The following is a 111,697-nucleotide window of genomic DNA, read 5'->3' as shown; positions in this document are numbered from 1 at the left end:
GTCGTGCAGTTCGTGCGGCTGAAGAACCAGGACAAGCGCTTCCATGCCCAGTTCTGGGCCGCTTCTAGCCTCGACTCGGCAGCCGGGATCAGCCATGAGCAGCCTGGCCCTGCGGCCCGCGTCGCCCAGGCCGGTTATGCCGCCATCGCCGTGGGCGAGCCGGGCCAGGCAGCCGACCTGAGCCATGCGATCAACCATCAGGATCGCCTCGAGCGCGCCTTGCGCCAGCAGATCGTGCGCGAGCGCCGTTCGCTGGAAACCGGCCTGGCGGTTGTCGCCAGTATTGGCAGCACCTCGCCGTTCATCGGTCTGTTCGGCACCGTGTGGGGCATCATGGAAGCGCTCAAGGGCATCAGCGCTGCCGGCTCCGCCAGCCTGGAAACCGTGGCCGGCCCGATCGGTGCGGCACTGGTCGCCACGGGCGTGGGTATCGCCGTCGCGGTGCCGGCGGTGCTGGTCTACAACTACTTCCTGCGCCGCCTCAAGCTGACCGCGGCCGACCTCGACGACTTCGCCCACGACTTCTACAGCCTGGCGCAGAAGAGTGCCTTCCGCGTCCTGGTTCACCCGACCCTGCAAAAAGCCCAGGCCGGTTTCGGCCAGCCGGTGAAGGAGGCTTCCTGACATGGCGTTCTCGACCCAGGACAGCGACGAAGTCCTCAGTGAAATCAACGTCACGCCGCTGGTGGACGTCATGCTGGTGCTGCTGGTGGTGTTCATCGTCACCGCGCCCTTGCTGACCAACGCCATCCCGATCAACTTGCCCAAGACCGAAGCCGTGGCCCCAGTGGAGCAGAAAGACCCGCTGGTGGTGAGCATCGATGGCGGCGGCAAGCTGTTCATCAACAAGGACGAGATCCAGCCGGACCTGCTGGAAACCAACCTCAAGGCGGCCAGGGAAAAGGATGCGGATGTGCGTGTACAGCTGCAGGCTGACGATGGCGTCAACTACGGCGAAGTGGCGCGGGCGATGGCTGCCATCGAACGTGCCGGGATCAGCAAGCTGGCGGTGATCACCGCGCGTTGATCGGCAATACCCTCTTCAGGCAAGTGCTTCAGGGCCATTTCTCTTGGCAGGGGATGGCCCTTTTTTTATGCCCGCACCGACCCCGTAGGAGCGGGCTTGCCCGCGAAAAGGCCAGCCCAGACAACCAATAATTATGGTTATTAATAAATAGCTTCTTATTCCTTTACGAATATAACTGCCTCCCTATACTGGGTTCCCAAGCACGCAAACTTCCAAGGAGGCGTCCCCATGCGCAATGAGTCGATTCGTTACCTGATTGTGCCGGGCTGGCAAGGATCGCCAGACAATCATTGGCAAAGCCACTGGCAGCGCAGCCTGCCCAACAGCGCCCGGGTCGAGCAGCACGATTGGCTCACCCCGCAGCGTCGCGACTGGATACAGGCGCTCGAGCAGGCGATTGCCGACGAACGCTCGCCGGTGATCCTCATCGCCCACAGCCTGGGTTGCATCACCATCGCCCACTGGGCCGCGCAGGCCAGCCCTGCGCTGCTGCGCCAGGTGCGAGGGGCGCTGCTGGTGGCGCCCGCGGATGTCGAACGGCCGACCTGCGCGCCGGCCTTGCGCAATTTCGCGCCAATTCCGCTGCAAGCGCTGCCGTTTCCCACCCAGGTGGTCAGCTCGGACAACGATCCGGCCGTCAGCGTGCCGCGTGCACTCTACCTGGCCAAGGCCTGGGGCGCGGAAGCAGGGCTGTTGAGCAATGCCGGGCACATCAACGTCAAGTCCGGTCACGAGCGCTGGGAACAGGGCTTCGCCTATCTGTACCGCCTGCAAGGCCGGATCGAGCAGCGCTCCCTGCGCCGCGCCTGACCTGGCCTTTCAACCGATTTCGCTGAATCCCTGGTCGCCTGCGTCTGGGGCGGGAGTTTTCCATGAGTTTCAACAATCCCTTCGGCCAGCCACTGCTGACGTTTCCCGAGCTGGACAAGAGCCCGCTGAGCATCCGTGCCAAGGCGCTGGTATTCGTCGATGCACGTTCGCAGCAACTGCGCGAAGCGCTCGAACGCCTGGCGCCGCAACCGCTGCCGGTGCTGATCCGTGGTGAGACCGGCACCGGCAAGGAGCTGCTGGCAAGGCAGATCCACCGTGCCAGCGATCGCGCGGGGTTGTTCGTCTCGGTCAACTGCGCGGGCATCAGCCACACCTACGCCGATGCCGAGCTGTTTGGCTACAGCGCCGGTACCCATGGCGGCACGGCCAGCAGTCGCGCAGGCTGGTTCGGTTCGGCGAATGGCGGCACCTTGTACCTGGACGAGATCGCCGACCTGCCGCTGGCCATCCAGGGCAAGCTGCTGGCGGCCCTGGAGAACCGTGAGGTCACTCGGGTCGGCGCCCAGCAGGCGCAGGCCGTGGATGTGCGTCTGGTGGCCGCCTCCAGCATCGACCTGGCCCAGGCGGTGCGTGCCGGGCGCTTCAACGAACGGCTGTACCTCTATCTGCACGAGGGCGAACTGGAGTTGCCGGCACTGCGCCAGAGGGTGGGAGACATCCTGCCGCTGGCCGAATACTTCGTCGGCATCTACAGCGTGCGCCTGGAGCGCAGCGTGCCGCTGATCAGCGAAGCGGCGCAGCAAGCGCTGGAAGCCCATGCCTGGCCCGGCAACACCCGCGAGCTGGAGAACGTCATCCACTTTGCCTTGCTGGTGGCCGACGGTGATGAAATTCTCCCGCAGCACCTGGACCTGCCCGAGCGTGCGCCCCTGGCCAGTCTGGCCAGCCAGCTTGCGCAACTGGGGCGCAGCCGCGAGCCAGGCACGCTTGCCGCCTTGCGTGAGCTGCTGGAGCAAAGCCTGGCCGAGCTCAATGCATCCGCGAGCTAGAGCGGTTGTCGGTCGCTCATAAGCAAAACAGCTGATGGCTTTTTGTTTTTGGAATAAGGAGCGAATCAAAAGATATTGTTAGGGCATAAAAAATCCCGGTATCGTCCGCTCCACGCCCACTGTCGAGACGGTGTGGCACCTGACTTCGCCATCGTCGATGGCCCCAGCTTGATAACAAGGATCACCATGAAAAAGACCCTGCTGACGACTGCCCTCGCCGCTGCCCTGTCGCTGTCCGGCCTGGCTCACGCCGCCGAAAAACTGGTGGTAGCCGCCACACCGGTGCCGCACGCCGAAATCCTCGAGCTGATCAAGCCGACCCTGGCCAAGGAAGGTGTGGACCTGCAGATCAAGGTCTTCACTGACTACGTGCAGCCGAACGTGCAGGTCGACCAGAAGCGCCTGGACGCCAACTACTTCCAGACCCTGCCCTACCTGAAGAACTTCAACGAAGGCAAGGGCACCCACCTGGAAACCGTGATCGGCGTTCACGTCGAGCCGTTCGGTGGCTACTCCAAGAAGGTCAAGAGCCTGTCGGAGCTCAAGGAAGGCGCCACCGTGGCTATCCCGAACGAGGGCAGCAACAGTGGTCGCGCCCTGCTGCTGTTGCAGAAGGCCGGCCTGATCACCCTGAAGGATCCGAAGAACGCCCTGGCGACGCCGAAAGACATTGCCGAGAACCCGAAGAAACTGAAATTCCGCGAGCTCGAGTCGGCCATGCTGCCGCGCGTGCTGGACCAGGTCGACCTGGACATGATCAACACCAATTACGCGCTGGAGGCTGGCCTGAACCCGGCCAAGGATGCGCTGGTGATCGAAGGCAGCGACTCGCCATACGTGAACTTCCTGGTCGCGCGTCCTGACAACAAGAACAGCGACGCCATCCAGAAGCTGGCCAAGGCCCTGACCAGCCCTGAAGTGAAAGCCTTCATCGAGCAGAAGTACCAGGGCGCGGTACTGCCGGCGTTCTGATTTGCCGGGTTAGCGCTTCACATGAAAACGCCGACACTGTTGTGTCGGCGTTTTTGTTTTGGCGCTGCGGTGTTCTTTTCGCGGCCCCAATCCCGAGACCGTCACCGGCTCTTGTAGGAGCGGGCTTGCCCGCGAAGAAAGCACCGCAGTCCCGAGCCCCGTCAACGCTGCTCGGCAAGCGCCTTGCGCAGGGCCAGCAACCACTGAAGTTGTTCGTTCGAAACAGGTGTGCTTGGGCTGTTCATCGTTGTCGTCCCTGTGGGCCTGGCAGGCCGATCAGTCTGAAGTCCTTTTGAGAGGTATTTCGAGGGAAAGATCCCACGCGGATGTATGAAATTTCCGGTTAGCCCGTCGGGTGATATCAATATGCAATAAGGGTATTTAGAGAAAGCTTTTTATGCCTTTAGAGTCTACCCATCGTGCTTACCGGCACATCCCTTTCATCGTTCACGACGCCGAGCCATCCTCGCGTCGAGCCCGGAACCCTGCCCATGTCGTACCTCCGTGACCTTGTGTCGAGGCGTTATCCATGACCTTCGACACTGCCTTCATGCTTAGCACACTCCCGGCATTCCTCAAGGCCGTCGGCGTCACCCTGCAGGTCGGCCTGATCGCCATCGCCACCTCGCTGCTGGTCGCCGTGTTCAATGCCGCCGTCCTGGTGTTTCGCACCCCCTACCTGTGGCGGCTGGTCAAAGGCTATGTGGAGCTGGCGCGCAACACGCCGTTGCTGATCCAGTTGTTCTTCGTCTATTTCGCATTGCCGACCCTGGGTTTGAAAGTATCCGGCTTCGCTGCGGCGATCATCACCATGACCTTCATGGGCGGTGCCTACCTCACCGAGGTGCTGCGAGCGGGTGTCGAAGCGGTGCCGCGCGCGCAGCTTGAGTCGGGGCGTTCCATCGGCTTGTCCGAGGGCCAGCTGCTGCGCCACGTGATCCTGCCCCAGGCCGGCATCCTCAGCCTGCCTGCGTTGTTCGCCAACTTCATCTTCCTGCTCAAGGAAACCACCGTGGTCTCGGCGGTAGCCGTGCCGGAAATCCTCTACACCACCAAGAACTACATCGCCCTGTACTACAAGACCTACGAGATGCTCGCGGTGCTGACGTTGCTCTGCGTGCTGCTGTTCCTGCCGTTGTCGCTGCTGCTGCGCCACCTCGAAAGGAGGCTGCAACATGGCCAGTTCGGCAATTGAGCTGCTGCTGGTGTCCTTGCCGCAACTGGCCAAGGGCGCCGGACAGACCCTGGCGATCTCGGCCTTGGGCATCGTCTTCGCCACCCTGGGTGGTGTGCTCTATGGCGTGCTGGCCACGCTGGGCAAGCGTGCGGTGAACATCGCCTTGCAGATCTATCTGGAGCTGTTTCGGGCGATACCGGTGCTGGTCTGGCTGTACCTGGTGTTCTTCGGGTTGCCGATCTTCTTTTCGCTGAGTATCCCCAGCTTCTGGTGCGCGGTGCTGGTGCTGGGGCTGTGGGGTGCCAGCGAGGTTGGCGAGGTGGTGCGCGGGGCCCTGGCTTCGCTGCCGCGCGGCCAGCGTGAGGCGGGGTTGTCGATCGGCCTGTCGGGCCTGCAGTTGTATGGGCACGTGCTTTTGCCGCAGGCCCTCAAGCGCATGACGCCGCCCACCATCAACATCTACACGCGCATCGTCAAGACCAGCTCGCTTGCCGTGCTGATCGGCGTCGTCGATGTGATCAAGGCCGGCCAGCAGATCATCGAGCGTACCTACGAGTCGGTGCTGATCTACGGCGTACTGTTCCTGTTCTTCTTCTTCATCTGCTACCCGCTTTCCGCCGCTTCGCGCGCGCTGGAACGCCGCTGGGCCCACTCATGAGCGCATTGATCGAATTCCAGGGTTTCAACAAGTTCTTCGGCGAGCACCAGGTGCTCAAGGGGGTCGACCTGCAAGTACAGGCCGGCGAAGTGGTGGTGATCCTCGGCCCCAGCGGTTGCGGCAAGAGCACCCTGCTGCGTTGCCTGAACGGCCTGGAGGAGGCCCATGGCGGTAGCCTGCGCCTCGATGGCCAGGACTTGCTCGGCCCCGGCACCGACTGGCGCCAGGTACGCCAGCGGGTGGGCATGGTGTTCCAGAGCTATCACCTGTTCGGCCACATGAGCGTGATCGACAACCTGCTGCTCGGCCCACTCAAGGTGCAGAAGCGCGAGCGCGCCGAAGCCCAGGCGCAGGCCGAGGCGTTGCTGGCGCGGGTGGGGTTGCTGGACAAGCGGGACGCCTTCCCCCGGCAGTTGTCAGGCGGCCAGCAGCAGCGCATCGCCATTGTTCGTTCGTTGTGCATGAACCCGCAGGTGATGCTGTTCGACGAGGTCACCGCAGCCCTGGATCCCGAGATGGTCAAGGAGGTGCTGCAGGTGATCCAGGGCCTGACCCGGGACGGCATGACCCTGCTCATCGTCACCCACGAAATGGCCTTCGCCCGGGCGGTGGCCGACCGTATCGTGTTCATGGAGGCCGGCAGGATCCTTGAACAGAGCGACCCCGAGAGCTTCTTCAGCCAACCGCGGACCGCACGCGCGCAGCAGTTCCTGGACAAATTCTCCTTCGTCGAAAGCCTGCCGAAGACACTACACAAGGAACTGTCATGAAAACTGCCCACTTCACCAAACTGCTGGCGCCGCTGTTCGGCCTGGCCTTGCTGGCCGGTTGCGACAAACCCGCGGAGCCGGGCAAGTCGGCTGCGGCGACGTCCGCACCGTCCACCAGCTATCTGGAAACCATCAAGGCCCGCGATAAGTTGATCGTCGGCGTGTTCACCGACAAGCCGCCGTTCGGCTTCGTCGACGAGAGCGGTCGCTATGTGGGCTTCGACACCGATATCGGTCGTCGCTTCGCCAAGGACCTGCTCGGCGACGAGAACAAGGTCGAGTTCGTGGCCGTCGAACCGGCCAGCCGCATCCCGTTCCTGCAGAGCGACAAGGTCGACCTGATCCTCGCCAACATGACCGTCACCCCGGAGCGCAAGGAAGCGGTCGACTTCACCAACCCCAACCTGCGTGTGGCGGTGCAGGCGATCGTGGCCGACGGCAGCCCGGTGAAAGCCCTCGATGACCTGGCCGACAAGACCATCATCGTCACCACCGGCACCACCGCCGATATCTGGCTGACCAAGAACCACCCGGACTGGAAACTGCTCAAGTTCGAGAAGAACAGCGAATCGCTGCAGGCCCTGGCCAATGGCCGTGGCGACGCCTATGCCCAGGACAACCTGATCCTGTTCAGCTGGGCCAAGCAGAACCCGGGTTACCGCGTGTTGCCAGAGTTGCTGGGTGACGAGGCGCCGATTGCCCCGGCGGTGAAGAAGGGCAATACCGAGCTGCGCGACTGGGTCAATGCCGAGCTGGCCAAGCTGGGCGAGGAGAAGTTCCTGCTCAAACTGTATGACCAGTACGTGCGCAAGGAGCTGAGCGACGACACCAAGCCTGAGAGCGTGATCGTCGAAGGCGGCAAGTGGCAGGGGTGAGTCAGGGTCCAATCGCGGGGCTGCACTGCAGCCCCGGCGATATCAGCGGTTACGCGGCAACCAGTTCAACAGGAACTCATTCACCACCTTCGGGTTCTCCAGGCTGGAGATATGCCCTGCGAACGGAATCTGCGCCGCCAGGCAGCCGATGATCCGTGCCATTTCGTTGCTTTCGGCAGGCGGACGCGGAATATCCTGGTCGCCGCAGACCACGATGGTCCGCTCTGCCGGCAACTCGCCCAGTCGGCCCAGCAGGTCAGGGCGTCCGAAAATCACCCGCCCCATCGGGTCGAGGCTCTGGCGAATGGTCTCGGCGCTGCTGGCCTTGAGGTCGGCGCGGAACTGCTCGCGCACGTCAGGCACCGTCTGGCCGCCGGCATGGAAGAAGATCGGCACCACGATGTCGAGCAGTGGGTCAGGGAAGAACCCTGCGCCGCTGGCGGCATCCAGCAGGCCGAAGTACTTCAGGCGCGTGGCTTCAGGTTCGGCGCCGAGGTAGGTGTCCATCAGCACGATGCGGTCAACCCGTTCCGGGTGTTCGATCGCCAGCTCAGCACCCCACATGCCACCGACCGACAGGCCGACCAGATGGCATTTGTCGATGCCCAGCGCGTCGAGAAACGCCAGGTGCTGGCGTGCCAGCGCGCTCATGTCGGTGGTGGTGGCTGGTGGTGCCTCGGAGTCGCCATGGCCCCAGAGCTCGGGCACCAGCACGCGGAAGTGTTTCGACAGCGCATCGATCTGCGGTTGCCACATCGCGGCAGACCACAGGTAGCTATGGCCCAGCAGCACCGGGAAGCCCTGGCCCTGGTCGACGTAGCTCATGCGGGCGCCGTCGATTTCGATGAAGTGCTTTTGCATGAGGAAGGCTCTTGGAAGAAAGGGGCGAACAGGTTACCTGTTCGCAGTGTGAAGGGTTGTGAAACTGGTCATGTTAGGGCTGCTCTGGTGGTGAGCTTTTCGACAGCAGCGCGCTCACTGCCCCGGTGGCACCAGGCGCAAGGTACTGCGCGCCGGAATCACCCCCATCTGCGCCTTGTGATACCGCCCCTGTACATAATCTTCGGCCTGGTCCGAGTAATGGCGGTCGAACGGCACGCCACTCTGGCCTACAGGGTTGATGGTCAGCGCTTGCCCGGCGTCGGCGAAGTCGATCAGGCGTCGGGTCGAAGGCCCGTAGTTCACCGGCCAGGGCGCCGGGCCGATCTTCGCCGACAGGTTGTTCGGCACCTCATGGGTGCCCGGTGCGGCGAAGGGGCCGACATTGAACAGCAGGTTCAACGGTTTCTGCTGACCCAGCGGGTGGTTATGGGTGAGGGTGTGGGCCTTGCCCCATTGCCAGTCGGCCGGGTCGCTGCCGTACAGCTCGCGCAGATGCGCCAGGCTGCGTTGCCAGGCCTGGCGGACGATGGCGGTGCGGTCGGTGCGGTCGTGGCCGCCGCGCAGGTTCCACCAGGGTGAGTCGGCATCGGCGGCCAGGCGAGGTAGTGCGGCGTCGATGGCGCGGGTGCTGATCAGCACCTGGAACCAGGTGTCGCCCAGCTCGTCATGCAGGGCCGCGAACGCCAGCTCGTAGAGGAACTGGTTGAACAGCGTGGCGCTGGTCGAATCCAGTGGATAGTCGCCGCGCCATGCGGCCAGTTGTTCGACCAGTTCCTTCTGTTCGTCACCCTCGGCGATCGCACGCAAGGTATTGAGCAGCGGCGCCAAGGTGCGGGGGCCGTAGTCGGTGCTGGTGTCCAGCTGCAGCGCCTGGCTGTTCTGCACATCCCATTTGACTTGCGGGTCGGCCAGTCGACGATCCAGCTGGCGGCCACGGTCGGGCAGGTTGTAATACCCGGGGATCGGCATGGCGGCCGGGGGCTGGTAGTTGGCCGAGACGATGTAGCCGCTGGGCGGATTCTCCTGCTGGGGATTGGCGCTGAAGGGGTAGAAGCCGAGCTTGTCGGCCTGGTGGGTGCTGCCGTCGAGAATGAACGCCGGGTTGACCCCGTCCGGACGAATCGGCAATTGCGCCGAGGCCCACCAGCCGATGTCACCGCGAGCGTTGGCCCAGACCAGGTTCAGCCCCGGTGCCTGGATCTTCGCCGCGGCCTCGCGCATCTTGCCCAGGGTGTCGGCGCGGTTGACCTGGTAGAAGGCATCAAGGATGGGGTTTTCGGTTTCGAGGAAGGCCCACCACATGGCGACAGGGGTTTGCCCTGCGGTTTCGCCGAGCACATCGTTGACGATCGGCCCGTGGGGCGAGCGACGCAGGGTGATGGTCACCGGAGCTTCGCCCTTGACCGCGATCTGCTGCTCGGTTGTCTCCAGCGCGCGCCATTGGCCATCGACCATGACCTGGTTGGTGTCGGCGGGGTTGGTCTTCTCGGCGATCAGATCGACGTCGTCGTTCTGGAACATGGTCAGGCTCCAGCCGAAGTCGCGATTGTGACCGAGCAGGGCGAAGGGGTTCAGCGCCTGGAAATAGCCGTAGAGGTTGAAGCCGGGCGCCGACAGTTCAGCCTCGTACCACACTGCAGGTACTGCGAAGCCGATATGCGGATCGCCCGCCAGCAGCGGGCGGCCACTGCGGGTATGGCTGCCGGCGACAGCCCAGGCGTTGCTGCCTTCGAACTGCGGAATACCCGCGTCGCCAAGCGCCTGGTGGCTGAGCCGGGCCAGGCCTTCGAGTGCGCGCCAGTCGTTGGCGGCAAGGGCCGGGTGCAGAGCTCCGTCAGGTTGCCAGTCGAGGTCGAAGATCTTCAGGTAGTCGGGGCCGAGCTGATCGCGGATATAGGTCAGCGCAGGTTCGGTGCGAAAGGCGGCGGCGAAACTGTAGGCCAGGTAGCCGGCGATGCTCAGGGTGTCTTCGGCGGTGAAGGGGCGTTCAGGGATACCGAGGACGTCGAACTCCACCGGCTTGGGATGGCTGGCCTGCCAGCTGTTCACGCCGTCCAGGTAGGCCTGCAGTGCGAGCCAGGACGGTGACTGGTGATCCAGGCGCTCGACCATCCGCGCCGCCTGCTCGCGGATGCGCAGGCTGCGAAACAGGGTGTCGGTGGGCACCAGTTTGCTGCCCAGCACTTCGGCCAGCTCACCACGTGCCAGGCGGCGCACCAGTTCCATCTGGAACAGCCGGTCCTGGGCGTGCACATAGCCCAGGGCGCGGTACAGGTCAGGCTCGTTCTGCGCCTGTAGATGCGGTACACCGCGTTCGTCGTAGCGCACGCTGACCGGTGCGCTCAAGCCGGTGATAGCCACTTCGCCCTCGCGCTGCGGCAGCTTGCCGTGCACGTACCAGTAACCGGCACCCGCGGCTACGGCCACGACGATGGCAAGCAGAGTGAGGCTGCGCTTCATAGAATTCCTTGTGCCGTTGACGAGGGGGCGAGCGGCTGCTGAACACCGCAAAACGCGTTGAGAATAGCCTTCCCGGCGTGACAGGTCTGCCCTTTACTGCGCTTCTTTCTGCCAGGGGCAATAGCAGCCGCTGGCCAGGGCATTGGAGGCCTGTACCTGACGGCCTTGCAGCAGCGCCTGGATCACCGGCTCGATGAAACTGTTGCTGGAGTTGCACACTGCGCCTTCGCTGTAAGGGCCGAAATAGGCGAGCTGGCCCTTGCGATCCCAGATCGCCACGGCCGGGGACGCAGGCAGGTATTCGCTGCCGGGCAGGTCGCCGACGGGTTGCAAGGCGCCAAGGTTGGCGGGTAGTTGGCCGTGACTGCCAGGCTTTTGCAGTACATGGAAGGTCACACCCTGTGCGGCGAAGTGCTCGATCAGCTCGGCCAGGTGTTGCTGGTTACCGACGTTGCAAGGGCAGGCCGGGTCCCAGAAGTGCACGACGCGGATCGGGCCAGGGCCTGCGAGCTCGGCGGGCAGTTGCAACTGGCTGCCGTCGAACAGCGTGGCCTGGTTGTCGAAGGTGCGCAGGTAGCGGGACTGGAAACTGTCGTAGGCCCACCACAGCAGGGCGGTGCAGACCAGGGTGGTGAGCAGCGTGGTAAAAATTCGCATGGTGATTCCGTAGAAAACGACACGACCGCTTCTGCAGGGGACGCCAGCTTGCCATGACCGGGCTCAGAGCTGAATATCGCAGATCAATACTCGCGCCATTGTGGATGTCTCCATGCCGTCACCCTTTGACCCCGACCTGCTGCGTACCAGCCTTGCCCCGCTGGCGGCGCGCCAGCCACTGTCGGCCCAGGCCCTCGACTACCAGCGCTTCTATGGCCTCGACCTGCCGGCGCAAAGCTGGCTGGGCGCCTTCAGTGTGGCGGGTTTCGACCTGGTGGGGCAGGTGTGGCTGCCGGATGCGCCGGTGGCGACGTTGTTCCTGCTGCATGGTTACTACGACCATATGGGGCTGTATCGTCATGTGATTGGCTGGGCGCTGCAGCAGGGCTTCGCGGTGATCGGCTGTGACCTGCCCGGCCATGGGCTGTCCAGCGGCGAGCGGGCCAGCATCGCCGACTTCGCGGTCTACCAGCAGGTGCTCGATGCCCTCTTCGAGCAAGCGCGCAGGCTCGACCTGCCACGGCCCTGGCACCTGTGCGGGCAGAGCACGGGTGGGGCCATCGTTGTCGATCATCTGCTGCACTGCGGCGAGCAGAGCCCGGCCGACGGCCAGGTGATCCTGCTGGCGCCGTTGGTGCGGCCGCGGGCCTGGCACTGGTCGAAGTTGAGTTATCGGGTGCTGCGTCATTTCGTCGATGGTATCGAGCGACGCTTCAGCGCCAATACCAACGACCCGGCGTTTCTCGCGTTCCTCGAGGCTGACCCGCTGCAGCCGCGGCGCCTGCCGACGGCATGGGTGGGCGCGCTGATGGCCTGGATCAAGCGCATCGAGGCGGCGCCGCACAGTCGGCGTCGGCCGCTGATCGTCCAGGGCGAGGCGGACGGCACGGTGGACTGGCCCTACAACCTCAGGGTGCTGAAGGAGAAGTTCGCCGAGCCGCAGATTCTCCTGCTGCCCGAGGCGCGGCATCACCTGGCCAACGAGCTGCCGGATATCCGCCAGCGCTACTTCAACTTTCTCGACCAGCGCCTGCTCACTTGAGGTTGGCGCTGCTCTGGCCGACGGCCAGCCCCGCACGCACTGCAGCCAGCGCGGCGCTGTAGTAGGCCTTGCCCTCTGCGGATTCGGCGAAGGTGGCGAACGCTTCCAGCTCGTCGTCGGACAGTTCGCGGTAGACATACAACAAGGTGTTGTTCAGGTCTTCGCCAATCTCGTTCATCAAGCGTTGGCGCTGACCATCGAGCAGGCCCTGGGCCTGGCCGCTGCCGAACAGGCCGGGGATCATCGAGCTGAGGCTGTCGGCGGCAACTCCGGCGATCGCCAGGCTGACCTCGGCCCCCGCTTCGCGGGCGGGCAGGGCCTGGGCCAGGTGACCGATGGCCAGCAGACGGTTGTCGCTGGCCTGGATGCGGGGAAGGCCCTTGGCGTTTTTGGCCAATTGGTCCTTGCGCGTGGCCAGCAGCTCGGCGGCAACCACCTTGCGCCCCAGTGGCGATTGGAAGAACGCCAGCGCCGGCGCCGGGTTCTTCAGGTTGGCGCGCAGTTGGGCCTGGGCGCGTTGATCCATCGCCTGGGCCTGGAAGCGTTGGTTGCTGTTGTCGACGAGCGCCTGGAAAACCGCGGGCGGCAGGCTGTTGCGGTAGCGCTGCTGGGCGGCCCCGATGGCGTCATTGAAGTGGGCGCGCTGGTCGGGCCAGCCGGCGGCCTTGTACAGTTGGTCGAGGCTGTCTGCCCAGACAGGCATGGTGCAGATCATCAGCACAAGCAGGGAAAACAAACGGCGCATTCAGGACTCCTGTCGGCAGGCCGCTATTGTCCGTGGGGTGGTACGCCTTTGTCGAGATATCAGCGCGCTTCTCGGCCAAGTGGCGCTGTCCGTGCTCATGGCTAATGGATATGATGCGCGCCATGCATACCTCTCCCGAACATCCGCTGCTGTCGATCATCGTCGACGACCTGGCCACCCGTGGCTGGTCGCAGCAGGCACTTTTCCTGCCGCTCGAGCTGGCCCGCGCCTTGGCCACCGAGTGTCGCAGGCGCCATGCCGAGGGCGAACTGAGCCCCGCAGGTGTCGGCAGGGGGGCGGCCCAGGAGGTGCGCGAGGCGATCCGTGGCGACCAGATCCAGTGGATCGACCCCGGCCAGGCCGAGGCCTGCGACCGCTACCTTGAGCTCATGGACAACCTGCGCCAGGCGATCAACCAAGGGCTGTTCCTGGGGTTGGAAGACTTCGAGTGTCATTTCGCCCTGTATCCGCCGGGCGCCTTCTACCGCAGGCATCTTGACCGTTTCCGCGACGACGACCGGCGCATGGTGTCGGTGGTGCTCTATCTCAATGAGCGCTGGCAAGCCGAAGACGGCGGGCAGTTGCGGATGTTCCTTGCCGACGACGTCGAGCATGACGTCCAGCCCGAGGCCGGCAGCCTGGTGGTGTTCCTGTCGGGTGAAGTCCCGCATGAAGTCCTGCCGGCCAATCGCGAACGCCTGTCACTGACAGGCTGGTTCCGGCGCCGTGGCAATGATCCCTTCTGAGTCGCCCAAGGTACTGGTCAGTGCCTGTCTGCTGGGGCAGCCGGTGCGCTATGACGGACGCGACAGCGGCCACCCCGATCTGCTCAAGCAATGGCAGGCCGAGGGGCGTGTAGTGCCCTTGTGCCCGGAGGTGGCGGGTGGCTTGCCGACGCCGCGACCGCCGGCGGAGATCCAGGGCGGGCAGGGTGGCCAGGTGCTCGATGGGCAGGTTCAGGTTCTGACCGTGGCTGGCGAGGATGTCAGTGCGGCCTTTCTGGGCGGCGCTCGGCAGGCCCTGGCGCTGGTGCGGCGGCATGGGATTCGGGTTGCGGTGCTCAAGTCCGGTAGCCCGTCGTGCGGTAACCGACTGACCTACGATGGCAGTTTCAGCGGGGTGAAGGTGCCGGGGGAGGGTGTCGTTGCTGCGCTGTTGCGCCGGGAAGGGGTGCTGGTGTTCAGCGAGCTGGAGCTGGATGAGGCGCAACGGGCACTCGGGTAGTTCGGTGTCGTCCTCTTCGCGGGCAAGCCCGCTCCTACGGGCTCACCACAGGCCTTGTGGGAGCGGGCTTGCCCGCGAAGAGAACGCCGCGATATCACTGCTGCGCCGCCGTCTTCTCGAACCACTTCTGCTCGAGCTCCGCCATCCGCCCACTGTCCTTGAGCCGCTGCAGGGCATTGTTCAGCGTGCTCTCGAAGGCCGGATTGTCCTTCTGGAACGGGATCACCAGCTTCTTCTCACCAAACGTCTGGCTGGCATCCAGCGCGCTTTCAGTCGCAGGCTGTTCGCTCGCGGGTGTCAATGCGATGTCGTACTTGCCACTCTCCACGCCTGTCAGCACTTCGTCGGCGGGCGCCTCGATGAATTCCGCGCGCAGGTCCATCTCGCGGGCCAGGTCTTGGCCGAACTCGATGTCGAACCCGGTCAGGTGCTCGTTTTCCTTGAAGGCGTAGGGGGCATTGTTGGCTTGCACGGCGATGCGCAGTTCACCCCGGTCGTTGATTTCGTCGATCAGCTCTGCCTGGGCCAGGGGGCTGATGAGTACTGCCAGCAGTAGGCCAATGGTCAAACGCATGAATATCCCTTTTTATATCTCGGCAGATGAATGTCATTCGCCGTGGCTTTCTTGTTTTGCCGCGGTCGAACGCAGCCTATGACCCCGACATCGTGCTTAGGTTTACGCCGTCGCTGAAATTTTCATGCCGGCATTTTTGAACCTGCGGGCCGGTAACTGGACTATGGTGAAGTACCACCTCGCTTCGTTTAAGTGATAGCGGTCAATTGAAGTGAATGACAGGAGAAGTGAATGAAAAGCCCAGTGTCGCGTGCTGCCCTTGCCGGTCTGCTGATGGGGGCCTCGCTGTTTGCCAGCGCTGCCGATGCCTTGAAAAGCCAGGAACCACCGAAAGACGCCAAGGTCTTCATCGTCTCCCCGGCCGATGGCGCCACGGTCGACAAGACCTTCACCGTCAAGTTCGGCATCGAGGGTATCGCGCTCAAGCCGGCTGGCGACCAGACCCCGCACTCCGGGCACCATCACCTGCTGGTGGATGTCGACAAGGCGCCTGTAGCTGACCAGCCATTGCCGACCAGCCTGATGCCTGAGGGCAACCAACCCCTGCCAGCCGGGCCGCAGGTGCTGCACTTCGGCAAGGCGCAGACCGAGGCGACCATCACCCTGACCCCGGGCAAGCACACCCTGCAACTGGTGCTGGGCGACCAGTACCATGTGCCGTTCAAGCCAAGCGTCGAGTCGAAGAAGATCACCGTCAATGTGAAGTGACGCCTGGAAGCTTCGCGGCGCTTCGGCGCCCCGATTCGACCGCGAAGCAGAACGCTCGGATCGCGCAGGCAAAAAAAGGGAGGCCACCAGGGCCTCCCTTCTTCATGCAGCCATCAGGCTCAGAACAGGACGCGCGAGCGGATGGTGCCCTTGACGTGCTGCAGTTTCTCTTGCGCCAGGTCCGAGTACTCGGCGTCGACGTCGATGACCACGTAACCCACTTTCTCGTCGGTCTGCAGGAACTGACCGGAGATGTTGATGCCGTTCTCGGCGAAGACCTTGTTGATCTCGCTGAGTACGCCCGGGATGTTTTCGTGGATGTGCAGCAGGCGGTGCTTGCCCGGGTGCGCCGGCAGGGCCACTTCAGGGAAGTTGACCGAGGATACGGACGTACCGTTGTCGCTGTACTTGACCAGCTTCTCGGCCACTTCCAGGCCGATGTTGGCCTGGGCTTCGGCGGTCGAACCACCGATGTGCGGGGTCAGGATCACGTTGTCCAGGCCACGCAGCGGGCTTTCGAACTCTTCGTCGTTCGAGCGCGGCTCGACCGGGAACACGTCGATGGCGGCGCCGATCAGGTGCTTGTCCTTGATCGCGGCAGCCAGGTGATCCAGTTCGACCACGGTGCCACGGGCGGCGTTGATCAGGATCGAGCCCTTCTTCATCGCGCGGATTTCCTTCTCGCCGATCATCCACTGGGTGGATGGCAGCTCAGGCACGTGCAGCGAGACGATGTCGGCCAGGCCCAGCAGTTCGTTGAGGCTGGTGACCTGGGTGGCGTTGCCCAGAGGCAGCTTGGTCAGCGGGTCGAAGAAGTAGACCTGCATGCCGACGCTTTCGGCCAGAACCGACAGCTGGGTGCCGATCGAGCCGTAGCCGACGATGCCGAGCTTCTTGCCGCGGATCTCGAAGGAGTTGGCCGCGCTCTTGATCCAGCCACCGCGGTGGCAGGAGGCGTTCTTCTCGGGAATGCCGCGCAGCAGCAGGATGGCTTCGGCCAGCACCAGTTCGGCAACCGAACGGGTGTTGGAGTACGGCGCGTTGAACACCGCGATGCCGCGCTCGCGGGCCGCGTTCAGGTCAACCTGGTTGGTGCCGATGCAGAAGCAGCCGACCGCGACCAGTTTCTTCGCACAGTCAAAGACTTCTTCAGTCAGTTGAGTGCGCGAGCGGATGCCGATGAAGTGGGCGTCCGCGATCTTTTCCTTCAGTTGCGCATCCGGCAGTGAGCCAGTGAGGTACTCGATGTTGGTGTACCCGGCAGCCTTGAGGGTGTCCACAGCATTCTGGTGGACGCCTTCGAGAAGAAGGAACCTGATCTTGCTCTTGTCGAGAGAAGTCTTGCTCATCTGCGTAAACCTGTATCCCGGAGAAAAAATGGCGAGGGGGGCAAAGCGGCGCGGCGACGGGCCTTAGCACGATCGACGGGAGGGCTATGCTAGCATACGCGACACCGTCTGAGCTTATCCCGACAGGTGAAGAGTGCTCAGGGTGACTATGAATCATTCGAGAGTTCTGGCGATGACCCACGCTGCGGTAATTGATGAGCTGAAGACCCTGGTCGACCCTGGCAAGGTCCTGACCGACCCCGCCTCGCTCGAAGCGTACGGCAAGGACTGGACCAAGCACTACCCGCCGGCGCCGACCGCCATCGTCCTGCCCAAGACCACCGAGCAAGTCCAGGCCATCGTGCGCTGGGCCAACCGCCACAAGGTCGCGCTGGTGCCGTCCGGCGGACGCACCGGCCTGTCGGGCGCTGCGGTCGCTGCCAATGGCGAAGTCGTGGTGGCTTTCGACCAGATGAACCAGATTCTCGCCTTCAACGAATTCGACCGCACCGTGGTCTGCCAGCCGGGCGTGATCACCCGCCAGTTGCAGCAGTTCGCCGAGGACCAGGGCCTGTACTACCCGGTCGATTTCGCCTCGAGCGGATCCAGCCAGATTGGCGGCAATATCGGCACCAATGCCGGCGGGATCAAAGTCATTCGCTACGGCATGACCCGTAACTGGGTGGCAGGGCTGAAGGTGGTCACCGGCAAGGGCGAACTGCTGGAGCTCAACCGCGACCTGATCAAGAACGCCACCGGCTACGACCTGCGCCAGCTGTTCATTGGTGCCGAGGGCACCCTGGGCTTCGTGGTCGAGGCGACCATGCGCCTGGACCGCGCGCCGCGCAACCTCACGGCGATGGTGCTCGGCACGCCGGACTTCGACTCGATCATGCCGGTGCTGCACGCCTTCCAGGGCAAGCTCGACCTGACCGCCTTCGAGTTCTTCTCCGACAAGGGCCTGGCCAAGATCATGGGTCGCGGCGACGTGCCGGCGCCGTTCGACACGCCATGCCCCTTCTATGCGCTGCTGGAGTTCGAGGCCAGCACCGAGGAAGTGGCCAACGAAGCCCTGGCCACCTTCGAGCACTGCGTCGAGCAGGGCTGGGTGCTCGATGGGGTGATGAGCCAGAGCGAGACGCAGCTGAAGAACCTGTGGAAGCTGCGTGAGTACCTGTCCGAGACCATCTCCCACTGGACGCCCTACAAGAACGATATTTCCGTCACCGTCTCCAAGGTGCCGGCGTTCCTGCGTGATATCGATGCGGTGGTCGGCGAACACTACCCCGACTACGAAGTCGTCTGGTACGGGCATATCGGCGACGGCAATCTGCACCTGAACATCCTCAAGCCCGATCACATGAGCAAGGACGATTTCTTCGCCTCCTGCACCAAGGTCAACAAATGGGTGTTCGAGATCGTCGAGCGCTACAACGGTTCGATCTCTGCTGAGCACGGCGTGGGTATGACCAAGCGGGACTACCTCGGCTACAGCCGCTCGGCAGATGAAATCGCCTGCATGAAAGCGATAAAGGCGGTGTTCGACCCGAACGGCATCATGAATCCGGGTAAGATCTTCGCACCTGAATAAGAAAGCAGTATCCAGAGGAGTCGGCCCCATGAGTTACCAGCACCAGTACGTAGACGGCACGCGCATCCACTTCACGCTGGGCAAGGTGGTGTGCATCGGCCGCAACTACGCCGAGCATGCCAAGGAACTGGACAACCCCATCCCCAGCGAGCCGCTGCTGTTCATCAAGCCCGGCAGCTGCGTGGTGCCACTGGAAGGCGGCTTCAAGATCCCGACCGACCGCGGTTCGGTGCACTACGAGGCCGAGATTGCCGTGCTGCTGGGCAAGCCACTGTCGACCAAGCCGACAGTCGAAGAGGTGCTGGATGCCATTTCCGGCTACGCCCCGGCCCTGGACCTGACCCTGCGTGACGTACAGGCCAAGCTGAAGGAGAAGGGCCTGCCGTGGGAGCTGGCCAAGAGCTTCGACGGCGCCTGTGTATTGCCGCCGTTCGTCGCCGCATCCAGCTTCGAGGACGTGACCGACATTCCGGTACGCCTGACCATCAATGGCGAAGTGCGCCAGGATGGCAACAGCGCAATGATGCTCAACCCTATCGTGCCGATCATCCAGCACATCGCTGCGCACTTCTCCCTGCAGGCGGGTGACGTGATTCTCACCGGTACTCCGGCCGGTGTCGGGCCGTTCAATGTCGGTGATGAGCTGGTGCTTGAGCTGCCGGGTGTCAGCCGCTTCGAGAGCCGCGTGCTTTGATCTGACTGCGGGTCGTCCTTTTCGCGGGTAAACCCGCTCCTACAGGGATTTGTACAGCCTTGTGAGAGCGGTTTTACCCGCGAACGATTTACCGTTTTTTTCACACCGCATCTGGATAATGCGCGGGTCTTCGCCCATTTACCCAGGACCCCCTGCATGCCAGCACCCTCCAGCGCCCCAGCTTCCACCAAGCGTCGTTTCTACCTGCGCTGGCCGTTCGCCCTGGCTGTGGCAGCGGTGATCGGTTATGGGGTGGCCATCGCCATGCACTGGGACGACCGTGGCTTGCTATGGGTCAAGGAGCGTTTCGAGAGCCGTGCCGAGCGCATTGAAAGCGTCTGGCTGCCGGACTACCTGGTAGACATCGACGCCAAGCCGTTGCCGGGCATGGACGACGACGAAGCCTCGGACCTGTCGTTCAATCCGCAGACCCGCACGCTGTTTGCAGTGATGGGCAAGAACCCCTTCCTGGTCGAACTCACGCTCGATGGCGACGTGTTGCGCAAGATTCCGCTGGTGGGTTGGGAAAATCCTGAAGGCCTTGCCGTGCTGGAAAACGGGCTGATCGCGATCGTTGATGAGCGCAACCATGACCTGACGCTGGTAAAGGTGGACGCGAGTACCTCGACGCTCAATCACGACGACTTCCCCAGCTATGACCTGGGCAAGTCGGTCAAGAGCAACAAGGGCTTCGAGGCCATCGCCTGGGACTCGCTGCGCCAGCGCCTGATCATCGGCGAAGAGCGTCCGCCGCGTCTGTTTGCCTGGAGCACCGACGGTCGCGGGCCGCTCAAGGGCGACAAGCAGCTACTGCCCAGTGACGAGCTGGACCTGCGCAACCTGTCGGCGCTGGCGGTCGATCCACGCACGGGCCACCTGCTGGTGCTGTCGGCTGACTCGAACATGCTGCTGGAGCTGGACGAGAAGGGCGAACAGGTCAGCTTCATGACCTTGCTCGGGGCGTTCAACGGCCTGGGCAGCCGTGTGCCTCGGGCCGAAGGTGTGACCATGGACGATCAGGGCAACCTGTACATGGTCAGCGAGCCCGCGCTGTTCTATCGCTTCAAGAAGCACTGACAGGATTATCGGAATTCTCTGATGATGGCCTTAAGCTTTATTTCAGCTATGAATGATTAGATTCGGCATCCTCCGTCGAGTCCTCTTCATGCGCCGTCATCTTCGTTCGTTTCTCTTTCTTCTGGCTTTCTCCGTGCTGGCGGTGCTTGGCGTGGCGGGGCACGAGTTCCGCCTGTTCGAGCGCGGCTGGTTCAACCTCAAGAGCTGGTGGCAGCCGACCGAGCAAGGCATCGGCCTGGACCGTTACCAGGTCGTGATCGAGGCGCAGCCCATCGAGGGGCTGGACGACGATGTCTCGGCGCTCACCTACGATCCTGACCGCAAGACCCTGTTCACCGTCACCAACGCCCGCTCCGAGCTCATCGAGCTTTCGCTGGACGGGCGCATCCTGCGCCGTGTGCCGCTGACCGGTTTCGGTGATCCCGAGGCCGTGGAGTACGTCGGGCCGAACAGCTACGTGATCACCGATGAGCGTCAGCAGCGCCTGATCCGTGTGCGCCTGGACGACGACACGCTGTTTCTCGACGCCAACGACGCCGAACAGCTCACCCTGGGCATCGGCCTGAACGGCAACAAGGGCTTCGAGGGGTTGGCCTACGACTCTGCCGGCAAGCGCCTGTTCGTCGCCAAGGAGCGTGACCCGATGCTGATCTACGAGGTGCACGGCTTCCCACATGACAATCCGGAGCAGCCCTATGCGGTGCATGTGGTGCAGGACCGCAAGCGCGATTCGCGGTTGTTCGTGCGCGACCTGTCGAGCCTGCAGTTCGATGAACGCAGCGGGCATCTGCTGGCGCTGTCGGACGAATCACGGCTGGTGCTGGAGCTGGATGTGAAGGGGCGGCCGCTGAGCACCCTGTCATTGCGCAAGGGGTATCAGGGCCTGAAGAAGACAGTGCCGCAGGCTGAGGGGATCGCCATGGACGATGCCGGGACCATTTACCTGGTGAGTGAGCCGAACCTGTTCTATGTGTTCAGGCAATCGGCTGAATAGGTGTAGTTCAGGGCTCTGTGGGGGCAGTGGTCTTTGTTGTGTCAGTGCTGGCCTATTCGCGGGCAAGCCCGCTCCCACAGGGAGATTGGGCTGGCCTTTAGATTCTGAACAAGACAGTTGCTCCAACAGGCCGGTTTACTCGGCCTTCAGGCTCTTCACGCCTTCTGAAGTCCCCAGCAGCAGCAAGTCTGCCGGACGCGCCGCGAACAGGCCATTGGTGACCACGCCCACGATCGCATTGATCTGGCTTTCCAGCTCCACCGGGTTGGTGATCTGCAGGTTGTACACGTCGAGGATGACGTTACCGTTGTCGGTCACCACGCCTTCGCGGTACACCGGGTCGCCGCCCAGCTTGACCAGCTGGCGCGCCACGTGGCTGCGGGCCATCGGGATCACCTCGACCGGCAGCGGGAAGGCGCCGAGCACCGGCACCAGCTTGCTGGCGTCGGCGATGCAGATGAAGGTCTTGGCCACTGCCGCGACGATCTTCTCGCGGGTCAGGGCCGCACCGCCGCCCTTGATCAGGTTCAGGTGCGCATCGCTCTCGTCGGCGCCGTCGACGTAGAACTCCAGCTCGCTGACGCTGTTCAGCTCATAGACCGGAATGCCATGACCCTTCAGACGCTGTGCGGTGGCCTCGGAGCTGGCGACGGCGCCGTCGAAGGCGGTCTTGTGCTGGGCCAGGGCGTCGATGAAGAAGTTGGCGGTCGAACCGGTGCCGACGCCGACGACGCTCTTTTCATCCAGCTTGGGCAGAATGAAGTCGACAGCGGCCTGGGCGACGGCCTGTTTGAGTTGGTCCTGGGTCATGCGGGCTCCGAGAGGGGCGGGAGGTTTTCTGAAGTCGCCTAGTATAACGAGTCCGGCGGCTTTGCTGTGGTCGCCCGACAGGGCGCTGGGGTAGACTTCCAGCCCTTGTCCCGCGGCCCAGTGATGTTTCCAAGATGCTCGAACAGTACGTCAAGAAGATCCTCACCTCGCGCGTCTACGACGTCGCTGTCGAAACCCCGCTGCACAACGCCGGGCAACTGAGCAAGCGCCTGGGCAACCAGATCCTGCTCAAGCGCGAGGACCTGCAGCCGGTGTTCTCCTTCAAGATCCGCGGGGCGTACAACAAGCTGGCGCAACTGAGCGCCGAGGAGCTGGCGCGCGGCGTGGTCACCGCTTCTGCCGGCAACCATGCCCAGGGCGTGGCCCTGGCTGCGCGGGAGTTGGGCATCAAGGCGACCATCGTGATGCCCAAGACCACGCCGGAGATCAAGGTCGAGGGTGTGCGCTCGCGTGGCGGCAAGGTGGTGCTGCACGGCGACTCCTTCCCCGAGGCGCTGGCCTATTCGCTGAAGCTGGTCGAAGAGAAGGGCTTCGTCTACATCCATCCCTACGACGATCCCCACACCATCGCCGGGCAGGGCACCGTGGCCATGGAAATTTTGCGCCAGCACCCGGGCCGCCTGGACGCGATCTTCGTGCCGGTCGGCGGTGGCGGGCTGATTGCCGGGATCGCAGCCTATGTGAAGTACCTGCGCCCCGAGATCAAGGTGATCGGTGTCGAGCCCGACGATTCCAATTGCCTGCAGGCCGCCATGGCTGCGGGCGAGCGTGTGGTGCTGCCGCAGGTGGGGCTGTTCGCCGACGGTGTCGCTGTGGCGCAGATCGGCCAGCACACCTTCGATATCTGCAAGGATCATGTCGATGAGGTGGTCACTGTCAGCACCGATGAGATCTGCGCAGCAATCAAGGATATCTACGACGATACCCGCTCGATCACCGAGCCTGCCGGCGCTCTTGGCGTGGCGGGCATCAAGAAGTACGTCGAGTTGACCGGTGTCTCGGGGCAGACGCTGGTGGCCATCGACTCCGGTGCCAACGTCAACTTCGATCGCCTGCGTCACGTGGCCGAGCGCGCCGAGCTGGGCGAAAAGCGCGAGGCGATCATCGCCGTGACCATCCCGGAGCGTCCGGGCAGCTTCAAGGCCTTCTGCGAGGCTATCGGCAAGCGCCAGATCACTGAGTTCAACTACCGTTACCACGCCGACAAAGAGGCGCACATCTTCGTCGGCGTGCAGACCCATCCAGAGACCGACCCGCGCGCCGCCCTGGTTCAGCACCTGACCGAGCAGGGCTTCCCGGTAACCGACCTGACCGACAATGAACTGGCCAAGTTGCATATCCGTCACATGGTCGGCGGCCACTCGGCGGCGGCCAGCGATGAGCTGGTGCTGCGTTTCGAGTTCCCTGAGCGGCCGGGGGCGCTGTTCAACTTCCTCAACAAGCTGGGCGGGCGCTGGAACATCTCGATGTTCCACTACCGCAACCACGGCGCGGCGGATGGTCGTGTGGTGGCTGGGCTGCAGGTGCCGGATGACGAGCGTCACCTGGTGCCCGAGGCGCTGGCCAAGATCGGCTATCCCTACTGGGATGAAACCGATAACCCGGCGTACAAGCTGTTCCTGGGTTGAGCGGCTACGCTTGGCATGAAGGCAACGCCTTACCTGTAGGCGCGGGCTTGTCCCGCGATGAGGCCGAAAAAAGTCTTTCAAGGACCCGCACGCGATGGAACACCTGACCACCCTCAAGACCCTGCATATCCTCGCCACCGCACTGTTGATCCTCGGTGCGCTGGGCCTGGCGACCTGGACCTTGCGTGCCCGCCGCCAGGGCGATGCCGAGGCCTACGCCAAACTGCTGCGTCGGCCGCTGGTATTCGTCTGGCTGGTGATGGGGCTGTGCCTGCTGAGCATGCCGTTCACCGGCTGGTGGCTGGTGCACCTGGTCGGCTGGCCGTTGGGCCAGACCTGGGTGCTGGCCTCCAGCATCCTCTATACCCTGGGCGCTTTCGCCGTGTGGTGGCTGCTGGTGCGGCTGAACCGCCTGCGCAAGGCCGAACCTGCCGGGCTGCGTCTGACGCTGGCGCTGGCGGTGTTCAGTGGGGTGTGCTTCCTGTCGATTGCAGGATTGATGGGGGCCAAGCCGGTCTGATGCGTCTGCGGGGCCCTTTTCACGGGTAAACCCATTGAAGAGAGCCCCGCGATCTCAATCGCGTAACGAAATCACCGGCCAGCCGCGCCGCTCGGCCTCTGCACGCAGCTTCGGGTCCGGGTCCACCGCCACCGAGTGCGTCACCTGCTCCAGCAACGGCAGATCATTCAGCGAATCGCTGTAGAAGTAGCTGTCTTCCAGGTCGTAGCCGTTCTCCAGCATCCAGCGCTTCAGGCGCGTCACCTTGCCTTCACGGAAACAGGGTATATCGGTGCTACGCCCGGTGTAGCGCTCGCCATCACGCTCGCATTCGGTGGCCAGCAGGGTACGCACGCCCAGGCGGCGGGCGATGGGCGCGGTGACGAAGCGGTTGGTGGCAGTGATGATCACCAGCTTGTCGCCAGCCTCGCGGTGCTGCTGTAGCAGGGCGAGCGCCTTGGGCAGGATGATCGGCTCGATGCAGTCGCGCATGAATTCGCGGTGCCATTGGTCGAGCTGGGCAGGTTCGGTGGCGGCGAAGATCTCCATCGAGAACGCCAGGTAGGCCTGCAGGTCCAGGGTGCCGTTGAGGTAATCCTGATAGAAGGCGTCGTTGCGTTGCTTGTAGGCGATGGGGTCGAGGATGCCCCGCTCACACAGGTAGTCACCCCAGGCGTGATCGCTGTCGCCGCCGAGGAGGGTATTGTCCAGGTCGAATAAAGCCAGGCGCATGGGTTTTCTCGCAGAAGCCTCCGGGAAGAAGTCCCGCAGAATACGGAGTTTTCACCTCGCTGCACATAAGCTATGGCGGGTGCGTTGCTGCGCTCGCAAGCTTTGTGGAACAATGCGGTGACATGCGTTTTCGAGGTTGCTGCCGTGATCGACCCGGATGGTTTTCGCCCCAATGTCGGGATCATTCTCACGAATGATGCCGGGCAGGTGCTATGGGCTCGGCGGATCAACCAGGATGCCTGGCAGTTTCCACAGGGTGGCATCAACCCTGACGAAACCCCAGAAGATGCCCTGTACCGCGAGCTGAACGAAGAAGTTGGCCTGGAACGCGAGGATGTGGAAATTCTTGCCTGCACCCGAGGCTGGTTGCGTTATCGTTTACCCCAGCGCCTGGTCCGCACGCACAGCCAGCCGCTGTGCATCGGCCAGAAGCAGAAGTGGTTCCTGCTGCGGCTGGTAAGCAACGAACAGCGGGTGCGGATGGACCTGACCGGAAAACCGGAATTCGATGGCTGGCGCTGGGTCAGCTACTGGTATCCGCTGGGTCAGGTGGTGACATTCAAGCGCGAGGTGTATCGCCGCGCCCTGAAAGAGCTAGCCCCGCGCCTGTTGACGCGCGACTGACGACGGAGTCCGACCCCGAGCCATGCTCAATACGCTGCGCAAGATCGTCCAGGAAGTGAACTCCGCCAAAGATCTCAAGACGGCGTTGGGTATCATTGTCTTGCGCGTCAAGGAGGCCATGGGCAGCCAGGTATGCTCGGTCTACCTGCTCGACCCGGAGACCAACCGTTTCGTGCTGATGGCCACCGAAGGCCTGAACAAGCGCTCGATCGGCAAGGTCAGCATGGCCCCCAACGAAGGCCTGGTCGGCCTGGTCGGCACCCGCGAGGAGCCGTTGAACCTCGAGAACGCGGCGGATCACCCGCGCTACCGCTACTTCGCCGAAACCGGCGAGGAACGCTTCGCCTCCTTCCTTGGTGCCCCCATCATCCACCACCGTCGCGTGGTCGGGGTACTGGTGATCCAGCAGAAGGAGCGGCGCCAGTTCGATGAAGGCGAAGAAGCCTTCCTGGTGACCATGAGCGCCCAGCTTGCCGGGGTTATCGCCCACGCCGAGGCCACCGGCTCGATACGCGGCCTGGGCCGCCAGGGCAAGGGTATCCAGGAAGCACGTTTCGTCGGTGTACCGGGCTCGCCGGGCGCTGCCGTCGGCCGCGCGGTGGTCATGCTGCCGCCTGCCGACCTCGAAGTGGTCCCGGACAAGACCGTCGAAGACATCGACGGCGAGCTCAAACTCTTCAACAACGCCCTCGAAGGGGTGCGCGCCGACATGCGCAAGCTGTCGGCGAAGCTTGCGACCCAGCTGCGCCCCGAAGAGCGTGCGCTGTTCGATGTGTACCTGATGATGCTCGAAGATGCCGCCCTCGGTGGCGAAGTGGCCGAGGTCATCAAGACCGGCCAGTGGGCCCAGGGCGCGCTGCGCCAGGTGGTCGGCGAGCACGTCAGCCGCTTCGAGCTGATGGATGACGATTACCTGCGCGAGCGCGCCTCGGACGTCAAGGACCTCGGCCGCCGCCTGCTGGCCTACCTGCAGGAGGCCCGCTCGCAGACGCTGGTCTACCCCGACAACACCATCCTGGTCAGCGAGGAGCTGACCCCGGCGATGCTCGGCGAAGTGCCGGAAGGCAAGCTGGTCGGCCTGGTGTCGGTTTTGGGCTCGGGCAACTCCCACGTGGCGATCCTGGCCCGGGCCATGGGCATCCCGACGGTGATGGGCCTGGTCGACCTGCCGTATTCCAAGGTCGATGGCATCGAGATGATTCTCGACGGCTACAAGGGCGAGGCCTACACCAACCCCAGCGATGTGCTGCGCAAGCAGTACAGCGACGTGGTCGAGGAAGAACGCCAGTTGGCCCAGGGGCTCGATGCCCTGCGCGAGCTGCCGTGCATCACCCCCGACGGCCACCGCATGCCGCTGTGGGTCAACACCGGTCTGCTGGCCGACGTGGCCCGGGCCCAGCAGCGTGGCGCCGAGGGCGTGGGCCTGTACCGCACCGAAGTGCCGTTCATGATCAACCAGCGCTTCCCCAGCGAAAAGGAACAGCTGGCGATCTACCGCGAGCAATTGGCGGCCTTCCACCCGCTGCCGGTGACCATGCGCACGCTGGACATCGGCGGTGACAAGGCGCTGTCCTACTTCCCGATCAAGGAAGAAAACCCCTTCCTCGGCTGGCGCGGCATTCGCGTCACCCTCGACCACCCGGAAATCTTCCTGGTACAGACCCGCGCCATGCTCAAGGCCAGCGAGGGCCTGAACAACCTGCGTATCCTGCTGCCGATGATTTCTGGCATCCATGAGCTGGAAGAGGCGCTGCACCTGATCCACCGTGCCTGGGGCGAAGTGCGTGACGAAGGCACCGATGTGCCGATGCCCCCGGTTGGCGTGATGGTGGAGATTCCGGCTGCCGTTTACCAGACCAAGGAACTGGCGCGTCAGGTCGACTTCCTCTCGGTCGGCTCCAACGACCTCACGCAGTACCTGCTGGCGGTCGATCGCAACAACCCGCGGGTCGCCGACCTGTACGACTACCTCCATCCCGCGGTGCTGCAAGCCTTGCAGACCGTGGTGCGCGATGCCCACGCCGAAGGCAAGCCGGTGAGTATCTGCGGCGAGATGGCCGGTGATCCGGCAGCGGCGATCCTGCTCATGGCGATGGGCTTCGACAGCCTGTCGATGAACGCCACCAACCTGCCGAAGGTGAAGTGGATGCTGCGTCAGATCAACATGAGCAAGGCCCGCGAGCTGCTGACCGAAGCCATGACCCATGACAACCCGCAGGTTATCCACAGCTCGTTGCAACTGGCGCTGAAGAACCTGGGGCTGGCGCGGATGATCGGACCTAACAAGAGCCTCTGATGGTTCACAGGCCCCTTCGCGGGCAAGCCCGCTCCCACAGGGGTGGGCTTGCCCGCGAAGGGGCCTGAGATGTCACACGAGATTCAGTTCCACTTCCCCTAGATGCCCACCAAAGGGCCCGAAACTGCGCTCGATCATCCGCCTTCTGCCCTGATCATCCACAATCAGCACGGTACTTGCCCGCGTCCCGTAATTCTGGCTGGCAATGAACACACTCGACAGCAACCGCTCGGTCGCCAGCCCTACGCCGGTCTCCGGCAACTCACCATCTTGTGCTTGCCCACCATCGGCCAGCAGCGCCAGTAGCTGCTGCGGGTCTGCCGATTCCAGCGCCTGGCCCAGCGCCGAGCGCGCCTTCACCAGTTTTGGCCACGGCGTATCCAGCCCGGCGTTGGACAGCCCGTACACGCCGGGTGACAGCAGCCGTGGCGCCGGGTCGCGGGCGTGCAGATAGCCTAGCCGCTCGCCATCGCCCACCAGCAGGTTGAACCCCGAGTACTGCGCGCTGCGGCTGGCAACCTGGTCCAGATACGCCTCGACGCCCAGGTCTCCCTGCAGGAAGGCCGCCACCAGTTCTCCGCGCGAGCGTGGCCCGAGCGGCTGGCGAGGGTCGCGGATATTGGTCAGCGCCGCGAAACGCCCGGCCGGGCCGATACCCAGCCAGGTGCCGCCGGCTTCGAGGTCGCGCCCGGCATGTACGCCATGGGCATCGTCCCAGGGGGCGAGCGCCTGGGTAGGGCGGGCATAGAACTCGTCGCGGTTGGCCGCGACGATCAGCGGCAGGGCGTGCCCCGGCCGCCAGGCGAATACGATCAGGCACATGGGGTGGCCTCAGTGTTTTGTGCCACTCTACCCACAGCCTGCCTGCACTTCCATCACCTGACACAGAGTTCACTAGAGGCGCAGCCCCGGCTTCCGTTACCATGCCGGATCGTATTCACAGGGTCTGCGAATGGAATTCGTACTCTATCTGCTGTTGGGCGCCTGCGCCGGCGTACTGGCCGGGCTCTTCGGCGTGGGCGGCGGCATCATCATCGTGCCGGTGCTGGTGTTCAGCTTCACCCTGCAGGGCTTCGATGCCTCGATCCTCACGCACCTGGCGGTCGGGACTTCGCTGGCGACCATCGTCTTCACCTCGATCAATGCCGTGCTGGAGCACCACCGCAAGGGGGCCGTACAGTGGCCGGTGTTCCTGTGGATGACTGTCGGCATCCTCATCGGCGCCGGCATTGGCGCCAAGACCGCCTCGTTGATCCAGGGGCCGATGCTGCAGAAGATCATCGGCGTATTCGCCCTGCTGGTGTCGCTGCAGATGGCCCTCGACCTCAGGCCCAAGGCCAGCCGTGGCATCCCCGGCAAGCCTGGGTTGATCGCGGCGGGTGGGGTGATCGGCTGGGCCTCGGCGATCTTCGGTATCGGCGGTGGCTCGCTCACGGTGCCTTTTCTCACCTGGCGAAGCCTGCCCATGCAGAAGGCCGTGGCCACCTCGTCGGCCTGCGGTTTGCCGATTGCCCTGGCCAGTGCCATGAGCTTCATGATCCTGGGTTGGAACGAAACTCATCTGCCCGCGCACAGCCTGGGCTACGTCTATCTCCCCGCGCTGGTCGGCATTGCCGTCACCAGCATGTTTTTCGCCCGCTTCGGCGCGCGTCTGGCGCACAAGCTGTCGCCGCGCCTGCTCAAGCGCCTGTTTGCCGCGCTGCTGTTCTGCGTCGGCCTTAGCTTTTTGATCTAGAGGAACCACCATGCTGCCTTACCCGCAGATCGACCCCGTGGCCGTGGCCCTCGGGCCGCTGAAAATCCACTGGTACGGCCTGATGTACCTGATCGGCATCGGCGGTGCCTGGCTGCTCGCCTCGCGCCGGCTGAACCGCTTCGACCCGACCTGGAACCGCGAAAAGCTCTCCGACCTGGTGTTCTGGCTGTCGATGGGCGTGATCGTCGGCGGGCGCTTGGGCTACGTGCTGTTCTACGACCTGCACCAGTACCTGGCCAACCCGACGCTGATCTTCGAAGTGTGGAAAGGCGGCATGTCGTTCCACGGCGGCTTCATCGGCGTGATGCTGGCAGCGCTGTGGTTCGGCAAGCGCAACAACAAGTCGTTCTTCGAGCTGATGGACTTCGTCGCGCCGCTGGTGCCGATCGGCCTGGGTGCCGGACGTATCGGCAACTTCATCAATGCCGAGCTGTGGGGCAAGCCGACCGACGTGCCATGGGCGATGATCTTCCCGCCGTTCAGCGATCCCGCGCAGTTGCCGCGTCACCCCTCGCAGCTGTACCAGTTCGCACTGGAGGGTGTGGCACTGTTCCTGATCCTCTGGCTGTTCTCGCGCAAACCACGCCCCACCATGGCGGTTTCCGGCATGTTCGCGCTGTTCTACGGAATCTTCCGTTTCATCGTCGAATTCGTTCGCGTGCCGGACGCACAGCTGGGTTACCTGGCGTGGGGCTGGCTGACCATGGGTCAGATTCTCTGCATACCGATGATCGTCGCTGGCCTCGCCTTGATCTGGTGGGCTTATAATCGCAAACCCACGGCGACACCCGCCCACTGAAAATCCCACGGCAGGGGCGATCCCCCTGCCGTGCTTGCCACAGGTAGGCCATGAAACAGTATCTAGACCTGGTTCGCGACGTCATCGAGAACGGCACGCTGCAGGGCAATCGCACCGGTATCCGCACTATCAGCCTGCCGGGCGCCATGTTGCGCTTCGACCTGCAGAAGGGTTTCCCGGCCATCACCACACGCAAGCTGGCGTTCAAGTCGGCGATCGGCGAGATGGTCGGTTTCTTGCGCGGCGTGAAGAACGCCGGCGAGTTTCGCGACCTCGGCTGCAAGGTCTGGGACCAGAACGCCAACGAGAACGCCCAATGGCTGGCCAACCCCTTCCGCCAGGGTCATGACGACCTCGGCGAGATCTATGGCGTGCAATGGCGCCAGTGGCCGGGCTACAAGCGCATCCCGCTGAGCAACCCGGCCGCCATCGAAATGGCGGAAAAGGCCGGTTTCCGCCAGATCGCCAAGGACGAGGAAGACGGCCAGGCGTTTGTCATCCTCTACAAGGCCATCGACCAGGTGCGCCAGTGCCTGGACACCATCGCCAACGATCCGGGCAGCCGACGCATCCTGTTCCACGGCTGGAACTGCGCCCAGCTCGACGAGATGGCGCTGCCGCCCTGCCATCTGCTGTACCAGTTCCATCCCAATGTCGAGACGAAGGAAATTTCCCTCACGCTCTACATTCGCTCCAATGACCTGGGCCTGGGCACACCGTTCAACCTCACCGAAGGTGCGGCCCTGCTGTCGCTGTTCGGGCGCCTGACCGGCTATACCCCGCGCTGGTTCACCTACTTCATCGGCGATGCCCATGTGTACGAGAACCACCTGGACATGCTCAACGAGCAGCTCAAGCGCGAGCCGCTGGAGGCACCGAGGCTGGTGATCAGCGACCGTGTGCCGGCGTTTGCCGACACCGGTGTGTATGAGCCGGAGTGGCTGGAGAAGATCGAGCCGAGTGATTTCTGGCTGGAAGGGTATGAGCATCATGCGCCGATGACGGCGCCGATGGCGGTCTGATTCGAGGCCGCGTCGCTCTTTTCACGGGCAGAGGCCTTTACCGGCCTCAATGCCCGTGACTACGCCCCACATGCGAATGCTCGGTCTCCGGCATCGACACCGCACCATTGACCTCCAGCTGCTGCAAGATCGCGCACTCATCCCCCTGCGCATTGCACTGCCTGCGTAACTCCACCAGCTGCGTCTGCAGCGCCATCAAACCATCGATCCTCGCCTGTACATGCTCGATATGCTCATCGATCAGCGCATTGACGCTGCCGCACGCACCTTCGGGGGTGTCGCGCAGGCGCAGCAGGCTGCGGATTTCGTCGAGTGTCATGTCCAGGGTTCGGCAGTTGCGGATGAAGGTCAGACGCTCCACATGGGCCTGGGTGTACAGGCGGTAGTTGCCGTCGGTGCGGGCGGGTTCGGGCAGCAATTGCTCGCGCTCGTAGTAGCGGATGGTTTCCACGGCGCAGTCGGTGGCCTTGGCCAGTTCTCCGATCTTCATGACGAAATCTCCATTGGATCGCTTGACCCTATAGTGGCTACAGGGTGTTCACTTGGCAACAACCCCCCGTCAGTGGGCACTCTCCATCAGGGCGAACCTATGAACCAGCCTGTCAGTCACGACCACAAGCACGATCATGGCCATGAGCATGGCGCCAAGTCCTCCTGCCACGACACCCAGGCCCACAGCTGCTGTGCCAGCAAAGCGGCGCCGGCCTTCGTGCAACTGACCGAAAAGGCCAGTGACCAGGCGCGCCTCAGCCGTTTTCGCATCGAAGCGATGGACTGCCCGACCGAGCAGACCTTGATCCAGGACAAGCTGGGCAAGCTTGCTGGCATCGAGCAGTTGGAGTTCAACCTGATCAACCGCATCCTCGGCGTGCGCCACACCCTCGACGGCACCGTGCAGATCGAGCGTGCCATCGACAGCCTGGGCATGAAGGCCGAGCGCCTGGCTGCAGACGACGATGGCAGCGCCAGCGCCCCTGTTGCCCACAAGACCCGCTGGTGGCCATTGGCATTGTCGGGTATTGCCGCGATTGGCGCCGAAATCGTGCACTTCTCCGCGCTGGCGCCCGAGTGGGTGGTGGCCTTACTGGCACTGGCAGCCATCCTCGGCTGCGGCCTGGGCACCTACAAGAAGGGCTGGATCGCGCTCAAGAACCGTAACCTCAACATCAACGCGCTGATGAGCATCGCCGTGACCGGTGCCGTGCTGATCGGCCAGTGGCCGGAGGCGGCGATGGTCATGGTGCTGTTCACCATCGCCGAACTGATCGAGGCACGCTCGCTGGACCGGGCGCGCAACGCCATCAGCGGCCTGATGCAACTGACGCCAGATATGGCCACCGTGCAACAAGCGGATGGCCAATGGCGTGAGGTCGAGGTGCGTGAGGTGGCCATCGGTGCACGGGTGCGGGTGCGCCCGGGCGAGCGGATCGGCCTGGATGGCGAGGTGGTCAGTGGGCAATCCAGCGTCGATCAGGCACCGATCACCGGCGAAAGCCTGCCTGTCGAGAAGACTGTGGGCGACAAACTCTTCGCTGGCACCATCAACCAGGCCGGTGCCCTTGAGTTCCGCGTCACGGCTGGCGCCGGGCAATCGACCCTGGCACGCATCATCAAGGCGGTGGAAGAGGCGCAAGGCGCGCGGGCGCCGACCCAGCGCTTCGTCGATCAGTTCTCGCGCATCTACACCCCCGCCGTGTTCGCCGTGGCCTTGGCCGTGGCGATCATCCCGCCGCTGTTCATGGCCGGTGCCTGGTTCGACTGGGTCTACCGTGCCCTGGTGCTGCTGGTGGTGGCCTGCCCGTGCGCGCTGGTGATCTCGACCCCGGTGACCATCGTCAGCGGCCTGGCTGCGGCGGCGCGCAAGGGCATCCTGATCAAGGGCGGTGTCTATCTCGAGGGCGGGCGCAAGCTGGACTTCCTGGCCCTGGACAAAACCGGCACCATCACCCACGGCAAGCCAGTGCAGACCGACTTCAAGGCGCTCGACCCGCTGTTCGAGGATCGCGCCCAGGCCTTGGCCGCGAGCTTGGGAGAGCGTTCCGACCACCCGGTGTCGCGCGCTATTGCCCAGCATGCCAAGGCGCAGAACATCGCCCTCAGCGATGTCATGGAGTTCGCCGCGCTGGCCGGGCGCGGTGTGCGTGGCGAGATCGATGGCCAGGCCTATCACCTGGGCAACCATCGACTGGTCGAGGAACTGGGCCTGTGCTCGCCTGCGCTGGAAGCTCAGCTCGACCAGCTCGAGCGCCAAGGCAAGACCGTCGTGCTGCTGCTCGACCGCTCCGGCCCGCTGGCACTGTTCGCCGTGGCCGATACCGTGAAGGACAGCAGCCGCCAGGCCATCGCCGAGTTGCATGAGCTGGGGATCAAGACGGTCATGCTGACCGGCGACAACCCGCACACGGCCCAGGCCATCGCTGCCCAGGTGGGTATCGACCGCGCCGAGGGCAACCTGCTGCCTGCCGACAAGCTCAAGACCATCGAAGACCTCTACGCTCAAGGCCACCGCGTGGGCATGGTCGGCGACGGCATCAACGACGCCCCGGCCCTGGCCCGCGCCGAGATCGGCTTCGCCATGGCGGCGGCCGGCACCGACACCGCCATCGAAACCGCGGATGTGGCGCTGATGGACGACGACTTGCGCAAAATCCCGGCGTTCGTCAGGCTGTCGCGCCAGAGCGCTGCGATCCTCATCCAGAACATTGTCCTGGCACTGGGGGTCAAGGCGATATTCCTGGCAATCACCTTTGCCGGCATGGCCACCCTGTGGATGGCAGTGTTCGCCGACATGGGCGTGAGCCTGCTGGTGGTGTTCAACGGCTTGCGCCTGTTGCGCAAATAACGAGGTGCCATGCTCGCATCGGAGCTCAAAGCCTTCTACATGGTGGCCCGCCTGGGCAGCATCACGCTGGCGGCGAAGAAGCTTGGGCTCAGCCAGCCCACGGTGACCACGCAGATCCGCAACCTGGAGAGCCAGTACGCGGTCGAGCTGTTCTACCGGGGGGGCCGACGCCTGGTGCTGAGCGAGGAGGGCGCCAGGCTCCTGCCGCGGGTCAAGGCCTTGCTGCAGCAAGAGGCGGACATCGAGTTCGAACTGCGCAACAGCGGCCAGGCCCAGGGCAGCTTGCGGGTCGCGGCCACCGCGCCTTACTACATTCTCGACCTGGTGAAGGTGTTCCGCGAACGCCTGCCCCAGGTCGAGGTGGCGGTGGAGATCGGCAACTCGCAACAGGTGCTGGAGATGCTCGAGGAGTACCGGGTGGATATCGCTGCCTCGTCGCAGTTGGTCGAGGATGCGCGCCTGGTGCGCCGGGTGCTGGGCAGCGATCCGCTGGTCGTGGCCGTGCACCGCAGCCATCCGCTGGCGCAGCGTCAGGCAGTGGGCATCGAAGGCCTCGCCGGGCATTGCCTGTTGATGCGGGAACCGGGTTCGACCACGCGCAAGCTGACCGAGCAGATGATGCAGGAGGCCGGGGTGAAGGCCGGTGCGCTGTTGGAAATCGGCAGCCGCGAATCGATTCGCGAAGCGGTGCTGCGCAATATCGGCATCAGTGTCATTGCCCGCCATGAAGTGCCCCTGACCCCGGAGTTGCGGGTGCTGGCGCTGGAGGGTGCGCCGCTGATGCACGAGTACCTGTATTGCCTGAAGGAGCGGCGCCAGGCGCGCTTGCCGGCGGCGTTTCTTGGGGTAGCGCAGGAAGTGGCGGGGGCTCGGTTCTAGATTTCCTGTAGCTTGTTCGCGGTGCCATGCCTGTGTTCGCAGGCCCTCAACCAAAATCCGCCAATGCCACTATCACCTGCTTTGCCCTAATCGCCACAGAACCTTCGCACAGCCTTCCTAGCATGGCCCTCATCTCTTCGATGAGGCCCCGCCATGAACCACACCACTCCGGGCGCACACATGCACGTGCGCGGCATCCACAAGCGTTTCGGCGCGTTTACTGCGCTGAACGACGTGTCCCTGAACATTGCCGCCGGCGAGCTGGTCTGCCTGCTCGGCCCCTCCGGCTGCGGCAAGACCACCCTGCTGCGTTGCATCGCCGGCCTCGAACGCCAGGACCGTGGCTCGCTGTACATCGGCGAACGGGATATTTCCGATCTGCCGCCCCAGGCCCGTGACTACGGCATCCTGTTCCAGTCCTACGCGCTGTTCCCCAACCTCACCGTCGAAGCCAATATCGCTTATGGCCTGACGGATGGCAGCCGCGACCAGTCGCGTCAGCGCGTCGCCGAAATGCTCGAGCTGGTCGGCCTGGCCGGCAGCGAAAAGAAATATCCCAGCCAGCTCTCCGGTGGCCAGCAGCAGCGTGTGGCCCTGGCCCGTGCGCTGGCGCCAGCGCCGTCGGTGCTGTTGCTCGACGAGCCAATGTCGGCGCTGGATGCGCGGGTGCGCGAGCACTTGTGCACCGAGCTGCGCCAACTGCAGCGCAAGCTGGGCATCACCACGCTGATGGTTACCCACAACCAGGACGAGGCCATGCTGATGGCCGACCGCATCGCGGTGATGAATAACGGGCAGGTCGAGCAGTACGCCTCCCCGCAGGATATCTACGACCGGCCTGCCACACCGTTCGTTGCCGAGTTCGTCGGTCAGGGCAACTGGCTGCCGTTCCAGCGCCATGACGACAGCCACGCCCAGGTGGGCAGCATGAGCATGCGTCTGGCTCCGGGCGCGGCGAGTGCACGCAGTGGCCGGCTGTTCTGCCGCCCGGAGGCGATCATGGTCAATCCGGTGGTACACGAGGAGAACCTGTTTCCGGCCAAGGTGCGTGAGCTCACCTTTCTCGGCAACCGCTGCCGCATGAGCTTCGAGCTCAAGGCCTTGCCGGGGCACGCGTTGCTCGCGGAGCTGGCGCCCGAAGCCATGCCGCGCCTGGGCTCGCAGGATATCTGGGTGGCCCTGCCACCGCAGAGCCTGCAGGTGTTTGCCTGAGATGGCCGCGCCCATGAGCGTATCGCTGGCCGCCGTCAAGGCCGCACCAGGTGGTGGCATCGCCCTAGGTGATCGCCTGTTCGTGGTCGGTGGCAAGAGCCTGCTGTTGCTTCTGCTGCTGCTGGCCGTGCTGATGCCGCTGCTGGCCATCTTCTGGCGTGGTTTCAGCGGCGAGGCGGGGCAGGGCGGTGGCCTGCAGGCGGCTGCCGAGCTGTTTGCCAGCGACAACTTTCGCTGGCTGCTCGGCAACAGCCTGGCAGTGGCTTTCAGCGTGGCGCTGATCGTCGTGCCGCTGGCCTACGTGTTCGCCTATGCCCTGCAACGCACGCTGATCCCGGCCAAGGGCTTGTGGCGCGGGATTTCATTGCTGCCGCTGCTGGCGCCGTCGATGCTGCCGGCCATTGCGCTGGTCTACCTGTTCGGCAACCAGGGCCTGCTGCGTGCACTGCTGAGCGACAACATCTATGGCTTCTGGGGGATCGTGCTCGGCGAGGCGATCTACACCTTCCCGCATGCCCTGATGATCCTGCTGTCGGCGCTGTCGCTCGCCGATGCGAGGCTGTTCGACGCGGCCTTGAGCATGGGCGCAGGACCGTGGCGGGCCTTTTGCAGCATCACCTGGCCGGCCACGCGCCAAGCGGTGTTCGCCGCGTTCTGCCTGGTGTTCACCCTGACCATCACCGACTTTGGCGTGCCGGTGGTGGTCGGTGGCGACTATCAGGTGCTGGCACTGGAAGCCTACAAGGCGGTGGTCGGCCAACAGCAGTTCGGCCGTGGCGCCCTGATCGGCATGGTCCTGCTGGTGCCGGCGCTGCTCAGCTTCAGCGTCGATGCCTGGCTGCGCCGCCGCCAGGGCGAGGCGATGAGCGGGCGCGCGCAGGTATTCGAGCCCCAGCCTTCGCGTCGTCGCGATGCCTGCTTCCTGACCATCGTGGTGCTGGTCTGCGCAGCGCTGCTGGGGGTGATCGGCATGGCGGTGTATTCGTCGCTGGTCACCTTCTGGCCCTACAACCTGACGCTTTCGTTCAAGCACTACCTGTTCGACGAGACCGCTGGTGGCGGCTGGCTGGCCTACCGCAACAGCGTGACCATGGCCCTGTGCTGCGCCGTGATCGGCAGCGTGGTGATCTTTACCGGCACCTACCTGATGGAGAAAACCCAAGGCCAGCGCGTGCTCAACCAAGCCTTGCGCCTGCTCAGCTTCGTACCGATGGCGGTGCCAGGGCTCGTCCTGGGCCTGGGCTACGTGTTCTTCTTCAACCTCGCCGGCAACCCGCTGCATGTCTTCTACGGCAGCATGGCGTTGCTGGTGCTCTGCACCATCGCTCACTACCTGACCACCGCACAGATGACCGCAAGCACTGCGCTGCGCCAGCTCGATGGTGAGTTCGAAGCGGCTGCGCTGTCGCTCAAGGCGCCGCTGTACCGGCATTACCTGCGCGTCACCGTACCGATCTGCCTGCCTGCACTGCTGGATATCGTGCGCTACCTGTTCGTCTCCGGGATGACCACGGTGTCGGCGGCGATCTTCCTCTACAGCCCCGACACGATCCTGGCCGCCGTCGCCGTATTGAACATGGACGATGCCGGCAACGTTGGCGGTGCTGCGGCGATGTCCACCCTGATCCTGCTCACCAGCGCCACGGCCTCTCTGCTGCTGGCGGGGGCCTCGCGCGGTCTGTTGCGCCGCTCCCAGGCATGGCGCCAGCGCGCGCCCAAATCCTGATCCGACTCTCCACCTCATAAGGAGCTGCCTCATGTTCAAGCCACTTGCCCTTGTTGCTGCCGTATCTGCCGTGTTCAGCCTGCACGCCTCGGCGGCCGCCACCCAGCTGACCGTCTACACCGCCCTGGAAGCCGAGCAGCTCAAGAGCTACAAGCAGGCCTTCGAGAAGGCCAACCCGGATATCGAGATCAAATGGGTGCGGGACTCCACCGGCATCATCACCGCCAAGCTGCTGGCCGAGAAAGACCGCCCGCAGGCCGACGCCGTGTGGGGCCTGGCAGCCTCCAGCCTGGCCATCCTCGATCAGAACGGCATGCTCGATGCCTACGCGCCGAAAGACCTGGGCAAGATCGCACCGAATTACCGCGACGCCGCCAACCCGCCAGCCTGGGTGGGGATGGACGTGTGGGCCGCGACGATCTGTTTCAACACCATCGAGGCCGAGAAGCAGGGCCTGAGCAAGCCGGTGAGTTGGCAGGACCTGACCAAGCCCGAGTACAAGGGCAAGATCGTCATGCCCAACCCTGCCTCGTCCGGCACCGGCTTCCTGGATGTCAGTGCCTGGCTGCAGACCTTCGGCGAGCCCCAGGGCTGGGCCTACATGGACGCCCTGCACCAGAACATCGGGCAGTACGTCCATTCTGGTTCCAAGCCCTGCAAGCTGGCGGCGGCGGGCGAGTTCCCGATCGGCATCTCGTTCGAGTACCCGGCCGTGCAGCTCAAGCGCCAGGGTGCGCCGCTGGACATCGTGCTGCCCAAGGAAGGCCTGGGCTGGGAAATCGAGGCCACGGCGGTGATCAAGGGCACGCCTAAGGCTGACGCAGCCAAGCGCCTGGCGGATTTCTCGGCCAGCCCAGCGGCCATGGAGCTGTACAAGGACAACTTCGCCGTGCTGGCCGCGCCGGGCATCGCCAAGCCGCAGACCGAACTGCCGGCCGACTATGAGCAACGCCTGATCAAGAACGACTTTGCCTGGGCGTCGAAGCACCGCGACCAGATCCTGGCCGAATGGCGCAAGCGCTACGACGGCAAGTCGGAGAAGGTGGCACAGTAAGTAGCACTGCATTCAACAGGCCTATCCTCACGACGCCAGGACCCTACCGCGATGCCCACCTCAGCCCAGATCATCGACAACACCTTCGCCTTGTATGAGCGCCACGGCGCCGACGACTACATCGGCGAAGCCATCACCCAGATCGAGCACATGTCCCAGGCCGCGCAACTGGCCATGGCCGAAGGCTTCGACGACGAGGTCGTGCTCGCTGCGTTTTTCCACGACATCGGCCACCTCTGCGGCGGTGACGCCAGCATGGGTGGGTATGGTGTGGTCAGCCATGAGCGTATCGGCGCCGAGTATCTGCGCCGTTGTGGGTTCGGCGAACGCATGGCGCGGCTGGTGGAGTTCCACGTGGAGGCCAAGCGCTACCTGACCTTGCGCAAGCCGGGCTATTACCAGCGGCTGAGCGAGGCGAGCCGGCGCACCTTGGGTTACCAGGGGGGCGTGATGAGCGATGCCGAGGCCGATGCCTTCGAGCGCGACCCGCTGTTTGCGGTGAGCCTGCGCATGCGTGAGTGGGACGAGATGGCCAAGGAGGTCGGGGTGCCGGTGCTGGACATGGCGGTGTTGAAAGGGAAGGCGCTGGCCTTGATCTGAGATTGGGTGCACTCGTTAGCGCGTAGGAGCGGCGGTTCGGCGCCCCGACTTGCCCGCGAAAGGAACACCGCGATGCATGGCACCGGCTACGCCGGTGATCGCGGGACAAGCCCGCTCCCACCGGGGTTGGGCAGGCCTCAGATTTTTGAGCAAGACAGTTGCTCCTACAGAGGAGCGCTTCAGATCTGTGACACCAACGCCTCAAGCTGCTCCTGGCGCTCGGCCTGGTTCACTCGTGCGCCCGGATTGAGCGTCGACCACTGTGGATGCGCCCGCGCCTTGGTCAACGCCTCCGGCAATTTGCCCTCGCGCCAGGCCTTTTCATCCAGCTCGCCCAGCCGCACCCTGTCCTGTGCGGCATGGCCACGGCTGTCCAGTGCGAGCATCAGTTGCTGTTGGCGCAGCGCCAGCAAGCGCAGCACGCTGTCATCCACGGTCAGTTCACGCTGACCCTTGAGCTTGCCCAGCAACCGCGATCCGTAATTGCGCGCAGTTTGCAGTGCGCCGCCGGCAATGGCCCCCGCCAGCGCGGCAGCGCCAAGGGTCAGGCCGCCGACCAGCAGATCGACACCAGCCCCGGCCGCCGCGCCAGCGGCCACACCGCTGCCCAGACGTACGCCCAGCAGCTTCAGGGTTTCGGGGTTGAACAGGTCATCGCCCCAGCGACCATCCAGCAACGGCAGGTCGCCGGCATTGGCATCCTCACGGCGGAACGCATAGAGCTTGAGCAGCGCCTCGACACAACGTTGTTCGCGCTGGCGCACATCCTGGCGCAGCGCCTCGATGGCCTTGGCTTCAGCGGCAGGCTCTGCCTCGACGCTGCGTCGGCAGGCGGCACAGTCGAGCAGCAGCTCGGCGATCAGGCGCTTGCCGCTGTGCTGGCGGGCCTGGCGCTGGGCCTGCTGGTCGTCGATCAAGCGCTGCAGGGCGGGGCGGGATTTCTCCAGTAGCAGGGCAAGGCTTTCGTAGAGGCGGCGCTCGCCGTCCTCGGGCGGGGCCACGCTGTCGAACCGCACCAGCGCATGCAGTCCCAGGCGGGCCAGGGCCTCACGCCACTCCGGCTCGCGGTGCTGGCTGCTGGCGACGAAGTTGAGTACCGGTAGCAACGGCTTGCCGCAACTGGCGAGCACCTCCAGTTCATCACGGTACTTGGCCAGCACCGGCTCGCGTGCGTCGATCACGTAAAGACCGGCATTGCTCGCCTGCAACTGGCGCAGCACCTTGGCTTCCTGTTCGAAACGCTGGCGTGCCTCGCTGCCCTGGAGAAAACGTTCCAGGCGGGCTGGGCCGTCGAGACGTTCACCGGGACGCTCCAGGCGCTCCAGATAGTCGAGCAAGGCGATGGCGTCCTCCAGGCCGGGGGTATCGTAGAGCTCGAGCAGGGGCTCGCCCTCCACCGACAGCCGCGCGCCTTCGACATGGCGGGTAGTGCTGGGGCGATGGGAGACCTCACCGAAGCCGACATCACGGGTGAGGGTGCGCAGCAGCGAAGTCTTGCCGACGTTGGTGTGGCCGACCACGGCCAGCTTGAGCGGATCAGTCATGGCCATGCTCCAGCCAGGTCAGGGGCGAGGTGTCGGCGTGGGGCAGGCCGAGGCGATCGAGGGCTTCGTGCCAGTCGCCCAGGCGGGCGGCGTCCAGTGCCTGGCCAGGCAAGGCCTGGAGCAACCAGATGCGTGTGGCGCCTGCGTTGCGCGCGAGTTCGGCGAGCAACGCCAGGCTGCCACGATCAGGCGAGCGGCGCGGATCGCAGGCGATGGCCAGGCGCGCCGGAGGAAAGCGGCTGAGCTGCTCGAGCAGTTTGTTGCGCGATTCGCGGCTGTCGAGCACACCGGCGTTAGTCACCGTGGGCGGCAGCTTGGGCGGCCAGTTGCGCTGGTCGTCCAGCTCCAGGCCCACCAGCAGGGCGCCGCTGCTGCCGGTTTCCAGCTGGCCGGCCTCGAACTGCGGCAGGTGCTCGGGGGCGGCGTCCTGGACACCGATGCGCTCGCTGCGTGGCATCAGCGCTTCACGCAGATGGGCATGGCCTGGCAGGCTGAGGTCCAGGGCGAGTTGCCTGCGGCCCTGGCGCCAGCGCCACAGGCACAGGATGGCCAGCAGCAGACGTGGCAGCAGGCCGTACACCAGCACCACGCCGAGCAGCCAGCTGGCCCAGGCCTGACGGGCGATGTCCAGGCTCGGCAAAGTCGCGCCGCTGGCGCGGATCATGCTTTCGTCGGGAATGCTGAAACCCAGCAGCGAGGGCAGGGCGCCGAGGGCGTTGGTCAGGGCGATGAAGGGTTCGGCGGCGAGCAGGGTGGTCTCCCAGACGAAGCCGTAACGTCGGGTCGCCAGCAGCGCCAGCAGCATGCCCAGCGCCGCGCTCATCGCCAGCAGCCACAGGCCATGCACCAGCAGGCCGAGCAGCCAGCGATTGAGGCGCTTGCGCTGCAGCAGCACCAGCAGGGCGGGGGCCAGGTGCGCGGCCTTGGCATCACGGGCGAAGCGTTCGCTGAGCCATAGCCAGAGCCGGCCCAAGGCCGCGCCCTGCTCGCCCGCGAAGAGAAAGCCCAGGGCCCAGCCGATCAGCATCACCAGGTTCAGGCCCAGCAGGCTGCCCAGCGCCCAGAACACATTCACCGGGCGTTGGCCGTCACCCAGCGCCGCGAGACCGAGGCCCGCGCCGCTGAGTACGGCGATGATCATCAGGGCCAGCAGGGCCAGGCGTGCCCCCTGCTTCCAGTGGCGCAGGGCCTGGGTCATGCCGTCGCGCTCGGCCAGCCACAGTGCGCGATGCTCGATGCGTGTCGCCAGGTCGCCGCCTTGCTGGCGCGCGCGGCGGTTGGCTTCCTGGTCTTCCAGGGGCCCGGCGTGTTCTTCGCGCAGGCGCACCGCTTCGGTGAGCCAGCGTTTGTCCAGTTCGGTCGGTGCAGTCACAAGGTCTTCCATTGCACGGGTCGAGGTCCAAGCATAACCCACGTGCCGGGTGCTATCCTCGCTGGCATGAACACATCACTCCCCCTCAGCCTGATCGCGGCGCTCGCCGAGAACCGCGTGATCGGCATCGACAACTCCATGCCCTGGCACCTGCCGGGGGACTTCAAGTACTTCAAGGCCACCACCCTGGGCAAGCCGATCATCATGGGGCGCAAGACCTGGGATTCGCTCGGGCGACCGCTGCCAGGGCGCTTGAACATCGTCGTCAGCCGCCAGCCCGGGTTGACGCTGGCAGGCGCCGAGGTATTCGCCTCGCTGGACGTGGCAGTGGCGCGTGCCGAGCAGTGGGCGCGCGAGCACGGGGTTGATGAGCTGATGCTGATCGGCGGGGCGCAGCTCTACGGGCAGGCGCTGGAGAAGGGGCTGGTGAGCCGGATGTACCTGACGCGGGTGGAGCTGGCGCCTGAAGGGGATGCCTGGTTCCCGGCGTTCGACGCGGCGCAGTGGGCGCTGGTATCGACCGAACGGCAGGTCGAGGAAGGCAAGCCGGTGTATCACTTCGAGGTGTGGGATAAGCGATAGAGCCTGTCCTGTGGGAGCGGGTGAGCCCGCCCCCACGAATGCCCGACAAGTGTCGGTCAGGAGTGACTCAGCTCGGCATGCTCGTCCCCGGCCAGTACTTGCTGGTCGGTCTGCTTGAGCAGTTGACTGGTCACCACGCCTGCGGTCATCGAGCCATTCACGTTCAACGCGGTGCGGCCCATGTCGATCAGCGGCTCGACCGAGATCAGCAGCGCCACCAGCTCGACCGGCAGGCCCATGGCCGGCAGCACGATCAGCGCGGCGAAGGTCGCGCCGCCTCCGACCCCGGCAACCCCTGCCGAGCTCAGGGTGACGATGGCTACCAGGGTCGCGATCCACAGTGGATCGAAGGTGTCGATGCCCACGGCCGGCGCCACCATCACCGCCAGCATTGCCGGATACAGGCCGGCGCAGCCGTTCTGGCCGATGGTCGCGCCGAATGATGCGCTGAAGCTGGCGATCGACTGTGGCACGCCCAGGCGGCGCGTCTGCGCCTCTATGTTCAGCGGGATGCTGGCGGCGCTGGAGCGGCTGGTGAAGGCAAAGGTCAGCACCGGCCAGACTTTGCGGAAGAAGCGCAGCGGGCTGACGCCAGTGAACGCCAGGATCACCCCGTGCACCACGAACATCAGCCCCAGGCCGATGTACGACACCACCACGAAGCTGCCCAGCTTGAGGATGTCATCGAGGTTCGAGCTGGCCACCACCTTGGTCATCAGCGCCAGGACGCCATAAGGCGTGAGCTTCATCACCAGGCGCACCAGGCGCATGACCCAGGCCTGCAGCACGTCGATGGCCGACAGGGCGCGCTCGCCCTTGTCCTTGTCGTCCTTGATCAGTTGCAGGGCAGCAAGGCCGAGGAACACGGCGAAGATCACCACGCTGATGATCGAGGTCGGCTTGGCCCGGGCCAGGTCGCCCACCGGGTTGCTGGGGATGAACGACAGCAGTAGTTGCGGGATGTTGAGGTCGGCGACCTTGCCTGCGTAGTCGCTGTTGATGGCCTGCAGGCGCGCGGTTTCCTGGACGCCTGCGACCAGGCCCTCGGCACTGAGGCCGAACAGGTTGGTCAGGGCGATGCCGATCAGTGCGGCAATGGCTGTGGTCAGCAGCAGGGTGCCGATGCTCAGCACGCTGATCCGGCCAAGGGCCGAGGCGTTGTGCAGACGTGCCACCGCGCTGAGGATCGAGGCGAAGATCAGCGGCATGACGATCATCTGCAGCAAGCCGACATAGCCGTTGCCGACCAGGTCGAGCCAGGCGATGGTCGCCTTGAGCACCGGATGACCTGCGCCGTACAGGCTGTGCAGCACCAGGCCGAACAGGACGCCCAGCACCAGGCCAAGCAGCACTTTTTTCGCCAGGCTCCAGTCGGTGCGACGGGTTTGCGCCAGGCCCAGCAGCAGGGCCAGGAACGCCAGCAGGTTGAGGGAAAGCGGCAGGTTCATTGAAGCTCCGTGAAGCAAAAGTAGGAATCGCCTCTGTGAGCGATTGCGAACGGAAATGCTAACAGTCTGAAAACAAACGAATTTATATCTAAATGTAATTTAGATAGTCGCTTATGGAATAACGGGCTGTCGCGGTTGGCAATGAACATGCCGTTTCGGGCTCTTTCGAGGTCGGTGCCAGACGTCTGCCTGTCATGCAGGCGGTCTAGGCTTGAGCGGCCATGTCTCTGGAGAACGCACATGATGTCTGCTCCGAAACTCCTCGCGGGCGGTCTCGCCCTACTGCTCAGTGCCAGCACCTGGGCGGCTACCGAACTCAAGCACTGGCCCGCCGAGGCCGCAAAACAGCTCGACACGATGATCGCTGCCAATGCCCACAAGGGTAACTACGCGGTCTTCGACATGGACAACACCAGCTATCGCTACGACCTTGAGGAAGCGCTGCTGCCGTTCATGGAGAACAAGGGCCTGCTGACCCGCGACAAGCTCGATCCTTCGCTGAAGCTGATCCCGTTCAAGGATACCGCCGAGCACAAGGAGAGCCTGTTCAGCTACTACTATCGCCTGTGCGAAATCGATGACATGGTCTGCTACCCCTGGGTGGCGCAGGTGTTCTCGGGCTTCACGCTCAAGGAACTGAAGGTTCAGGTCGATGAGCTGATGGCTTCGAACAAGCCGGTTCCCAGCACCTACTTCGAAGGCGATCAGGTCAAGAGTATCGAGGTGCAGCCGCCGAAGGTCTTCACCGGCCAGGCCGAGCTGTACAACAAGCTGATGGAGAACGGCATCGAGGTCTACGTGATCTCGGCCGCGTCCGAGGAGCTGGTGCGCATGGTCGCGTCCGATCCCAAGTATGGCTACAACGTCAAGCCGCAGAACGTGATCGGCGTCAGCCTGCTGCTCAAGGACCGCGCCAGCGGCGCGCTGACCACGGCGCGCAAGCAGATCAGCGAAGGCCACTATGATGCCAAGGCCAACGAGGGCCTGGAGTTGACGCCCTATCTGTGGACACCCGCCACCTGGATGGCTGGCAAGCAGGCAGCCATCCTGACCTACATCGATGAGTGGAAGCGACCGGTGCTGGTAGGCGGCGATACGCCGACCAGCGACGGCTACATGCAGTTTCATGGGGTCGACGTGGGCAAGGGCGGCATCCACCTGTGGATAAACCGCAAGGCCAAGTACATGGACCAACTGAACGGAATGATCGCCAAGCATGCGGCGGCGCAGGCGAAGGAAGGGTTGCCGGTGACGGCGGACAAGAACTGGGTGATCGTGACGCCGGAGCAGATTCAGTAAGCGTTGTAGCGCCTATGCCGGCCTCTTCGCGGGCAAGTCGGGGCGCCGAACCGCCGCTCCTACAGGGTGACCACCCCTCCTGTGGGAGCGGCGGTTCGGCGCCCCGACTTGCCCGCGAAAGGGCCGACACTTTCCCACAGGCATAAAAAAACCGGCGCTCAAGGCGCCGGTTCTTCTTTCACACCCTCAAAGCCTCACAGCCCGTCGAGCATCGCCTTGTTACGCACAGCGCCCTTGTCGGCGCTGGTCGCCAGCAGGGCGTAGGCCTTCAGTGCAGTGGTGACCTTGCGTGGACGCACTTCGGCAGGTTTCCAGCCCTTCTTGTCCTGTTCGACACGGCGTGCGGCCAACTCTTCGTCGCTGACCAGCAGGTTGATCGAGCGGTTCGGAATGTCGATCAGCACTTTGTCACCGTCCTTGACCAGGCCGATGGCGCCGCCCGAGGCCGCTTCCGGCGAAGCGTGGCCGATCGACAGGCCCGAAGTGCCGCCGGAGAAGCGGCCGTCGGTGAGCAGTGCGCAGGCCTTGCCCAGGCCCTTGGACTTCAGGTACGAGGTCGGGTAGAGCATCTCTTGCATGCCCGGACCGCCTTTCGGGCCTTCGTAGCGGATGATCACGATGTCGCCGGCCTTCACTTCGTCGGCGAGAATGCCGCGCACGGCGCTGTCCTGGCTTTCGAAGATCTTCGCGGTGCCTTCGAACACATGGATCGACTCGTCGACGCCCGCGGTCTTGACCACGCAGCCGTCCAGGGCGATGTTGCCGTAGAGCACGGCCAGGCCACCTTCCTGCGAGTAGGCGTGTTCGAAGCTGCGGATGCAGCCGTTCTCGCGGTCGTCGTCGAGGGTTTCCCAGCGGGTCGACTGGCTGAACGCGGTCTGGGTCGGGATACCGGCCGGGCCTGCCTTGAAGAAGGTGTGCACGGCTTCGTCATCGGTCTGGGTGATGTCCCACTTGGCGATGGCCTCTTCCATGCTGCGGCTGTGCACGGTCGGAAGGTCGGTGTGCAGCAGGCCGCCACGGGCCAGCGAGCCGAGGATGCTGAAGATGCCGCCGGCGCGGTGGACGTCTTCCATGTGGTACTTCTGGATGTTCGGCGCCACCTTGCACAGCTGTGGCACCTTGCGCGACAGGCGATCGATGTCGCGCAGGTCGAAGTCGACCTCCGCTTCCTGGGCGGCAGCCAGCAGGTGCAGGATGGTGTTGGTCGAACCGCCCATGGCGATGTCGAGCATCATGGCGTTCTCGAACGCCTTGAAGTTGGCGATGTTGCGCGGCAGTACCGACTCGTCGTTCTCGCCGTAGTAGCGCTTGCACAGCTCGACGATGGTGCGTCCGGCGGTGAGGAACAGCTGCTCGCGGTCGGCGTGGGTGGCCAGGGTGGAGCCGTTGCCCGGCAGGGCGAGCCCCAGGGCTTCGGTCAGGCAGTTCATCGAGTTGGCGGTGAACATGCCGGAGCACGAACCGCAGGTCGGGCAGGCGCTGCGCTCGTACTCGGCGACCTTTTCGTCACTGGCGGTCGAGTCGGCGGCGATGACCATGGCGTCGACCAGGTCCAGGCCGTGGCTGGCCAGCTTGGTCTTGCCGGCTTCCATTGGGCCGCCGGAGACGAAGATCACTGGGATGTTCAGGCGCAGGGCAGCCATCAGCATGCCGGGGGTGATCTTGTCGCAGTTAGAGATGCAGACGATGGCGTCGGCGCAGTGGGCGTTGACCATGTACTCGACGGCGTCGGCGATGATCTCGCGGCTCGGCAGCGAGTACAGCATGCCGTCGTGGCCCATGGCGATGCCGTCGTCGACGGCGATGGTGTTGAATTCCTTGGCCACGCCACCGGCGCGCTCGATCTCGCGGGCGACCAGCTGGCCCAGGTCCTTCAGGTGCACGTGGCCCGGGACGAACTGGGTGAACGAGTTGGCGATGGCGATGATCGGTTTCTTGAAGTCTTCGTCCTTCATCCCGGTGGCGCGCCACAGTGCGCGGGCACCCGCCATGTTGCGGCCCTGGGTGGAAGTCTTGGAACGATAATCAGGCATGAAGCACTCCTGGCGGCTTAATCAGGTCTCTGGAAAGGGGAGTGAGCTTCTCTTGTCCTTTGCGCCGAAGGCCGGTTGCCGCTGGCACGGATGGGGCCGAAGACAGCGCGGGATCGCCGCGTGCTTGGCCAGAGCTCATAAACCCGCCTGGGGATGTCTGGCGATGAATAGGCCGATTCTACACCGCTGGCGCGACGAGGGAATGACGATGTGTCTGGACGGTGCTTTTCGTCATTTGGACAGGGTGATGTAGGACATCTCCCAAATGCTCTCCCGGCGGTATTTTCCTGGTCTTGCTGCACCTATGATCCCCGCGCCGCATGTGCGGCTTCACGAGCCAAGCCCCCAATGGACCTTCCCAGTTTCAGTTCATCGCGAACCTGCAATCTGGCACTGAGCGCACCGTCGCCAGGGCATCCGGAGGCTTGAGCCCGCATGGCTGAGGTCTGCGGGCGCCTGCTTCGGCGCCTGGAGAACCTCCCATGCAACATCCGACCGACACCCTCGCGACACCCCTCGACTTGCGCCAGGCGGCCCAGGCCCGACGCGATCGACTCCTGCAGCACGCACTGTACGAAGACGGCAGCGCCGGTGCGCTGATGATCAGCGAGTACTCCAGCCTGGACAGTGGCCTGAGCGCGCGCCAGGCCATCGACATGCTGCGGCGCGAAGCCGCAGACGCCGAAACCATCTATCAATCCTACGTCCTCGATGCCCAGCGCAACCTGCTCGGCACGCTGTCGCTGCGTGAACTGATCCTGGCGCCGCCCGACCAGCCGATCGAGGCCATCATGGTGCGCCAGGTGATCTGCGTGACCACGGCGACCCGTCAGGAAGAGGTCGCCCGCTTGATTGGCGATCACGACCTGCTGGCGGTGCCGGTGCTCGATGAGTTGGGGCGGCTGGTGGGGATCGTCACCTGCGACGAAGCGCTGGATGTGATGGTGGAGGAGGCTACCGAAGACTTTCACAAGGGCGCATCGATCACCAATCACATCGGCAATCTCAAGGATGCAACCGTCAGCCTGATGTACCGCAAACGCGTGCTGTGGCTGGTACTGCTGGTATTCGGCAACCTGTTTTCAGGTGCGGGAATCGCAGCGTTCGAGGACACCATCGCCGCGCATATCGCCCTGGTGTTCTTCCTGCCGTTGCTGGTAGACAGCGGCGGCAATGCCGGCGCCCAGTCGGCAACCCTGATGGTGCGCGGCCTGGCCACGGGCGAAGTGGTGCTGCGTGACTGGTTGCGCATGCTCACGCGCGAGTGCGGTGTTGCGCTTGCCCTGGGCGGGACCATGGCACTGGCTGTCGCTTCGTTGGGGGTATTGCGCGGCGGCCCGGAAATCGCACTGATCGTGGCCAGCAGCATGTTGGTGATCGTGCTGATCGGCAGCCTCATCGGCATGAGCCTGCCATTCATGCTCAGTCGCCTGAAGCTTGACCCGGCGACGGCCAGCGGGCCGCTGGTGACCTCGATTGCCGATGCCGTGGGGGTGTTGATCTACTTTGGCATCGCGTCGATGGTGCTGGATATCTGAGTGCACTATACAAGAGCAGCAGCGCTTGCGAGCTGCTGCTCTTCGCTATTACCAGGATGAAGGTTGTTGAACTGCAATCAGTTTGTACTCGCCTATCTGCCTAGAACAATTGCTACTCTCGGAGACGAGAGAGAGTTGCCATTGGGGTGCATGACGACCACCATTTCCATCGTGAGGGATGTATTGAATGTTTCTGGCGCGAGGTAGAGGGTCAAGGGATTTTCGGAGACCGTGTGTTCGGAAATCTTTGCTACTTGGTTATGGTCGTCCAACGCCCACACCAAGACGGTGTCGCCAATGTTTGGCGCAGTATCGAAATTCAGAACGAACGGATAGCCTCCAGACTCTTCGACCGGTGCCATCACGGCTGGCGAGTAATCGCTGTCGCGCAAAATGTGCTTTGGCTCCACGAGTGGAACTTGCCGTGCCCCGTTGAACGACACTGAAAACGGAATGATGTGATGGCCATCGACTTGGTAGAAGACCGTCGTTTTGCCGCCGGCAGTCAGGCGCGTCTTTTCGGCGGAAAAACGAACGGTGAGTGGAGTGTTGGTATCGACGACAACGGCTTCGATAATTTCGCTGGAATTGGCATTCGTCCCTGCCATCATCACTCGCACGCGATCCCCCACACGGATGTCCTTGTAGGGCCGAATAATGACCTCAAGGCCTTTGTCCAGATCTTCCCACGACACCTGACCGTCTCGGATCGCGGGTACCTGTGGCATATACCATTTCGCATCGAATTCATACTCGACGGGTTCAGAATATTCGTTTTCTGGCCACACTATGTAGGACAGCTCGACGCGCTCACCCAACAGTCGCTTGAGCTGCTCGGCGGAGAAGGCAACAGGGGTGTCGTCGTAGTCTTTTTTAAAGATCACTTTCGATACTTCATGGCCTGCTTGGGTCTTCAATAAAACTTGCAAACCTATAAATGTATCGGTGGGTTTGTGATTCACCTTCACATGGATGCCGCGCTTCAGGTCATCCAGATCTACGAAACCGTTTTTGGCTTCCACAATGTATGGCGCAGCAGGTGCTTGATTCCTGGAACGTTCCATTTCCAACCTCAACTATAGACCGAGCGGTGCCTGCAGCGGCGGATTGATATTCGGTCTGATTAGAGTATGGCGTTGCGGGACTGTCTACTGACAAAAATACCAGGTCGTTATATGTCCGTAATTGATTGATGGACCGCCTGTTGAGGCGGTCCCGGGTAGGTGAACGGAGCACTAGGCGCTGATCAGGATGCCGTGCGGGTGTTTATCTACTTTGGTATCGCGTCGATGGTGCTGGATATCTGAGCAGGATTTAGCCAGGGCGGCGTTGCGATCATGGGCAGTCGGTAGTTATCTAGTGCCTGGCTGCCCGCCGGGTCATTAGCCTGACGTCTTCTTGCGCTCGCAAAGGACTTGAATTATGCGCCCGTTTCACTCCCTGGCGGGCTTTGCCTGCCTGCTGTGCTGTCTTTCCGGCAATACCTTCGCCCATGAGGACGATGCCTACGCCCACGATCGTAAAGACCCCTTCACCGACAAGAGCCGCTGGATGCAAGCCATCCGCGACGACGTGCGCCTGAGCGAGCTCGCGTTGCCCGGCACCCATGACTCGGCGACCTTCGATGTCAGCGTATTTCCGGTGGTCGATGACATCGTCACCACTCAGGTGCTGAACTTCGACGAGCAGTTGAAGTACGGTATCCGTGTATTCGACCTGCGCATCCGGCGTACGGGCGATGCATTTGCGCTGCACCACGGGCCGGTGTACCTGGACAAGATGTTTGGCAGCGCGCTGCAGTCTATCCGTAATTTCCTGCAGGCCAACCCCAGTGAAACCGTGCTGTTCAGGATCAAGGAGGAACACACGCCAGACAGCAATGCCAATCGGCTGTTACCGGAGGTGTTCGACCAGTACATGCAGCAGTTCTCGGAGGTCTATCTGCGCGAGCCGCGAAAAAGCCTCACGCTGGGTGAGGCTCGTGGCAAGTTCGTGGTGTTGTCCAACATCTCCAACCTCAACCCTTATGGGCTGAGCTACAGCAGCTTCGATATCCAGGACGACTCGACCCTGACGAGCAACTGGGACCTGCACGAGAAGTACCTCAAGGTCAGGCGCCAGTTGCACCGGGCTTCGGCTGGGAGTGCGGAGACGTTCTACATCAACTACCTGTCGGGCAGCGTGGGGTCGTTCCCTTACTTCGTGGCCAGCGGCCACTCCAGCCCGGGTACTGCCGCGCCCAGGCTGTCTACGGGGCTGCTTGCGCTGGGCGAGTCCGACTGGTTTCCGCATTTTCCCCGCACCACGTGCGTGGGGAAGCTGTGCACCATTTCCTTTGAAGGTATGAACACCCTGGCGCGGGACGATATCGAGGATCTCAACGGCCCGCAGCCAACGGTCAGGACCGTGGGCATCATCATGGCCGACTTCCCGGGGGAGTCGCTGATCGCCAACATCATCGCCAACAATCACCACACATTGCATGACCTGGGGCTGTAGGCCAGCCCCAGGCAGGTGGGTCAGCTGTTGGGCAGCAACCGGCAGGTGATGCTCTTGATGTAGCGGGTTTCGGCGATTGCCGGGTGCACTGGGTGGTCCGGACCCTGGCCGCCGCGCTCGAGCAGTTGCAGGTTGCGGTCCAGGTGGCGGGCACTGGTCAGCAGGATGTTGTTCAGGTCATCTTCGGGCAGGTGCATGGAGCACGAAGCGCTGACCAGGATGCCGTCCTTGTTGAGCATGCGCATGGCCTGCTCGTTGAGGCGGCGGTAGGCGGCCTCGCCGTTCTTCAGGTCCTTCTTGCGCTTGATGAAGGCGGGTGGGTCGGCAATGATCACGTCGAAGCGTTCTTCGGCGGCCTTGAGTTCGCGCAGGGCCTCGAACACGTCGCCTTCGATGCAGGTCAGCTTTTCGGCAATGCCGTTGAGCGCGGCATTGCGCTCGACGCCATCCAGGGCAAAGCCCGAGGCATCGACGCAGAACACTTCGCTGGCGCCGAAGGCCCCGGCCTGTACGCCCCAGCCACCGATGTAGCTGAACAGGTCGAGCACGCGCTTGCCCTTGACGTAGGGCGCCAGGCGCGCACGGTTCATGCGGTGGTCGTAGAACCAGCCAGTCTTCTGGCCTTCACGTACCGGCGCTTCGAACTTCACGCCGTTCTCTTCCAGCGCGACCCAGTCGGATACTTCGCCGTAGACGGTCTCGACATAGCGCTCCAGGCCTTCGGCATCGCGCGCGGCGGAGTCATTCTTGAACAGGATGCCGCTGGGCTTGAGCACCTGTACCAGGGCAGCGATCACCTCATCCTTGTGCGCTTCCATGGTGGCCGAGGCCAGTTGCACCACGAGAATGTCGAAGAAGCGGTCGACCACCAGGCCCGGCAGCAGGTCGGAGTCGCCGTAGACCAGGCGGTAGCAGGGTTTGTCGAACAGGCGCTCACGCAGCGACAGGGCGACGTTCAGGCGGTGCACCAGCAGCGACTTGTCCAGCGGCAGCTTGGCATCGCGCGACAGCAGGCGGGCACAGATCAGGTTGTTCGGGCTCACCGCCACCACGCCCAGCGGCTTGCCGTTGGCCGCCTCGAGGATCGCCTGCTGCCCGGCCTTCAGGCCTTGCAGCGGAGTCGCGGCGACATCGACTTCATTGCTGTAGACCCACAGGTGGCCGGCGCGCAGGCGGCGGTCGGCATTGGCTTTGAGGCGAAGGCTGGGCAGGGACATGACGTCGCTCCGGAAAAAAGAGCGGGAGTATACCGCGTTGGCCTGGGGTTCGCTGGTGGGCTGGATGAAGTGTCGGCCTCATCGCGGCTAAAGTTAACCGCCCAGGGAACGATCCAGTGGTTGGTGCCCTGCAGGAGTACAGGGTTAGAATCTCTCGTCATTTCCGAGTGTGTACCCATGTCCCAGGAACTTTCCGCCGAACAGATCCAGCAAGCCTTGCAAGGCATCACCATTCCGCCGCAGCCGCAGATCATGGTGGACCTGCAGTTCGAGCAGTACATGCCCGATCCGGACCTGGAGACGATCGCCAAGCTCATAGCGCAGGATCCTGGTCTGGCCGGTGCACTGCTCAAGCTGGTGAACTCCCCGCATTTCGGGTTGGCCAACAAGATTGGCTCGATCCAGCGCGCCGTAAACCTGTTGGGCAGCCGCTCGATCATCAACCTGATCAACGCGCAGTCGATCAAGGGCGAGATGAGCGACGAAACCATCGTCACCCTCAACCGCTTCTGGGACACCGCCCAGGACGTCGCGATGACCTGCCTGACCCTGGCCAAGCGCACCGGCATCCAGGCGGTGGACGAGGCCTACACCCTTGGCCTGTTCCATGATTGCGGCGTGCCGCTGATGCTCAAGCGCTTCCCGACCTACATGGAAGTGCTGGAGGACGCCTACGCCAAGGCCGACGAACAAACGCGGGTGGTGGACACCGAGAACCGCGCGTTCAACACCAACCATTCGGTGGTGGGCTACTTCACCGCCAAGTCGTGGCGCCTGCCGGAGCATATCAGCGCGGCCATCGCCAACCACCACAACGCCCTGGCGGTATTCCGCGACGAGTCTTCACGCAACACCCAGACCCAGCTGAAGAACCTGCTGGCGGTGCTGAAAATGGCCGAACACATCTGTGCGTCGTACCGCGTGCTGGGCAACCAGAGCGTCGACCACGAGTGGAACGTCGTCGGGCCGCTGGTGCTGGACTACATCGGGCTGTCGGAGTACGACTTCGAGAGCCTCAAGCAGAACATCCGTGAAATGAGTGGCCACTGATCCATGCCTGAGTTGCCAGAAGTCGAGACCACCCGGCGCGGGATCGCGCCGTACCTGGAAGGCCAGCGAGTCAGCCGCGTGGTGGTGCGTGACCGGCGCCTGCGCTGGCCGATCCCCGAGGATCTGGATGTGCGCCTGTCGGGGCAGCGCATCGTCAGCGTCGAGCGGCGGGCCAAGTACCTGCTGATCAACGCCGAGGTGGGCACCTTGATCAGCCACCTGGGGATGTCTGGCAACCTGCGGTTGGTCGAGCTCGGGCTGCCGGCGGCCAAGCATGAACATGTGGACATCGAGCTGGAGTCGGGGCTGATGCTGCGCTACACCGACCCGCGTCGGTTCGGCGCCATGCTCTGGAGCCAGGACCCGCTGGGTCACGAGCTGCTGGTGCGCCTGGGGCCGGAGCCATTGACCGACCTGTTCGACGGCGAGCGGTTGTTCCAGCTGTCACGCGGGCGGTCGATGGCGGTCAAGCCGTTCATCATGGACAACGCCGTGGTGGTGGGGGTGGGCAACATCTACGCCACCGAGGCGCTGTTCGCCGCGGGCATCGATCCACGCCGCGAGGCGGGCGGGATCAGCCGGGCGCGTTATCTGAAGCTGGCGATCGAGATCAAGCGCGTGCTGGCGGCGGCCATCGAGCGTGGTGGCACCACGTTGCGCGATTTCATCGGTGGCGATGGGCAGCCGGGGTATTTCCAGCAGGAACTGTTCGTGTATGGGCGTGGCGGTGAGGCCTGCAAGGTGTGCGGGACCGAGCTGCGGGACGTGAAGCTGGGGCAGCGCGCTAGTGTGTTCTGCCCGCGCTGTCAGCGCTGAGATTCGTTCGGCGAACAGCCATTCAGCGCGCCGCAGCTTTGCGGGTCACTCCAGCACTGCGGCCTCACCGACCCCGCGCGGATCGCTGGCCGCCTCGAGCGTCCCGGCGCGTTTGTCCCAGTACAGCACCTGCTGGTTCCCATAGCTGCGCTGCACATCCTTGAGCTCATAGCCGCGTGCACGCAGCGCGGCTTTCTGCCGCTCATCGAAGGTGCCGGGCTCGTGCTCGATCACATCTGGCAGGTACTGATGGTGATAGCGGGGAATCGCCGGCCATTCGCTCACCGGCCGCCCTTCGAGAAAGCCGAGCATCGACAGCAGCACCATGCTCGGGATTCGGCTGCCGCCGGGCGTGCCGAAGCTGGCGAACTGTGACGGACTTTCGATGAAACTCGGGCTCATGCTCGACAGTGGGCGCTTGCCCGCGGCCACCGCATTGGCCTGGCTGCCGGCCAGGCCGTAGCTGTTGCTGCCTGTGGGGTCGGCGGCGAAATCGTCCATCTCGTTGTTCAGCACCACGCCGCTGCCGGGTACGGTAAAGGCTGCACCGAAGGGCAGGTTGACCGACAGCGTGGCCGACACGGCATTGCCCGCAGCATCGATCACGCTGAAGTGAGTGGTGTGGTCGCCCTCGCGCCAGGCGGGCGCGGGCGGCAGGGCGCTGCTGGGCGTGGCATCGTGCACGTCGATGCTGTCGGCAAGTCCGGTCAGATAGTGGCGTGCCAGCAGGCGGTTGATCGGGTTGGTGACGTAGTCCGGGTCGCCGAGCAGGCCGCGATCGCGGTAGGCGCGGCGCAGGATTTCTACCACATAGTGACTGCGTTGCACGGGTTCTGCGCTCTGCCAAGGCAGGCGCTGGAGCATCGCCAGGCTCTGCGCCAAGGCCACGCCGCCGGCAGACGGCGGTGGGCTGCTGATCAGCTCGCGCTGGTCTGCCAGGGGATAGCGCAGTGGCTGGCGCCAGACCGTGCGGTAGTTGGCGAGATCGTCGAGGGTCCAGACACCGCCAGCGCGGCGCACACCCTCGACAAGCTGGCGGCCAACCGTCCCACGGTAGAAACCGTCGCGCCCCCGATCGGCCATTGCTTGCAGGGTGGCGGCCAGTTCCGGCTGGCGGATCACGCTGCCCAGGGCGGGGACCTGGTTCTCGCGCAGGAACAGCCGGGCGCTTTCCGGGTCGTCACGCAGCGCGTTCAGGCGCATGGTCGCGCGATCGCGGTAGATGCGGTCTACGGCAAAGCCTTGGTTGGCGAGGCGGATGGCTGGCGCGAGGCTGTCCCTGAGCGGCAGTTTGCCGTGGGTCGCCGCGAGATCTGCCAGCGCCTGGGGCAGACCTGGGATGGCCGCCGCCAGCGCACCGTTGATCGAAAGCCCCTGCCGGACCTTGCCGTCTTCCAGGTACATGCCTGGGGTGGCGGCACCCGGCGCGCGCTCGCGGGCATCCAGGAAGCGGTAGTGCGCAGTATCGGACTGTTCGCGCAGCAGGAAGAAACCGCCGCCGCCCAACCCCGAGCCATAGGGCTCGACCACCGCCAGCGTGGCGCTGATGGCGATGGCGGCATCGAACGCGTTGCCGCCCTGCTCCAGAACCTCTCGTGCCGCTGCAGTGGCATCGGCATGGGGGCTGGCAATGGCGGCGCGCCCTGGTCCGTCCGCCAGGGCGGCGGTAGCCAGCAGCGCCAGTGCGGCGCCGAGCAATGCGCGGCCAATCGCGGCGACGAACGGCATCAGGCCTTGCCGGTGATCCGGCGGTACTTGGCCATCAGCTCGTCTTCGGTTTCCGGATGGGCTTCATCCAGCGGGATGCAGTCAACCGGGCAAACCTGCTGGCACTGGGGTTCGTCATAGTGGCCAACGCACTGGGTGCAGAGGTTCGGGTCGATCACGTAGATCTCTTCGCCTTGCGAGATGGCGGCGTTCGGGCACTCGGGTTCGCAGACGTCGCAGTTGATGCAATCGTCGGTGATGATCAGGGACATTGGGACTCCGGCCGGGGCTCGGCGCCCGGGCATGTATCAAAGCAATGGGCACAATTGTGCCGCATTAACGCCCGCAGTGCACGCGGGCGCGAGGCTTTGTCGCGCAAGTGCCGGTTGGCGACGTGGCGTACAAAGCCGAACTCAGGCCGCTGCGATCACTTCTTGAAGCGTACGGTCAACGCTTCGGCCACCGCCGGGTGGACGAACTTGGTGATATCCCCGCCCAGCGCCGCAATCTCGCGGACCAGCGTCGAGGAAATGAACGAGTAGCGCTCCGACGGCGTGAGGAACAGGCTCTCGACGTCCGGCGCCAGTTGGCGATTCATGTTCGCCAGCTGGAACTCGTACTCGAAGTCGGACACCGCACGCAGGCCCCGCAGGAACACGTTGGCGCCCTGTTCCTTGGCGAAGTGCGCCAGCAGGGAGGAGAAGCCGATGACTTCGACATTGGGCAGGTGCTTGGTGACCTCGCGGGCCAGCTCGACCCGTTGTTCCAGCGGGAACAGGGGGTTTTTCTTGGGGCTGGCCGCCACGGCGATGATCACGTGATCGAACAGCCGCGAGGCGCGCTCGACCAGATCGCCATGGCCTTTGGTAATGGGGTCGAAAGTGCCCGGGTACAACACTCGGTTCATCGCGTCATCCTGGCTGGAGTGCGTTGGGGAGTCGGATGGTAGCGCAGCGACTGCTGCCCGGCCAAGTCATGCGACCGGATGATGGCACTATAGACAGTACGGCTATTGGCTGTCATGCGCCCTTTGCGCTCAGCGGATGAACAGCTTGTATACGAGGCGCTGCAGGGCTTTTCCGTAAGGCGGGTAGATCAGCCGGGCGGCGTTGATACGCTGTTTGGCCAGTACCGCCTTGGCTTTGCTGAAGGTCTGGAAACCTTCGCGACCATGGTAATGACCCATGCCAGAGGGGCCGATGCCGCCGAAGGGCAAGTCGTCCTGGGCGACATGCAGCAGGGTGTCGTTCAGGCACACCCCGCCGGAGTGTGTGTGCTGCAGCACCTGCGCCTGCTGACTGCGGTCGTAACCGAAGTAGTACAGCGCCAGCGGGCGTGGGCGCTGATTGATGTAGGCCAGGGCCTCATCCAGCGCGTCATAGGCGACCAGCGGTAACAATGGGCCGAAGATTTCGTCCTGCATCACCTGCATGTCGTCGTTCACATCCAGCAGCAGATGAGGTGGCAGCCTGCGGCCCTGGCGCGGCTCGTCGGGGTACAGGTCGAGTACCTGGGCGCCTTTGTCGCGGGCGTCGGCGAGCAGGCGCTCGAGGCGCTCCAACTGGCGCGGGTTGATGATCGCGCTGTAGTCGGGGTTGTCTGCGATGCGTGGGAAAAGGCGCTGCACCGCCCGTCGATAGGCCTGCGCGAAGTCGTCCAGGCGCTGACGCGGGACCAGCACGTAATCGGGTGCCACGCAGGTCTGCCCGGCATTGAGGGTCTTGCCGAAGGCAATGCGCTCGGCGGCACTGGCCAGTGGCACGTCGTGGGAGACGATGGCGGGCGACTTGCCGCCCAGCTCGAGCGTGACCGGCGTGAGGTTGTGCGCGGCGGCCAGCATGACCTGGCGGCCGATGCTGGTGGCGCCGGTAAACAGCAGGTGATCGAAGGGCAGGCGGGCAAAGGCCTGGCCGACCTCGACCTCGCCCAGCACCACACTCACCAGGTCGCCAGGGAAAACATGCTCGAGCAACTGCTTGAGGGCATGGCCGGTACGTGGTGTGGCCTCGCTGAGCTTGAGCATGACCCGGTTGCCCGCCGCCAGGGCACCGGTCAGCGGGCCGATAGCCAGAAACAGCGGGTAGTTCCACGGCACGATGATGCCCACCACCCCCAGTGGTTGCGCCAGCACTCGCGCGCTGGCCGGCTGGAAGGCCAGGCCGACGCGGCGCCGGGCAGGTTTCATCCAGCGCCGCACATGACGCTCGGCATGGCGCAGGCCCTGCACGGATGGCAGCAGCTCGGCCAGCAGGGTTTCATCGGCACTGCGCCCGCCGAAGTCGGCATCGACGGCTTCGATCAGCGCCTGCTGGTTTGCAACCAGGGCCTCACGCAGGCTTTTCAGCCACTGGATACGCTGCGCGGCGGGCGGCATGGGGTTGCCTGCGAAGGCCTGGCGTTGCTCGGCGAACAACTGCTCAAGAACAAGGTCGGATGGCTCAAGAGGCATGGCTGTGGACGAACGCATGGCAGCTCCGCGCAGAGGGGCGAGTTCTCGAGCTTATACTCTAATCGGCGTCGATCTGTGAATGTCCGCGGGGTGCACCGCCCGTGGAATAAACCGTAAGATGGCTCGTCATACGAAGCCCGCAGACCTGGATACCCGCATGGCCCCGCGCATGAAGACCCGTGAGCGCATCGTGCAAAGCAGCCTCGAACTGTTCAACCAGCAAGGCGAGCGCAGCGTCAGCACCAATCACATTGCCGCGTTCATGGAAATCTCTCCCGGCAACCTGTACTACCACTTCCCCAACAAGCAGGCGATCATCGCGTTGCTGTTCAGCCAGTACGAAGAGCTGGTGGACAGCTTCCTGCGCCCGCCGCAAGGCCGGGCGGCCACCGTCGAGGACAAGCGCTTCTACCTCAAGGCATTGCTCGCGGCGATGTGGAACTATCGCTTTCTGCACCGCGACCTCGAGCACCTGCTGGAGAGCGACCCGGAGCTGGCCGCACGTTACCGGCGCTTCTCCCAGCGTTGCCTGCAGCAGGGGCAGGCGATCTATCGTGGCTTCGTCGAAGCGGGCATCCTGAACATGCTGCCGACTCAGATCGAGTCGCTGACCATCAATGCCTGGATCGTGCTCACCTCCTGGGTGCGTTTTCTCAGCACCACCCGCGAGCATTCCGCGCACCTGGGTGAAGAAGCCTTCAAGCGCGGCGTCTATCAGGTGCTGGTTTTGGAGCTGGGGTTCGTCACCGCCAGCTCCCGCGCCGCCGTGGATGCGCTGTGCAGCGAATTTCACGTTCCGTTCAACCAGGCCCTGGAACATTGATCCGGGCCTTTCGAGCCATCGATAGGAGATTGTCATGCCCCTTGCGCAACTGATCACCCCGCAGCAGCTGGCCGAGCGTCTGGACTCGCCGGGGCTGGTGATCCTCGACTGTCGCTTCGCCCTGGAGGATGTGGACTACGGCCAGCGCAGCTATGCCGAGGGGCATATCGCCGGTGCGCATTTCGCGGACCTGGAGCGCGACCTGAGCGGGCCTGTGGTCAAGGGGCAGACCGGCCGTCACCCACTGCCTGAGCCTAGCCTTCTGGTCGAGCGCCTGAGCAAGTGGGGCCTGGACAATGACAGCCAGGTGGTGCTGTACGACGACGGCCCTGGTGCCTTCGCAGCCCGCGCCTGGTGGCTGCTGGCCTGGCTGGGCAAGCGCGATGCGGTGTTCATCCTCGACGGCGGCCTCAAAGCCTGGCATGCCGCGCACCTGCCGTTGAGCCTGGACCCGCCAGTGCAGCACGAGGGCAACTTCGAGGGTAAGGCCGATGCGAAGCTGCTGATCGATGCCGAGCACCTGGCCAAGCGCCTGGGCAGCGCCGATCTGACCTTGATCGACGCCCGCGCCTTGCCGCGTTTTCGCGGTGAAGTCGAGCCGATCGACCCTGTTGCCGGGCACATTCCCGGCGCGCAGTGCGCGGCGTTCACCGACAACCTCGGTGCGGACGGGCGTTTCCTGCCGGTCGAGCAGCTCAAGCAGCGCTTCGCCGAGAAGCTGGCGGGGCGTGCGCCGGAACAGTTGGTCGCGTATTGCGGTTCTGGCGTCACGGCGTGCCACAACCTGTTTGCCCTGGCACTGGCGGGATACCCGCTGGGACGCCTGTACGCAGGATCCTGGAGCGAATGGATCAACGATCCCAAGCATGGTGTGGCTACCGGCGACTGAGGCGACCCAGCGTCAGCGTCCTTCCAGCAACCACTGCGGAATCCGGCGTTCGAGGTAATACCCCGGATTACGCAGGCTGCCGTCGACAAAGCCGACGTGCCCGCCACGGCGGTGCAATTCGAAATGAGTCTGCGGTGCCAGCTCCTGCGCCACCGGCAGGCTGTGGCCGAACACGAACGGATCGTCCTGTGCGTGGATGATCAGCGTCGGTGTGCGGTTTTCCCCCAGGTAATAGCGACTCGATGCGCGGCGGTAGTAGTCGTGGGCATCGCTGAAACCGTTGAGCGGCGCGGTCACCCGGCCATCGAAATCCCAGAAGGTCCTCAGGTTGCGTAGCGGCCCCAGGCGCTCCAGCGCGGCCAGCCCTTCGCTGTGGCCACGGGCCTGGAAGTGCCTCTGCTTGTTCTGCACGTAGGCCAGCATCTCGCGCATGAAGTGCGCCTGGTAGACCTTGCTGAAACCCATGCCAATGCGGTCGGCGCATTGATCCAGGCGAAATGGCACAGACACGGCCACCGCCGCTTCGAGCTGGCTGGCCGAGCCACTTTCGCCCAGGTACTTCAACAGCACGTTGCCGCCCAGCGAGTAGCCCACGGCATACAGCGGCGCCAATGGTCGTTGCGCGCGCAGATGGCGGATGGTTTCGGCCAGGTCTTCGCTGGCGCCGGAGTGATAACTGCGGGCAAGCAGGTTGGGTTCGCCGGAGCAGCCTCGCCAGTTCAGCGCGACGCTGGCCCAGCCACGCGCCTGCAGCGCTTGCTGCAGGCCTTTTACGTAAGGGGAGTCGGAGGAACCGGTCAGGCCGTGCAGGATCAGCACCAGCGGCGTGTCTGCCTGATGCGGGCCGTGCCAGTCCATGTCGAGGAAGTCGCCGTCGGCCAGCCACAGGCGTTCGCGGCTGCGCTCAAGCCTTGGGGGCTTGCGCCAGAGCGGCCCCCACAGGGTCTGCAGGTGCGGATTGGACAGCCCGACGGCGGGGCGAAAGGTGAAGGCGTGGCTGGACATGCTGGAACTCGTGATGTGCCTGCCTAGAATGCCATGAAACCCCGCCGTCATGCCTGTGCTATTGGTCGCTGGGCGAGGGTGCGAGTGGTTGCTGGTCGGCAGGCCCGCCCACAGTGATCAGTATCTTGCGGTCCAGGTCGAATCGACGTCGGATCACCTCGTGGACGACTGCAGGTGTTTGTTCGCGCAACCGATCGGTGTAGGTGTCGAGGTAGTCGTCTGGCAGGTCGTGACTGGCAAGGTAGGCCAAGCGCTCGGCAAGTTGGCCATTCGTGGCGACCTCCTTGAGGCATTTACCTGCGAGTCTCTGTTGCGCCAGTTGCAGTTCTTCCAGCGTTGGCCCTTCCTGAGCAAAGGCCAGCAACAGGGCGTCCACCCGCTCGACACTGGTCTGGAGATGCTGCGGTTTGACGTCCCATCTGATCGATAACCTGCCAGCGGTGCTGGATGCTGTGAAGTCCGAGTCGATGTGGTAGGTCAGTTCCAGGCGTTGCCGGAGCTCTTGCATGAGGCGGGAGCTGAAGCCGCCACCTAACACTTCGTTGGCCAACTGCAGCGGGAGATGTTCGGCCTCGGTGGGCGGCACGTTCATGGGCAGTGTCAACTGAGCGAGGATGTTGGGTACGCTCCAGGGCAGGTGCCGTGTTACCGCCACTGACGAGGGAACCGGTGGCAGGTGTGCGGCCGTCCACCCCTGGGGCAATGCCGAGCTGATGTCCTGCGCCAGGGCGACGGCCGCCTCCCGGGATAGATCGCCGACAATCGCGATGTCCAGGTTACTCGCGCAATACGCCTTGCGATGGAATGCCTTCAGGTCATCGACGGTCAATGCGTCGACGTGCTCAGGGGTGCTCAAGACGCTTTCATAGGGGTGGCCTTGGTAGAGGTGGTGATACAGCTCGATTACTGGTTGCCAGTGTTGCGATTTTCGCCACGCCCCGTCCTGAGCGTTGACTCGGGTCTTAATTGTTTTGAGTGCGTCGGCCGGGAAGTCGGGGTGGGCGAGCATGGAGGCGAGCAGTGTCACGGCGGGGGTGAGAATTTCAGGTGCACTTAGTGTGCGCAGGGAGAACGTTGCGTGATCGAGGCGTATATCCTTGCTGACGATGGCCCCCAGTTCCTGCATCCGCCTGTCCCGTTCGGCCGCCTCCAGACCGTCGCTGCCTTTGTCGAGCATGTGCAAGGTCACGGCCGCGAGGCCATGGTGGTCCTGGTCGGTCGAGGTGCCTGCCTTGAAGCGTAGTTTGATATCCACTATCGGCAGCCCCCGCGTTTCCACGAACATCACGCGTGTGCCGTTATCGTTCCGCCATGATTGCACCGAGGTGCTGATCTGCTCGAATGCATTGAGGTTCAGGCCTTGTGCGCTAGTGAGTCCTGTCGGGATGTCATTCATCATTCGTCTCCTCGAGCATGAAGGTGGCCATCAGCCGGTCCTCGGTCAGATAAAGGCTTGCCACCTGGCGAACCTGTTCTACGGTCACGGCTTCGAGCGTTTGTCGCTCCTGCTCCAAAAGGTGCGGGTCCAGGCCACAGACGGCGTAGCGGCGGATGGTCTCTGCCTGGTTGGCGATGTCATCGCGGGCAAAGACCTTGTTCGACATGAATTGCACCTTGGCGCGATTGAGGTCCCTTTCAGTGAAGGGGGTGCGATGGAGCGTGGCGATTTCCTGCATGATCCTGTCGAGCGCCTGGGCAGGCGTGCCTATGGACGTGTTGGTATGGGCCCGAATTTCCAGGAGGCTGTCTGCGCGTTTGAATGCGTCATAGTCCACTGACAAGTTGAGCAAGATGAGTTCGTCGCTCAACAGTCGCTGGCGCAGGAAGGCGCTAGCACCTTTGCCCAGCAATTTCGGCAGCAACTGCAGTGCGCAAGCCTCCTCGTTGGAGGGCGCTGTGGCCAGGCTGGGGACGCCGAAGCTCATCAGCAATCCCTCTGTCAGCCCCTTGAGACGCAGTGTCTGCGTGCGCCGCCCAGATGCTGCGGTTCTTTCCAGCGGCTTGAGCGGCGGAAGTTCGGCAGCCTCGAAGGCGCCAAAATGGCGCTCGACCAGCTCGCGCAAGCGAGGCATGTCCGTGGCCCCGACGACCACGAGCGTGGCGTTGTTCGGGTGATACCAATGCCGGTGCCAGTCGCGTGCGGTGTCGATTGTCAGCGCGTCCAGGTCTTCTGGGCGCCCGATGACGGGAGTGGCGTATGCTCCGTTGCCATAACAAAATGTTTTGTGTGCCTCAAGGGCACGGCCCAGGGCTGTCCCCTCTACATGGCTGCGCCGCTCTGCCTTGACGATCTCCAGGACCTTGGCGAAGGCCGACGCTTCAAGCGTCGGGCGGAACGTGATGTCGGCCAGGGCCTCCAGGGCGATTTCAAGGCGGCTGGCCGGCAGGGTCAACGGAAAATAGGTGTTGTCGCTGTCGGTGAAGGCATTTGGCGAAGCGCCCAGTCGGTTCATGAAGGAAATGTACTCGCCCTGGGCCAGTTTGCTGCTGCCATCGAATACCAAGTGTTCCAAGGCATGGGAAAGCCCCGAATTGCCGGCTGGCTCATGGCTGGCACCGACGTGTAAGGACAGTTGTACGCTGACCAGAGGTGCGCGGTGATCTTCTTGAAGGTAGATGCGCAGGCCATTGGCCAGGGTGGCGTGCTGCAGGTGTGAGGCGCGAGCGGCGGTGCTCGGAAGGGCTAGAGGCATGGGCTGCTCCTGATTGAGTTGGCAGGAGCAGCCTCGATGATCGGTGAGGTGGGGAGGCGGTAATTAATTAACCGGTGTTACCCCCGCTGCCACAGTGCGTAATGCACCTGTCCGGTCTTCTTTTCCCGGTGCAGGCGCCAGTTGCCGGGCATCGGCAGGTTGGATGGCGCTGTTTCGCTCTCGGTATAGACCCAGGCCTGTTCGTGCAGCCACTGATGCTCCTCCAGCAGGTTGCAGACGTTGGCCAGCAGGTCCTTGTGGAAGGGCGGGTCGAGGAATACCACATCGAACTGCTGCTTGGCCGGGCCGCCGAGATAACGCAGGGCGTCAATCTGCAGGATCTGCCCACGGGGGCAGCGCAGCAGCTCGAGGTTGTGCTTGAGGTTGGCGATGGCTGCAGGGTTGCTGTCCAGTGCCACGGCATCTTCGGCACCGCGCGAAAGGGCTTCGAGCACCAGGGCTCCGCTGCCGGTGAAGGCGTCCAGCACGCGGGCGCCTTCGATGTAGGGGGCCAGCCAGTTGAACAGGGTTTCACGCACGCGATCGGGTGTCGGGCGCAGGCCTTCCCCATCGGGCACCGCCAGGCGACGGCTGCGCCATTCGCCGGCGATGATGCGCAGGTGGCCAGCCCCCTTGCTTTGGGGCTGGGCGGGGTTGGACGGTCTTGCCATCAGTGCTCCGGTACGCCGAGCGGCTGCTCGGACGGTTTGTCTGTGGGCGGTGGCAGCGGCTTTTGCGGCACGCTCGGGCCTGCGGTGACGATCACCAGCTTGTCCACCGCCAGGTGCTTGTTCATCGCCGTCTTGACCTGCTCGACGGTCAGCGCCTGGGATTGTTGCATGAAGTCTTCGAGCCAGGTCAGCGGCAGGTTGTAGAAGCCGATGGCGCCCAGTTGGCCAACGATGCTCGCGTTGCTGGCATTCGAGAGCGGGAAGCTGCCGGCCAGCTCACGTTTGGCATCGTCGAGCTCTTGCTGGGTCGGGCCGTTCTTCAGGTAGTCGGCGAGGATGTCCTGGACCAGCTTGAGCGTACCTTCGCTGAGTTCGGCGCGGGTCTGCAGGTTGATCATGAACGGGCCGCGCACCTGCATCGGGCTGAATACCGAGTACACACCGTAGGTGAGGCCGCGTTTTTCCCGCACCTCGCTCATCAGGCGGGTGCCGAAAGAGCCGCCACCCAGGATCTGGTTGCCCAGCGACAGCGCCGGCCAGTCAGGGTCCTGGCGAGTGATGCCCAGTTCGGCGAGCATCAGGTGGGTCTGCTTGGACGGGAAATCGATATGAGTCGCGCCCGGCTTGGGCTGCGACGGTTCGCCAGGGCTGGCCAGTGCCGGGCCCTTGGGCAGGGTGGCGGAGAGCTGCGCGGCGATGGTTTCGGCTTCACTGCGGCTGAGGTCGCCGACCAGGGCGATCACGGCATTGCCGGCAGCGTAGGCCTTCGCGTGAAAGTCGCGCAGTTGTACCTGGGTGATACCCGGGATGCTTTCGGCGGTGCCGTCGCTGGGGTGAGCGTAGGGATGGCTGCCGTAGAGGTTGGCGAACAGCGCCTTGCCGGCCAGCTTGCCGGGGTTCTGCTTCTCGTACTCGAAACCGGCCAGCAACTGGTTCTTGATGCGCTTGAGGGCGTCTTCAGGGAAGGTTGGCTTGCCGACCACGTCGGCGAACAGCTTCAGCGCCGGGTCGCGTTTGTCCGGGGCGCTCAGGCTGCGCAGCGTGGCCACGGCCATGTCGCGATACGAGCCGTTGCCAAAGTCGGCACCGAGCCCCTCGAAGCCTTGGGCGATCGCGGTGACGTCCTTGCCGGCCACACCCTCGTTGAGCATGGCGTTGGTCAGGGCGGCCAGACCGTAGACGCTGCCGTCCTGGCTGCTGCCGGCGGCGAAGGTCACGCGCAGGTCGAACATCGGCAGCTCTCGGGCTTCGACGAACAGGACCCGCGTGCCTTCGGCTGTGGTCCAGTTCTGGATGTTCAGTTGGCGCCGGCTGGGGGATTTGCCGTCGAGCTCGGCCATCGACTGCAGGGTATTGGCCGGGCGTGCGGCGTTGCTGTCGGGCTGACCGGCGGCATTGTCCGGTTGCGCCGGGCGGGCCAGCAGCAGGGCCAGCGCCACGATCGCAGCCAGGATGCCGAGGCCGAACAGGGTATAGCGGGGGGCGCGGCGATCACTCATGAGCGGACTCCTCGGGAAGAACGTGGGCAACGCTCAGGCGTTCGCGGGTGAAATAGGTGCGTGCGGCGTCCTGGATGTCCTGCGGCGTGACGCGCTTGAGGTCGTCCAGCTCGCTGTCGATCAGCTTCCACGAAAGGCCCACGGTTTCCAGCTGACCGATGGTGGTGGCCTGGCTGCTGATCGAGTCGCGGTCGTAGACCAGGCCGGCGATGACCTGGGCGCGCACGCGCTCCAGCTCCTCGGCGGTGGGTGGCGTGTTCTTGAGCTCGTCCAGCAACTGCCAGACGCCTTTCTCGACGTCGGCGAGGGTTTTCTGCTTCTGTACGTTCGGGGTGGCCGAGATCAGGAACAGGCTGTCACCCCGGGTGAAGGCGTTGTAGCTGCTCGAGGCACCGGCCACCAGCTCCTGGCCGCGCTCGAGGCGTGCCGGCATGCGCGCACTGTAGCCGCCGTCGAGCAGCGCCGAGATCAGGCGCAGGGCCTGGGCGCTGCGTGGGTCCTTGGCGGTGGCCAGGCCCGGGACGTTGAAGCCGTAGATCAGGCTCGGCAGTTGGGTGCGCACGTGCAGGGTGAGCTGGCGCTGGCCGGGCTCGGCCAGTTCCAGTGGCAGTTTGGCGGGAGGAATGGCGCGTTTGGGGATGGCGGCAAAGTATTTGTTCGCCAGGCCCTTGACCTCATCGACGGTGACATCGCCCACCACCACCAGCGTGGCGTTGTTCGGTGCATACCAGGATTCGTACCAGTGGCGCAGTTCCTCGACCTTCATCCGCTCGAGGTCGGCCATCCAGCCGATGGTCGGGGTGTGGTAGCCGCTGGCGGGGTAGGCCATGGCGCGGAACAGCTCGAAGGCCTTGGCGTTGGGCTGGTCGTCGGTGCGCAGGCGGCGCTCTTCCTTGATGACCTCGATTTCGCGGCTGAACTCGTCGGCCGGCAGGCGCAGACTGGCCAGACGGTCGGCCTCGAGCTCCAGGGCCACCGGCAGGCGGTCGCGGGCCAGCACCTGGTAATAAGCGGTGTAGTCATCGCTGGTGAAGGCGTTCTCTTCGGCACCGAGATCGCGCAGGATGCGTGAGGCCTCGCCCGGACCGACCTTGGCGCTGCCCTTGAACATCATGTGCTCGAGGGCGTGGGAGAGGCCGGTCTGGCCGGGTGTCTCGTAGCTGGAGCCGACCTTGTACCAGATCTGCGATACCACCACTGGCGCGCGATGGTCTTCGCGCACCACGACCTTCAGGCCGTTGTCGAGGATGAATTCGTGGGTCGGTTGCGTATCGGCGGCCAGGGCCGCAAGCGGCAGGCAGAGCGTGCCGAGCAACAGGCCAGCGGCGCGGCGGGCTAGAGCATTCATACGATGGTTAACCTGTACGACGGCCCGCGGGGTTTAGCGTAGGCGGGCCAGGAGGTGCTAGGATACTGATCCGGTTGCCTGGCGACCATGCCTGTCGCCGTTCTGGCCCACAGGACACTACGACAAAACGTTGCGCATGAACCAGCCGGCTTCAAGAGAGTCTGTTCTGCGTATAGAGAATTCCCGATGCCCAATGATGGTGCATCGCCACCCTGAGATAGCCGTCTTCCATGTTTGGTTCCAACGACGACAAGAAAGCGCCGGCCGAGGCCGGTGAAAAGAAAGGCCTGTTCGGCTGGTTTCGCAAGAAGCCGCAGCAACCTGTCGCCGAACAGCCGCAAGCCCCCGAGCAGCCCGTTAACGAGCCGGTAGCGCCATCCACGCCCGTCGAGCAGGCCGTTGTCGCTGCGCTCGAGCCGGTTGTCGCCGATGCGCCGGTTGTGCCAGATGAAGTGCCACCACCGGTAGAAGCTCCCCAGGCCACGCCTGAGCAGCCTGTCGAGGTCGAAACCCCTCCACCAGTCAGCAATCTGGTATTGCCTGTCGCCGAGGAACCCGTGGCGCTGGTCCCTGACCTGGAACCGAGCGAACCGCCAGCCATTCCCGAGCGCCCTGTCGCGATCCCTGAACCTGTGGCGGCGGTTGTCATCGAGCCTGAGCCAGTAGTTGTCACGCCTGCGCCTGCACCGGTGGCGCCCGAGCCTGCCCTGGCCGAGCCAGAAGCCGCCGTTGCCGCCACCGAGCAGTCCAAGCCCGGCTTCTTCGCCCGCCTCAAGCAGGGCCTGTCCAAGACCAGCGCCAGCATTGGCGAAGGCATGGCCAGCCTGTTCCTGGGCAAGAAAGTCATCGACGACGACCTGCTCGACGAGATCGAAACTCGCCTGCTCACTGCCGACGTGGGCGTCGAGGCCACTTCGCTGATCGTCCAGAACCTCACGCAGAAAGTCGCCCGCAAGCAGTTGGCAGACGCCGATGCGCTGTACAAGTCGCTGCAGGAAGAGCTGGCCGCGCTGCTGCGCCCGGTCGAGCAGCCTCTGAAGATCGAAGCCCGGAGCAAGCCCTATGTGATCCTTGTCGTCGGCGTGAACGGCGCGGGCAAGACCACCACCATCGGCAAGCTGGCCAAGAAGCTTCAGCTCGAAGGCAAGAAGGTCATGCTCGCTGCCGGTGACACCTTCCGTGCGGCTGCGGTGGAGCAGTTGCAGGTCTGGGGCGAGCGCAACCAGATCCCGGTGATCGCCCAGCACACCGGCGCCGACTCGGCCTCGGTGATCTTCGATGCCGTACAGGCCGCCAAGGCCCGTGGCGCCGACGTGCTGATCGCCGACACCGCCGGGCGTCTGCACACCAAGGATAACCTGATGGAGGAGCTGAAAAAGGTCCGTCGGGTCATCGGCAAGCTGGATGCCGACGCGCCGCATGAGGTCCTGCTGGTGCTGGACGCAGGGACCGGACAAAACGCCATCAGCCAGGCCAAGTACTTCAACCAGAGCGTCGAGCTGACCGGCCTGGCCCTGACCAAGCTGGACGGCACCGCCAAGGGCGGTGTGATCTTCGCCCTGGCCAAGCAGTTCAGCCTGCCGATCCGCTTCATCGGGGTCGGTGAGGGTATCGACGATCTGCGCACCTTCGAGGCCGAACCCTTCGTCAAAGCCCTGTTTGCCGAGCGTGAGCACCCATGATCCGATTCGAGCAGGTCGCCAAGCGCTACCCCAATGGCCATGTCGGCCTGCATGAGCTGAGCTTCCGGGCACGCCGGGGCGAATTCCTGTTCGTCACCGGCCACTCCGGCGCGGGCAAGAGCACCTTGCTGCGCCTGCTGCTGGCGATGGAGCGTCCGACCAGCGGCAAGCTGCTGCTGGCCGGCCAGGACCTGGGCCAGATCAGCAATGCGCAGATCCCGTTCCTGCGCCGCCAGATTGGCGTGGTGTTCCAGAACCACCAGTTGCTGTTCGACCGCACCGTGTTCAACAACATCGCGTTGCCGCTGCAGATCCTCGGCCTGTCCAAGGTGGAGATCGCCAAGCGCGTGGATTCGGCGCTGGAGCGCGTGTCGCTGTCGGACAAGGGCGAGCTGTTCCCTGCTGATCTGTCGACCGGACAGCAGCAACGTGTGGGCATCGCCCGCGCCATCGTTCACCAGCCGGCGCTGCTGCTGGCGGACGAACCCACCGGTAACCTCGACCCGCGGCTGGCCGCAGAGATCATGGGCGTGTTCGAAGACATCAACCGCCTGGGCACCACGGTGCTGATCGCCAGCCACGACCTGGCACTGATCGCGCGCATGCGTCACCGCATGCTGACGCTTCAGCGCGGACGACTGATCGGCGATGGGGAGGCCGGACAATGAGCACTACGCGTACGCCAAAGGTCTCCGAGCGTGTTGCGCCCAAGGCCGCAGACACAAAACCGGAAAAACAGCGCGGCGGCCACGACGACGATGGTCCGGATTTCCGAACCCTGTTGAACGCCTGGCTGGAAAGCCATCGCGCCAGCCTTGCCGACAGCCTTCGCCGCCTGGGCAAGCAGCCGATCGGCAGCTTCTTCACCTGCCTGGTGATGGCTGTGGCGCTGAGCATGCCCATGGGCCTGTCGCTGCTGCTGAAGAATGTCGAGAAGCTCGGCGGCTCCTGGCAGCGCGCGGCGCAGATTTCGCTCTACCTCAAGCTTGACGCGGGCAGCAAGGAGGGTGAAGCGCTGCGCGATGAGATCAAGGGCATGCCCGGCGTGGCCGAGGCGACCTATGTCAGCCGCGAGCAGGCGCTGCAGGAGTTCCAGCAGCAATCCGGCCTGGGCGAGGCCTTGCGCGAGTTGCCGGACAACCCGCTGCCCGGTGTGGTGGTGGTGACGCCGACCGAAGTCGACAAGCCGGCGCTCGAAGCCTTGCGCCAGCGCCTGTCTGAGTTGCCGCGGGTCGAAGTGGCGCAGTTGGATCTGGTTTGGGTCGAGCGCCTGGCGGCGATTCTCAAGTTGGGTGACCGTTTTGTCTTCGGCCTGGCGGTCATGCTGATTTCCGCACTGCTTTTGGTAATTGGTAACACAATTCGCCTGCACATCGAGAACCGCCGTGTCGAGATCGAAGTGATCAAGCTGGTCGGCGGCACCGACAGCTACGTACGCCGCCCCTTCCTCTACATGGGAGCCTTGTATGGCCTGGGTGCGGGCGTGCTGGCCTGGGGTATCCTGGCGTTTGGCCTGAACTGGCTGAACGACGCGGTTGTCGGGCTTTCCGGGCTGTACAACAGTGACTTCGCCCTGGGTGGGGTGCCAGGCTCCGATGGTCTGTCACTCTTGATTGGTGCAGTACTCTTGGGGTATATCGGTGCTTGGATTGCGGTCGCTCGCCACTTGAACGAGCTTGCACCGCGATAATGCTTTCTTGCCAGCATTGACTTTTTTTCATCCAGGAACTTGTTTCGTGGTTCCGGGTCAATGATGGCAGTGCCCACAAGGCACGAGTCCAGTGAGTCGGAGGTACTTGAATGACCACTTCGTTGCAACCTGCCTATGCCCTGGTGCCCGGTGCAAACCTGGAAGCCTACGTGCACACGGTCAACAGCATTCCGCTGCTGACGGTCGAGCAGGAGCGTGAACTGGCCGAGCGTCTCTATTATGAGCAGGATCTTGAGGCCGCTCGGCAAATGGTGATGGCCCACCTGCGTTTCGTCGTACATATCGCCCGTAGCTACGCCGGCTACGGTCTGGCCCAGGCCGACCTGATCCAGGAAGGCAACGTCGGCCTGATGAAGGCGGTCAAGCGCTTCAACCCCGAGATGGGTGTGCGCCTGGTATCCTTCGCCGTGCACTGGATCAAGGCTGAGATCCACGAGTTCATCCTGCGCAACTGGCGCATCGTCAAGGTCGCCACCACCAAGGCGCAGCGCAAGCTGTTCTTCAACCTGCGCAGCCAGAAAAAGCGTCTGGCCTGGCTGAACAACGACGAAGTGCACCGTGTCGCCGAAAGCCTGGGCGTCGAGCCTCGGGAAGTGCGCGAGATGGAAAGCCGCCTGAGCGGTCAGGACATGGCCTTCGACCCGGCAGCCGATGCCGACGACGACAGCGCCTTCCAGTCGCCTGCGCACTATCTTGAAGATCACCGCTACGATCCGGCCATGCAGCTGGAGGATGCCGATTGGAGCGATAACTCCAACAGCAACCTGCATGAGGCGCTCAGTGGCCTGGACGAGCGCAGCCGCGACATTCTCTATCAGCGCTGGCTGGCCGAGGAAAAGGCCACGCTGCACGAGCTGGCAGAGAAGTACAGTGTGTCGGCCGAGCGGATTCGTCAGCTCGAGAAGAACGCGATGAGCAAGGTCAAGGCACTGATCACGGTCTGATCGGCGCCCTGACTGAAAAGCCGCCTGTCCCTCGCGGGGCAGGCGGCTTTTTTGTGGGGCACGCGGGGCTTCAGGAGCATCAAGGCTTGCGCGCGCTCTCCAGTTGCATCAGGTAGCTGGTGCCCCCGAGCTGGCTCATCTGCCGTCGAATCCACCCCGCCCGGCTGGCGACATAGGTACTCGGGCGGCTAGCGCTCCACTTGAGCGGGCTGGGCAGCACTGCCGCAAGCTGGCTGGCCTGCTGGCGCGTGAGGCGGCTGGCGTCGACGCCGAAGTGATAGCGCGCCGCTGCCTGGGCGCCGAATACGCCCGGGCCCCATTCGGCGCTGTTTAGATAGACCTCGAGGATTCGCTCTTTCGACCAGAACAGCTCCATCAGGCCGGTGAACCAAGCTTCCAGACCTTTGCGAAACCAGCTGCGCCCGGACCACAGGAACAGGTTCTTCGCCACTTGCTGGGAGAGTGTGCTGGCGCCGCGGATACTGCCGCCGCGCTCGTTATGGGCCAGCGCGGCTTGGATCGCGGGGATGTCGAACCCCCAGTGGCTGGCGAAACGCTGGTCCTCGCCCGCGATGACGGCTACCTTGAGGTCATCGGAGATCTCATCCCAGGGCGTCCAGTCGCGCTGCAGGTCGATCGGCTCACCACTGAACCAGGACTGCACCTTGCGTTCGACCATCAGTGCGGTGCCCGGTGGCGGCACCCAGCGCAGCACCAGCACCAGCACGATGCTGCCGGCGGCGAACCAGAGCAGGGCGCGGGCGAGACGGCGGATCAGGGATGACAGCATGTCGATAGCTTGGCCGGACCGATGGAACGGGCCATTATACAGACCCCTCTCGAGGAGTCGTCCCATGCTTCGCAGCTTCCTGATGCTCGCCGCGTTCTTTGGCTTTACGGGTGTGGCCCTGGGTGCCTTTGCCGCACACGGCCTGAAGAACCGTCTTACCGCCGATTACCTGGAGATCTTCCACACCGGCGTTACGTATCAACTGGTCCATGCCCTGGCGATCCTGGCGGTCGCGCTGCTTTCGGTGCACTTGCCGGGCCGTCTGGTCGGCTGGGCGGGTGGGCTGTTCGCGGTCGGTATCCTGCTGTTTTCCGGCAGCCTTTACGTATTGACCCTCACTGGGCTGGGCAAGCTTGGCATCATCACCCCCATCGGCGGCCTGTGCTTCCTCGCCGGCTGGCTGTGCCTGGGGTTGGCAGCCTGGCGCCTGGGCTGACCAAGCGGTCGGGAATCGCGACTAATGGCGCGCGTCGCCCTTGGGTTGCAAGGCTGATCGGGGCTAGAATGCGGGCCCCAATGAACGATGGTGGCCGTGCGCATGCGCATTCAACTGAACGGTGAACCTTACGAACTGCCTGCGGGCGAGAGCGTCGCGGCCCTGTTGGGCCGGCTGGAGCTGGTCGGGCGTCGTGTGGCGGTGGAACTGAACCTGGACATCGTGCCGCGCAGCCAGCACGAAAGCACCCTGTTGAACGAGGGTGACCAGGTCGAAGTGGTCCACGCCATCGGCGGCGGTTGAGCGCGCCCCGGCAAGTCACCCGTAAGCCCCGTAACCTTTGCAGAGGAACATCGATGAGCAACGTTCGCAGCGACAAGCCTTTCGTCCTGGCCGGGCGCACTTTCCAGTCGCGCCTGCTGGTGGGTACCGGCAAATACCGTGACATGGAAGAAACCCGCCTGGCCACCGAGGCCTCGGGTGCCGAGATCGTCACCGTAGCCGTGCGCCGCACCAACCTCGGCCAGAATGCGGGCGAGCCGAACCTGCTCGACGTGTTGTCGCCCGACAAGTACACCATCCTGCCGAACACCGCAGGCTGCTTCGATGCCGTTGAAGCGGTGCGTACCTGCCGCCTGGCCCGTGAGCTGCTCGAAGGGCACAAGTCCCACGAGAGCCGTACCCTGGTGAAGCTGGAAGTGCTGGCCGACCAGAAAACCCTGTTCCCCAACGTCATCGAAACCCTCAAGGCCGCCGAAGTGCTGGTCAAGGAAGGTTTCGACGTGATGGTCTACACCAGCGATGATCCGATCATCGCCCGTCAGCTGGCCGAAGCCGGCTGCATCGCGGTGATGCCACTGGCTGGCCTGATCGGCACCGGTCTCGGGATCTGCAACCCGTACAACCTGCAGATCATCCTCGAAGAATCGAAAGTACCGGTGCTGGTCGATGCCGGCGTGGGTACCGCCTCCGACGCCACCATCGCCATGGAAATGGGCTGCGAAGCGGTGCTGATGAACTCGGCAATCGCCCACGCGCAGCAACCGGTGCTGATGGCCGAGGCCATGAAGCACGCGATCCTTGCCGGCCGCATGGCGTACCTCGCCGGGCGCATGCCTAAGAAACTCTATGCCAGCGCGTCCTCGCCGCTGGAAGGTCTGATCAAGTAAGAGCCCCCGATGACTGAATCGCAAGAAACGCCGATCACTGCCGACGGCGAAGAGCGCCCGCACCGCCGCATCAAGAGCTTCGTGATGCGCGCAGGCCGCATGACCGAAGGCCAGCAACGCGGCCTGGACCAGGGCGGCCCCCTGTTCATCCTGCCGTTGGCCGAGAGCCCGGTAGACTACGACCAGGTGTTCGGGCGCTCGGCGCCGCGCACCCTGGAGATCGGCTTCGGCATGGGCCACTCGCTGCTGGAGATGGCCGCTGCTTCGCCTGAGCTGGACTTCATCGGCGTGGAAGTGCACCGCCCAGGTGTCGGTGCGCTGCTCAACGGCGTGCTGACCCAAGGGCTGAAGAACCTGCGGGTGTACGACTGCGATGCCATCGAGGTGCTCAACCGCTGTGTCGCCGACAACAGCCTCGACCGCCTGATGCTGTTCTTCCCCGATCCTTGGCACAAGGCGCGACACCACAAGCGCCGCATCGTCCAGCCCGAGTTCGCCGAGCTGGTACGGCGCAAGCTCAAGGTGGGCGGCGTGTTCCATATGGCCACCGACTGGGAACCCTATGCCGAGCACATGCTGGAGGTGATGAAGGTCGCGCCGGGCTATCGCAACCAGGCGGCGGATGGTGCTTACGTGCCACGCCCCGAGGAGCGTCCGATCACCAAGTTCGAGCGCCGCGGCGAGCGGCTCGGGCACGGGGTCTGGGACCTCAAGTTCGAGAAGCTGGACTGAAAAAAAACGCCCTGGAAAGGGCGTTTTTTCATTTTGCGGCCTGTTACCCGCGGCGGTCGGCTACCACCCCGATGAGTACCAGCACCACCAGCAGCACTGGCGCCAACGCATAGTTGTTGAATTGCGCCAGCGCCTTCACCACCCAGGGCGTGGCATAGATCAGCGCCGCACCGCTGCCGATCATCACCAGCAGCGCCATGAACGGCACGCGCAGGGCACCGGCGAGGCCGCCCAGGCGCTGGTCGACCCAGCCCTTGAGGTCGGTGCCGAACAACACCAGCAAGCACCCTACGAGTGCCAGGGAAATCTCCGAGAGGTTGCTGCGGCTCCAGCGGGAAACGGTCGAGAGCAGGTCAAGTACCAGGTCCATGGGTCATCCTTAATTCAAGAAGTACTGCAGCAGGTCGTTGAGGAACAACTGGCCCCGCGGTGTGGCCGCCAGTCGATCGGGTTCGACCTGCAGAAGGCCCTTTTGTTCGGCCGCACGGCGAGCTTCTGCCAACTGTTCCAGTGGCAGGCCGGTGCGTCGGGTGAACAGCTCGGCCTCCACGCCATCGGTCAGGCGCAGGGCATTCATCAGGAATTCGAACGGTAGCTCATCGGCGGGCAGCAGCTTCTCGCCAGCTTTGAAGGGCTTCGCCGGGTTGAGGTAGTCCTTGGGTAGCCGGGTCTTCCAGGTGCGCAGGATACGCCCGTCCGGGAACGACAGCTTGCCGTGCGCCCCCGCGCCGATGCCGATGAAATCGCCGAAGCGCCAATAGTTGAGATTGTGCCGTGCCGCGCGTCCTGGCTGGGCGTAGGCCGAAACTTCGTACTGGCGATAGCCGTGGTCGGCCATCAGCGTCTGGCCGGCTTCCTGGATGTCCCAGAGGATGTCGTCCTCGGGCAGTTCGGGCGGCTGGTTCCAGAATACGGTGTTCGGTTCCAGGGTGAGCTGGTACCACGACAAGTGCGTAGGCGCGAGTGCGATGGCCTGGCGCAGGTCACCCAGCGCTTCGTCCAGCGACTGGTCCGGCAGGCCGTGCATCAGGTCCAGGTTGAAGTTGTCGAAACCTGCCGCGCGGGCCATGTCTGCCGCGCGCACGGCTTCATCGCCGTTGTGGATACGCCCGAGTTTTTCCAGCTTGGCCGGCTGGAAGCTCTGCACACCGATGGACAGACGGTTGATGCCGGTCTGGCGGTAGGCCTTGAACTTGTTCTGCTCGAAGGTGCCGGGGTTGGCTTCGAGGGTGATCTCGATCTCCGGGGCGAACGGGATACGTTGCTCGATACCGCGCAGCAGGCGACCCAGCGAGGCGGCACTGAACAGGCTGGGCGTGCCACCGCCGAAGAAGATCGTGCTGATCGGGCGGCCCTGCACCGCGGGCAGTTCCTGGTCCAGGTCGGCGAGCAGCGCGTCGATGTAGTCGTCTTCGGGCAGCGTCGGGCCGGCCTGGTGCGAGTTGAAGTCGCAATAGGGGCACTTGCGCACACACCAGGGAATGTGGATGTACAGCGACAGCGGCGGGAGTTCTGGAAGGATCAGACCCGCCGGCTGCAGGGACGGCTGTTCGGTCATGCCAGGCCTAGACGCTGACGCAGCAGGGCCATGGCGCGGGCGCGATGGCTGAGCTGGTTCTTCTCGAGCGGTGCGAGGTCGGCGCTGGAGCAGTTGCGCTCCGGCACCCAGAACAATGGGTCATAGCCGAAGCCATGCTCGCCGCTGGCCTCGAACAGGATGCTGCCGTGCCACAGGCCTTCGCAAAGGATCGGCAGAGGGTCGTCGGCATGGCGTACCAGGGCCAGGACGCAGACGAACTGCGCGCCACGCTGCCCCTCGGGCACATCCTTCAGGGCGTCGAGCAGCTTGGCGTTGTTCGCCGCATCACCCTTGCCGTCGGCGTAGCGGGCCGAGTAGATGCCCGGTGCGCCGCCCAGGAAGTCCACCGCCAGGCCCGAGTCGTCGGCCAGTGCCGGCAGGCCGGAGAGGCGCGCGGCGTTGCGAGCCTTGAGGATGGCGTTCTCGACGAATGACAAGCCGGTCTCCTCCGGCTCGACCTGGCTGAATTCGCCGATCGAGCGCAGTTGCACGGAACCGCCAAGCATGGCCTGGAGTTCTTTCAGTTTGCCGGCATTGTGGCTGGCCAATACGAGTTGCTGGAAATTCATCATTCGCCTGGGAACACTTCCTGGTTGAAGCTGAGTGTGTGGCTGACGCCGCCGGTTTCGATGTTGAGGTCGAAGGTCAGGGTTTCAGCCTGTGCGATCTTGAACTGGGCGATGTAGTACACCGCACCCTGGTCGGTGATCTGCCTGAACGACAGCGGGCTGCTGCGGCCGGTGAGGTCCTTGACCGTGCCGCTGACCACCGCCGTGCCAGGCTTGCCGGCCTTGAGCACGGCGATGTTGAGCACGCCCTGGTTCTTGCTGCGGACAAGGCCGGTGGCTGCAGCGATGTCCGGCTGCAGCATGCTCGAGGTGAAGGCGCTATAGTGCACCGTGACGTCGCCGAAGTCCTGCTTGCGCTCGGGACGGGCGGCATCGGCAGCCAGCACTGGCCAGGCCAGGCACAGGCTGATCAGCAAAAGTGCGAGACGACGCATGGTGCCATTCCTCCGATAGGTGGATCAGACCGCGACCTGATGCTCTTGCAGCCCAGGACTGCTGACCCGATAGATGCCGATCTCTCCCAGAAGATTAGGCCAAAGCCGGCCGCCCCACCCGTTGCGGTGCAGATGGTCGACAGCGAGGCGGTCGAGCACCTTGGCGTTGCGCTCGCGGCACAGGTTCTCGAAGTCTTCGAAGGTGCAGAAGTGGATGTTCGGGGTGTTGTACCAGGTGTATGGCATGAAGTCCGACACCGGCATGCGCCCCTTGGTGGCCAGGTACCAGCGGCAGCGCCAGTGGCCGAAGTTGGGGAAGGTGATGATGCACTGGCGACCGACCCGCAGCATTTCGTCGAGAATGCGGTCGGGGTACTCCACCGCCTGCAGGGCCTGGGTCATGACCACCACGTCGAAGCTGTTGCTGGCAAAGTTGCCCAGGCCTTTGTCCAGGTCTTGTTCGATGACGTTGACGCCCTTGCTCACGCACTCGGCGATGTTGTCGGCGTCGATTTCCAGGCCATAGCCGGTGACGTTCTTGCGATCACGCAGCGAGGCCAGCAGTTCGCCGTTACCGCAGCCCAGGTCGAGTACCCGGCTGCCGGCGGGGATCCAGTCGTGGATGATTTCCAGGTCGGCTCTCATGCGGTCCTCAGAGGGTGATGCGGTTCATGTAGTTCGCGAAACCCTGCATGTAGCGCGGGGTCGGGATGAGGAAGGCGTCGTGGCCGTAGGGCGAGTCGATGTCCAGGTAGCAGACGTTCTTGCGCGCAGCCATCAGGGCATCGACGATCTCGCGCGAGCGGGCTGGCGAGAAGCGCCAGTCGGTGGTGAACGACATGATGCAGTAATGCGCCGTGACATGCGCCAGCGTGGCGGCCAGGTCGCCATCGTGGGCGGCGGCCGGGTCGAAGTAGTCCAGCGCCTTGGTCATCAGCAGGTAGGTGTTGGCGTCGAAGCGCCCCGAAAACTCCTCGCCCTGATAGCGCAGGTAGCTCTCGACCTGGAACTCGACGCTGTGGAAGTCGTAGTTGAGCTTGTCGCTCTTGAGCTCGCGGCCGAATTTCTCGCCCATCGAATCGTCGGACAGGTAGGTGATGTGCCCGACCATGCGCGCCAGCATCAGCCCGCGCTTGGGGATCACGCCCTGGTCCTGGAACGAACCGCCGTGGAATTCGGGGTCGGTGAGGATGGCCTGGCGCGCCACTTCGTTGAAGGCGATGTTCTGTGCCGACAGCTTGGGTGCCGAGGCGATGTCCACGCAGTGGCGTACGCGATCGGGGTAGGTGATGGTCCACTGCAGCGCCTGCATGCCGCCCAGGCTACCGCCGACGATGGCGGCCCAGGTCTGGATACCGAGGCGGTCGGCCAGGCGGGCCTGGCTGTGTACCCAGTCTTCTACGGTCAGCACCGGGAAGTCCGCGCCATAGGGCTTGCCGGTGGTCGGGTTGATGCTGCTCGGGCCGGTGCTGCCATTGCAGCCGCCCAGGTTGTTCAGGCTGACCACGAAGAAACGATTGGTATCGATCGGCTTGCCCGGGCCGATGCAGCTGTCCCACCAGCCCGGCTTGCGGTCGGTGTCGGCATGGTAGCCGGCGGCGTGGTGGTGACCGGACAGTGCGTGGCAGATCAGCACGGCATTGCTGGCGCTGGCGTTGAGCTGGCCATAGGTTTCGTAGATGAGTTCGTACGAGGCCAGGGCGCGGCCACAGGCCAGGGCCAGCGGTTCATCGAACCGGGCGATCTGGGGGGTTACCAGACCGACGGAATCTTCGGGAAAGACAGTGGACATCGACCCTGCTCACGCTTGACGGAGGCGTAAGTCTAAAGAGCGCTACCCCCAGCGGCAAGCAAAGGCTGCCGCTGGATGGCGCGGTGGGTCAGATCATCCGCCACAGCTCTTGCGGCATGCCGGCATAGGCAGCCAGTTGTGGCATCAGGAACGACTGGATCACCTGGATGGCGATGAAGGCGAAGATCGGCGAAATATCCATGCCGCCGAGGTTGGGCACCAGGCGACGGAACGGCGCCAGCACCGGCTCGCTGATCTGGTAGGCCAGTTCGGCGGCGGGATTGTGGCTGTTCGGCGCGACCCAGGAGACGATCACCATGACGATCATCGCGACCCAGAAAATCTTCAGGAACAGCGAGGTGATGCCGAGAATCGCCCACATCAGCAGGTGCAGGATGTCGCCGAAGGTGCCGTAGGTGACCATCAGCACGAAGGCCATCAGCAGTGCCTGGATCACGATCGCCAGCAGCAGCGAAGAGGTGTCCAGGCCAGCGATGCTGGGAATGACCCGGCGGATCGGCTTGAGCAGCGGCTGGGTGGCGCGCACGGCGAACTGGCTCAGCGGGTTGTAGAAGTCGGCCTTGACCAGTTGCAGCACGAAGCGCAGCAGGACGATCACCAGGTACAGGCTGACCAGGGTTTGCACCACGAAGATCGCGGCGCCGGACAATGCATTCATCGACAGCTCCTTATTTGCCCAATTGTTCGGCCAGCTCGGCGGAGCGCGTGGCCGCAGCCTGCAGCGCCTGCTCGACGATGGCCTCGAAACCGTTGGCCTGGAACGACTTGATCGCCGCTTCGGTGGTCCCGGCTGGAGAGGTGACGCGACGGCGCAGTTCGGCGGCATCGACATCGCTGGAAACCGCCATGTGCGCGGCGCCCAGGGCGGTCTGCAGGGTCAGTTGCGAGGCGGTTTCACGCGGCAGGCCGAGCTTTTCGCCCGCAGCGGTCATGGCCTCGATCAGCAGGAAGAAATACGCGGGGCCGCTGCCGGAGACCGCGGTCACGGCGTCCAGTTGCTGTTCCTGTTCCAGCCACAGGGCGGTGCCGACCGCAGTCAGCAGTTGCTCTGCCTGCTGGCGTTGTTCGCCGGAGACCTGTGCAGTGGCGTACAAGCCGCTGGCGCCCTGGCGCAGCAGCGATGGCGTGTTGGGCATGCAGCGCACCACCGGGATCTCGCCCAGCCAGCTCTGCAGGCTCTGGCAGGTGATGCCGGCGGCGATGGACACCACCAGTTGGCCGGCCTTGAGGCTTGGCTTCAGGGTTTCGCACACGGCCTTCATGACCTGTGGCTTGACCGCCAGCACGATCACATCCGCGCCATCGATGGCCTGGGCGTTGTTTTCGAAGGTTTCGATGCCATGCTCGGCATTGATCCGGGCGCGGGTCTCGGCACCCGGGTCGCTGGCGCGGATCTGCGCGGCGTCCAGGCCCTGGGCGCGCAGGCCGCCGATCAGGCTGGCGGCCATGTTGCCGGCGCCGATGAAGGCAATACGAGTCTTGCTCATGTCAGGTCCTTGAAGGAGAGAGTGAGTAAAGCATGGAATCAGGGCTGCCCGTAGTCGCGGGCGCCGAACAGGGCGGTGCCGATACGGACCCAGGTCGCACCCTGGGCGATGGCCGCCTCCAGGTCGTGGCTCATGCCCATGGACAGCGTGTCCAGGCCAAGGCCGAGGCTTTCCTGCAACTGGCGCAGGCAGGCGAAGGCGGCCTCCTGGGTGGCGCGGTCGTCGCTGGGCTCGGGAATCGCCATCAGCCCGCGCAGGCGCAGGTTGGGCAGCTTGGCCACGGCCTGGGCCAGTGCCGGCAGGTCGACCGGGGTGCAGCCGGATTTGCTGTCTTCGCCGCTGACGTTCACCTGCAGGCAGACGTTCAGCGCCGGCAGGCCGCTGGGGCGCTGCTCGCTCAGGCGTTGGGCGATTTTCAGGCGATCCACGCTGTGTACCCAGTCGAAGTGTTCGGCAATGGCCTTGGTCTTGTTCGACTGGATGGGGCCGATGAAGTGCCAGATCAAGGGCAGGTCGCGCAATTCATCCTGCTTGGCCAGGGCTTCCTGCAGGTAGTTCTCGCCGACGTCGCGTACGCCAGCGGCGTGGATTTCGCGAATGGCGCTGGCGGGCTTGGTCTTGCTCACGGCCAGCAGGTGCACGCTGGCGGTGTCGCGTCCGGCGGCTCGGGCCGCGTTGTCGATGCGTTCGCTGATAGCGCGAAGGTTGTCTGCTAGGGTGGACATGGATCGATGCCGGCAGCTCAGTGGTGTGCGGCATTCTACCTGCTTGATGGCCTTTGGGGAGTCTCATGGATGTGACCGACCTGCTGGCCCGGGCCGTGGCGGCGGGGGCTTCGGACCTGCACCTGGCTGCGGGCGAGGCGCCGCTGTGGCGTCTGGACGGCGAATTGCAGCGCCTGGCGTTGCCCGTGCTGCAAAGTGAAATGATCGAGCAAGGCATGGCGGCTTGGCTCGATGCGCCTCATCTGCACCAATGGCTGGCAGGTGACGAAATCGACCTGGCCCTTGATTTGCCTGGGCTTGGGCGTTTTCGTCTGAACCTGTACAGACAGTATCGGGGGCTGGCCGCGAGCTTGCGGCTGATACCTGCACAGGTGCCGACGGTCGAAGAACTCGACCTCACGGAAGTGTTTCGAGCCATTGCCGAGAGCCGTGATGGCCTGGTGCTGGTAGGTGGTCCGACCGGCAGTGGCAAGTCCAGTACCCTGGCTGCGTTGATCGCGCAGCTTGATCGTGAGCGCTCAAACCATATCCTCACATTGGAGGATCCGGTGGAATTCGTACACCGCGCCGAGCGTTGCCTGATCAATCAGCGTGAGATCGGTCGCCATAGCCGTGACTTTGCCCAGGGATTGCGCAGTGCCCTGCGCCAGGATCCGGATGTGATCATGATCGGTGAATTGCGTGACCTGGAAACCATCCGTCTGGCGCTGCGAGCGGCGCAGACCGGGCATCTGGTGCTGGCCACGGTGCATACGCGAACAGCCGCGAGCAGTGTCGATCGTCTGGTGGATGTGTTCGCCGCCGAAGAGAAGCCACTGGTGCGCGCCATGCTGGCCGAGTCGTTGCGTCTGGTGGTGGCGCAGGTGCTGGTGCGGCGGGTGGGCGGCGGCCGTGTGGCGGCGCGGGAGGTATTGGTGGCGACGCCTGCGGTGCGCAACCTGATTCGCGAGGGGCGCGTGGCGCAGTTGCAGTCGGTGATGCAGACGGGTGCGGCGCAGGGGATGGTGACGATGGAAGGGGCGATGCAGGCGCTGGTGGCGCGAGGGGTGATTCAGGGGGCAGGGTGAGGCAAGCCCTACAGATACCTCACCGCTCTTCGTGGGAGCGGGCTTGCCCGCGAAGAGTCCAGTGAGCCCCTGAGTATCCAGATCAGCGCTTGGCCAGGCGCAGCGCCTGTTGCTCCTTGGGCAGCACCCGCTTGGCAACCACGTAGTGCTTCTGCCAGTAAGGCTTCTCGAGGCTGTCGATGCTCACCCGCTTGCCAGTACGCGGCGCGTGGATGAAGCGGTCGTTGCCCAGGTAGATGGCAACGTGATTGACCCGACGGCTCTTGATGTTGAAGAAGATCAGGTCGCCCGGCTTGAGGTCGTCCCGCGCCACCTTGACGCCATGCCCTTGGGCCATGGCATTGGACGTGCGCGGCAGGTCGACATCGGCGACATCGTTGAACGCATACTTGACCAGGCCGCTGCAGTCGAAGCCCTTGCCGGGCGTGCTGCCGCCCCAACGGTAGGGGGTGCCGAGCACATTGACCGCGCGGCTGAGTACTTCGCTGCTCTGCTTGGGCGACATCGCCGCGACCTGGAGCGCGTGGTTCTTGGCGGCATTGGCCGGGCGCGCGCGCAGGCTGACCTGCTTGGCTGGAGCGCGTTTCACGGAGGCATCGGCGTTGGTGGTGTAGCCGGTGAATCCGTTGGGAAGTCGTTGCTCACGGTTGGTGGCGTGGGCGGCCAGGGGCAACAATAGGCAGAGGGTCAGCCATGTCTTGAAGAAAGGCGGCATAGTTGAAGCTCTTTATGGATGTTTATAGGTGTCGGCGCGCAACTTTATAACAGCTTTTTGATCAAATTCTGATCCGTTGGTCGTGTGGCTGGGTACCATACGTCGGGGCAAAACGAAAAAGTCACATTTTTCGTTAGAAAATTTTCGGCTATCCCACGAGGGTTTTGAATGAATACGTATCAACAGGGTGCGCCGCTTCATGACACGCACAGCAAGGTCATCGGGTACCTGTTGTGGATCTTCGGCTTCACCGGCTCCCACCGTTTCTACTACGGCAAGCCGATCACCGGGACCATCTGGTTCTTCACTTTGGGCTTGCTGGGTATCGGCTGGCTGATCGACCTGTTCCTGATCCCGTCCATGGACCGCGAGGCTGACCTGCGGTTCCAGCCAGGGCGGGTGAACTACAGCGTGGCGTGGCTGTTGCTGACGTTCCTGGGTATCTTCGGCATTCACCGGCTCTACCAGGGCAAGTGGATCAGCGCACTGATCTACCTGTTTACCGGCGGTCTGTTCCTGATTGGCGTGCTGTATGACTTCTGGACCCTCAACACCCAGGTGTCCGAGGTCAACAGCGGGCGGCGCTGACGCCGTTGGAAAAAAGGCCTTGTCGCAGTGCGGCAAGGCCTTTTTCGTTATTGGCGGGTCTGTCGCTGCTGCAACAGCAGGTTGTTGAAGCCTGCCCCGGCCAGCTGCTTCTGCGCCACGGTCAACTGCTCGCGGTTGCTGAACGGGCCGACCAGCACGCGGTACCAGGTCTCGTCCTTCACGGTTCCCGATTCCACCTTGACCACCTGGCCGAGCAGGATGATCTGCGCGCGCACCTTGTCGGCGTCAGCCTCCTTGCGGAATGAGCCGGCCTGGAGGAAGAACTGTGTCGTGGCTGCGGGTTTGATCACCGGTGGTGCGGGTGGTGGTGTCTGGCCCAGCAGCGCCGCCTGGGCGCGGGCGGTGTCGATCTTTGCCGCTTCCGCTGGCGTGACCGGCGTGGCGGGCTGTACCGGCTGGGCAGGCACGGGCGGCGTTTTTTCCGGTACCGCCTCGGGCGGCACGATCACTTCCGACTCCGGCAGCAGCGTGTAGAAGTCGTACTTGGGCTTGATCGGCTGCGGCGTGGTCGGCGCGGTGCCTTTGGTCGCCTCGGCGACCTTGGCGGGCTTCTGCTGTTCAGGCTTGGCACGCTTGATGTCGTCGCCGCCGGGCTCGAGCTTCATCAGGAAGACGATGAATGCGCCTACGGTCAGGCCGACCGCCAGCCACACCCAGCCCGGGATCGGCTGTTTGGCGGGTGGCTGGTGACGGCTGGCGCCGCGCTTGGGCGCGGGTTTTTTCTTGGCAGCCAACTTACATGCGCTCCAGGGTTTCCAGGCCGAGCAGTTCCAGGCCCTGCTTGAGGGTGCGGCCGGTCAGCGCGGCGAGGCGCAGGCGGCTCTGCTGCTGTTCGGCGGTTTCAGCGGCGAGGATCGGGCAGTTCTCGTAGAAGCTGGAGAACAGGCCGGCCAGGTCGTAGAGGTAGCTGCACAGCACGTGTGGGGTGCCTTTTTCGGCGACGTTGTTCAGCGTTTCGCCGAACTGCGCCAGGCGAGCGGCCAGGTCCTGCTCGTGGGCAGCCTGCAGCACGATGTCGCCCTCGACTTCGTCGAAACCCTTGCCCAGCTTGCGGAACACACCGGCCACGCGGGTGTAGGCGTAGAGCAGGTACGGCGCGGTGTTGCCTTCGAAGTTGAGCATCAGTTCGAAGTTGAAGCTGTAGTCGCTGGTCCGGTGCTTGGAGAGGTCGGCGTACTTCACCGCGCCGATCCCGACCACTTCACCGATATGACGCAATTCGTCTTCGGCCAGGCTCGGGTTCTTTTCCTTGACCAGCGCGTAGGCGCGTTCCTTGGCTTCGCTCAGCAGGTCGATCAGCTTCACGGTGCCGCCGTCGCGGGTCTTGAACGGGCGACCATCGGCGCCGTTCATGGTGCCGAAGCCCATGTGCTCCATTTTCATCGGGTGCCCGACGAAGCCTGCGCGACGCGCCACTTCGAACACCTGGTTGAAGTGCAGCGCCTGGCGTTGGTCGACGAAGTACAGGGCGCGATCGGCCTTGAGCACATTGCTGCGGTAGCGCACCGCGGCCAGGTCGGTGGTGGCGTAGAGATAGCCGCCGTCGGCCTTCTGCACGATCACCGGCAGGGGTTCGCCTTCGGTGTTCTTGAATTCTTCCAGGAATACGCACTGCGCGCCCTGGCTTTCGACCAGCAGGCCCTTGGCCTTGAGGTCAGCCACCACGTTGGCGAGGTCGGCGTTATAGGCGCTTTCGCCCATTACGTCGGCCATGGTCAGCTTGACGTTGAGCAGTTCGTAGGTCTTCTGGCAGTGCGACAGCGAGATATCCTTGAAGCGCGTCCACAGCGCCATGCACTCGGGGTCGCCGGCCTGCAGCTTGACCACCAGCCCACGGGCGCGGTTGGCAAAGTCTTCGGATTCGTCGAAGCGCTTCTTCGCCGCGCGGTAGAAGTTTTCCAGGTCCGACAGCTCGTCGCTGGTGATGGGGTTTTCTTCCAGGTAGGCCAGCAGCATGCCGAACTGGGTGCCCCAGTCGCCCACGTGGTTCTGGCGGATCACTTCGTCGCCGAGGAACTCCAGTACACGCGCAACGCTGTCGCCGATGATGGTCGAGCGCAGGTGGCCGACGTGCATCTCCTTGGCCAGGTTTGGCGCCGACATGTCGATGACCACTTTTTCCGCTGCGCCGGCCTTGCGTACGCCCAGGTGGGCGTCTGCAAGTGCCGCGTTCAGGCGGTTGGCCAGGGCGTCGGTGTTCTGGAAGAAGTTGAGGAAGCCGGGGCCGGCGATCTCGACCTTGCTGATGTCGGCGCTGGCAGGCAGGGCGGCGATCAGCTTGTCGGCCAGGTCGCGCGGCTTCATGCCAGCCGGTTTGGCCAGCATCATGGCGATGTTGCTGGCGAAGTCGCCGTGGGTCTTGTCGCGGGCGTTTTCCACCTGGATCGCTGGCGTCAGGCCTTCAGGCAACACACCTTCGTTGACGAGTTGGGTGAGGGCTTGCTGGATCAGCTGGCGAATGGTGTCTTTCATCGGGTTCTCTTTTCGACCGCAAGCGCGGTGCAGCGCTTCGATGCGCAGGTGGAAAAACTGAACATTATCCGTGGCCGGGGCTTGATTGCCAACCTTTACGGCTCGCGCAGGATTGCGCTGGCTTTCATGGCTTCAGTAGAGATCGACCGGGTCCACATCCAGCGACCAGCGCACCTGCCGCCCCGACGGCATCTGTTCCAACACTAGCAACCAGCTGCTGATCAGTCGATGCAGCGGCGCCCGGGCATTGGCCTGGATCAACAACTGCGCGCGGAAGCGCCCGGCGCGGCGCTCCATGGGGGCTGGTACCGGGCCAAGCAGCTCGATGCCGGTCAAGCCCTGCTCGGCCAGCACGGCCTCGGCGGCGGCGCAGGCCTCGTCGAGAAAGGCTTCCGCCTGCCCGGGCTTGTGCGCTTCGGCGCGCAGCAGGGCCAGGTGCGAGAAGGGCGGCAGGCCAGCGGCGCGCCGCTCGCTCAGGGCCTGCTCGGCGAAGGCGAAATAGCCCTGCTCGGTCAGTTGCACCAGCAGTGGATGCTCGGCCAGGTGGGTCTGCACGATCACCTTGCCAGGCTCCTCGGCCCGCCCGGCACGGCCGGCGACCTGAACGATCAGTTGCGCCATGCGCTCGCTGGCGCGGAAGTCGCCGGAGAACAAGCCGCCATCGGCATCGAGGATGGCCACGAGGGTTACCCGCGGAAAGTGATGCCCCTTCGCGAGCATCTGTGTGCCGACCAGAATGCTCGGCTGGCCGCGCTGGATGGTGGTGAACAAATGATGCATGGCGTCCTTGCGCGATGTGCTGTCGCGGTCCACGCGCAGGACGGGGTAATCGGGGAACAGGGTTTTCAGGCGCTCTTCGGCGCGCTCGGTGCCGGCACCGACTGGGCGCAGGTCGACGTGGGCGCATTGCGGGCATTGCAGGGGCAGGCGTTCGTCATAACCACAGTGGTGGCAGCGCAGTACGCCGGAGCGTTGATGCACGGTCATGCGTGCATCGCAGCGCGGGCATTCCGACAGCCAGCCACAGTCGTGGCACAGCAGGGTCGGGGCGAAGCCGCGGCGGTTGAGGAACACCAGCACTTGCTGGCCGGCTGCCAGGGTCTGGCCGATGGCCTGCTGCAGCGGGCCACTGATGCCGCTGTCCAGCGGCAGGCTGCGCACGTCCAGGCGCATGAAGCGTGGCGGGCGGGCGCCGCCGGCCCGCTGGTTCATGCGCAGCAGGCCGTAGCGCCCGCTGTGGGCGTTGTGCAGGCTTTCCAGCGAAGGTGTCGCCGACCCCAGCAGGATCGGGATGTTCTCCTGGTGTGCGCGAACCACGGCCAGGTCGCGGGCGTGATAGCGCAGCCCTTCCTGTTGTTTGTAGGAGCCGTCGTGCTCTTCGTCGATGATGATCAGGCCCGGGTTCTTCATGGGCGTGAACAGTGCCGAGCGTGTGCCGATGATGATGTCGGCCTCGCCATCGCGGGCCGCCAGCCAGGCGTCCAGGCGCTCGCGGTCGTTGACCGCCGAGTGCAGCAGGGCGATGCGGGCATTGAAGCGCTGCTCGAAGCGCGCCAGGGTCTGCGGGCCGAGGTTGATTTCGGGAATCAGGATCAGCGCCTGCTTTCCGGCTTCCAGGGTTTCGCGAATCAGCTGCAGGTAGACCTCGGTCTTGCCGCTGCCGGTGACACCGGCCAGCAGGAAGGCATGGAAGCTGCCGAAGCCTGCACGTACGGCCTGGAAGGCGGCGCTCTGCTCGTCGTTGAGCGGCAGTTCCGGCTGGGCCAGCCAGCGGTCATGGCGTGGTGCCGGCAGATGCCGACGCACCTCGACCTGCACCAGTTCCTTGGCCAGCAGCAGGTCGAGGCTATCCTTGTTCAGGCCGAGTTTGGCCAGCACGCTGTGGGCCACGCCATGAGGGTGCTGGGCGAGGGCCTGCAAGGCCTCTTTCTGGCGCGGCGCGCGGGCGATGCGTGGGTCGTCCAGACGCGCGCCGGGGGTGGCATGCCAGAAGCGCTCCTGGCGAACTTCAGCCGCCTCGCCCTGACGCAGCAGCACCGGCAACGCCCAGCTCAGGGTGTCGCCCAGGCTGTGCTGATAGTAGTGGGCGGTCCACAGGCACAGCTTGAACAGCGCCGGAGGCAGCGGCGAGACCGGGTCGAGCAACTGGCTCGCCGGCTTGAGCTTGTCGGCAGGGACTTCGCTCTGCTCGCAGACCTCCACCAGTACACCGATCATCTCGCGCCGGCCGAACGGTACGCGGATGCGCATGCCTGGTGTCAGTTGCTGACGTGCCATGGCGGCCGGGGCCCGGTAGTCGAACAGGCGACGCAGGGGCGAGGGCAGGGCAAGGCGCAGGATGACGTCGGACACGCGGCAAGTCTTCGTAGCTGGTCGGGAATCGCACGAGCCTAGCAGACGACGGTCGGTGCAAGCGACAACTTGCGCTGGCCTGAAGGTCTGGTATTATTCGCCGCCTAATTACGTGCGGTATTCAACAATTGGTGTTGGGTGGCGGCACGCAGCTCGAGGAAGTGACCATGAAAGCCGATATTCATCCGAACTACGAAGCAGTTGCTGTCACCTGCAGCTGCGGCAACAAATTCGAAACCCGTTCGACCCTGGGCGACACCCTGGCGATCGACGTTTGCAATCTCTGCCACCCGTTCTACACCGGTAAGCAGAAGGTCCTGGACACCGGTGGTCGCGTACAGAAGTTCGCCGATCGCTTCGGTATGTTCGGTACCAAGAAGTAATCATGCGCACGGCGAGCCCTTCGGGTTTCGCATTGCTGCAAAAGAAGGCGCCCCTCGTGGGCGCCTTTTTTGTGGGCGCAATCTGGCATGTTCCCGCGCAGGCCTTCTGCCCGGTACCCGAGGCGGTGCAGTCGGTGACGGTGCGTCAGGTCGTCGATGGCGATACCGTGCGTCTGGGGGATGGCCGCAGCGTACGGCTGATTGGCATCAATGCACCGGAGATCGGGCGCAAGGGGCGCACCAGCGAACCCTATGCCGAGGCGGCCAGGCGGCGGCTGGAGGCATTGGTGCAGGCCAGTGATGGCCAGGTGGGGCTGGTGCCGGGTGTGGAGCCCAGGGACAAGTACGGGCGCACCTTGGCGCACATCTATGGCCGTAATGGCGACAATCTTGAAGCGCAGCTGCTCAGTGAAGGCTTGGCCTATCGCGTTGCGGTGGCACCCAACGTCCGTCTGGTCGGTTGCCAACAACAGGCCGAGCAGGTCGCGCGCGCGGGTGGCCTCGGGCTCTGGCGGCAGTCGCCGGTCATCGCTGCAGGGCGCCTGAGGCAATCCGGATTCGCCGTGATCGGCGGCAGGGTCAGCGCGATCGATCGCAATCGAGGCGGCGTCTGGCTGGAGCTTGACGAGGCTGTGGTGCTGCAGGTCCCCGCTCGTCTGCAACGCGCCTTCCCCGACAGTTTCTTCGATAATCTCAAGGGGCATCAGGTCGAGGCGCGCGGCTGGGTGCTGGACCGTTCCCGCAAGGGCGGGCTCAAGCCTGGCCAGCGACGCTGGCTGTTGCCACTGACCGATCCGAGCATGTTGGAGCGGATTTCGGGGAAAAAATAGTTGTAGACATTATGATCCTGGATTGTACACACTCAGGGTCGTAAGCCCCGCGGGTTGTAGCGTAAAGTCGTAGGCCAAGGGCCTTGACACATGTGACCGGGCAGTCTTGTCGCTTCCCGGCTCTTTGCGTATCCTCGGCGGTCCGTCAGAACAGTAAACAAGCGGAATGCCCACCATGTCAGACTTGAAAACCGCCGCTCTCGAATATCACGCTCAACCTCGCCCGGGGAAACTGAGCGTCGAACTCTCCAAGCCAACCGCCACCGCCCGTGACCTTGCCCTGGCCTACAGCCCAGGCGTCGCCGAGCCGGTACGCGAAATTGGCCGTGATCCGGAGCTGGCCTACAAATACACCGGCAAGGGCAACCTGGTCGCTGTGATCTCCGACGGTACCGCCATCCTCGGCCTGGGTGACCTCGGCCCGCTGGCCTCCAAGCCAGTCATGGAAGGCAAGGGTGTTCTGTTCAAGCGTTTCGCCGGTATCGACGTGTTCGACATCGAAGTCGAGTCGGAAAGCCCACAGGCTTTCATCGACACCGTTCGCCGCATCTCCATCACCTTCGGTGGCATCAACCTCGAAGACATCAAGGCACCTGAGTGCTTCGAGATCGAGCGCACCCTGATCGAACAGTGCGACATCCCGGTCTTCCACGATGACCAGCACGGCACCGCCATCGTGACGGCGGCCGGCATGATCAACGCCCTGGAAATCGCAGGCAAGAAGCTCGAAGACGCCAAGATCGTCTGCCTGGGTGCCGGCGCTGCCGCCATCTCCTGCATGAAGCTGCTGGTCAGCATGGGTGCCAAGGTCGAGAACATCTACATGATCGACCGTAGCGGCGTGATCCACGCTGGCCGCGACGACCTGAACCAGTACAAGGCGCAGTTCGCCCACGCCACCGACAAGCGCACCCTGGCTGACGCGCTGGAAGGTGCTGACGTGTTCGTTGGCCTGTCCGGCCCGAACCTGCTGAGCCCGGAAGGCCTGAAGTCGATGGCTGCCAACCCGATCGTGTTCGCCTGTTCGAACCCGGATCCGGAAATCGCTCCAGAGCTGGCTCACGCCACTCGCAGCGACGTGATCATGGCCACCGGTCGTTCCGACTACCCGAACCAGGTCAACAACGTACTGGGCTTCCCCTTCATCTTCCGTGGTGCCCTGGACGTTCGCGCCAAGCGCATCAACGAAGAAATGAAGATCGCCGCCGCCGTCGCCCTGAAAGACCTGGCCAAGCTGCCGGTTCCGAAGGAAGTCTGCGAGGCCTACGGCGTCGAAGGTCTGGAATTCGGTCGTGAGTACATCATTCCGAAGCCACTGGACGCTCGCCTGATCACCGTCGTTTCCGATGCCGTGGCCAAGGCCGCCATCGAATCCGGTGTGGCGACCCTGCCGTATCCGAAGCACTACCCGCTCAAGAGCGTGGATGACGTGTTCAACGGCTGATCCCGTTGTAGCGACATGAAAAAGCCCCGGCTCGCGAGAGTCGGGGCTTTTTATTGGCCGCTGTTCTACAGATGGCCGCTCCACCTGTAGAAGCGGCACAAGGCCGCTGCTACAGGTTCACATCACCACTCAGAACAGATCCATCGGCGCCGCTTCATCGGCCGGCAGCGGGCTGCCCGGTGCTGCACCGTTGCCCAGCTCATCCACCGACGGTGGGGAATCCTCGGCCTTGAACAGCTCGAAGTAGGCGTTCGGCGTGCTTGGCGTCGCCGCGCGACCGCTGACCGGATCCACGCGCAGGCTGAGGATGCCCTCAGGCTCTGCCGGTGCGTGTTCAGGCTTACCCTTGAGTGCCGGGCCCATGAAGTCCATCCAGATCGGCAGTGCAACGGTGCCGCCATATTCCCGGCGACCAAGGGTCTCAGGCTGGTCGAAACCGACCCAGACCGTGGTCACGTAGTCGGCGTTGTAGCCGGAGAACCAGGCGTCCTTGGATTCGTTGGTCGTACCGGTCTTGCCCGCGATGTCGCTGCGGCCCAGGGCCAGGGCGCGACGGCCCGTACCACGCTTGATCACATCCTGCAGCATGCTGGTCAGGATGTAGGTGGTACGGCCATCGACGATACGCTCGGCGATGGCCGGCGTTTGCGGTGGCGGGGCGATCTGGCCCAGTGCCGAAGGCGCGGTGCCCGGTTGTGGGAGCGTGGTGATCGGCTCTTCGGGCGCGGCGATGCCGGCCTGGTCCTGGTTGCCCTGGGGGACGCGTGCCGGGTTGGCGGTGAACAGGGTTTCGCCGTTGCGGCTTTCGACGCGCTCGATCAGGTATGGGTTGATCTTGTAGCCGCCGTTGGCAAAGGTGCTCCAGCCGGTGGCGATCTCCATCGGGGTGAGCGTTGCGGTACCCAATGCCAGCGACAGGTTGCGCGGCAGGTCCTGCTTGTTGAAGCCGAACTTGGCAATGTAGTCGATGGTGCGGTCGACCCCCATCGCCTGGAGCAGGCGGATCGAGACCAGGTTACGCGACTTGTACAGCGCCTCGCGCATGCGAATCGGGCCGAGGAAGGTGTTGGTGTCGTTCTTCGGACGCCAGACCTTGTCGAGGTATTCGTCGACGAACACGATCGGTGCGTCGTTGACCAGGCTGGCGGCGGTGTAGCCGTTGTCCAGCGCAGCGCTATAGACGAAGGGCTTGAAGCTGGAGCCTGGCTGGCGCTTGGCCTGCATGGCGCGGTTGTAGTTGCTCTGCTCGAACGAGAATCCACCGACCAGGGCGCGGATTGCACCGTTGTTCGGGTCAAGCGTGACCAGTGCGCTCTGGGCGCCCGGCACCTGGCTGAACTTGAGCTTGCCGTCGTCCAGGCGTTGCAGGCGCACCAGGTCGCCGATCTGCGCGACGTCGGCCGGCGACTGAGGCGTGCGACCCTGGGCATTGCTGTTGATGAACGGACGGGCCCACTTCATGGTGTCCCAGGCCACGTCTTCGTCCTGGCCACCGCGGGTCATGACTTTCAGGCCGGTCTTGTCCACCTGGGTGACGATGGCCGGTTCCAGGCCGCCGAGGGTGCGTTGCTTGCCCAGTTCCTGCTGCCAGGCGGCGCGGGTCTTGCCCGGGAAGCGCGCTTCGGGACCACGGTAGCCGTGGCGCTCGTCGTATTGGGAGAGGCCGTTGAGGACTGCCTTGTTGGCGATTTCCTGCGTGTCGCTGGGCACGGTCGTGGTGACCCGGAAACCTTCGGTATAGGCATCGCTGCCGTAGCGGCCGACCATCTCGGCGCGGGCCATTTCGGCGACGAACGGCGCATTCACCTCAGGTGTCGGTACGTGATAGCTGGCGTTCAGCGGCTCGGCGAGGGCGGCCTGGTAGCTGGCCTCATCGATCTTGCCGAGTTTGTACATGCGGCCGAGGATCCAGTCGCGGCGCTCCTTGGCGCGCACCGGGTTGGCCAGCGGGTTGAAGCGCGAAGGGGCTTTCGGCAGGCCGGCGATCATCGCCATCTGCGCCAGGCTGACATCGCGGATCGACTTGCCGTAGTACACCTGCGCGGCGGCGTCGATACCGTAGGCGCGGTTGCCCAGGTAGATCTTGTTGACGTACAGCTCGAGGATTTCGTCCTTGGTCAGCTCGCGTTCGATCTGCAGCGCCAGGAGGATCTCGTTGGTCTTGCGCGAGAAGCTGCGCTCGCTGGTGAGGAAGAAGTTCTTCGCCACCTGCATGGTGATGGTGCTGCCGCCGGTCTGGATATGACCGGATTTCACCAACTGGGTCGCGGCGCGCATCAGGCTGCTCGGATCGACCCCGTAGTGATTGAGGAAATTGTCGTCTTCGGCTGACAGAAGCGCCTGGATGAACTGTGGGGGAATTTCCGCAAAACGGATCGGCGAGCGGCGCATTTCGCCAAACTCGGCAATCAGTTTGCCGTCGCTGCTGTACACCCTCAGGGGGATCTGCAACTGGATGCTTCTGAGCGAGTCGACCGAAGGCAGGCTGGGACTAAGATACAGAAACGCACCACTCAGACCGAGCACGAGCGCGCAGATGACGGCGACGAAAGACCACCAGAAGAACTTCAGCAGGCGTATCAAGGCTTTTGGGTGTCCAGGTTGAGAAGTGGAGTGCACGCAGGCCCGGCGGCCGGGGAAAAACGCTGGGCATTATAAGCATTTTCGCCCCGCCGGGTCATCGGTCGGTCGGGGCAAGGGGCGCAATCGCCCCGGATGGCAAGGGTTTGCCACGATCATGAAAAGGAGCAGCGATGCTTGGACGCTTTGGCAGGGATGCCGGTTCAGTATTGGGGGTGGAAATTGCCTCCGATTCGGTGAGGATTGTTGAATTACAGCGGCGACGAGGGCGCCATGAGCTGACTGCCTGGGCGGTCGAGCCGATCCAGCGGGGCGGTGTCGATACCGAAGTGCAGGCGATGGCCCTGCGTCAGGCGTGGCATCGTTGTGGTAGCCGGTCTAGACGGGTTGCGCTGGCCGTGCCCGGCTCGCAGGTGATCTGCAAGGTGGGCCAGTTGCCCGCCGCGCTGGCGGAGTCCGAACGAGAGGCGCGTCTGCTGGCTGATGCCGAGCGGCTTTTCCCGTTCCCGATTGACGATCTGGCCCTGGACTTTCAGGTGCTTGGTACTTCGCAGCAGGCACCGGACATGCTCGATGTACTGGTCGGGGCCGCTCGCCAGAGCTTCCTGGAGCCTCTGTTGCAGCCATTCGAGGCGGCAGGCCTGGAGGTGGTTGTCGTCGAGCTGGACGGCTTGGCGCTGCGTCGTTTGCAGGCCGTCGAGTACTGTCGGCCACTGCTGCAGGTCGAGGCCGACAGCCTGACCCTGCATGGCTGGCCCGATGGCCCCCTGCCTTGGCGCAAGGCGCAGAGGATCGAGCCTGGCGTAGGGACGACAGAATTTCTGGCGCGTCTCGAGGGCTTGCTGGAGGGGGATCGCCCCTTCGAGCTGACCGGCGGGTTGATGGTGGGCGGCGGCGCGGCGACGGACGCTTGCGTGCGGTCGCTGGCGCGGCATTTCGGGTTCCCCTGTGAGCAGGTTTGCCCGCAGGGTGTCCACGCGGGTTCGCTGCCAGACCACTGCAGTGCCCTGGTCCTGCCCCTCAGCCTCGCCCTGGGAGGTGCGCAATGAACCTGCGCCTGAATCTGCTGCCCTGGCGTGAGCGCCAGCGTCTGGTGGCGCTGCGCAACTTCCAGCTGGTGTTTCTGGGCAGTCTGTTCGCAGCTTTTGTCGTGGTCATGCTGGTCGATCGGTTCGCCCATCTGCGCCTGAAGCAGCAAGCCGCTGCCGGTGTGCAGCGTCAGCAGCAGTTGCAGTGGCTGGATGGGCAAGTGGCACGTCTCGAGCAACTGCGCGAGGCGCACGCGGGCCTGCGTAGTCAGGTCGATGCGCTGGGTGGGCTGCGCTCGTCGCAGCACGGCGTGCCGCAGCTGTTGATCGAGATCGAGCTGGCGATGCCGCAAGGGATGCAACTGACCCGCCTGGACGTGCAGGGCGATCGTCTGCAGGTCAATGGCCTGGCGGTTTCTGCTGCTGTGCTGGCCCAGTTCATGCGCGACCTGCAGCGCTCGCCTGTACTCCTGGACCTTGAGCTCAAGCACGTCATCGCGCGCGCGGGTGGCGACGCATTTTTACTCGTTGCCCGGGTGGTGGCCTCCTGAGCATGCGCATTGCAGAGGTGCTGGGCTGGCACGAGATGGCCGGGCGCTCGCGTATGTACAGGGGCGCGGTCGTGGCCGCTGGTGTGTTGCTGGTACTGGCCTGCGGCTATCAGCTTCGTCTGCAGGAGGTGCGCGCAGCCTACCGTCAAGGCGTGGCGAGTGAAGTCGAGCAGCGGCGGCTGTTGCAGGCGCGGGAGCAACAGGTCCTGGCGCTGGATGACGCCGAGGCGGCGCTGGCCAGCGAGGAGAAGCGGCTGCGGGATGCGCGCTGGCGATTGTCGGGTGGCGAGAGCATGAGCGATCTGCTCGACCAGTTGGCGGTTTCGGGGCGCACCTACGGCCTGGTTTTCGAGCGCCTCGACGTGGAAGAGGGCGTCGAGGCGCAGGGTTACCGCCAGGTGCCCTTGCAGATGCAGGTGAGTGGGCGCTATGCCGCCCTGCGTCCCTGGCTGGGCGAGTGGCTGGGGCAGTTGCGCCTGCTGCAGGTGACCCGTTTGCAACTGGAGCCTGCAGCAGACCGGCCGGGGCTATTGCAGCTTCAAGTGTCAGTGCAGGCATTTCATGCCGGCGAGACGCTGCCGGTGCCCGCTTCGCTGGCCGATGAGCCCGCGGGTCCGATCGGTCGGGCGCCGGAGCTGGACCCGTTTGCACCCTGGTCGTCGCGTCGGCATGCGGAGGGGTTGGCGGGGGTGCCACTGGAGCAGTTGGAGATGGTTGGCAGCCTGTCCCGCGCAGGGCAAACCCAGGCGCTGGTGCGCTGGGCCGGGCGTGTTTACCGGGTTGCCAAGGGGGACCGCCTGGGCCGTGAAGAGGGTGAAGTGATACAGGTCGACCAGGATCAGGTCGAGATCAGCGAGCGGCTGTTCAATGGTGGCGAGTGGCAACAGCATTCGAGCTACCTGACGTTAAGCAGGCGCACAGGCGCAAGGAGCGAACGTGAAGAGACTGTTGATCGGCATCATGGCGATGCTGCTGGCGCTACGGGCAATGGCGGAGCCCCTGTACAAAGGTGAGCCGCTTTCGCTGAACTTCCAGGACGTCGAGGTCCGTGCGGTACTGCAGGTGCTAGCCGATTATGCCGGCATCAACCTGGTTGCCAGTGACACGGTGCGGGGCAATGTCACCCTGCGGCTGCACGAGGTGCCTTGGGACCAGGCGCTGGACCTGGTGTTGCGCAGCCGGGGGCTGGCCAGGCGCGAGGAGGGCAACGTGCTATTGGTCGCGCCCGCTGCCGAGCTCGCCGAGCAGTCGCGCGAGGCGCGCATCGACCAGGCACTCGAGGCGCAGTTGCAGCCGCTGCGTCGGGAGTTGCTGCCGATCCATCACGCCGATGCGTCCGACCTGGCGAAACTGTTGCTGGAGAGCCTGGCGGATGACGACCCCGCAGCAGGGCGCGGCAGCTTGAGCGTGGACTCGCGGACCAACACCCTGATCGCCACCCAGTCTGCCGCGCGCCTGGCCGAGTTGCGGCAACTGGTGGCGCACCTGGATGTGCCGGTGCGCCAGGTAATGATCGAGGCCCGGATCGTCGAGGCCAACGTCGATTATGAGAACGTGCTCGGGATTCGCTGGGGAGCAGGGCTGGGTGGTATGCCAGGGCGGCCCGCCGGTGAGCTGTTTGTCGATCTCGGCGCGCAGGGGGCGACCTTTGGCGTGGGAGTGGGGCTGGTGCGTGGCGATGTGCTGCTTGACCTGGAGCTCAGTGCCATGGAGAAAAGCGGCAATGGCGAGATCATCTCCCAGCCCAAGGTGGTCACTGCCGACAAGGAAACCGCGCGGATCCTCAAGGGCACCGAAGTGCCGTACCAGCAGTCGAGCAAGAGCGGTGCAACCTCGGTGGCATTCCGCGAGGCATCGCTGTCACTGGAGGTCACGCCGCAGATCACCCCGGATGGCAAGGTCATCATGGCGGTGCGGGTGACCAAGGACGAGCCGGACTACCTCAATGCCCTCAACGATGTGCCGCCGATCCGCAAGAACGAGGTCAACGCCAAGGTGCGAGTGGCCGATGGCGAGACGATTGTGATTGGTGGCGTGTACTCGACGTCGCATAACAATGTGGTGGACAAGGTGCCATTTCTTGGCGATCTGCCGTATGTTGGACGGCTGTTTCGACGCGATGCATTACAAGAGAAAAAATCTGAGCTGCTGGTCTTCCTGACTCCGCGTATCATGGGTGACCGGGCGATAGCTGTGAGTCGTTGATTCTGTGCGAAATTTGATACTTGTAGGGCCCATGGGCGCCGGTAAGAGCACCATCGGGCGCCTTTTGGCCAAAGAGCTGCGCCTGCTGTTCAAGGATTCCGACAAGGAAATCGAGCTGCGAACCGGCGCCAACATCCCGTGGATCTTCGACAAGGAAGGCGAGCCGGGCTTCCGTGATCGTGAGCAGGCGATGATTGCCGAGCTCTGCGAGCTCGACGGCGTGGTTGTCGCAACCGGTGGCGGCGCGGTGATGCGCGAAGCCAATCGCCAGGCGTTGTACAAGGGCGGGCGTGTCATCTACCTGCATGCTTCGGTGGAACAGCAGGTTGGCCGCACTGCGCGTGATCGCAACCGCCCACTGCTGCGGACCGCCAACCCGGAAGCCACGCTTCGTGCATTGCTGGAAACCCGCGACCCGCTCTATCGCGAGATCGCCGACCTCGTGGTGGAAACCGACGAACGGCCACCGCGCATGGTCGTGCTCGATATTCTCGAGCGTTTGCAGCAGTTGCCGCCCCGCTGAGCCGGGACTATCCTCGGCGACCAACGCCGGGGCGACGTTGAACGTTACCGCGCTGGCCGCTCAGGCAAGGCCGCGCCAAAGCATATTGTGGGGATACATGCAGACATTGAAGGTCGATCTGGGCGAACGTAGCTATCCGATCTACATTGGCGAGGGCCTGCTGGACCAGCCCGAGCTGCTGGCGCCGCACATTGCCGGACGGCAGGTCGCCATCGTCTCCAACGAAACCGTCGCGCCCCTGTATCTCGAGCGGCTGAGCAAGACGCTCGGCGCCTGGTCGGTGCTACCAGTGGTGCTGCCTGACGGCGAAGCCCACAAGAACTGGGAAACCCTTCAGCTGATTTTCGATGCCCTGCTCACGGCCCGCCATGATCGGCGCACCACTGTGGTCGCGCTGGGCGGCGGAGTGATCGGCGACATGGCTGGATTTGCCGCGGCCTGTTACCAGCGAGGTGTCGACTTCATCCAGGTGCCGACCACGCTGCTGTCCCAGGTGGATTCGTCCGTTGGTGGCAAGACCGGCATCAACCACCCGCTGGGCAAGAACATGGTCGGTGCCTTCTATCAGCCCAACGCGGTGCTGATCGACACCACCAGCCTGCGTACCCTGCCACCCCGCGAGCTGTCGGCAGGTCTCGCTGAAGTGATCAAGTACGGCCTGATCTGCGACGAGCCATTCCTCGGCTGGCTGGAAGACAACATGGCGGCGCTGCGCAAGCTCGATTCCGTGGCGCTGACCGAAGCCATCCGCCGCTCCTGTGCGGCGAAGGCGGCGGTGGTGGGCGCCGACGAGCGTGAGTCCGGTGTGCGTGCCACCCTGAACCTCGGCCATACCTTCGGCCATGCCATCGAAACCCACATGGGTTACGGGGTATGGTTGCATGGCGAGGCCGTCGCTGCCGGGACCGTCATGGCCCTGGAGATGTCCATGCGCCTGGGCTGGATCGACCAGTCGGCGCGTGATCGCGGAATTCGCCTGCTGCAGGATGCAGGCTTGCCGGTGGTGCCCCCACAGGAAATGACCCCGGCGCATTTCATGGAACATATGGCGGTCGACAAGAAGGTGCTCGACGGACGCCTGCGCCTGGTGCTGTTGCGCCAGATGGGCGAGGCCGTGATCACCGACGACTATCCGAAAGAGATTCTTCAGGCCACGCTTGCAGCGGATTACCGCGCGATCGTGGCGCAGCTTTGAGGTTGTGACAGCGCGATGACCAGTTTGCATGCCGATGAGGCGTTCCTCGATCACTACCAGTTGAGTCACGATCCGTTCGCACCTCGGGTGCCCGGGTTCAAGTTCTTCCCTGCCCAGCGCAAGCCGGTGCTGGGCCAACTGCATCACCTGGCGCGTTACAGCCACCTGATGCTGGTGGTGACCGGCCCGTTGGGCAGCGGCAAGACCCTGCTGCGCCAGGCTCTGGTGGCCAGCACCAACAAGCAGTCGGTGCAGAGCGTGGTCGTTTCTGCGCGCGGCGCAAGCGATGCTGCCAGCGTGCTGGGCCAGGTAGCCCAGGCGCTGAACGTCGCGCAGCCGGAAGTGCAGGCGATCCTGTCCCAGGTCGTCCAGTTGGCTCTGACCGGGCAGGAAGTCTATCTGCTGGTGGACGATGCGGAACAACTCGACGAGTCGGCACTCCAAGCGTTGCTGGAGCTGGCGGCAGGCGTTCCGGAAGGGCGCCCGCATGTGTTCCTGTTCGGTGAGCCTTCGCTGATTGCCGGGTTGGACGAACTCAGTGTCGAGGAAGAACGCTTCCACATCATCGAGCTTGCCCCCTACAGCGAAGAAGAGACTCGGGAGTATCTGGAGCAGCGTCTGGAAGGTGCTGGCCGGGGCCTTGAGGTGTTCAGCGCCGAACAGATCGCCGATATCCACGAAAACTCCGACGGCTGGCCAGGAAACATCAACCAGGTTGCCCGCGATACCTTGATCGAAGCCATGATCGCTACCCGCAGTACGGAAAAGCGACCATCCATGGGGTTCAAAATGCCTAAGAAACATGTGCTCGCGCTGTCCGCTGTCGTTGTGGTCGCTGTCGCTGCCGCGGTCCTGATGCCCAAGAAAGGCGACAAGGCGCCGACCGACGCGCCTGCTGCCCAGGCCCAGTTGCCACTGGGGCAGTCGGGCAATGGCGGCCCGACCGTCGAATTCTCCGGTTCGTCGCAGCCCATGCCGCTGCCGCTGGTGGGGCAGTCGCAGCCGGTCATGCGTGAGCCGCTGGCCCAGGCCGCAGGCATGGGCGATGGTGACGAGGCAGGCCCTGCCGGTAATACTGCACTGCAGCCTTCAGCGCCTTCGGCTGCCGTTCCTCCCACCGTCACCACCACTGCGCCGCCCCAAGGTGTCGCTGCTGGCCCTGCACCTGCTCCAGCCCAGCCAGTAGCCAGCGTGCCTGCCCAGCCGGTTGCGCCTGCACAGAAACCTGTCGCAACCCAGCCGGCAAAACCGGTTGCGCCTGCTGCCAAGCCAGCGCCGGCTCCGACCCAGGTGGCCAGCGCCAAGCCCGCAGCCAAGCCTGCCGAGAAACCCGCCGCCGGAGGCGCAGGCAACAGCGGCTGGTACAGCGGCCAGAAGCCGGGCAACTATGTGGTTCAGGTGTTCGGTACCAGCAATGAATCCGCTGCCCAATCGTTCGTCAGGGAGCAGGGTGGCGACTATCGCTACTTCAAGAAAACCCTGCAGGGCAAGCCGCTGTACGTGGTGACCTACGGCAACTTCGGCAGCCGCGATGCCGCAGCTGCGGCAATCAAGAACTTGCCAGCGAAGGTCCAGGCTGGTAAACCTTGGCCTCGTACCGTCGGCAGCGTTCAACAAGAGCTGGCCACGGCCCGCTGATCCTTCCGGGCGGCACCACCCCCGCCGCCCAGTTGCTGAGCGAATCCCGGACTCGACAAAGCCTGCTGTGCTGATGCGCGGCAGGCTTTTCTGTCCCAGACTGCCGGCCACAAGCCTTCTGTTGCAGTCACGGCTGAAACGCTTCAGACTCGAGTCAAGCCGCTATCACGGCGCATGACGCAAAAACATTCAAAAATGCGACATAAACTTTCAACGATTCGTCGTGAAAATTTGTGGGCCTCCCTGTCGCTGTGCAACAATGGTTTCCCTATACCCACCGCAAAAAAGCTGGCATTCGATCGGCGTGGATGGTAAGTGGTTGTACTAAAAAGAGATTTGCCTTGGTTGAGAGGCGAACCTGGTGAGAAAGTGTCTATGAAAACAGGTCTGTACCATCCCGAAGAGTTCAAGGATAACTGTGGTTTTGGCCTGATCGCCCATATGACGGGCGAGCCGAGTCACCACCTTCTGCAAACTGCCGTCGAGGCCCTGACCTGCATGACCCACCGTGGTGGGATCAACGCAGATGGCAAGACCGGTGACGGTTGTGGCCTGCTGATGCAGAAGCCCGATCAGTTCCTGCGTGCCGTGGCCCAGGAGCACTTTGCCGTCGAACTGCCCAAGCAGTACGCCGTCGGCATGGTGTTCTTCAATCAGGACCCTGTGAAAGCCGAGGCTGCGCGCGCCAACATGGACCGCGAGATCCTCGCTGCCGGCCTGCAACTGGTCGGCTGGCGCAAAGTGCCGATCGACACCAGCGTGCTCGGTCGCCTGGCCCTCGAACGTCTGCCGCAGATCGAGCAGGTGTTCATCGGCGGTGAAGGTCTGACCGACCAGGAATTCGCCATCAAGCTGTTCAGTGCCCGTCGCCGTTCGTCCGTGGCCAACGCCCACGACGCCGACCACTACATCTGCAGCTTCTCGCACAAGACCATCATCTACAAAGGCCTGATGATGCCGGCGGACCTCACCGCCTTCTATCCGGACCTGGGCGATGAGCGCCTGAAGACCGCCATCTGTGTCTTCCACCAGCGCTTCTCCACCAACACCCTGCCGAAATGGCCGCTGGCACAGCCATTCCGCTTCCTCGCCCACAACGGCGAGATCAACACCATCACCGGCAACCGCAACTGGGCCATGGCCCGTCGCACCAAGTTCGCCAACGACCTGATCCCCGATCTGGAAGAGCTCGGTCCGCTGGTCAACCGTGTCGGCTCCGACTCCTCCAGCATGGACAACATGCTCGAGCTGATGGTCACTGGCGGCATCGACCTGTTCCGTGGTGTGCGCATGCTCGTGCCACCGGCCTGGCAGAACGTCGAGACCATGGACGCCGACCTGCGCGCCTTCTACGAATACAACTCCATGCACATGGAGCCGTGGGACGGCCCGGCCGGCATCGTCATGACCGAAGGCCGCCACGCCGTGTGCCTGCTCGACCGCAACGGCCTGCGTCCGGCGCGCTGGGTGACCACCAAGAACGGCTACATCACCCTCGCCTCGGAAATCGGCGTGTGGAACTACAAGCCTGAGGACGTCATCGCCAAGGGTCGTGTCGGCCCGGGTCAGATCTTCGCCGTGGACACCGAAACCGGTCAGATCCTCGACACCGACGCCATCGACAACCGTCTCAAGTCGCGCCATCCCTACAAGCGCTGGCTGCGTCAGCACGCCACCCGCATCCAGGCGACGCTGACCGACGACCAGGGCGTGGCCAGCTACGATGCCGACCAGCTCAAGCAATACATGAAGATGTTCCAGGTCACCTTCGAGGAGCGTGACCAGGTGCTGCGCCCGCTCGGCGAGCAGGGCCAGGAAGCAGTCGGTTCGATGGGCGACGACACGCCGATGGCCGTGCTTTCGCAGCGCGTGCGTTCGCCGTACGACTTCTTCCGCCAGCAGTTTGCTCAGGTGACCAACCCGCCGATCGACCCGCTGCGCGAGGCGATCGTGATGTCCCTGGAAATCTGCCTGGGCGCCGAGCGCAACATCTTCCAGGAGTCCCCGGAGCACGCCTCCCGAGTGATCCTCAGTTCGCCAGTGATCTCGCCCGCCAAGTGGCGCTCGCTGATGAGCCTGGAGCGCGAAGGCTTCGACCGTCACCTGATCGACCTCAACTACGAGCAGGATGTCGGCCTTGAAGCGGCCATTCGCAACATCGCCGACCAGGCCGAAGAAGCGGTGCGCAGCGGCAAGACCCAACTGGTGCTGAGCGACCGTTTCATCGCGCCGGGCAAGCTGCCGGTGCACGCTTCGCTGGCCGTTGGTGCAGTGCATCACCGCCTGACCGAGCAGGGCCTGCGCTGCGACAGCAACATCCTTGTGGAAACCGCCACCGCCCGTGACCCGCACCACTTCGCCGTGCTGCTGGGCTTCGGCGCCTCGGCTGTCTATCCGTACCTGGCGTACGAGGTGTTGGCCGACCTGATCCGCACCGGCGAAGTGCTGGGCGATCTGGATGAAGTGTTCAAGTACTACCGCAAAGGCATCTCCAAGGGCCTGTTGAAGATCCTGTCGAAGATGGGCATCTCGACCGTCGCCTCCTACCGTGGCGCGCAACTCTTCGAGGCCATCGGCCTGTCGGACGAAGTGGTCGGCCTGAGCTTCAAGGGCGTGTCCAGCCGTATCAAGGGGGCGCGTTTCGAAGACCTGGAGAGCGACCAGAAGCTGCTCGCCGCCGAAGCCTGGAGCGCGCGCAAGCCGATCCAGCAGGGCGGCTTGCTCAAGTTCGTCCACGGCGGTGAATACCACGCGTACAACCCGGACGTGGTCAACACCCTGCAGGCTGCAGTGCAGCAGGGCGACTACGCCAAGTTCAAGGAATACACCACGCTGGTCGATCAGCGTCCGGTATCGATGATCCGCGACCTGCTCAAGGTCAAGGTTGCCGATCAGGCGCTGGCGCTGGACCAGATCGAGCCGCTGGAGGCGATCCTCAAGCGCTTCGACTCTGCCGGTATCTCCCTGGGTGCGCTGTCGCCGGAAGCCCACGAAGCGCTGGCCGAGGCGATGAACCGCCTGGGCGCGCGCTCCAACTCCGGTGAGGGCGGCGAAGACCCGGCCCGCTATGGCACCCTCAAGAGCTCGAAGATCAAGCAGGTGGCCACTGGCCGCTTTGGTGTGACCCCGGAATACCTGGTCAACGCCGAGGTCCTGCAGATCAAGGTTGCCCAGGGCGCCAAGCCCGGCGAGGGCGGCCAGCTGCCTGGCGGCAAGGTCAACGGCCTGATCGCCAAGCTGCGCTATGCGGTGCCGGGCGTGACCCTGATCTCGCCGCCACCGCACCACGACATCTATTCGATCGAAGACCTGGCGCAGCTGATCTACGACCTCAAGCAGGTCAACCCGCAGGCGCTGGTGTCGGTCAAGCTGGTGGCCGAAGCTGGTGTCGGCACGATCGCTGCCGGCGTGGCCAAGGCCTATGCCGACCTGATCACCATCTCCGGCTACGACGGTGGCACCGGCGCCTCGCCGCTGACCTCGATCAAGTACGCCGGTGCCCCGTGGGAGCTGGGCCTGGCCGAAACCCACCAGACCCTGCGTGGCAACGACCTGCGCGGCAAGGTGCGGGTACAGACCGACGGCGGTCTGAAGACCGGCCTGGACGTGATCAAGGCCGCGATCCTCGGTGCCGAAAGCTTCGGTTTCGGCACTGCGCCGATGATCGCCCTGGGCTGCAAATACCTGCGCATCTGCCACCTGAACAACTGCGCCACGGGTGTCGCCACGCAGAACGACAAGCTGCGCAAGGACCACTACATCGGCACTGTCGACATGGTGATCAACTTCTTCACCTTCGTCGCTGAAGAGACCCGTGAGTGGCTGGCCAAGCTGGGCGTGCGCAGCCTCGGCGAGTTGATCGGTCGTACCGACCTGCTCGAAGTGCTGCCGGGCGACACCGAGCGCCAGCACCACCTGGACCTCACGCCGCTGCTGGGCAGCTCGCACATTCCGGCCGACAAGCCGCAATTCTGCGAAGTCGACAAGAACCCGCCGTTCGACAAGGGCGAACTGGCCGAGAAGATGGTCGAGATGGCCTTGCCGGCGATTCGCGACCAGGCCGGTGGCGAGTTCGCCCTCGACATCTGCAACTGCGATCGTTCCATCGGTGCGCGTATCTCCGGCGAGATCGCCCGCCTGCATGGCAACCAGGGCATGGCGGCTAACCCGATCACCTTCCGCTTCAAGGGGACGGCGGGTCAGAGCTTCGGCGTGTGGAACGCCGGTGGCCTGAACCTGCACCTGGAAGGCGATGCCAACGACTACGTCGGCAAGGGCATGACCGGTGGCAAGGTCACCATCGTGCCGCCTGCCGGCAGCCCGTTCGAAACCCAGCACAGCGCCATCGTCGGCAACACCTGCCTGTACGGCGCCACGGGCGGCAAGCTGTTCGCCGCCGGTACCGCGGGCGAGCGCTTCGCTGTGCGTAACTCCGGCGCCCACGCTGTGGTCGAGGGCACCGGTGATCACTGCTGTGAATACATGACCGGCGGCTTTGTCTGCGTTCTGGGCAAGACCGGTTACAACTTCGGTTCTGGCATGACGGGCGGCTTCGCCTACGTGCTCGACATGGACAACACCTTCGTCGACAAACTCAACCACGAGCTGGTGGAAATCCAGCGCATCAGTGGTGAGGCGATGGAGGCCTACCGCAGCCACCTGGCGCGGGTCCTGGGCGAGTACGTGGAAGAAACCGGCAGTGAGTGGGGGCGTGAGCTCTCCGAGAACCTGGACGACTATGTGCGGCGCTTCTGGCTGGTCAAGCCGAAGGCGGCCAATCTGAAGCAACTGTTGTCCAGCACCCGTGCCAACCCGCAGTAAGAGCAGCTGCAAGTGGCGAGCTGCAAGCTGCACGCAGAGGCAGCGTGCGGTTCGCCCGGCTTAAGTGATCGTCTTGCGGCTTGCAGCGTGTAGCTTGCAGCTGCTGTTAAGAGGTTTTGAAAAATGGCTGAACGTCTGAGCAACGACTTCCAGTTCATCGAAGTGGGCCGCAAGGACCCGAAGAAAAAGCTGCTGCGCCAGCGCAAGAAGGAGTTCGTCGAGATCTACGAACCCTTCAAGCCGCAGCAGTCCGTGGAGCAGGCGCACCGCTGCCTGGGCTGCGGCAACCCCTATTGCGAGTGGAAGTGCCCGGTACACAACTTCATCCCCAACTGGTTGAAGCTGGTGTCCGAAGGCAACATCCTGGCGGCGGCGGAGCTGTCGCACCAGACCAACACCCTGCCGGAAGTGTGCGGCCGCGTATGCCCGCAGGACCGTTTGTGCGAGGGTGCCTGTACCCTGAACGACGGGTTCGGCGCAGTGACCATCGGCTCGGTGGAGAAGTACATCACCGACACCGCCTTCGCCATGGGCTGGCGTCCGGACATGTCCAAGGTCAAACCGACCGGCAAGCGCGTTGCGATCATCGGTGCCGGCCCCGCGGGCCTGGGCTGTGCCGACGTGCTGGTGCGTGCTGGCGTGACGCCGGTAGTGTTCGACAAGAACCCCGAGATCGGTGGCCTGCTGACCTTCGGCATCCCCGAGTTCAAGCTGGAAAAGACCGTGTTGAGCAATCGCCGCGAAGTCTTCACCGGCATGGGCATCGAGTTCCGCCTGAACACCGAGGTGGGCAAGGATATCACCATGGAACAGCTGCTCGCCGAGTACGATGCAGTGTTCATGGGCATGGGCACCTACACCTACATGAAGGGTGGCTTCCCGGGTGAAGACCTGCCAGGTGTGCACGACGCCCTGGACTTCCTGATCGCCAACGTCAACCGCAACCTGGGCTTCGAGAAGTCGCCGGAAGACTTCATCGACATGCAGGGCAAGAAGGTCGTGGTGCTCGGCGGTGGCGACACCGCGATGGACTGCAACCGCACCTCGATCCGCCAGGGCGCCAAGGCCGTGACCTGCGCTTATCGTCGCGACGAAGCCAACATGCCTGGCTCGCGCAAAGAGGTGAAGAACGCCAAGGAAGAGGGCGTGAAGTTCCTCTACAACCGCCAGCCGATCGCCATTGTCGGCGAGGACAAGGTGGAGGGCGTCAAGGTGGTCGAAACCCGTCTCGGCGAGCCGGACGCCCGTGGCCGCCGCAGCCCCGAGCCGATCCCGGGTTCCGAAGAGATCCTGCCGGCCGATGCCGTGGTGATCGCCTTCGGCTTCCGCCCGAGCCCGGCGCCGTGGTTCGAGCAGCATGGCATCCAGATGGACAGCCAGGGCCGCGTCGTGGCTCCGGAGAAAGGCAAGTTCAAGCACCAGACCAGCAACCCGAAAGTCTTTGCCGGTGGCGACATGGTGCGCGGGTCGGACCTGGTGGTGACGGCGATCTTCGAAGGGCGTACTGCTGCTGAAGGGATTCTGGACTACCTCGAAGTCTGATCGATCGCTATCGCGGGGCAAGCCCGCTCCTGCAGGGACCACGCATCCCTTTGCAGGAGCAGGCTTGCCCCGCGATGCATTTTGTATACAAAAAACCTTGATCCATGGCACCCGATAGACAAAACGCATGGCCCTGGCCGTGCCTTTTGTGCTGGCGTCTGAGAAAATGCCCGCACTTTTTTGCTGGATGCCGACATGACTGCCCTGAAGAACGATCGTTTCCTGCGTGCACTGCTCAAGCAACCCGTAGACGTGACCCCGGTGTGGATGATGCGCCAGGCGGGCCGCTACCTGCCGGAGTATCGCGCCAGCCGCGCCAATGCCGGCGACTTCATGAGCCTGTGCATGAACCCGCAGTTCGCCTGTGAGGTGACGCTCCAGCCGTTGGACCGCTACCCGCTCGACGCCGCAATCCTCTTCTCCGACATCCTCACCATCCCCGATGCCATGGGCCAGGGCCTGTACTTCGAGACGGGCGAAGGTCCACGTTTCAAGAAGGTCGTCAGCACCCTGGCCGATATCGAGGCGCTGCCGATCCCCGATCCGCACAAGGATCTGGGCTATGTGATGGACGCGGTCAGCACCATCCGCCGTGAGCTCAACGGGCGCGTGCCACTGATCGGCTTCTCCGGCAGCCCCTGGACCCTGGCGACCTACATGGTCGAGGGCGGCTCGTCGAAGGACTTCCGCAAGACCAAGGCGATGCTGTACGACCAGCCCGAGGCCATGCACCTGCTGCTCGACAAGCTGGCGCAGTCGGTCACCAGCTACCTCAACGGCCAGATCAAGGCCGGCGCCCAGGCCGTGCAGATCTTCGACACCTGGGGCGGGGCGCTGTCGGCAGCGGCCTATCAGGAGTTCTCCCTTGCCTACATGCGCAAGATCGTCAGCGGTCTGATTCGCGAGCATGAAGGGCGCAAGGTGCCGGTCATCCTGTTCACCAAGAACGGCGGCCTGTGGCTGGAAAGCATCGCCGAGGCCGGTGCCGACGCGCTGGGGCTGGACTGGACCTGCGAGATCGGCGACGCCCGTCGTCGCGTCGGCGACAAGGTCGCGCTGCAGGGCAACATGGACCCGACCGTGCTGTACGCCAAGCCTGAGGCGATCCGCAACGAAGTGCAGCGGATCCTGGCCAGCTACGGGCAGGGCAGCGGCCATGTGTTCAACCTGGGTCATGGCATCACGCCGGAGGTGGACCCGGAACATGCCGGTGTGTTCATCAACGCCGTGCACGAGTTCTCGGCGCAATATCACCAGTAGAATCGGCGTCTTCGGCAAAAAGCCCGGCCCTGTGCCGGGCTTTTTGCTTCATTAAGCTTGAATTCAGCGATCGTCGGTAATCTGGTGCCATCAAAACGCAAACAGGACCCGATCATCATGAAAGCTCGCTATCTCGCCCTCATCCTCGCCCCTCTGTTCAGCACCGCCGCCCTGGCTTCCAGTTACACCGGCCCAGGTGCCCAAGCGGTGACTACTGTCGCCGCCGCCAAGGAAGCCGCCGACGACACTCCCGTGGTGCTGCAGGGCTACGTGACCAAGAAGATCAACAACGACGACAAGTACGAGTTCAAGGACAACACCGGCACCATCACCGTCGAAATCGACAACGAAGACCTGCCGCCGACGCCGTTCAACGACAAGACCAAGGTCAAGCTGACCGGCGAGGTGGAGAAACACCTGATGAGCCGTGAGGTGGATGTGGATATCGTTGAGATCGTCAACTGACGAAGGCTGCTTCGCGGCGGTTCGGCGCCCCGAACCGCCGCGAATGCCTCACACCGACTTAGGTGCCAACTTGCTCAGGCGCAACGCCACCAGCAATGCCACTGCCAGCAAACTGCCGATGAACAGGCCGATGCCATTCCACCCGGCGTAATGCCAGAACATCCCGCCCGCCGTCCCGGCGACACTCGATCCCGCGTAATAGCAGAACAGGTACAACGAAGACGCCTGCCCCTTGGCCTTGAGCGCGCGTCGGCCGATCCAGCTGCTGGCCACCGAATGGGCGCCGAAGAAGCCGAAGGTGAACACCAGCATTCCGACGATCACCACTGGCAACGGGGTGAACAGAGTCATCAGCATGCCACCGGCCATCACCAGGATGCTCGCCCAGAACACCCTGCGACGCCCCAGCCGATCGGCCAGCGCGCCAACCTGCGCCGAGCTGTAGATGCCCGACAGGTACACCACCGACAGCAAGCCGACCAGCGCCTGGTTCATGTGATAGGGCTCGGCCAGCAGGCGATAGCCGATGTAGTTGAACAGAGTGACGAAGGCGCCCATCAGCAGGAAGGCTTCGAGGAACAGCCAGGGCAGGCCGGCATCCTTGAAGTGCATGAGGAAGCCGTCGAGCAGATTGCGTGGCTTCAGCGACTGGGCGCGGAAGTTGCGTGATTCCGGCAGCACCTTCCAGAACACCACCGCGGCCAGCAGCGCCAGGCCGCCTATCACCAGCATCGCGGTGTGCCAGCTTACGAAGTCGATCAGCACCCCAGTGATCAGCCGCCCGCTCATCCCGCCGATGGCATTGCCACCGATGTACAGGCCCATGGCCAGGCCGATGTGCTGCGGGTGGATCTCCTCGCTCAGATAGGTCATTGCCACCGCCGCCAAGCCGCTCAGCGACAGGCCGACCAGTGCGCGGGTGGCGAGCACGCCTTCCCAGGTCGGCATCACTGCGCTGGCCAGTGTCGCCAGGGCAGCGCACACCAGGGCCGAGACCATCACCGGCTTGCGCCCGATGCGATCGGAAATGGGCCCGGTGACCAGCAGACCGAACGCCAGCATGGCGGTGGATACCGAGAGCACCAGGCTGCTCTGCGCAGCATTGATCGAGAACTCCTGCGACAGCAGCGGCATCATCGGTTGCACGCAGTAGAGCAGGGCGAACGTGGCGAACCCGCCGCTGAACAGCGCCAGCACGGTTTTCATGAAGGCTGGGGTGCCTTTTTCGATCCACAAGTCGTTCAGGGGAGGCACTTCGGGTTCGGCAGGAAGGGGGGCTACAGCAGTTTTCACGGGTGATACCTCTGGCGCAATGAAAAAAGCATATAGCTGGCTAATGATTAGATCCAATATATTGTTCGACCTATTTGATAGCTTTAGCGACTTGTTTGGAGCCGATCATGGAACTGCGTCATCTGCGTTACTTCATCGCCGTCGCCGAAGAACTGCACTTCGGCCGTGCAGCCCAACAGTTGGGCATCTCCCAGCCACCCTTGAGCCAGCAGATACAGGCGCTGGAACAGGAGCTGGGGGCGCGTCTGTTCGAGCGCACCAATCGTCGAGTCGAGCTGAGCGAGGCTGGACGACTGTTTCTCGAGGAGGCACGCCAGGTGCTGGCGCAAGTCGACAAGGCGGCCGATGTGGCGCGTCGTGCGCAGTTGGGGGAACTGGGCGAGATGAAGATTG

General features: G+C 64.0%; 105 protein-coding genes (2 of these 105 cut by a window edge). 63 read left to right on the top strand and 42 right to left on the bottom strand.

What is annotated here, in order from left to right; all coding sequences use genetic code 11:
- The 9 genes from ACK3BK_RS24520 to ACK3BK_RS24480 all read left to right on the top strand — a co-directional run.
- Positions 1-624: the 3' portion of a MotA/TolQ/ExbB proton channel family protein gene (locus tag ACK3BK_RS24520; RefSeq protein WP_186665497.1), read on the top strand. 99 nt of this gene lie to the left of the window's left edge; 624 of the gene's 723 nt are visible here — the last part of the coding sequence; its start codon lies beyond the left edge, outside the window; the stop codon is at positions 622-624.
- Position 625: 1 nt separating this feature from the next.
- Entirely contained in the window at positions 626-1,027 is a 402-nt protein-coding gene (locus ACK3BK_RS24515) for an ExbD/TolR family protein (RefSeq protein ID WP_054891104.1), read from the top strand.
- A 228-nt stretch (positions 1,028-1,255) separates the two neighbouring features.
- On the top strand, positions 1,256-1,837 hold the full coding sequence (locus ACK3BK_RS24510; protein WP_411383483.1) for an alpha/beta hydrolase: 582 nt from the start codon (positions 1,256-1,258) through the stop codon (positions 1,835-1,837).
- 62 nt (positions 1,838-1,899) lie between these two features.
- Positions 1,900-2,847 carry a sigma 54-interacting transcriptional regulator gene (locus tag ACK3BK_RS24505; protein ID WP_411383482.1) on the top strand — a complete coding sequence of 316 codons (948 nt, stop codon included), beginning with the start codon at positions 1,900-1,902 and terminating at the stop codon, positions 2,845-2,847.
- 186 nt (positions 2,848-3,033) lie between these two features.
- A complete protein-coding gene (locus ACK3BK_RS24500; RefSeq protein ID WP_186665505.1) occupies positions 3,034-3,819 on the top strand; it encodes a MetQ/NlpA family ABC transporter substrate-binding protein in 786 nt (261 codons plus the stop codon).
- A gap of 529 nt (positions 3,820-4,348) precedes the next feature.
- Positions 4,349-5,014, top strand: a complete 666-nt coding sequence (locus tag ACK3BK_RS24495) for an amino acid ABC transporter permease (RefSeq protein ID WP_065864006.1) — start codon at positions 4,349-4,351, stop codon at positions 5,012-5,014.
- Positions 4,995-5,654: an amino acid ABC transporter permease gene (locus ACK3BK_RS24490; RefSeq protein WP_186665506.1), complete on the top strand. Its 660-nt coding sequence runs from the start codon at positions 4,995-4,997 to the stop codon at positions 5,652-5,654. Before ACK3BK_RS24495 ends, ACK3BK_RS24490 begins: the two co-directional genes overlap by 20 nt.
- The gene (locus ACK3BK_RS24485; RefSeq protein ID WP_411383481.1) at positions 5,651-6,424 is read left to right on the top strand and encodes an amino acid ABC transporter ATP-binding protein; all 774 of its coding nucleotides are present in this window, start codon (positions 5,651-5,653) and stop codon (positions 6,422-6,424) included. The genes ACK3BK_RS24490 and ACK3BK_RS24485 overlap by 4 nt, the downstream gene beginning before the upstream one ends.
- A complete protein-coding gene (locus tag ACK3BK_RS24480; protein ID WP_054891111.1) occupies positions 6,421-7,299 on the top strand; it encodes a transporter substrate-binding domain-containing protein in 879 nt (292 codons plus the stop codon). The genes ACK3BK_RS24485 and ACK3BK_RS24480 overlap by 4 nt, the downstream gene beginning before the upstream one ends.
- 42 nt (positions 7,300-7,341) lie before the next feature.
- On the opposite strand, the gene ACK3BK_RS24475 is transcribed toward ACK3BK_RS24480, so the two are convergent.
- The 3 genes from ACK3BK_RS24475 to ACK3BK_RS24465 all read right to left on the bottom strand — a co-directional run bounded on the left by ACK3BK_RS24475 (position 7,342) and on the right by ACK3BK_RS24465 (position 11,298).
- Complete coding sequence (locus tag ACK3BK_RS24475) at positions 7,342-8,160, bottom strand: alpha/beta fold hydrolase (RefSeq protein WP_288376407.1); 819 nt, start codon at positions 8,158-8,160, stop codon at positions 7,342-7,344.
- A gap of 114 nt (positions 8,161-8,274) precedes the next feature.
- A complete protein-coding gene (locus ACK3BK_RS24470; protein ID WP_186711711.1) occupies positions 8,275-10,641 on the bottom strand; it encodes a penicillin acylase family protein in 2,367 nt (788 codons plus the stop codon).
- Positions 10,642-10,734: 93 nt separating this feature from the next.
- On the bottom strand, positions 10,735-11,298 hold the full coding sequence (locus ACK3BK_RS24465; RefSeq protein ID WP_411383480.1) for a DUF6436 domain-containing protein: 564 nt from the start codon (positions 11,296-11,298) through the stop codon (positions 10,735-10,737).
- Between the two features lie 112 nt (positions 11,299-11,410).
- Here ACK3BK_RS24465 and ACK3BK_RS24460 point away from each other — a divergent pair, with 112 nt between their 5' ends.
- Positions 11,411-12,340, top strand: a complete 930-nt coding sequence (locus ACK3BK_RS24460) for an alpha/beta hydrolase (protein WP_186711710.1) — start codon at positions 11,411-11,413, stop codon at positions 12,338-12,340.
- Here ACK3BK_RS24460 and ACK3BK_RS24455 read toward each other — a convergent pair.
- Positions 12,333-13,085 carry a DUF2059 domain-containing protein gene (locus ACK3BK_RS24455; protein ID WP_186665515.1) on the bottom strand — a complete coding sequence of 251 codons (753 nt, stop codon included), beginning with the start codon at positions 13,083-13,085 and terminating at the stop codon, positions 12,333-12,335. The two genes, ACK3BK_RS24460 and ACK3BK_RS24455, sit on opposite strands and share 8 nt — an antisense overlap.
- Before the next feature lie 113 nt (positions 13,086-13,198).
- Here ACK3BK_RS24455 and ACK3BK_RS24450 point away from each other — a divergent pair, with 113 nt between their 5' ends.
- Entirely contained in the window at positions 13,199-13,831 is a 633-nt protein-coding gene (locus ACK3BK_RS24450) for a 2OG-Fe(II) oxygenase (RefSeq protein WP_186711714.1), read from the top strand.
- The gene (locus ACK3BK_RS24445; protein ID WP_186665517.1) at positions 13,818-14,309 is read left to right on the top strand and encodes a DUF523 domain-containing protein; all 492 of its coding nucleotides are present in this window, start codon (positions 13,818-13,820) and stop codon (positions 14,307-14,309) included. Before ACK3BK_RS24450 ends, ACK3BK_RS24445 begins: the two co-directional genes overlap by 14 nt.
- A gap of 94 nt (positions 14,310-14,403) precedes the next feature.
- Here ACK3BK_RS24445 and ACK3BK_RS24440 read toward each other — a convergent pair whose 3' ends face one another.
- Positions 14,404-14,883 (bottom strand): substrate-binding periplasmic protein, encoded by a 480-nt coding sequence (locus ACK3BK_RS24440; protein ID WP_186665519.1) that lies wholly within the window; start codon positions 14,881-14,883, stop codon positions 14,404-14,406.
- 231 nt (positions 14,884-15,114) lie between these two features.
- Here ACK3BK_RS24440 and ACK3BK_RS24435 point away from each other — a divergent pair, with 231 nt between their 5' ends.
- Positions 15,115-15,591, top strand: coding sequence for a DUF4399 domain-containing protein (locus ACK3BK_RS24435; protein ID WP_186710663.1), 477 nt, complete (start codon positions 15,115-15,117; stop codon positions 15,589-15,591).
- A gap of 119 nt (positions 15,592-15,710) precedes the next feature.
- On the opposite strand, the gene serA is transcribed toward ACK3BK_RS24435, so the two are convergent.
- The gene (gene serA / locus ACK3BK_RS24430; RefSeq protein WP_054891120.1) at positions 15,711-16,940 is read right to left on the bottom strand and encodes a phosphoglycerate dehydrogenase; all 1,230 of its coding nucleotides are present in this window, start codon (positions 16,938-16,940) and stop codon (positions 15,711-15,713) included.
- 172 nt (positions 16,941-17,112) lie between these two features.
- On the opposite strand from serA, the gene ACK3BK_RS24425 reads away from it, so the two are divergent.
- The 4 genes from ACK3BK_RS24425 to ACK3BK_RS24410 all read left to right on the top strand — a co-directional run bounded on the left by ACK3BK_RS24425 (position 17,113) and on the right by ACK3BK_RS24410 (position 21,275).
- Positions 17,113-18,510: an FAD-binding oxidoreductase gene (locus ACK3BK_RS24425; protein WP_186666094.1), complete on the top strand. Its 1,398-nt coding sequence runs from the start codon at positions 17,113-17,115 to the stop codon at positions 18,508-18,510.
- Positions 18,511-18,538: 28 nt separating this feature from the next.
- On the top strand, positions 18,539-19,204 hold the full coding sequence (locus tag ACK3BK_RS24420) for a fumarylacetoacetate hydrolase family protein (protein WP_186710664.1): 666 nt from the start codon (positions 18,539-18,541) through the stop codon (positions 19,202-19,204).
- Between the two features lie 156 nt (positions 19,205-19,360).
- On the top strand, positions 19,361-20,281 hold the full coding sequence (locus ACK3BK_RS24415) for an SdiA-regulated domain-containing protein (RefSeq protein ID WP_186665524.1): 921 nt from the start codon (positions 19,361-19,363) through the stop codon (positions 20,279-20,281).
- Positions 20,282-20,369: 88 nt separating this feature from the next.
- The gene (locus ACK3BK_RS24410; RefSeq protein WP_186710665.1) at positions 20,370-21,275 is read left to right on the top strand and encodes an SdiA-regulated domain-containing protein; all 906 of its coding nucleotides are present in this window, start codon (positions 20,370-20,372) and stop codon (positions 21,273-21,275) included.
- 135 nt (positions 21,276-21,410) lie between these two features.
- Here the strand turns inward: ACK3BK_RS24410 and rpiA are convergent, their stop codons facing one another.
- Positions 21,411-22,085 (bottom strand): ribose-5-phosphate isomerase RpiA, encoded by a 675-nt coding sequence (rpiA, locus tag ACK3BK_RS24405; RefSeq protein ID WP_054891125.1) that lies wholly within the window; start codon positions 22,083-22,085, stop codon positions 21,411-21,413.
- A gap of 134 nt (positions 22,086-22,219) precedes the next feature.
- Here rpiA and ilvA point away from each other — a divergent pair, with 134 nt between their 5' ends.
- Positions 22,220-23,734, top strand: a complete 1,515-nt coding sequence (gene ilvA / locus ACK3BK_RS24400; RefSeq protein WP_186665527.1) for a threonine ammonia-lyase, biosynthetic — start codon at positions 22,220-22,222, stop codon at positions 23,732-23,734.
- A 94-nt stretch (positions 23,735-23,828) separates the two neighbouring features.
- Entirely contained in the window at positions 23,829-24,254 is a 426-nt protein-coding gene (locus tag ACK3BK_RS24395) for a DUF2269 domain-containing protein (protein ID WP_288376419.1), read from the top strand.
- 54 nt (positions 24,255-24,308) lie between these two features.
- Here ACK3BK_RS24395 and ACK3BK_RS24390 read toward each other — a convergent pair whose 3' ends face one another.
- On the bottom strand, positions 24,309-24,965 hold the full coding sequence (locus tag ACK3BK_RS24390) for an HAD family hydrolase (protein ID WP_186665529.1): 657 nt from the start codon (positions 24,963-24,965) through the stop codon (positions 24,309-24,311).
- A gap of 144 nt (positions 24,966-25,109) precedes the next feature.
- Between ACK3BK_RS24390 and ACK3BK_RS24385 the strand changes: the two genes are divergently transcribed.
- Both ACK3BK_RS24385 and ptsP read left to right on the top strand, forming a co-directional pair.
- A complete protein-coding gene (locus ACK3BK_RS24385; protein ID WP_029614755.1) occupies positions 25,110-25,589 on the top strand; it encodes an RNA pyrophosphohydrolase in 480 nt (159 codons plus the stop codon).
- Between the two features lie 22 nt (positions 25,590-25,611).
- Positions 25,612-27,885 carry a phosphoenolpyruvate--protein phosphotransferase gene (gene ptsP / locus ACK3BK_RS24380; protein ID WP_186710667.1) on the top strand — a complete coding sequence of 758 codons (2,274 nt, stop codon included), beginning with the start codon at positions 25,612-25,614 and terminating at the stop codon, positions 27,883-27,885.
- Between the two features lie 72 nt (positions 27,886-27,957).
- On the opposite strand, the gene ACK3BK_RS24375 is transcribed toward ptsP, so the two are convergent.
- Positions 27,958-28,707, bottom strand: coding sequence for an NRDE family protein (locus tag ACK3BK_RS24375; RefSeq protein ID WP_186665531.1), 750 nt, complete (start codon positions 28,705-28,707; stop codon positions 27,958-27,960).
- A 130-nt stretch (positions 28,708-28,837) separates the two neighbouring features.
- Here ACK3BK_RS24375 and ACK3BK_RS24370 point away from each other — a divergent pair, with 130 nt between their 5' ends.
- The 3 genes from ACK3BK_RS24370 to ACK3BK_RS24360 are packed head-to-tail and all read left to right on the top strand — an operon-like array spanning position 28,838 to position 31,462.
- A complete protein-coding gene (locus tag ACK3BK_RS24370; protein ID WP_411383479.1) occupies positions 28,838-29,620 on the top strand; it encodes a sulfite exporter TauE/SafE family protein in 783 nt (260 codons plus the stop codon).
- 10 nt (positions 29,621-29,630) lie between these two features.
- Positions 29,631-30,440, top strand: a complete 810-nt coding sequence (gene lgt, locus ACK3BK_RS24365) for a prolipoprotein diacylglyceryl transferase (protein ID WP_054891132.1) — start codon at positions 29,631-29,633, stop codon at positions 30,438-30,440.
- Positions 30,441-30,490: 50 nt separating this feature from the next.
- Positions 30,491-31,462 carry a thymidylate synthase gene (locus tag ACK3BK_RS24360; protein ID WP_411383478.1) on the top strand — a complete coding sequence of 324 codons (972 nt, stop codon included), beginning with the start codon at positions 30,491-30,493 and terminating at the stop codon, positions 31,460-31,462.
- A 46-nt stretch (positions 31,463-31,508) separates the two neighbouring features.
- Here the strand turns inward: ACK3BK_RS24360 and cadR are convergent, their stop codons facing one another.
- On the bottom strand, positions 31,509-31,952 hold the full coding sequence (gene cadR, locus ACK3BK_RS24355) for a cadmium resistance transcriptional regulator CadR (RefSeq protein ID WP_411383477.1): 444 nt from the start codon (positions 31,950-31,952) through the stop codon (positions 31,509-31,511).
- A 99-nt stretch (positions 31,953-32,051) separates the two neighbouring features.
- Between cadR and ACK3BK_RS24350 the strand changes: the two genes are divergently transcribed.
- The 6 genes from ACK3BK_RS24350 (at position 32,052) to ACK3BK_RS24325 (ending at position 39,775) form a co-directional block, all read left to right on the top strand.
- Positions 32,052-34,304, top strand: a complete 2,253-nt coding sequence (locus tag ACK3BK_RS24350; RefSeq protein ID WP_411383476.1) for a heavy metal translocating P-type ATPase — start codon at positions 32,052-32,054, stop codon at positions 34,302-34,304.
- 9 nt (positions 34,305-34,313) lie between these two features.
- Positions 34,314-35,183, top strand: coding sequence for a LysR family transcriptional regulator (locus tag ACK3BK_RS24345; protein WP_186710672.1), 870 nt, complete (start codon positions 34,314-34,316; stop codon positions 35,181-35,183).
- A 153-nt stretch (positions 35,184-35,336) separates the two neighbouring features.
- Complete coding sequence (locus ACK3BK_RS24340; RefSeq protein WP_411383475.1) at positions 35,337-36,395, top strand: putative 2-aminoethylphosphonate ABC transporter ATP-binding protein; 1,059 nt, start codon at positions 35,337-35,339, stop codon at positions 36,393-36,395.
- Position 36,396: 1 nt separating this feature from the next.
- Entirely contained in the window at positions 36,397-38,121 is a 1,725-nt protein-coding gene (locus ACK3BK_RS24335; protein WP_411383474.1) for a putative 2-aminoethylphosphonate ABC transporter permease subunit, read from the top strand.
- A 31-nt stretch (positions 38,122-38,152) separates the two neighbouring features.
- A complete protein-coding gene (locus tag ACK3BK_RS24330; protein WP_186665542.1) occupies positions 38,153-39,175 on the top strand; it encodes a putative 2-aminoethylphosphonate ABC transporter substrate-binding protein in 1,023 nt (340 codons plus the stop codon).
- Between the two features lie 51 nt (positions 39,176-39,226).
- Entirely contained in the window at positions 39,227-39,775 is a 549-nt protein-coding gene (locus tag ACK3BK_RS24325; protein ID WP_288376429.1) for a phosphonate degradation HD-domain oxygenase, read from the top strand.
- Between the two features lie 179 nt (positions 39,776-39,954).
- On the opposite strand, the gene ACK3BK_RS24320 is transcribed toward ACK3BK_RS24325, so the two are convergent.
- Complete coding sequence (locus ACK3BK_RS24320) at positions 39,955-41,319, bottom strand: GTPase/DUF3482 domain-containing protein (RefSeq protein ID WP_411383473.1); 1,365 nt, start codon at positions 41,317-41,319, stop codon at positions 39,955-39,957.
- Positions 41,312-42,703, bottom strand: coding sequence for a DUF2868 domain-containing protein (locus tag ACK3BK_RS24315; protein WP_411383472.1), 1,392 nt, complete (start codon positions 42,701-42,703; stop codon positions 41,312-41,314). Before ACK3BK_RS24315 ends, ACK3BK_RS24320 begins: the two co-directional genes overlap by 8 nt.
- Positions 42,704-42,757: 54 nt before the next feature.
- Here ACK3BK_RS24315 and ACK3BK_RS24310 point away from each other — a divergent pair, with 54 nt between their 5' ends.
- The gene (locus ACK3BK_RS24310; protein WP_411383471.1) at positions 42,758-43,273 is read left to right on the top strand and encodes a dihydrofolate reductase; all 516 of its coding nucleotides are present in this window, start codon (positions 42,758-42,760) and stop codon (positions 43,271-43,273) included.
- Between the two features lie 56 nt (positions 43,274-43,329).
- On the opposite strand, the gene ACK3BK_RS24305 is transcribed toward ACK3BK_RS24310, so the two are convergent.
- Positions 43,330-44,721, bottom strand: a complete 1,392-nt coding sequence (locus ACK3BK_RS24305; protein WP_186665552.1) for an L-cystine transporter — start codon at positions 44,719-44,721, stop codon at positions 43,330-43,332.
- A gap of 243 nt (positions 44,722-44,964) precedes the next feature.
- Between ACK3BK_RS24305 and ACK3BK_RS24300 the strand changes: the two genes are divergently transcribed.
- Complete coding sequence (locus tag ACK3BK_RS24300; RefSeq protein ID WP_202883555.1) at positions 44,965-46,020, top strand: haloacid dehalogenase-like hydrolase; 1,056 nt, start codon at positions 44,965-44,967, stop codon at positions 46,018-46,020.
- A 194-nt stretch (positions 46,021-46,214) separates the two neighbouring features.
- On the opposite strand, the gene ilvD is transcribed toward ACK3BK_RS24300, so the two are convergent.
- Positions 46,215-48,056, bottom strand: coding sequence for a dihydroxy-acid dehydratase (ilvD, locus tag ACK3BK_RS24295; RefSeq protein WP_054891146.1), 1,842 nt, complete (start codon positions 48,054-48,056; stop codon positions 46,215-46,217).
- Positions 48,057-48,538: 482 nt separating this feature from the next.
- Between ilvD and mgtE the strand changes: the two genes are divergently transcribed.
- Positions 48,539-49,594 carry a magnesium transporter gene (gene mgtE, locus ACK3BK_RS24290; protein ID WP_411383470.1) on the top strand — a complete coding sequence of 352 codons (1,056 nt, stop codon included), beginning with the start codon at positions 48,539-48,541 and terminating at the stop codon, positions 49,592-49,594.
- 92 nt (positions 49,595-49,686) lie between these two features.
- Here the strand turns inward: mgtE and ACK3BK_RS24285 are convergent, their stop codons facing one another.
- Positions 49,687-50,658: a hypothetical protein gene (locus tag ACK3BK_RS24285; RefSeq protein ID WP_411383469.1), complete on the bottom strand. Its 972-nt coding sequence runs from the start codon at positions 50,656-50,658 to the stop codon at positions 49,687-49,689.
- Positions 50,659-51,016: 358 nt separating this feature from the next.
- On the opposite strand from ACK3BK_RS24285, the gene ACK3BK_RS24280 reads away from it, so the two are divergent.
- The gene (locus ACK3BK_RS24280) at positions 51,017-52,093 is read left to right on the top strand and encodes a phosphatidylinositol-specific phospholipase C (protein WP_411383468.1); all 1,077 of its coding nucleotides are present in this window, start codon (positions 51,017-51,019) and stop codon (positions 52,091-52,093) included.
- A gap of 20 nt (positions 52,094-52,113) precedes the next feature.
- On the opposite strand, the gene ACK3BK_RS24275 is transcribed toward ACK3BK_RS24280, so the two are convergent.
- On the bottom strand, positions 52,114-53,310 hold the full coding sequence (locus ACK3BK_RS24275; RefSeq protein WP_411383467.1) for a class I SAM-dependent rRNA methyltransferase: 1,197 nt from the start codon (positions 53,308-53,310) through the stop codon (positions 52,114-52,116).
- Between the two features lie 231 nt (positions 53,311-53,541).
- Between ACK3BK_RS24275 and ACK3BK_RS24270 the strand changes: the two genes are divergently transcribed.
- Together ACK3BK_RS24270 and mutM are read left to right on the top strand one after the other, a co-directional pair.
- Entirely contained in the window at positions 53,542-54,360 is an 819-nt protein-coding gene (locus ACK3BK_RS24270) for an HDOD domain-containing protein (RefSeq protein WP_411384516.1), read from the top strand.
- Positions 54,361-54,363: 3 nt separating this feature from the next.
- Entirely contained in the window at positions 54,364-55,176 is an 813-nt protein-coding gene (mutM, locus tag ACK3BK_RS24265; RefSeq protein WP_063541651.1) for a bifunctional DNA-formamidopyrimidine glycosylase/DNA-(apurinic or apyrimidinic site) lyase, read from the top strand.
- A gap of 45 nt (positions 55,177-55,221) precedes the next feature.
- On the opposite strand, the gene ggt is transcribed toward mutM, so the two are convergent.
- From ggt to ACK3BK_RS24245, 4 genes are all read right to left on the bottom strand, one after another.
- Complete coding sequence (gene ggt / locus ACK3BK_RS24260; RefSeq protein WP_411383466.1) at positions 55,222-56,904, bottom strand: gamma-glutamyltransferase; 1,683 nt, start codon at positions 56,902-56,904, stop codon at positions 55,222-55,224.
- Positions 56,904-57,155, bottom strand: coding sequence for a YfhL family 4Fe-4S dicluster ferredoxin (locus ACK3BK_RS24255; RefSeq protein ID WP_011531711.1), 252 nt, complete (start codon positions 57,153-57,155; stop codon positions 56,904-56,906). Before ACK3BK_RS24255 ends, ggt begins: the two co-directional genes overlap by 1 nt.
- Before the next feature lie 155 nt (positions 57,156-57,310).
- Entirely contained in the window at positions 57,311-57,790 is a 480-nt protein-coding gene (gene coaD / locus ACK3BK_RS24250) for a pantetheine-phosphate adenylyltransferase (RefSeq protein ID WP_063541647.1), read from the bottom strand.
- A gap of 129 nt (positions 57,791-57,919) precedes the next feature.
- Complete coding sequence (locus ACK3BK_RS24245; protein ID WP_411383465.1) at positions 57,920-59,350, bottom strand: coniferyl aldehyde dehydrogenase; 1,431 nt, start codon at positions 59,348-59,350, stop codon at positions 57,920-57,922.
- 139 nt (positions 59,351-59,489) lie between these two features.
- Here ACK3BK_RS24245 and ACK3BK_RS24240 point away from each other — a divergent pair, with 139 nt between their 5' ends.
- Positions 59,490-60,155, top strand: coding sequence for a TetR/AcrR family transcriptional regulator (locus ACK3BK_RS24240; RefSeq protein WP_186666097.1), 666 nt, complete (start codon positions 59,490-59,492; stop codon positions 60,153-60,155).
- Positions 60,156-60,189: 34 nt separating this feature from the next.
- The gene (locus ACK3BK_RS24235; RefSeq protein WP_411383464.1) at positions 60,190-61,044 is read left to right on the top strand and encodes a sulfurtransferase; all 855 of its coding nucleotides are present in this window, start codon (positions 60,190-60,192) and stop codon (positions 61,042-61,044) included.
- Positions 61,045-61,056: 12 nt separating this feature from the next.
- Here ACK3BK_RS24235 and ACK3BK_RS24230 read toward each other — a convergent pair whose 3' ends face one another.
- The 6 genes from ACK3BK_RS24230 to ACK3BK_RS24205 all read right to left on the bottom strand — a co-directional run bounded on the left by ACK3BK_RS24230 (position 61,057) and on the right by ACK3BK_RS24205 (position 68,260).
- Positions 61,057-62,049 (bottom strand): hydrolase, encoded by a 993-nt coding sequence (locus tag ACK3BK_RS24230; RefSeq protein ID WP_186665565.1) that lies wholly within the window; start codon positions 62,047-62,049, stop codon positions 61,057-61,059.
- Between the two features lie 58 nt (positions 62,050-62,107).
- On the bottom strand, positions 62,108-63,445 hold the full coding sequence (locus tag ACK3BK_RS24225; protein ID WP_411383463.1) for a M16 family metallopeptidase: 1,338 nt from the start codon (positions 63,443-63,445) through the stop codon (positions 62,108-62,110).
- A complete protein-coding gene (locus ACK3BK_RS24220; protein WP_411383462.1) occupies positions 63,438-64,742 on the bottom strand; it encodes a M16 family metallopeptidase in 1,305 nt (434 codons plus the stop codon). Before ACK3BK_RS24220 ends, ACK3BK_RS24225 begins: the two co-directional genes overlap by 8 nt.
- Positions 64,743-64,819: 77 nt before the next feature.
- Positions 64,820-65,413: a 16S rRNA (guanine(966)-N(2))-methyltransferase RsmD gene (gene rsmD / locus ACK3BK_RS24215; RefSeq protein ID WP_186665570.1), complete on the bottom strand. Its 594-nt coding sequence runs from the start codon at positions 65,411-65,413 to the stop codon at positions 64,820-64,822.
- A complete protein-coding gene (locus ACK3BK_RS24210; RefSeq protein WP_186711775.1) occupies positions 65,413-66,912 on the bottom strand; it encodes a M16 family metallopeptidase in 1,500 nt (499 codons plus the stop codon). The genes rsmD and ACK3BK_RS24210 overlap by 1 nt, the downstream gene beginning before the upstream one ends.
- On the bottom strand, positions 66,905-68,260 hold the full coding sequence (locus ACK3BK_RS24205; RefSeq protein ID WP_054891160.1) for a M16 family metallopeptidase: 1,356 nt from the start codon (positions 68,258-68,260) through the stop codon (positions 66,905-66,907). Before ACK3BK_RS24205 ends, ACK3BK_RS24210 begins: the two co-directional genes overlap by 8 nt.
- Positions 68,261-68,490: 230 nt before the next feature.
- Between ACK3BK_RS24205 and ftsY the strand changes: the two genes are divergently transcribed.
- The 4 genes from ftsY to rpoH all read left to right on the top strand — a co-directional run bounded on the left by ftsY (position 68,491) and on the right by rpoH (position 72,597).
- Complete coding sequence (ftsY, locus tag ACK3BK_RS24200) at positions 68,491-69,942, top strand: signal recognition particle-docking protein FtsY (protein ID WP_411383461.1); 1,452 nt, start codon at positions 68,491-68,493, stop codon at positions 69,940-69,942.
- A complete protein-coding gene (gene ftsE / locus ACK3BK_RS24195) occupies positions 69,939-70,610 on the top strand; it encodes a cell division ATP-binding protein FtsE (protein ID WP_186665578.1) in 672 nt (223 codons plus the stop codon). Before ftsY ends, ftsE begins: the two co-directional genes overlap by 4 nt.
- The gene (gene ftsX, locus ACK3BK_RS24190) at positions 70,607-71,632 is read left to right on the top strand and encodes a permease-like cell division protein FtsX (protein WP_186721490.1); all 1,026 of its coding nucleotides are present in this window, start codon (positions 70,607-70,609) and stop codon (positions 71,630-71,632) included. Before ftsE ends, ftsX begins: the two co-directional genes overlap by 4 nt.
- Positions 71,633-71,742: 110 nt before the next feature.
- Positions 71,743-72,597, top strand: coding sequence for an RNA polymerase sigma factor RpoH (gene rpoH / locus ACK3BK_RS24185; RefSeq protein ID WP_186665582.1), 855 nt, complete (start codon positions 71,743-71,745; stop codon positions 72,595-72,597).
- 79 nt (positions 72,598-72,676) lie between these two features.
- Here the strand turns inward: rpoH and mtgA are convergent, their stop codons facing one another.
- Positions 72,677-73,387, bottom strand: coding sequence for a monofunctional biosynthetic peptidoglycan transglycosylase (mtgA, locus tag ACK3BK_RS24180; RefSeq protein WP_186665584.1), 711 nt, complete (start codon positions 73,385-73,387; stop codon positions 72,677-72,679).
- A gap of 64 nt (positions 73,388-73,451) precedes the next feature.
- On the opposite strand from mtgA, the gene ACK3BK_RS24175 reads away from it, so the two are divergent.
- From ACK3BK_RS24175 to trmB, 4 genes are all read left to right on the top strand, one after another.
- Positions 73,452-73,823 carry a DUF423 domain-containing protein gene (locus ACK3BK_RS24175; RefSeq protein ID WP_411383460.1) on the top strand — a complete coding sequence of 124 codons (372 nt, stop codon included), beginning with the start codon at positions 73,452-73,454 and terminating at the stop codon, positions 73,821-73,823.
- Positions 73,824-73,925: 102 nt separating this feature from the next.
- A complete protein-coding gene (thiS, locus tag ACK3BK_RS24170; RefSeq protein ID WP_054891258.1) occupies positions 73,926-74,126 on the top strand; it encodes a sulfur carrier protein ThiS in 201 nt (66 codons plus the stop codon).
- A gap of 53 nt (positions 74,127-74,179) precedes the next feature.
- Entirely contained in the window at positions 74,180-74,992 is an 813-nt protein-coding gene (locus ACK3BK_RS24165; protein WP_186665585.1) for a thiazole synthase, read from the top strand.
- A 9-nt stretch (positions 74,993-75,001) separates the two neighbouring features.
- Positions 75,002-75,724 (top strand): tRNA (guanosine(46)-N7)-methyltransferase TrmB, encoded by a 723-nt coding sequence (gene trmB / locus ACK3BK_RS24160; RefSeq protein WP_186665587.1) that lies wholly within the window; start codon positions 75,002-75,004, stop codon positions 75,722-75,724.
- Positions 75,725-75,767: 43 nt separating this feature from the next.
- Here trmB and ACK3BK_RS24155 read toward each other — a convergent pair whose 3' ends face one another.
- From ACK3BK_RS24155 to ACK3BK_RS24115, 9 genes are all read right to left on the bottom strand, one after another.
- Positions 75,768-76,094 carry a DUF3392 family protein gene (locus ACK3BK_RS24155; RefSeq protein ID WP_054891168.1) on the bottom strand — a complete coding sequence of 109 codons (327 nt, stop codon included), beginning with the start codon at positions 76,092-76,094 and terminating at the stop codon, positions 75,768-75,770.
- A gap of 9 nt (positions 76,095-76,103) precedes the next feature.
- Positions 76,104-77,282, bottom strand: a complete 1,179-nt coding sequence (gene hemW / locus ACK3BK_RS24150; protein ID WP_411383459.1) for a radical SAM family heme chaperone HemW — start codon at positions 77,280-77,282, stop codon at positions 76,104-76,106.
- Positions 77,279-77,875: an RdgB/HAM1 family non-canonical purine NTP pyrophosphatase gene (rdgB, locus tag ACK3BK_RS24145; protein WP_186665592.1), complete on the bottom strand. Its 597-nt coding sequence runs from the start codon at positions 77,873-77,875 to the stop codon at positions 77,279-77,281. Before rdgB ends, hemW begins: the two co-directional genes overlap by 4 nt.
- Positions 77,872-78,306, bottom strand: a complete 435-nt coding sequence (locus ACK3BK_RS24140) for a DUF4426 domain-containing protein (RefSeq protein WP_186665594.1) — start codon at positions 78,304-78,306, stop codon at positions 77,872-77,874. Before ACK3BK_RS24140 ends, rdgB begins: the two co-directional genes overlap by 4 nt.
- A 24-nt stretch (positions 78,307-78,330) precedes the next feature.
- The gene (metW, locus tag ACK3BK_RS24135) at positions 78,331-78,951 is read right to left on the bottom strand and encodes a methionine biosynthesis protein MetW (protein WP_186665596.1); all 621 of its coding nucleotides are present in this window, start codon (positions 78,949-78,951) and stop codon (positions 78,331-78,333) included.
- A 7-nt stretch (positions 78,952-78,958) separates the two neighbouring features.
- A complete protein-coding gene (gene metX / locus ACK3BK_RS24130; RefSeq protein WP_411383458.1) occupies positions 78,959-80,098 on the bottom strand; it encodes a homoserine O-succinyltransferase MetX in 1,140 nt (379 codons plus the stop codon).
- A gap of 88 nt (positions 80,099-80,186) precedes the next feature.
- Entirely contained in the window at positions 80,187-80,777 is a 591-nt protein-coding gene (locus tag ACK3BK_RS24125; protein WP_288376464.1) for a YggT family protein, read from the bottom strand.
- Positions 80,778-80,787: 10 nt separating this feature from the next.
- Positions 80,788-81,606 (bottom strand): pyrroline-5-carboxylate reductase, encoded by an 819-nt coding sequence (proC, locus tag ACK3BK_RS24120; protein WP_186665601.1) that lies wholly within the window; start codon positions 81,604-81,606, stop codon positions 80,788-80,790.
- A 38-nt stretch (positions 81,607-81,644) separates the two neighbouring features.
- Positions 81,645-82,331 carry a YggS family pyridoxal phosphate-dependent enzyme gene (locus ACK3BK_RS24115; RefSeq protein ID WP_186665603.1) on the bottom strand — a complete coding sequence of 229 codons (687 nt, stop codon included), beginning with the start codon at positions 82,329-82,331 and terminating at the stop codon, positions 81,645-81,647.
- A 65-nt stretch (positions 82,332-82,396) separates the two neighbouring features.
- Between ACK3BK_RS24115 and ACK3BK_RS24110 the strand changes: the two genes are divergently transcribed.
- Complete coding sequence (locus ACK3BK_RS24110) at positions 82,397-83,398, top strand: type IV pilus twitching motility protein PilT (protein WP_186665605.1); 1,002 nt, start codon at positions 82,397-82,399, stop codon at positions 83,396-83,398.
- An 82-nt stretch (positions 83,399-83,480) separates the two neighbouring features.
- Here the strand turns inward: ACK3BK_RS24110 and ACK3BK_RS24105 are convergent, their stop codons facing one another.
- Positions 83,481-84,113, bottom strand: coding sequence for a C40 family peptidase (locus ACK3BK_RS24105; RefSeq protein WP_186665606.1), 633 nt, complete (start codon positions 84,111-84,113; stop codon positions 83,481-83,483).
- A 168-nt stretch (positions 84,114-84,281) separates the two neighbouring features.
- Here ACK3BK_RS24105 and ACK3BK_RS24100 point away from each other — a divergent pair, with 168 nt between their 5' ends.
- Positions 84,282-84,701, top strand: coding sequence for an NINE protein (locus tag ACK3BK_RS24100; protein WP_186665607.1), 420 nt, complete (start codon positions 84,282-84,284; stop codon positions 84,699-84,701).
- 47 nt (positions 84,702-84,748) lie between these two features.
- Here the strand turns inward: ACK3BK_RS24100 and ACK3BK_RS24095 are convergent, their stop codons facing one another.
- From ACK3BK_RS24095 to ACK3BK_RS24085, 3 genes are all read right to left on the bottom strand, one after another.
- A complete protein-coding gene (locus ACK3BK_RS24095; RefSeq protein ID WP_186665608.1) occupies positions 84,749-85,456 on the bottom strand; it encodes an SPOR domain-containing protein in 708 nt (235 codons plus the stop codon).
- A 1-nt stretch (position 85,457) separates the two neighbouring features.
- Positions 85,458-87,194 (bottom strand): arginine--tRNA ligase, encoded by a 1,737-nt coding sequence (gene argS / locus ACK3BK_RS24090; RefSeq protein WP_186665609.1) that lies wholly within the window; start codon positions 87,192-87,194, stop codon positions 85,458-85,460.
- Positions 87,195-87,326: 132 nt separating this feature from the next.
- On the bottom strand, positions 87,327-89,546 hold the full coding sequence (locus tag ACK3BK_RS24085; RefSeq protein ID WP_186665610.1) for a primosomal protein N': 2,220 nt from the start codon (positions 89,544-89,546) through the stop codon (positions 87,327-87,329).
- 167 nt (positions 89,547-89,713) lie between these two features.
- Between ACK3BK_RS24085 and rpmE the strand changes: the two genes are divergently transcribed.
- The 3 genes from rpmE (at position 89,714) to ACK3BK_RS24070 (ending at position 92,203) form a co-directional block, all read left to right on the top strand.
- A complete protein-coding gene (gene rpmE, locus ACK3BK_RS24080) occupies positions 89,714-89,929 on the top strand; it encodes a 50S ribosomal protein L31 (protein WP_186665611.1) in 216 nt (71 codons plus the stop codon).
- Between the two features lie 2 nt (positions 89,930-89,931).
- Positions 89,932-90,759, top strand: coding sequence for a thermonuclease family protein (locus ACK3BK_RS24075; RefSeq protein WP_186708684.1), 828 nt, complete (start codon positions 89,932-89,934; stop codon positions 90,757-90,759).
- 175 nt (positions 90,760-90,934) lie between these two features.
- Positions 90,935-92,203 carry a malic enzyme-like NAD(P)-binding protein gene (locus ACK3BK_RS24070; RefSeq protein WP_186665614.1) on the top strand — a complete coding sequence of 423 codons (1,269 nt, stop codon included), beginning with the start codon at positions 90,935-90,937 and terminating at the stop codon, positions 92,201-92,203.
- A gap of 129 nt (positions 92,204-92,332) precedes the next feature.
- On the opposite strand, the gene ACK3BK_RS24065 is transcribed toward ACK3BK_RS24070, so the two are convergent.
- Positions 92,333-94,783, bottom strand: coding sequence for a penicillin-binding protein 1A (locus ACK3BK_RS24065; RefSeq protein ID WP_411384515.1), 2,451 nt, complete (start codon positions 94,781-94,783; stop codon positions 92,333-92,335).
- A gap of 173 nt (positions 94,784-94,956) precedes the next feature.
- On the opposite strand from ACK3BK_RS24065, the gene pilM reads away from it, so the two are divergent.
- The 11 genes from pilM (at position 94,957) to ACK3BK_RS24010 (ending at position 110,011) form a co-directional block, all read left to right on the top strand.
- On the top strand, positions 94,957-95,832 hold the full coding sequence (gene pilM, locus ACK3BK_RS24060; RefSeq protein WP_411383457.1) for a type IV pilus biogenesis protein PilM: 876 nt from the start codon (positions 94,957-94,959) through the stop codon (positions 95,830-95,832).
- Positions 95,829-96,362 (top strand): PilN domain-containing protein, encoded by a 534-nt coding sequence (locus ACK3BK_RS24055; protein ID WP_186665617.1) that lies wholly within the window; start codon positions 95,829-95,831, stop codon positions 96,360-96,362. The genes pilM and ACK3BK_RS24055 overlap by 4 nt, the downstream gene beginning before the upstream one ends.
- 2 nt (positions 96,363-96,364) lie before the next feature.
- Positions 96,365-97,375 (top strand): pilus assembly protein PilP, encoded by a 1,011-nt coding sequence (locus ACK3BK_RS24050; RefSeq protein ID WP_411383456.1) that lies wholly within the window; start codon positions 96,365-96,367, stop codon positions 97,373-97,375.
- A complete protein-coding gene (locus ACK3BK_RS24045; protein WP_411384514.1) occupies positions 97,329-98,567 on the top strand; it encodes a type IV pilus secretin PilQ in 1,239 nt (412 codons plus the stop codon). The genes ACK3BK_RS24050 and ACK3BK_RS24045 overlap by 47 nt, the downstream gene beginning before the upstream one ends.
- A 4-nt stretch (positions 98,568-98,571) precedes the next feature.
- Positions 98,572-99,090, top strand: a complete 519-nt coding sequence (gene aroK / locus ACK3BK_RS24040; protein ID WP_186665619.1) for a shikimate kinase AroK — start codon at positions 98,572-98,574, stop codon at positions 99,088-99,090.
- 97 nt (positions 99,091-99,187) lie between these two features.
- Positions 99,188-100,285: a 3-dehydroquinate synthase gene (gene aroB / locus ACK3BK_RS24035; protein ID WP_186708690.1), complete on the top strand. Its 1,098-nt coding sequence runs from the start codon at positions 99,188-99,190 to the stop codon at positions 100,283-100,285.
- A 15-nt stretch (positions 100,286-100,300) separates the two neighbouring features.
- A complete protein-coding gene (locus ACK3BK_RS24030) occupies positions 100,301-101,923 on the top strand; it encodes an AAA family ATPase (RefSeq protein WP_411383455.1) in 1,623 nt (540 codons plus the stop codon).
- 375 nt (positions 101,924-102,298) lie between these two features.
- Positions 102,299-106,744: a glutamate synthase large subunit gene (gene gltB / locus ACK3BK_RS24025; RefSeq protein WP_186665625.1), complete on the top strand. Its 4,446-nt coding sequence runs from the start codon at positions 102,299-102,301 to the stop codon at positions 106,742-106,744.
- Between the two features lie 123 nt (positions 106,745-106,867).
- Positions 106,868-108,286 (top strand): FAD-dependent oxidoreductase, encoded by a 1,419-nt coding sequence (locus tag ACK3BK_RS24020; RefSeq protein ID WP_054891194.1) that lies wholly within the window; start codon positions 106,868-106,870, stop codon positions 108,284-108,286.
- A gap of 195 nt (positions 108,287-108,481) precedes the next feature.
- Positions 108,482-109,546, top strand: a complete 1,065-nt coding sequence (gene hemE / locus ACK3BK_RS24015) for a uroporphyrinogen decarboxylase (RefSeq protein WP_186665628.1) — start codon at positions 108,482-108,484, stop codon at positions 109,544-109,546.
- Positions 109,547-109,663: 117 nt separating this feature from the next.
- The gene (locus ACK3BK_RS24010) at positions 109,664-110,011 is read left to right on the top strand and encodes a YgiW/YdeI family stress tolerance OB fold protein (RefSeq protein WP_186665630.1); all 348 of its coding nucleotides are present in this window, start codon (positions 109,664-109,666) and stop codon (positions 110,009-110,011) included.
- A 48-nt stretch (positions 110,012-110,059) separates the two neighbouring features.
- Here the strand turns inward: ACK3BK_RS24010 and ACK3BK_RS24005 are convergent, their stop codons facing one another.
- Complete coding sequence (locus tag ACK3BK_RS24005; RefSeq protein ID WP_411383454.1) at positions 110,060-111,304, bottom strand: MFS transporter; 1,245 nt, start codon at positions 111,302-111,304, stop codon at positions 110,060-110,062.
- Positions 111,305-111,411: 107 nt separating this feature from the next.
- Here ACK3BK_RS24005 and ACK3BK_RS24000 point away from each other — a divergent pair, with 107 nt between their 5' ends.
- Positions 111,412-111,697, top strand: the 5' end (the start) of a protein-coding gene (locus ACK3BK_RS24000; protein ID WP_186721463.1) for a LysR family transcriptional regulator. 620 nt of this gene lie beyond the right edge of the window; 286 of the gene's 906 nt are visible here — the first part of the coding sequence; it begins with the start codon at positions 111,412-111,414; its stop codon lies beyond the right edge, outside the window.

The sequence above is a fragment of the Pseudomonas sp. L7 genome (assembly GCF_046605565.1).
GTDB lineage: Bacteria > Pseudomonadota > Gammaproteobacteria > Pseudomonadales > Pseudomonadaceae > Aquipseudomonas > Aquipseudomonas wayambapalatensis.
This window is presented reverse-complemented; position numbering and strand designations above follow the sequence as displayed.

Bases quoted from the DNA above. Each gene is read 5' to 3' on its own strand.
- ACK3BK_RS24515 (WP_054891104.1), top strand. From the start codon at position 626: ATGGCGTTCTCGACCCAGGACAGCGACGAAGTCCTCAGTGAAATCAAC.
- ACK3BK_RS24510 (WP_411383483.1), top strand. From the start codon at position 1,256: ATGCGCAATGAGTCGATTCGTTACCTGATTGTGCCGGGCTGGCAAGGA.
- ACK3BK_RS24505 (WP_411383482.1), top strand. From the start codon at position 1,900: ATGAGTTTCAACAATCCCTTCGGCCAGCCACTGCTGACGTTTCCCGAG.
- ACK3BK_RS24500 (WP_186665505.1), top strand. From the start codon at position 3,034: ATGAAAAAGACCCTGCTGACGACTGCCCTCGCCGCTGCCCTGTCGCTG.
- ACK3BK_RS24495 (WP_065864006.1), top strand. From the start codon at position 4,349: ATGACCTTCGACACTGCCTTCATGCTTAGCACACTCCCGGCATTCCTC.
- ACK3BK_RS24490 (WP_186665506.1), top strand. From the start codon at position 4,995: ATGGCCAGTTCGGCAATTGAGCTGCTGCTGGTGTCCTTGCCGCAACTG.
- ACK3BK_RS24485 (WP_411383481.1), top strand. From the start codon at position 5,651: ATGAGCGCATTGATCGAATTCCAGGGTTTCAACAAGTTCTTCGGCGAG.
- ACK3BK_RS24480 (WP_054891111.1), top strand. From the start codon at position 6,421: ATGAAAACTGCCCACTTCACCAAACTGCTGGCGCCGCTGTTCGGCCTG.
- ACK3BK_RS24475 (WP_288376407.1), bottom strand. From the start codon at position 8,160: ATGCAAAAGCACTTCATCGAAATCGACGGCGCCCGCATGAGCTACGTC.
- ACK3BK_RS24470 (WP_186711711.1), bottom strand. From the start codon at position 10,641: ATGAAGCGCAGCCTCACTCTGCTTGCCATCGTCGTGGCCGTAGCCGCG.
- ACK3BK_RS24465 (WP_411383480.1), bottom strand. From the start codon at position 11,298: ATGCGAATTTTTACCACGCTGCTCACCACCCTGGTCTGCACCGCCCTG.
- ACK3BK_RS24460 (WP_186711710.1), top strand. From the start codon at position 11,411: ATGCCGTCACCCTTTGACCCCGACCTGCTGCGTACCAGCCTTGCCCCG.
- ACK3BK_RS24455 (WP_186665515.1), bottom strand. From the start codon at position 13,085: ATGCGCCGTTTGTTTTCCCTGCTTGTGCTGATGATCTGCACCATGCCT.
- ACK3BK_RS24450 (WP_186711714.1), top strand. From the start codon at position 13,199: ATGCGCGCCATGCATACCTCTCCCGAACATCCGCTGCTGTCGATCATC.
- ACK3BK_RS24445 (WP_186665517.1), top strand. From the start codon at position 13,818: ATGATCCCTTCTGAGTCGCCCAAGGTACTGGTCAGTGCCTGTCTGCTG.
- ACK3BK_RS24440 (WP_186665519.1), bottom strand. From the start codon at position 14,883: ATGCGTTTGACCATTGGCCTACTGCTGGCAGTACTCATCAGCCCCCTG.
- ACK3BK_RS24435 (WP_186710663.1), top strand. From the start codon at position 15,115: ATGAAAAGCCCAGTGTCGCGTGCTGCCCTTGCCGGTCTGCTGATGGGG.
- serA (WP_054891120.1), bottom strand. From the start codon at position 16,940: ATGAGCAAGACTTCTCTCGACAAGAGCAAGATCAGGTTCCTTCTTCTC.
- ACK3BK_RS24425 (WP_186666094.1), top strand. From the start codon at position 17,113: ATGACCCACGCTGCGGTAATTGATGAGCTGAAGACCCTGGTCGACCCT.
- ACK3BK_RS24420 (WP_186710664.1), top strand. From the start codon at position 18,539: ATGAGTTACCAGCACCAGTACGTAGACGGCACGCGCATCCACTTCACG.
- ACK3BK_RS24415 (WP_186665524.1), top strand. From the start codon at position 19,361: ATGCCAGCACCCTCCAGCGCCCCAGCTTCCACCAAGCGTCGTTTCTAC.
- ACK3BK_RS24410 (WP_186710665.1), top strand. From the start codon at position 20,370: ATGCGCCGTCATCTTCGTTCGTTTCTCTTTCTTCTGGCTTTCTCCGTG.
- rpiA (WP_054891125.1), bottom strand. From the start codon at position 22,085: ATGACCCAGGACCAACTCAAACAGGCCGTCGCCCAGGCCGCTGTCGAC.
- ilvA (WP_186665527.1), top strand. From the start codon at position 22,220: ATGCTCGAACAGTACGTCAAGAAGATCCTCACCTCGCGCGTCTACGAC.
- ACK3BK_RS24395 (WP_288376419.1), top strand. From the start codon at position 23,829: ATGGAACACCTGACCACCCTCAAGACCCTGCATATCCTCGCCACCGCA.
- ACK3BK_RS24390 (WP_186665529.1), bottom strand. From the start codon at position 24,965: ATGCGCCTGGCTTTATTCGACCTGGACAATACCCTCCTCGGCGGCGAC.
- ptsP (WP_186710667.1), top strand. From the start codon at position 25,612: ATGCTCAATACGCTGCGCAAGATCGTCCAGGAAGTGAACTCCGCCAAA.
- ACK3BK_RS24375 (WP_186665531.1), bottom strand. From the start codon at position 28,707: ATGTGCCTGATCGTATTCGCCTGGCGGCCGGGGCACGCCCTGCCGCTG.
- ACK3BK_RS24370 (WP_411383479.1), top strand. From the start codon at position 28,838: ATGGAATTCGTACTCTATCTGCTGTTGGGCGCCTGCGCCGGCGTACTG.
- lgt (WP_054891132.1), top strand. From the start codon at position 29,631: ATGCTGCCTTACCCGCAGATCGACCCCGTGGCCGTGGCCCTCGGGCCG.
- ACK3BK_RS24360 (WP_411383478.1), top strand. From the start codon at position 30,491: ATGAAACAGTATCTAGACCTGGTTCGCGACGTCATCGAGAACGGCACG.
- cadR (WP_411383477.1), bottom strand. From the start codon at position 31,952: ATGAAGATCGGAGAACTGGCCAAGGCCACCGACTGCGCCGTGGAAACC.
- ACK3BK_RS24350 (WP_411383476.1), top strand. From the start codon at position 32,052: ATGAACCAGCCTGTCAGTCACGACCACAAGCACGATCATGGCCATGAG.
- ACK3BK_RS24345 (WP_186710672.1), top strand. From the start codon at position 34,314: ATGCTCGCATCGGAGCTCAAAGCCTTCTACATGGTGGCCCGCCTGGGC.
- ACK3BK_RS24340 (WP_411383475.1), top strand. From the start codon at position 35,337: ATGAACCACACCACTCCGGGCGCACACATGCACGTGCGCGGCATCCAC.
- ACK3BK_RS24335 (WP_411383474.1), top strand. From the start codon at position 36,397: ATGGCCGCGCCCATGAGCGTATCGCTGGCCGCCGTCAAGGCCGCACCA.
- ACK3BK_RS24330 (WP_186665542.1), top strand. From the start codon at position 38,153: ATGTTCAAGCCACTTGCCCTTGTTGCTGCCGTATCTGCCGTGTTCAGC.
- ACK3BK_RS24325 (WP_288376429.1), top strand. From the start codon at position 39,227: ATGCCCACCTCAGCCCAGATCATCGACAACACCTTCGCCTTGTATGAG.
- ACK3BK_RS24320 (WP_411383473.1), bottom strand. From the start codon at position 41,319: ATGACTGATCCGCTCAAGCTGGCCGTGGTCGGCCACACCAACGTCGGC.
- ACK3BK_RS24315 (WP_411383472.1), bottom strand. From the start codon at position 42,703: ATGGAAGACCTTGTGACTGCACCGACCGAACTGGACAAACGCTGGCTC.
- ACK3BK_RS24310 (WP_411383471.1), top strand. From the start codon at position 42,758: ATGAACACATCACTCCCCCTCAGCCTGATCGCGGCGCTCGCCGAGAAC.
- ACK3BK_RS24305 (WP_186665552.1), bottom strand. From the start codon at position 44,721: ATGAACCTGCCGCTTTCCCTCAACCTGCTGGCGTTCCTGGCCCTGCTG.
- ACK3BK_RS24300 (WP_202883555.1), top strand. From the start codon at position 44,965: ATGTCTGCTCCGAAACTCCTCGCGGGCGGTCTCGCCCTACTGCTCAGT.
- ilvD (WP_054891146.1), bottom strand. From the start codon at position 48,056: ATGCCTGATTATCGTTCCAAGACTTCCACCCAGGGCCGCAACATGGCG.
- mgtE (WP_411383470.1), top strand. From the start codon at position 48,539: ATGCAACATCCGACCGACACCCTCGCGACACCCCTCGACTTGCGCCAG.
- ACK3BK_RS24285 (WP_411383469.1), bottom strand. From the start codon at position 50,658: ATGGAACGTTCCAGGAATCAAGCACCTGCTGCGCCATACATTGTGGAA.
- ACK3BK_RS24280 (WP_411383468.1), top strand. From the start codon at position 51,017: ATGCGCCCGTTTCACTCCCTGGCGGGCTTTGCCTGCCTGCTGTGCTGT.
- ACK3BK_RS24275 (WP_411383467.1), bottom strand. From the start codon at position 53,310: ATGTCCCTGCCCAGCCTTCGCCTCAAAGCCAATGCCGACCGCCGCCTG.
- mutM (WP_063541651.1), top strand. From the start codon at position 54,364: ATGCCTGAGTTGCCAGAAGTCGAGACCACCCGGCGCGGGATCGCGCCG.
- ggt (WP_411383466.1), bottom strand. From the start codon at position 56,904: ATGCCGTTCGTCGCCGCGATTGGCCGCGCATTGCTCGGCGCCGCACTG.
- ACK3BK_RS24255 (WP_011531711.1), bottom strand. From the start codon at position 57,155: ATGTCCCTGATCATCACCGACGATTGCATCAACTGCGACGTCTGCGAA.
- coaD (WP_063541647.1), bottom strand. From the start codon at position 57,790: ATGAACCGAGTGTTGTACCCGGGCACTTTCGACCCCATTACCAAAGGC.
- ACK3BK_RS24245 (WP_411383465.1), bottom strand. From the start codon at position 59,350: ATGCGTTCGTCCACAGCCATGCCTCTTGAGCCATCCGACCTTGTTCTT.
- ACK3BK_RS24240 (WP_186666097.1), top strand. From the start codon at position 59,490: ATGGCCCCGCGCATGAAGACCCGTGAGCGCATCGTGCAAAGCAGCCTC.
- ACK3BK_RS24235 (WP_411383464.1), top strand. From the start codon at position 60,190: ATGCCCCTTGCGCAACTGATCACCCCGCAGCAGCTGGCCGAGCGTCTG.
- ACK3BK_RS24230 (WP_186665565.1), bottom strand. From the start codon at position 62,049: ATGTCCAGCCACGCCTTCACCTTTCGCCCCGCCGTCGGGCTGTCCAAT.
- ACK3BK_RS24225 (WP_411383463.1), bottom strand. From the start codon at position 63,445: ATGAATGACATCCCGACAGGACTCACTAGCGCACAAGGCCTGAACCTC.
- ACK3BK_RS24220 (WP_411383462.1), bottom strand. From the start codon at position 64,742: ATGCCTCTAGCCCTTCCGAGCACCGCCGCTCGCGCCTCACACCTGCAG.
- rsmD (WP_186665570.1), bottom strand. From the start codon at position 65,413: ATGGCAAGACCGTCCAACCCCGCCCAGCCCCAAAGCAAGGGGGCTGGC.
- ACK3BK_RS24210 (WP_186711775.1), bottom strand. From the start codon at position 66,912: ATGAGTGATCGCCGCGCCCCCCGCTATACCCTGTTCGGCCTCGGCATC.
- ACK3BK_RS24205 (WP_054891160.1), bottom strand. From the start codon at position 68,260: ATGAATGCTCTAGCCCGCCGCGCCGCTGGCCTGTTGCTCGGCACGCTC.
- ftsY (WP_411383461.1), top strand. From the start codon at position 68,491: ATGTTTGGTTCCAACGACGACAAGAAAGCGCCGGCCGAGGCCGGTGAA.
- ftsE (WP_186665578.1), top strand. From the start codon at position 69,939: ATGATCCGATTCGAGCAGGTCGCCAAGCGCTACCCCAATGGCCATGTC.
- ftsX (WP_186721490.1), top strand. From the start codon at position 70,607: ATGAGCACTACGCGTACGCCAAAGGTCTCCGAGCGTGTTGCGCCCAAG.
- rpoH (WP_186665582.1), top strand. From the start codon at position 71,743: ATGACCACTTCGTTGCAACCTGCCTATGCCCTGGTGCCCGGTGCAAAC.
- mtgA (WP_186665584.1), bottom strand. From the start codon at position 73,387: ATGCTGTCATCCCTGATCCGCCGTCTCGCCCGCGCCCTGCTCTGGTTC.
- ACK3BK_RS24175 (WP_411383460.1), top strand. From the start codon at position 73,452: ATGCTTCGCAGCTTCCTGATGCTCGCCGCGTTCTTTGGCTTTACGGGT.
- thiS (WP_054891258.1), top strand. From the start codon at position 73,926: ATGCGCATTCAACTGAACGGTGAACCTTACGAACTGCCTGCGGGCGAG.
- ACK3BK_RS24165 (WP_186665585.1), top strand. From the start codon at position 74,180: ATGAGCAACGTTCGCAGCGACAAGCCTTTCGTCCTGGCCGGGCGCACT.
- trmB (WP_186665587.1), top strand. From the start codon at position 75,002: ATGACTGAATCGCAAGAAACGCCGATCACTGCCGACGGCGAAGAGCGC.
- ACK3BK_RS24155 (WP_054891168.1), bottom strand. From the start codon at position 76,094: ATGGACCTGGTACTTGACCTGCTCTCGACCGTTTCCCGCTGGAGCCGC.
- hemW (WP_411383459.1), bottom strand. From the start codon at position 77,282: ATGACCGAACAGCCGTCCCTGCAGCCGGCGGGTCTGATCCTTCCAGAA.
- rdgB (WP_186665592.1), bottom strand. From the start codon at position 77,875: ATGATGAATTTCCAGCAACTCGTATTGGCCAGCCACAATGCCGGCAAA.
- ACK3BK_RS24140 (WP_186665594.1), bottom strand. From the start codon at position 78,306: ATGCGTCGTCTCGCACTTTTGCTGATCAGCCTGTGCCTGGCCTGGCCA.
- metW (WP_186665596.1), bottom strand. From the start codon at position 78,951: ATGAGAGCCGACCTGGAAATCATCCACGACTGGATCCCCGCCGGCAGC.
- metX (WP_411383458.1), bottom strand. From the start codon at position 80,098: ATGTCCACTGTCTTTCCCGAAGATTCCGTCGGTCTGGTAACCCCCCAG.
- ACK3BK_RS24125 (WP_288376464.1), bottom strand. From the start codon at position 80,777: ATGAATGCATTGTCCGGCGCCGCGATCTTCGTGGTGCAAACCCTGGTC.
- proC (WP_186665601.1), bottom strand. From the start codon at position 81,606: ATGAGCAAGACTCGTATTGCCTTCATCGGCGCCGGCAACATGGCCGCC.
- ACK3BK_RS24115 (WP_186665603.1), bottom strand. From the start codon at position 82,331: ATGTCCACCCTAGCAGACAACCTTCGCGCTATCAGCGAACGCATCGAC.
- ACK3BK_RS24110 (WP_186665605.1), top strand. From the start codon at position 82,397: ATGGATGTGACCGACCTGCTGGCCCGGGCCGTGGCGGCGGGGGCTTCG.
- ACK3BK_RS24105 (WP_186665606.1), bottom strand. From the start codon at position 84,113: ATGCCGCCTTTCTTCAAGACATGGCTGACCCTCTGCCTATTGTTGCCC.
- ACK3BK_RS24100 (WP_186665607.1), top strand. From the start codon at position 84,282: ATGAATACGTATCAACAGGGTGCGCCGCTTCATGACACGCACAGCAAG.
- argS (WP_186665609.1), bottom strand. From the start codon at position 87,194: ATGAAAGACACCATTCGCCAGCTGATCCAGCAAGCCCTCACCCAACTC.
- rpmE (WP_186665611.1), top strand. From the start codon at position 89,714: ATGAAAGCCGATATTCATCCGAACTACGAAGCAGTTGCTGTCACCTGC.
- ACK3BK_RS24075 (WP_186708684.1), top strand. From the start codon at position 89,932: ATGCGCACGGCGAGCCCTTCGGGTTTCGCATTGCTGCAAAAGAAGGCG.
- ACK3BK_RS24070 (WP_186665614.1), top strand. From the start codon at position 90,935: ATGTCAGACTTGAAAACCGCCGCTCTCGAATATCACGCTCAACCTCGC.
- pilM (WP_411383457.1), top strand. From the start codon at position 94,957: ATGCTTGGACGCTTTGGCAGGGATGCCGGTTCAGTATTGGGGGTGGAA.
- ACK3BK_RS24055 (WP_186665617.1), top strand. From the start codon at position 95,829: ATGAACCTGCGCCTGAATCTGCTGCCCTGGCGTGAGCGCCAGCGTCTG.
- ACK3BK_RS24050 (WP_411383456.1), top strand. From the start codon at position 96,365: ATGCGCATTGCAGAGGTGCTGGGCTGGCACGAGATGGCCGGGCGCTCG.
- ACK3BK_RS24045 (WP_411384514.1), top strand. From the start codon at position 97,329: ATGCTGCTGGCGCTACGGGCAATGGCGGAGCCCCTGTACAAAGGTGAG.
- aroB (WP_186708690.1), top strand. From the start codon at position 99,188: ATGCAGACATTGAAGGTCGATCTGGGCGAACGTAGCTATCCGATCTAC.
- ACK3BK_RS24030 (WP_411383455.1), top strand. From the start codon at position 100,301: ATGACCAGTTTGCATGCCGATGAGGCGTTCCTCGATCACTACCAGTTG.
- gltB (WP_186665625.1), top strand. From the start codon at position 102,299: ATGAAAACAGGTCTGTACCATCCCGAAGAGTTCAAGGATAACTGTGGT.
- ACK3BK_RS24020 (WP_054891194.1), top strand. From the start codon at position 106,868: ATGGCTGAACGTCTGAGCAACGACTTCCAGTTCATCGAAGTGGGCCGC.
- hemE (WP_186665628.1), top strand. From the start codon at position 108,482: ATGACTGCCCTGAAGAACGATCGTTTCCTGCGTGCACTGCTCAAGCAA.
- ACK3BK_RS24010 (WP_186665630.1), top strand. From the start codon at position 109,664: ATGAAAGCTCGCTATCTCGCCCTCATCCTCGCCCCTCTGTTCAGCACC.